At 60.8% G+C, this 115,343-nt stretch carries 103 protein-coding genes and 3 tRNA genes; 65 read left to right on the top strand and 41 right to left on the bottom strand.

The window, feature by feature from the left end; all coding sequences use genetic code 11:
• The first annotated feature begins 308 nt into the window (after positions 1-308).
• From KP701_RS05815 to KP701_RS05765, 11 genes are all read left to right on the top strand, one after another.
• Entirely contained in the window at positions 309-761 is a 453-nt protein-coding gene (locus KP701_RS05815) for a hypothetical protein (protein ID WP_215746294.1), read from the top strand.
• Positions 745-2,058: a phage terminase large subunit gene (locus KP701_RS05810; protein WP_215746293.1), complete on the top strand. Its 1,314-nt coding sequence runs from the start codon at positions 745-747 to the stop codon at positions 2,056-2,058. The genes KP701_RS05815 and KP701_RS05810 overlap by 17 nt, the downstream gene beginning before the upstream one ends.
• Positions 2,059-2,104: 46 nt before the next feature.
• On the top strand, positions 2,105-3,523 hold the full coding sequence (locus KP701_RS05805) for a phage portal protein (RefSeq protein ID WP_215746292.1): 1,419 nt from the start codon (positions 2,105-2,107) through the stop codon (positions 3,521-3,523).
• Positions 3,520-4,035: a phage scaffolding protein gene (locus tag KP701_RS05800; RefSeq protein WP_225198562.1), complete on the top strand. Its 516-nt coding sequence runs from the start codon at positions 3,520-3,522 to the stop codon at positions 4,033-4,035. The genes KP701_RS05805 and KP701_RS05800 overlap by 4 nt, the downstream gene beginning before the upstream one ends.
• A 70-nt stretch (positions 4,036-4,105) precedes the next feature.
• Positions 4,106-5,485: a DUF4043 domain-containing protein gene (locus KP701_RS05795; protein ID WP_215746291.1), complete on the top strand. Its 1,380-nt coding sequence runs from the start codon at positions 4,106-4,108 to the stop codon at positions 5,483-5,485.
• A gap of 54 nt (positions 5,486-5,539) precedes the next feature.
• A complete protein-coding gene (locus KP701_RS05790; RefSeq protein WP_215746290.1) occupies positions 5,540-5,941 on the top strand; it encodes a hypothetical protein in 402 nt (133 codons plus the stop codon).
• Between the two features lie 10 nt (positions 5,942-5,951).
• A complete protein-coding gene (locus tag KP701_RS05785; protein WP_215746289.1) occupies positions 5,952-6,551 on the top strand; it encodes a hypothetical protein in 600 nt (199 codons plus the stop codon).
• Positions 6,552-6,563: 12 nt separating this feature from the next.
• Entirely contained in the window at positions 6,564-7,547 is a 984-nt protein-coding gene (locus tag KP701_RS05780) for a hypothetical protein (RefSeq protein ID WP_215746288.1), read from the top strand.
• 95 nt (positions 7,548-7,642) lie between these two features.
• The gene (locus KP701_RS05775) at positions 7,643-9,130 is read left to right on the top strand and encodes a phage tail protein (RefSeq protein ID WP_215746287.1); all 1,488 of its coding nucleotides are present in this window, start codon (positions 7,643-7,645) and stop codon (positions 9,128-9,130) included.
• On the top strand, positions 9,131-9,556 hold the full coding sequence (locus KP701_RS05770; RefSeq protein WP_215746286.1) for a hypothetical protein: 426 nt from the start codon (positions 9,131-9,133) through the stop codon (positions 9,554-9,556).
• Entirely contained in the window at positions 9,553-9,870 is a 318-nt protein-coding gene (locus KP701_RS05765; protein WP_215746285.1) for a hypothetical protein, read from the top strand. The genes KP701_RS05770 and KP701_RS05765 overlap by 4 nt, the downstream gene beginning before the upstream one ends.
• A gap of 586 nt (positions 9,871-10,456) precedes the next feature.
• Here KP701_RS05765 and KP701_RS05760 read toward each other — a convergent pair.
• Complete coding sequence (locus KP701_RS05760; protein ID WP_215746284.1) at positions 10,457-10,666, bottom strand: hypothetical protein; 210 nt, start codon at positions 10,664-10,666, stop codon at positions 10,457-10,459.
• A 249-nt stretch (positions 10,667-10,915) separates the two neighbouring features.
• Here KP701_RS05760 and KP701_RS05755 point away from each other — a divergent pair, with 249 nt between their 5' ends.
• Genes KP701_RS05755 through KP701_RS05715 form a run of 9 tightly spaced genes read left to right on the top strand, consistent with a single transcriptional unit; the run spans position 10,916 to position 18,493 of the window.
• Positions 10,916-11,830 carry a hypothetical protein gene (locus tag KP701_RS05755; RefSeq protein WP_215746283.1) on the top strand — a complete coding sequence of 305 codons (915 nt, stop codon included), beginning with the start codon at positions 10,916-10,918 and terminating at the stop codon, positions 11,828-11,830.
• Between the two features lie 4 nt (positions 11,831-11,834).
• Positions 11,835-12,047, top strand: a complete 213-nt coding sequence (locus KP701_RS05750; RefSeq protein WP_252345426.1) for a hypothetical protein — start codon at positions 11,835-11,837, stop codon at positions 12,045-12,047.
• Positions 12,044-13,105 (top strand): hypothetical protein, encoded by a 1,062-nt coding sequence (locus KP701_RS05745; protein ID WP_215746282.1) that lies wholly within the window; start codon positions 12,044-12,046, stop codon positions 13,103-13,105. Before KP701_RS05750 ends, KP701_RS05745 begins: the two co-directional genes overlap by 4 nt.
• Complete coding sequence (locus KP701_RS05740) at positions 13,102-13,725, top strand: baseplate assembly protein (RefSeq protein ID WP_215746281.1); 624 nt, start codon at positions 13,102-13,104, stop codon at positions 13,723-13,725. Before KP701_RS05745 ends, KP701_RS05740 begins: the two co-directional genes overlap by 4 nt.
• On the top strand, positions 13,722-14,081 hold the full coding sequence (locus KP701_RS05735; RefSeq protein ID WP_215746280.1) for a phage tail protein: 360 nt from the start codon (positions 13,722-13,724) through the stop codon (positions 14,079-14,081). Before KP701_RS05740 ends, KP701_RS05735 begins: the two co-directional genes overlap by 4 nt.
• Before the next feature lie 44 nt (positions 14,082-14,125).
• Positions 14,126-15,265 carry a baseplate J/gp47 family protein gene (locus KP701_RS05730; protein WP_215746279.1) on the top strand — a complete coding sequence of 380 codons (1,140 nt, stop codon included), beginning with the start codon at positions 14,126-14,128 and terminating at the stop codon, positions 15,263-15,265.
• A gap of 42 nt (positions 15,266-15,307) precedes the next feature.
• Positions 15,308-16,546: a hypothetical protein gene (locus tag KP701_RS05725; RefSeq protein ID WP_215746278.1), complete on the top strand. Its 1,239-nt coding sequence runs from the start codon at positions 15,308-15,310 to the stop codon at positions 16,544-16,546.
• 4 nt (positions 16,547-16,550) lie between these two features.
• Positions 16,551-17,237, top strand: a complete 687-nt coding sequence (locus KP701_RS05720; RefSeq protein WP_215746277.1) for a hypothetical protein — start codon at positions 16,551-16,553, stop codon at positions 17,235-17,237.
• The gene (locus KP701_RS05715; protein WP_215746276.1) at positions 17,237-18,493 is read left to right on the top strand and encodes a hypothetical protein; all 1,257 of its coding nucleotides are present in this window, start codon (positions 17,237-17,239) and stop codon (positions 18,491-18,493) included. Before KP701_RS05720 ends, KP701_RS05715 begins: the two co-directional genes overlap by 1 nt.
• 8 nt (positions 18,494-18,501) lie before the next feature.
• Here KP701_RS05715 and KP701_RS05710 read toward each other — a convergent pair whose 3' ends face one another.
• The 9 genes from KP701_RS05710 to KP701_RS05670 form a co-directional block, all read right to left on the bottom strand.
• Positions 18,502-19,815, bottom strand: a complete 1,314-nt coding sequence (locus KP701_RS05710) for a cytochrome c (RefSeq protein WP_215746275.1) — start codon at positions 19,813-19,815, stop codon at positions 18,502-18,504.
• Positions 19,812-21,590, bottom strand: a complete 1,779-nt coding sequence (locus KP701_RS05705) for a GMC family oxidoreductase (RefSeq protein WP_215746274.1) — start codon at positions 21,588-21,590, stop codon at positions 19,812-19,814. The genes KP701_RS05710 and KP701_RS05705 overlap by 4 nt, the downstream gene beginning before the upstream one ends.
• Before the next feature lies 1 nt (position 21,591).
• Positions 21,592-22,302, bottom strand: a complete 711-nt coding sequence (locus tag KP701_RS05700) for a gluconate 2-dehydrogenase subunit 3 family protein (RefSeq protein WP_215746273.1) — start codon at positions 22,300-22,302, stop codon at positions 21,592-21,594.
• A 138-nt stretch (positions 22,303-22,440) separates the two neighbouring features.
• Positions 22,441-23,259 (bottom strand): hypothetical protein, encoded by an 819-nt coding sequence (locus KP701_RS05695; RefSeq protein ID WP_215746272.1) that lies wholly within the window; start codon positions 23,257-23,259, stop codon positions 22,441-22,443.
• A 19-nt stretch (positions 23,260-23,278) separates the two neighbouring features.
• A complete protein-coding gene (locus KP701_RS05690; RefSeq protein WP_215746271.1) occupies positions 23,279-24,238 on the bottom strand; it encodes a hypothetical protein in 960 nt (319 codons plus the stop codon).
• Positions 24,235-25,164, bottom strand: coding sequence for an Hsp33 family molecular chaperone HslO (locus KP701_RS05685; protein WP_215746270.1), 930 nt, complete (start codon positions 25,162-25,164; stop codon positions 24,235-24,237). The genes KP701_RS05690 and KP701_RS05685 overlap by 4 nt, the downstream gene beginning before the upstream one ends.
• Complete coding sequence (gene argF, locus KP701_RS05680) at positions 25,164-26,192, bottom strand: ornithine carbamoyltransferase (protein WP_252345424.1); 1,029 nt, start codon at positions 26,190-26,192, stop codon at positions 25,164-25,166. The genes KP701_RS05685 and argF overlap by 1 nt, the downstream gene beginning before the upstream one ends.
• Positions 26,114-27,310 (bottom strand): aspartate aminotransferase family protein, encoded by a 1,197-nt coding sequence (locus KP701_RS05675; protein WP_215746268.1) that lies wholly within the window; start codon positions 27,308-27,310, stop codon positions 26,114-26,116. The genes argF and KP701_RS05675 overlap by 79 nt, the downstream gene beginning before the upstream one ends.
• A 168-nt stretch (positions 27,311-27,478) precedes the next feature.
• Complete coding sequence (locus KP701_RS05670; RefSeq protein WP_215746267.1) at positions 27,479-29,056, bottom strand: D-aminopeptidase; 1,578 nt, start codon at positions 29,054-29,056, stop codon at positions 27,479-27,481.
• A gap of 66 nt (positions 29,057-29,122) precedes the next feature.
• Here KP701_RS05670 and KP701_RS05665 point away from each other — a divergent pair, with 66 nt between their 5' ends.
• The 8 genes from KP701_RS05665 (at position 29,123) to KP701_RS05630 (ending at position 35,971) form a co-directional block, all read left to right on the top strand.
• Positions 29,123-29,737 carry a regulatory protein RecX gene (locus KP701_RS05665; protein ID WP_215746266.1) on the top strand — a complete coding sequence of 205 codons (615 nt, stop codon included), beginning with the start codon at positions 29,123-29,125 and terminating at the stop codon, positions 29,735-29,737.
• A 2-nt stretch (positions 29,738-29,739) separates the two neighbouring features.
• The gene (locus KP701_RS05660; RefSeq protein WP_215746265.1) at positions 29,740-30,228 is read left to right on the top strand and encodes a CHAP domain-containing protein; all 489 of its coding nucleotides are present in this window, start codon (positions 29,740-29,742) and stop codon (positions 30,226-30,228) included.
• A 70-nt stretch (positions 30,229-30,298) separates the two neighbouring features.
• Positions 30,299-30,553: a twin-arginine translocase TatA/TatE family subunit gene (locus tag KP701_RS05655; protein ID WP_011252794.1), complete on the top strand. Its 255-nt coding sequence runs from the start codon at positions 30,299-30,301 to the stop codon at positions 30,551-30,553.
• A complete protein-coding gene (locus tag KP701_RS05650) occupies positions 30,553-31,179 on the top strand; it encodes a methylthioribulose 1-phosphate dehydratase (protein ID WP_215746264.1) in 627 nt (208 codons plus the stop codon). The genes KP701_RS05655 and KP701_RS05650 overlap by 1 nt, the downstream gene beginning before the upstream one ends.
• 2 nt (positions 31,180-31,181) lie before the next feature.
• Positions 31,182-31,748 carry an acireductone dioxygenase gene (locus KP701_RS05645; RefSeq protein WP_215746263.1) on the top strand — a complete coding sequence of 189 codons (567 nt, stop codon included), beginning with the start codon at positions 31,182-31,184 and terminating at the stop codon, positions 31,746-31,748.
• Between the two features lie 9 nt (positions 31,749-31,757).
• Positions 31,758-32,441 (top strand): acireductone synthase, encoded by a 684-nt coding sequence (mtnC, locus tag KP701_RS05640; protein WP_215746262.1) that lies wholly within the window; start codon positions 31,758-31,760, stop codon positions 32,439-32,441.
• The gene (locus KP701_RS05635; protein ID WP_215746261.1) at positions 32,438-33,361 is read left to right on the top strand and encodes a bifunctional riboflavin kinase/FAD synthetase; all 924 of its coding nucleotides are present in this window, start codon (positions 32,438-32,440) and stop codon (positions 33,359-33,361) included. The genes mtnC and KP701_RS05635 overlap by 4 nt, the downstream gene beginning before the upstream one ends.
• 210 nt (positions 33,362-33,571) lie before the next feature.
• A complete protein-coding gene (locus KP701_RS05630) occupies positions 33,572-35,971 on the top strand; it encodes a TonB-dependent siderophore receptor (RefSeq protein ID WP_215746260.1) in 2,400 nt (799 codons plus the stop codon).
• Here KP701_RS05630 and KP701_RS05625 read toward each other — a convergent pair.
• Positions 35,949-36,743: a tetratricopeptide repeat protein gene (locus tag KP701_RS05625; protein ID WP_215746259.1), complete on the bottom strand. Its 795-nt coding sequence runs from the start codon at positions 36,741-36,743 to the stop codon at positions 35,949-35,951. The genes KP701_RS05630 and KP701_RS05625 overlap by 23 nt on opposite strands.
• A complete protein-coding gene (locus KP701_RS05620; RefSeq protein ID WP_371818899.1) occupies positions 36,743-37,714 on the bottom strand; it encodes a TraB/GumN family protein in 972 nt (323 codons plus the stop codon). The genes KP701_RS05625 and KP701_RS05620 overlap by 1 nt, the downstream gene beginning before the upstream one ends.
• Positions 37,715-37,893: 179 nt before the next feature.
• Between KP701_RS05620 and ileS the strand changes: the two genes are divergently transcribed.
• The 5 genes from ileS (at position 37,894) to dld (ending at position 45,663) form a co-directional block, all read left to right on the top strand.
• Positions 37,894-40,752: an isoleucine--tRNA ligase gene (ileS, locus tag KP701_RS05615; RefSeq protein WP_215746258.1), complete on the top strand. Its 2,859-nt coding sequence runs from the start codon at positions 37,894-37,896 to the stop codon at positions 40,750-40,752.
• Positions 40,752-41,264 (top strand): signal peptidase II, encoded by a 513-nt coding sequence (gene lspA / locus KP701_RS05610; RefSeq protein ID WP_215746257.1) that lies wholly within the window; start codon positions 40,752-40,754, stop codon positions 41,262-41,264. The genes ileS and lspA overlap by 1 nt, the downstream gene beginning before the upstream one ends.
• A 65-nt stretch (positions 41,265-41,329) precedes the next feature.
• Positions 41,330-41,902 (top strand): DUF3035 domain-containing protein, encoded by a 573-nt coding sequence (locus tag KP701_RS05605; protein ID WP_215746256.1) that lies wholly within the window; start codon positions 41,330-41,332, stop codon positions 41,900-41,902.
• A gap of 89 nt (positions 41,903-41,991) precedes the next feature.
• Positions 41,992-43,851 (top strand): DNA mismatch repair endonuclease MutL, encoded by a 1,860-nt coding sequence (gene mutL / locus KP701_RS05600; RefSeq protein WP_215746255.1) that lies wholly within the window; start codon positions 41,992-41,994, stop codon positions 43,849-43,851.
• 81 nt (positions 43,852-43,932) lie between these two features.
• Positions 43,933-45,663, top strand: coding sequence for a D-lactate dehydrogenase (dld, locus tag KP701_RS05595; RefSeq protein ID WP_215746254.1), 1,731 nt, complete (start codon positions 43,933-43,935; stop codon positions 45,661-45,663).
• A gap of 23 nt (positions 45,664-45,686) precedes the next feature.
• On the opposite strand, the gene KP701_RS05590 is transcribed toward dld, so the two are convergent.
• The 5 genes from KP701_RS05590 to KP701_RS05570 form a co-directional block, all read right to left on the bottom strand.
• On the bottom strand, positions 45,687-47,828 hold the full coding sequence (locus KP701_RS05590) for a TonB-dependent receptor (protein WP_215746253.1): 2,142 nt from the start codon (positions 47,826-47,828) through the stop codon (positions 45,687-45,689).
• A 114-nt stretch (positions 47,829-47,942) separates the two neighbouring features.
• Positions 47,943-48,365, bottom strand: coding sequence for a DUF2946 family protein (locus tag KP701_RS05585; RefSeq protein ID WP_215746252.1), 423 nt, complete (start codon positions 48,363-48,365; stop codon positions 47,943-47,945).
• Between the two features lie 103 nt (positions 48,366-48,468).
• A complete protein-coding gene (locus KP701_RS05580) occupies positions 48,469-49,359 on the bottom strand; it encodes a DMT family transporter (RefSeq protein ID WP_215746251.1) in 891 nt (296 codons plus the stop codon).
• 2 nt (positions 49,360-49,361) lie between these two features.
• On the bottom strand, positions 49,362-51,377 hold the full coding sequence (gene parE, locus KP701_RS05575) for a DNA topoisomerase IV subunit B (RefSeq protein WP_215746250.1): 2,016 nt from the start codon (positions 51,375-51,377) through the stop codon (positions 49,362-49,364).
• 67 nt (positions 51,378-51,444) lie between these two features.
• The gene (locus KP701_RS05570) at positions 51,445-52,005 is read right to left on the bottom strand and encodes a hypothetical protein (protein ID WP_155720920.1); all 561 of its coding nucleotides are present in this window, start codon (positions 52,003-52,005) and stop codon (positions 51,445-51,447) included.
• 312 nt (positions 52,006-52,317) lie between these two features.
• On the opposite strand from KP701_RS05570, the gene KP701_RS05565 reads away from it, so the two are divergent.
• A complete protein-coding gene (locus KP701_RS05565; protein WP_024717037.1) occupies positions 52,318-52,863 on the top strand; it encodes a hypothetical protein in 546 nt (181 codons plus the stop codon).
• Between the two features lie 149 nt (positions 52,864-53,012).
• Here KP701_RS05565 and KP701_RS05560 read toward each other — a convergent pair whose 3' ends face one another.
• The 9 genes from KP701_RS05560 to gltX form a co-directional block, all read right to left on the bottom strand.
• Complete coding sequence (locus tag KP701_RS05560; RefSeq protein WP_215746249.1) at positions 53,013-54,161, bottom strand: OmpA family protein; 1,149 nt, start codon at positions 54,159-54,161, stop codon at positions 53,013-53,015.
• Between the two features lie 155 nt (positions 54,162-54,316).
• A complete protein-coding gene (locus tag KP701_RS05555) occupies positions 54,317-54,658 on the bottom strand; it encodes a DUF1491 family protein (RefSeq protein ID WP_011252814.1) in 342 nt (113 codons plus the stop codon).
• Between the two features lie 25 nt (positions 54,659-54,683).
• The gene (locus tag KP701_RS05550) at positions 54,684-56,435 is read right to left on the bottom strand and encodes a S41 family peptidase (RefSeq protein ID WP_252345423.1); all 1,752 of its coding nucleotides are present in this window, start codon (positions 56,433-56,435) and stop codon (positions 54,684-54,686) included.
• A 177-nt stretch (positions 56,436-56,612) separates the two neighbouring features.
• A complete protein-coding gene (gene topA, locus KP701_RS05545) occupies positions 56,613-59,309 on the bottom strand; it encodes a type I DNA topoisomerase (protein WP_215746247.1) in 2,697 nt (898 codons plus the stop codon).
• A gap of 25 nt (positions 59,310-59,334) precedes the next feature.
• Positions 59,335-60,519: a DNA-processing protein DprA gene (gene dprA / locus KP701_RS05540; RefSeq protein ID WP_215746246.1), complete on the bottom strand. Its 1,185-nt coding sequence runs from the start codon at positions 60,517-60,519 to the stop codon at positions 59,335-59,337.
• A 44-nt stretch (positions 60,520-60,563) separates the two neighbouring features.
• Positions 60,564-61,196, bottom strand: a complete 633-nt coding sequence (plsY, locus tag KP701_RS05535; RefSeq protein ID WP_215746245.1) for a glycerol-3-phosphate 1-O-acyltransferase PlsY — start codon at positions 61,194-61,196, stop codon at positions 60,564-60,566.
• Complete coding sequence (locus KP701_RS05530) at positions 61,193-62,479, bottom strand: dihydroorotase family protein (protein ID WP_215746244.1); 1,287 nt, start codon at positions 62,477-62,479, stop codon at positions 61,193-61,195. Before KP701_RS05530 ends, plsY begins: the two co-directional genes overlap by 4 nt.
• Positions 62,476-63,417 carry an aspartate carbamoyltransferase catalytic subunit gene (locus tag KP701_RS05525; protein WP_215746243.1) on the bottom strand — a complete coding sequence of 314 codons (942 nt, stop codon included), beginning with the start codon at positions 63,415-63,417 and terminating at the stop codon, positions 62,476-62,478. Before KP701_RS05525 ends, KP701_RS05530 begins: the two co-directional genes overlap by 4 nt.
• Positions 63,410-64,828, bottom strand: a complete 1,419-nt coding sequence (gene gltX / locus KP701_RS05520) for a glutamate--tRNA ligase (protein WP_215746242.1) — start codon at positions 64,826-64,828, stop codon at positions 63,410-63,412. The genes KP701_RS05525 and gltX overlap by 8 nt, the downstream gene beginning before the upstream one ends.
• Positions 64,829-65,026: 198 nt before the next feature.
• Here gltX and KP701_RS05515 point away from each other — a divergent pair, with 198 nt between their 5' ends.
• The 4 genes from KP701_RS05515 to KP701_RS05500 all read left to right on the top strand — a co-directional run bounded on the left by KP701_RS05515 (position 65,027) and on the right by KP701_RS05500 (position 69,187).
• Positions 65,027-65,614 (top strand): cupin, encoded by a 588-nt coding sequence (locus KP701_RS05515; RefSeq protein WP_215746241.1) that lies wholly within the window; start codon positions 65,027-65,029, stop codon positions 65,612-65,614.
• Positions 65,611-66,336, top strand: coding sequence for an NADPH-dependent F420 reductase (locus KP701_RS05510; protein ID WP_215746240.1), 726 nt, complete (start codon positions 65,611-65,613; stop codon positions 66,334-66,336). Before KP701_RS05515 ends, KP701_RS05510 begins: the two co-directional genes overlap by 4 nt.
• A 75-nt stretch (positions 66,337-66,411) precedes the next feature.
• The gene (locus KP701_RS05505; protein ID WP_371818897.1) at positions 66,412-68,613 is read left to right on the top strand and encodes a ComEC/Rec2 family competence protein; all 2,202 of its coding nucleotides are present in this window, start codon (positions 66,412-66,414) and stop codon (positions 68,611-68,613) included.
• 64 nt (positions 68,614-68,677) lie between these two features.
• Entirely contained in the window at positions 68,678-69,187 is a 510-nt protein-coding gene (locus tag KP701_RS05500) for a hypothetical protein (RefSeq protein ID WP_215746239.1), read from the top strand.
• On the opposite strand, the gene nth is transcribed toward KP701_RS05500, so the two are convergent.
• Positions 69,184-69,882: an endonuclease III gene (gene nth / locus KP701_RS05495; RefSeq protein ID WP_215746238.1), complete on the bottom strand. Its 699-nt coding sequence runs from the start codon at positions 69,880-69,882 to the stop codon at positions 69,184-69,186. The genes KP701_RS05500 and nth overlap by 4 nt on opposite strands.
• 167 nt (positions 69,883-70,049) lie before the next feature.
• Between nth and KP701_RS05490 the strand changes: the two genes are divergently transcribed.
• Positions 70,050-71,867: an ABC transporter ATP-binding protein gene (locus tag KP701_RS05490; RefSeq protein ID WP_252345433.1), complete on the top strand. Its 1,818-nt coding sequence runs from the start codon at positions 70,050-70,052 to the stop codon at positions 71,865-71,867.
• A gap of 120 nt (positions 71,868-71,987) precedes the next feature.
• Positions 71,988-73,367, top strand: coding sequence for an amidohydrolase family protein (locus tag KP701_RS05485; RefSeq protein ID WP_215746236.1), 1,380 nt, complete (start codon positions 71,988-71,990; stop codon positions 73,365-73,367).
• A gap of 7 nt (positions 73,368-73,374) precedes the next feature.
• Here KP701_RS05485 and KP701_RS05480 read toward each other — a convergent pair whose 3' ends face one another.
• Complete coding sequence (locus tag KP701_RS05480; protein ID WP_215746235.1) at positions 73,375-74,598, bottom strand: cation:proton antiporter; 1,224 nt, start codon at positions 74,596-74,598, stop codon at positions 73,375-73,377.
• Between the two features lie 181 nt (positions 74,599-74,779).
• Positions 74,780-76,123, bottom strand: coding sequence for a glycosyltransferase (locus KP701_RS05475; protein WP_215746234.1), 1,344 nt, complete (start codon positions 76,121-76,123; stop codon positions 74,780-74,782).
• A gap of 439 nt (positions 76,124-76,562) precedes the next feature.
• Here KP701_RS05475 and KP701_RS05470 point away from each other — a divergent pair, with 439 nt between their 5' ends.
• The gene (locus KP701_RS05470; protein WP_252345422.1) at positions 76,563-78,938 is read left to right on the top strand and encodes a hypothetical protein; all 2,376 of its coding nucleotides are present in this window, start codon (positions 76,563-76,565) and stop codon (positions 78,936-78,938) included.
• A gap of 61 nt (positions 78,939-78,999) precedes the next feature.
• On the opposite strand, the gene KP701_RS05465 is transcribed toward KP701_RS05470, so the two are convergent.
• The 3 genes from KP701_RS05465 to rph form a co-directional block, all read right to left on the bottom strand.
• The gene (locus KP701_RS05465; RefSeq protein WP_215746233.1) at positions 79,000-80,904 is read right to left on the bottom strand and encodes a glycosyltransferase family 2 protein; all 1,905 of its coding nucleotides are present in this window, start codon (positions 80,902-80,904) and stop codon (positions 79,000-79,002) included.
• 319 nt (positions 80,905-81,223) lie between these two features.
• Positions 81,224-81,829 (bottom strand): RdgB/HAM1 family non-canonical purine NTP pyrophosphatase, encoded by a 606-nt coding sequence (rdgB, locus tag KP701_RS05460; protein ID WP_215746334.1) that lies wholly within the window; start codon positions 81,827-81,829, stop codon positions 81,224-81,226.
• A complete protein-coding gene (gene rph, locus KP701_RS05455; protein WP_215746232.1) occupies positions 81,829-82,551 on the bottom strand; it encodes a ribonuclease PH in 723 nt (240 codons plus the stop codon). The genes rdgB and rph overlap by 1 nt, the downstream gene beginning before the upstream one ends.
• Positions 82,552-82,633: 82 nt before the next feature.
• On the opposite strand from rph, the gene hrcA reads away from it, so the two are divergent.
• From hrcA to KP701_RS05415, 8 genes are all read left to right on the top strand, one after another.
• Positions 82,634-83,704, top strand: a complete 1,071-nt coding sequence (gene hrcA / locus KP701_RS05450) for a heat-inducible transcriptional repressor HrcA (protein ID WP_215746231.1) — start codon at positions 82,634-82,636, stop codon at positions 83,702-83,704.
• A 103-nt stretch (positions 83,705-83,807) separates the two neighbouring features.
• A complete protein-coding gene (locus KP701_RS05445) occupies positions 83,808-86,471 on the top strand; it encodes a penicillin-binding protein 1A (RefSeq protein WP_215746230.1) in 2,664 nt (887 codons plus the stop codon).
• 59 nt (positions 86,472-86,530) lie between these two features.
• Positions 86,531-87,662 (top strand): peptide chain release factor 2 gene (prfB, locus tag KP701_RS05440; protein WP_215746229.1). Its coding sequence is split into 2 segments (ribosomal slippage): positions 86,531-86,599 and positions 86,601-87,662, totalling 1,131 coding nucleotides; the frame shifts between segments, so codons are not numbered across the junction.
• 388 nt (positions 87,663-88,050) lie between these two features.
• On the top strand, positions 88,051-88,719 hold the full coding sequence (locus KP701_RS16530) for an energy transducer TonB (protein WP_011252839.1): 669 nt from the start codon (positions 88,051-88,053) through the stop codon (positions 88,717-88,719).
• Between the two features lie 137 nt (positions 88,720-88,856).
• Positions 88,857-89,957 (top strand): MotA/TolQ/ExbB proton channel family protein, encoded by a 1,101-nt coding sequence (locus KP701_RS05430; RefSeq protein WP_215746228.1) that lies wholly within the window; start codon positions 88,857-88,859, stop codon positions 89,955-89,957.
• Between the two features lie 4 nt (positions 89,958-89,961).
• Positions 89,962-90,387: a biopolymer transporter ExbD gene (locus KP701_RS05425; protein WP_011252841.1), complete on the top strand. Its 426-nt coding sequence runs from the start codon at positions 89,962-89,964 to the stop codon at positions 90,385-90,387.
• 72 nt (positions 90,388-90,459) lie between these two features.
• Positions 90,460-90,894 carry a biopolymer transporter ExbD gene (locus KP701_RS05420; protein ID WP_011252842.1) on the top strand — a complete coding sequence of 145 codons (435 nt, stop codon included), beginning with the start codon at positions 90,460-90,462 and terminating at the stop codon, positions 90,892-90,894.
• Between the two features lie 3 nt (positions 90,895-90,897).
• The gene (locus tag KP701_RS05415) at positions 90,898-92,139 is read left to right on the top strand and encodes a tetratricopeptide repeat protein (RefSeq protein WP_215746227.1); all 1,242 of its coding nucleotides are present in this window, start codon (positions 90,898-90,900) and stop codon (positions 92,137-92,139) included.
• Between the two features lie 55 nt (positions 92,140-92,194).
• On the opposite strand, the gene flgH is transcribed toward KP701_RS05415, so the two are convergent.
• Positions 92,195-92,941, bottom strand: a complete 747-nt coding sequence (gene flgH / locus KP701_RS05410) for a flagellar basal body L-ring protein FlgH (RefSeq protein ID WP_215746226.1) — start codon at positions 92,939-92,941, stop codon at positions 92,195-92,197.
• Between the two features lie 310 nt (positions 92,942-93,251).
• Between flgH and KP701_RS05405 the strand changes: the two genes are divergently transcribed.
• The 3 genes from KP701_RS05405 to KP701_RS05395 all read left to right on the top strand — a co-directional run bounded on the left by KP701_RS05405 (position 93,252) and on the right by KP701_RS05395 (position 95,758).
• On the top strand, positions 93,252-94,160 hold the full coding sequence (locus KP701_RS05405) for an NAD-dependent epimerase/dehydratase family protein (protein ID WP_215746333.1): 909 nt from the start codon (positions 93,252-93,254) through the stop codon (positions 94,158-94,160).
• Positions 94,161-94,247: 87 nt separating this feature from the next.
• Positions 94,248-94,427 carry a DUF4089 domain-containing protein gene (locus tag KP701_RS05400; RefSeq protein ID WP_215746225.1) on the top strand — a complete coding sequence of 60 codons (180 nt, stop codon included), beginning with the start codon at positions 94,248-94,250 and terminating at the stop codon, positions 94,425-94,427.
• Positions 94,424-95,758 carry an AtzE family amidohydrolase gene (locus tag KP701_RS05395; RefSeq protein WP_215746224.1) on the top strand — a complete coding sequence of 445 codons (1,335 nt, stop codon included), beginning with the start codon at positions 94,424-94,426 and terminating at the stop codon, positions 95,756-95,758. Before KP701_RS05400 ends, KP701_RS05395 begins: the two co-directional genes overlap by 4 nt.
• Here KP701_RS05395 and KP701_RS05390 read toward each other — a convergent pair whose 3' ends face one another.
• Genes KP701_RS05390 through KP701_RS05380 form a run of 3 tightly spaced genes read right to left on the bottom strand, consistent with a single transcriptional unit; the run spans position 95,759 to position 99,502 of the window.
• Positions 95,759-97,018 carry a cation:dicarboxylate symporter family transporter gene (locus KP701_RS05390; protein ID WP_215746223.1) on the bottom strand — a complete coding sequence of 420 codons (1,260 nt, stop codon included), beginning with the start codon at positions 97,016-97,018 and terminating at the stop codon, positions 95,759-95,761.
• Positions 97,012-98,604 carry a gamma-glutamyltransferase family protein gene (locus KP701_RS05385; RefSeq protein WP_215746222.1) on the bottom strand — a complete coding sequence of 531 codons (1,593 nt, stop codon included), beginning with the start codon at positions 98,602-98,604 and terminating at the stop codon, positions 97,012-97,014. The genes KP701_RS05390 and KP701_RS05385 overlap by 7 nt, the downstream gene beginning before the upstream one ends.
• A gap of 13 nt (positions 98,605-98,617) precedes the next feature.
• Positions 98,618-99,502, bottom strand: a complete 885-nt coding sequence (locus KP701_RS05380; RefSeq protein ID WP_215746221.1) for a LysR family transcriptional regulator — start codon at positions 99,500-99,502, stop codon at positions 98,618-98,620.
• A 100-nt stretch (positions 99,503-99,602) separates the two neighbouring features.
• Here KP701_RS05380 and KP701_RS05375 point away from each other — a divergent pair, with 100 nt between their 5' ends.
• Both KP701_RS05375 and KP701_RS05370 read left to right on the top strand, forming a co-directional pair.
• A complete protein-coding gene (locus KP701_RS05375) occupies positions 99,603-100,838 on the top strand; it encodes an allantoate amidohydrolase (protein ID WP_215746220.1) in 1,236 nt (411 codons plus the stop codon).
• Positions 100,835-102,067 carry an alanine--glyoxylate aminotransferase family protein gene (locus KP701_RS05370; RefSeq protein ID WP_215746219.1) on the top strand — a complete coding sequence of 411 codons (1,233 nt, stop codon included), beginning with the start codon at positions 100,835-100,837 and terminating at the stop codon, positions 102,065-102,067. The genes KP701_RS05375 and KP701_RS05370 overlap by 4 nt, the downstream gene beginning before the upstream one ends.
• 20 nt (positions 102,068-102,087) lie before the next feature.
• Here KP701_RS05370 and KP701_RS05365 read toward each other — a convergent pair whose 3' ends face one another.
• On the bottom strand, positions 102,088-102,276 hold the full coding sequence (locus tag KP701_RS05365; RefSeq protein WP_215746218.1) for a hypothetical protein: 189 nt from the start codon (positions 102,274-102,276) through the stop codon (positions 102,088-102,090).
• A gap of 156 nt (positions 102,277-102,432) precedes the next feature.
• On the opposite strand from KP701_RS05365, the gene KP701_RS05360 reads away from it, so the two are divergent.
• The 5 genes from KP701_RS05360 (at position 102,433) to KP701_RS05340 (ending at position 107,540) form a co-directional block, all read left to right on the top strand.
• Positions 102,433-103,359, top strand: coding sequence for a glyoxylate/hydroxypyruvate reductase A (locus KP701_RS05360; RefSeq protein WP_215746217.1), 927 nt, complete (start codon positions 102,433-102,435; stop codon positions 103,357-103,359).
• 79 nt (positions 103,360-103,438) lie between these two features.
• Positions 103,439-103,514: transfer RNA gene (locus KP701_RS05355), tRNA-Thr, on the top strand.
• Between the two features lie 241 nt (positions 103,515-103,755).
• A complete protein-coding gene (locus KP701_RS05350) occupies positions 103,756-105,240 on the top strand; it encodes a paraquat-inducible protein A (RefSeq protein WP_215746216.1) in 1,485 nt (494 codons plus the stop codon).
• Positions 105,237-106,919, top strand: a complete 1,683-nt coding sequence (locus tag KP701_RS05345) for an intermembrane transport protein PqiB (RefSeq protein ID WP_215746215.1) — start codon at positions 105,237-105,239, stop codon at positions 106,917-106,919. The genes KP701_RS05350 and KP701_RS05345 overlap by 4 nt, the downstream gene beginning before the upstream one ends.
• A 3-nt stretch (positions 106,920-106,922) precedes the next feature.
• Entirely contained in the window at positions 106,923-107,540 is a 618-nt protein-coding gene (locus KP701_RS05340) for a membrane integrity-associated transporter subunit PqiC (RefSeq protein ID WP_215746214.1), read from the top strand.
• Between the two features lie 78 nt (positions 107,541-107,618).
• On the opposite strand, the gene nusG is transcribed toward KP701_RS05340, so the two are convergent.
• From nusG to KP701_RS05325, 3 genes are all read right to left on the bottom strand, one after another.
• A complete protein-coding gene (nusG, locus tag KP701_RS05335; protein ID WP_011252857.1) occupies positions 107,619-108,149 on the bottom strand; it encodes a transcription termination/antitermination protein NusG in 531 nt (176 codons plus the stop codon).
• A gap of 9 nt (positions 108,150-108,158) precedes the next feature.
• On the bottom strand, positions 108,159-108,413 hold the full coding sequence (gene secE, locus KP701_RS05330) for a preprotein translocase subunit SecE (protein WP_024717048.1): 255 nt from the start codon (positions 108,411-108,413) through the stop codon (positions 108,159-108,161).
• Positions 108,414-108,475: 62 nt separating this feature from the next.
• Positions 108,476-108,552 (bottom strand) — tRNA-Trp (locus KP701_RS05325).
• 169 nt (positions 108,553-108,721) lie between these two features.
• Here KP701_RS05325 and KP701_RS05320 point away from each other — a divergent pair.
• A tRNA-Gly gene (locus KP701_RS05320) sits at positions 108,722-108,795 on the top strand.
• A 28-nt stretch (positions 108,796-108,823) separates the two neighbouring features.
• On the opposite strand, the gene KP701_RS05315 is transcribed toward KP701_RS05320, so the two are convergent.
• On the bottom strand, positions 108,824-109,375 hold the full coding sequence (locus tag KP701_RS05315; protein WP_215746213.1) for a hypothetical protein: 552 nt from the start codon (positions 109,373-109,375) through the stop codon (positions 108,824-108,826).
• 328 nt (positions 109,376-109,703) lie between these two features.
• Between KP701_RS05315 and atpH the strand changes: the two genes are divergently transcribed.
• Genes atpH through atpC form a run of 5 tightly spaced genes read left to right on the top strand, consistent with a single transcriptional unit; the run spans position 109,704 to position 114,618 of the window.
• Positions 109,704-110,276, top strand: coding sequence for an ATP synthase F1 subunit delta (gene atpH, locus KP701_RS05310; protein ID WP_215746212.1), 573 nt, complete (start codon positions 109,704-109,706; stop codon positions 110,274-110,276).
• A complete protein-coding gene (gene atpA, locus KP701_RS05305; RefSeq protein WP_215746211.1) occupies positions 110,276-111,811 on the top strand; it encodes a F0F1 ATP synthase subunit alpha in 1,536 nt (511 codons plus the stop codon). The genes atpH and atpA overlap by 1 nt, the downstream gene beginning before the upstream one ends.
• A gap of 9 nt (positions 111,812-111,820) precedes the next feature.
• Positions 111,821-112,711 carry a F0F1 ATP synthase subunit gamma gene (locus KP701_RS05300; RefSeq protein WP_215746210.1) on the top strand — a complete coding sequence of 297 codons (891 nt, stop codon included), beginning with the start codon at positions 111,821-111,823 and terminating at the stop codon, positions 112,709-112,711.
• A gap of 22 nt (positions 112,712-112,733) precedes the next feature.
• Positions 112,734-114,197, top strand: coding sequence for a F0F1 ATP synthase subunit beta (gene atpD / locus KP701_RS05295; RefSeq protein WP_011252863.1), 1,464 nt, complete (start codon positions 112,734-112,736; stop codon positions 114,195-114,197).
• A gap of 4 nt (positions 114,198-114,201) precedes the next feature.
• On the top strand, positions 114,202-114,618 hold the full coding sequence (gene atpC, locus KP701_RS05290; RefSeq protein ID WP_041111694.1) for an ATP synthase F1 subunit epsilon: 417 nt from the start codon (positions 114,202-114,204) through the stop codon (positions 114,616-114,618).
• The last annotated feature ends 725 nt before the right edge of the window (positions 114,619-115,343 follow it).

Raw genomic sequence — 115,343 nt, 5'->3', positions numbered from 1 at the left:
AGGTCTTTCCCGCCTTGATGTCCGGTGCAGGTCCATTCCCTGTCAGCGGTCGCTTCTTTCCGCCCGGATGATTGGACGGATCGAGCCGGAAATCCTTTCCCGTGTGGCGGTACGGGCCGGGCGGGAACAGACGCAGCGCAATGTGGAAACCCTGGCACGAAAAGGGGCGGGTCCGAGGGATCGGCCCAGGCACAGGCCGGTTCGGGCGGTCTGGCTCGAGGGTGGCATGATGATGAGCCGCAGGGAGGCTTCGCTGAGAGCCGTCTGACGGTTGGGTCTCAGGGCGATCTGGGGAAAGGTTGAAGCAGATGGATGAAGACGTATCTGGTAAATGTTCTTTGCGACGGGAACAGTCTTGGGAACGGAAGAAGAGATTTCTCGAACATCTGTCTGTGAGTGGAAATATTTCTGAAGCCGGGCGTGTCGCTGAGGTCCGGCGAAGTACGTTATACCTCTGGAAAGATGCGGATAAGGAATTTTCCTCCCGTTGGGAGGAGGCCCTTGAAGAGGCGGCGGATGCTCTTGAAGCGGAAGCGCGGCGCAGGGCTATTGAGGGATATGATGAGCCCGTTACCTATGCCGGGCGTGTGGTCTGCGATCCGGATACGGGAAATCCTATCGTTCGCAAACGGTACAGCGATGGGTTGATGGCGTTTCTGCTGCGGGCGCATCGTCCGTCCCGTTTCAGAGCGGGTATGGAGTCCGAGGGGCGGTCGGGGACGATCTCGATCAGCATCAGTAGTGATGACAACGCCCTTTAGACTGAATGCTTCGCAGCGTGAGGCGGTGCGGCTGCTTGGTGGGCCGGCGCGGCATATTCTTCTGAGAGGCGGGTCGCGGTCGGGGAAGACCTTTGTTCTGGTTCGGGCAGTTGTGATCCGGGCGCTGAAGGCACCGGACAGTCGGCATGGCATTTTTCGCCATCGGCTGACGGCGCTGAAGGCGTCGGTTCTGCGGGACACGTTTCCGAAGGTCATGCGGATGTGTTTTCCGCAGGTTGGCTGGAAGCTGGACCGGCAGGACTGTGTTGTGACGTTCCCGAACGGATCGACGATCTTTTTCGGAGGGCTGGATGATGAGCAGCGGACCGAGAAGATCCTCGGTCTGGAGTTTGCGACGGTTTATCTGAACGAGGCCAGTCAGATCAGCTATGGCGCGCGGAACATGCTTCTGACGCGTCTGGCGCAGAAGACTGGTTTGGCGGTGAAGGAATATATTGATGCCAATCCGCCGAGTATGGGGCACTGGCTTTATGCGCTTTTCGAAAGCGGGATCGAGCCGAAGTCGGGGGAACCGTTAGCGGACAGGTCGCGGTATACGACGATGATCCTCAATCCGCAGGTAAACCGGGATAATCTGAGCGAGGATTATCTCGCTAGCCTTGAAGCGCTCCCTGAGCGGGAAAAGCGGCGGTTTCTTTATGGTGAATATCAATCGGTTGTTGAAGGCGCGCTGTGGCGGCTGGAGATGTTCCGGCGTGAGGCGGCGATTACGTCGCCGAGCCGGGCGGATGTGGCGGCTCGGATGCGGCGTATTCTGGTGTCTGTTGATCCTTCGGGGGCTGCGGGACCGGAAGATTACAGGTCCGATGAAATCGGAATTGTGGTCTGCGGCATTGATGCGGCTGGTGTGGGGCATGTTCTGGAAGATCTGTCTGCCAGGGATAGCCCGGCGGGCTGGGCTGCCAGGGCCTTGCGGGCATTTGATGAATGGGGTGCTGAACGCATTGTTGCGGAGCGGAACTTCGGCGGGGCTCTGGTAGAGGGCACGATCCGGAGTGTGCGGGCGCATGCCTCGGTCAAGCTGGTGACGGCGGCGCGAGGCAAGGCGGCGCGCGCAGAGCCGGTTGCGGCACTCTATGAGGTTGGCAGGGTTGTTCATCATGGCCGGTTTACGGCTCTGGAGGATCAGCTCTGTCATTTCTCGGTCAGCGGGTATCGCGGGCCACGGTCTCCGGACCGGGCGGATGCGATGGTCTGGGGATTGAGTGAACTGATGCTTGCCGGAAGCGGCGGCATGACGGGCTGGAGTCCGTCTGGATTTTCGCTGGCGCGCTGAACCGACCGTCCGGGTCGGGATCGCGGCCTGAAACAATGGAGAACACATGGACTGGTTGTCCCTGCAACAGCGTTATGCTGTTCCCGCGGGTGCGTCCGCGCGGACAGCGCGGCTGCTGGCGCTCAAGCGTGTTCTGGACGGGACGCAGTATGATGCGTTGCCGCATCCGTTCTCGATGGAGAAGTCGGGAGCGGGGGAATATATTCCGCTGTCCAGCCGGCGTCCTTCTGTTCGCACGAATTTGTGCCGGACGGTTGTGGATGAATCGGTTTCGCTGCTGTTTGGGGATACGCACTGGCCGGGTCTGGTGACGGATGATGCGCGGGTGACGCACGCCCTGAGCACGTTTGCGTCGCAGACCAGGCTGGCGTCTCTGCTGATGGAAGCGGCTCGGCTGGGGTCGGTAGGGTCGGTTGCGATCCTGTTCGAAGTCTCGGCCGGGGTTCCGAAACTGTCGGTTCTGGAGACGGCGTATCTGACGCCGTTCTGGGATGATGCGACGGGAGAACTGCTCCGGGTCGAAGAACGGTTTCTGGTCCGGGGGCGGGATCTGGCGGCGCAGGGTTATCCGATTGCGGATGAGCTTCTGGGGGCGCAGTTCTGGTGGCAGCGGATCTGGACGCCGCTGGACTGTGCAGTGTCTGTGCCCTGGCTTGTGGGGATGGATGGTGGGGTCCGGGATGAGAGCCGGTCCGTGCGGCATGGGCTGGGGTTTGTGCCGATCGTCTGGACGCGCAATCTGGGTGGGCCTTGTGGGCGTGATCCGGAAGGCGAGTGCACGTTTGAGCGGGCCATCGATACGGTGATCGAGGCGGATTATCTGCTGTCCCAGGCCGGGCGGGGACTGAAATATGGTTCCGATCCGACGCTGGTCCTGAAGACGGGTGGGTTTTCCGACGGGGTGGCGCATCAGGGTGGTGCGGCTTCGGCGCTGACGCTGCCGCCTGAGGGTGATGCCAAGCTTCTGGAAATCAACGGGAATGCGGCAGGGGCGGTGCTCGATCATTATCGGGAGCTGCGCCTAGTGGTGCTCGAACAGTTGCATGGCAACCGAGCGCATGGCGACCGGGTTGGTGGTGCGCAGTCGGGCAAGGCCATGGAGATGATGTGTCAGCCGCTGATCTGGCTGGTGGACCGTCTGCGCCATTCCTACGGCGAGGGTGCGCTGCTCTCGATTTACCGGATGGCGTGCCGGTTTTCCTGTGTTCTGGAAAACGGGCTGCGGATCGGGGGAACGCTGGTCAAGGACCTGCCGTACTGTCGCATGAGCCTGCGGTGGCCGGCATGGTTTCCGTCTACCGATCCGGAGTTACTGTCATTGACGCAGGGGCTGGTGACGGCGGTTTCCAATGGAATTCTGAGCCGTGAGACGGCGGTTCGGATGTTTGCGATGGCATCGGGAAATTCTGATCCGAATACGGAATGGAAAATGCTGGAGCAGGGGTGTGCTTCTGAACAAGCATGAGTGTTGACGGGGGAATGATGTCCGGAACTGATGACACCATTGAGGATGTGGAGGCTCTGCGTCGGGCGCTGAATGAAGCGCGGAGCGAGGTTGAGGCGGTCCGTCAGGAAATGACGGATGTTGTGACGCGACAGGAGACGCTTCAGCGCAGTCATGAGGAAGCGCTGGCCCGGGTGCGGCAGGACAGTGACCGGGAGGTTATTGTGGCGGCGCTTCGGGCGGAGGCGATCCGCAATGGTGCGCATAATCCTGATGATGTCGTGCGACTGATTGATCTGGAAGGGATCAACCGGGGCGAGGATGGTTCCGTGGTCGGTGTGGCCGAGGCTTTGCAGCAGGCCCGTCAGGAACGGGCCTATCTGTTCGGCGAGGTGCTGCGACCCGGATATTCGAGCGGAACCACCGTCGGACAGGCAGCGCCCCGCCCCGGTGGGATCGAGCCGTTCAATGCGCGCGCCGTCAGCGAGGCGGATTATGAAGCGCGCAAATGGCAGTTTCTGGCCCAGGGCTGAAGCCCGCGACGATATTTGACCGGGTCTGATGGCAGGCCGGGTTCAGAAAACACATTTACGGAAAAAACACATGAGCATTGATAATTTTCCTGTTCAGCTTCAGGCCGCCATTCAGCAGGGTTTTCTGGCCCGCGAGTTCGAGAATGGTCTGAAATCCCGGCTGGGTTTTCGCCAGGTTGCCGATCGTGAAGTGTTCCCGAACGCTATCGGTGAGACGCTGACGAAAACCCGCAAGAGCCTCAAGGCTCCGGTGACGACGCCGCTGAACCCGACGGGCAATACGAATTTCGACAATGGTCTGAGCCCGTCCGGCTGGTCGATCGAGCAGTATACGCTGTCCATCAATCAGTATGGCGATACGATCGACCTGAACATGGTCACGAGTGGCGTGGGAATTGCCTCGCAGTTCCTGGCCAATGCCAACACCAATGGGGTGCAGGCGATGCAGTCGCTGGACCGTCTGGCACGTAATACGTTGTTTGGCGGTGCGCAGAATGGTGTGGGTGGCTATCTGGGCGGCAATACCCGTGTGACGGCGACGCTGGGGAGTGCCGACAATACCATTGCTGTCGATGACATTCGCGGTTTTCAGTCCGTGATCGTGAATGGTCAGGTGACGCCGATCAGCGCGACCAATGGCATGACCGTGACGGTGGGCGGGGATGTTTACACACTTGTCAGCGTGACGGCGGATGCGACGAATGTGTCCACGGCTCCGGGTGGTGTTTCAGGTCAGATGACGTTTTCCGCGGCCGTGTCGGTTGCGGATGGGACTGAAGGTCAGGCGGTTGTGGCGTCCACGGCGCCGCTGGTGATCCGTCCGAACGGTCGTCTGACCACCGCGGCACTGCAGACGGCAAGCTCGAGCGGTCTGGCGGATACGCTGGGTATCCAGCAGGTTCTCGCCGGTGTGGCAACGCTGCGGCGCAATAACGTGCCGATGATTAATGGTGCGTATCACTGTTATCTGGATGATCTGCAGCTTCTGTCCCTGTTCCGCGATCCGGATTTCAAGCATCTGTATCGTGGCGCTTATGGTTCGGAAGAGTATCGTTCCGGTCAGGTGATAGAGCTTCTGGGTGTGCGGTTCATCCCGACGACGGAAGCGCCGCAGCAGGCCTCTCTGGGTTCCGGTTCCATTCATCGTGCGCTGCTGCTGGGTCAGGGGGCGCTGATCGAAGGCGACTGCGCTCTGACGGGTCATTCCGATATTCCGGATTCTGAGCGTGCGCTGATCGAGATGGTGGACAGCGTGGCGATGGTAACGCGTGAGCCACTGGATCGTCTGCGCCAGATCATTGCGCAGTCCTGGTACTGGATTGGCGGTTTTGCGCTGCCGACGGACGTGACAGCGGACATGACGGTCATTCCGACGGCCACCAACAGCTATCTCAAGCGTGGTGTCGTGATCGAGAGCCTTGGCACGGATGCGCTGGGTCTGACGTTCTGAGGTTTTTCCGGCCCCTGTCTGTAAGGCGGGGGCCTCTCTTGCGGGGAGAATGACATGTCCGGAACGGTTGGTTTATCGACGGATATTCTCTCGGAAGGAGAGAAAATGGATATCCGTCGGTTCTGCGGTTATCCCGCGATCGGATCGCGGGAGGGTAATCAGGAATCCTGGCGTTTCTTTCAGGTGGAAGGAGCGCTGGAGTGGCGGATGAACTGTCTGTCCGGGGCGGAGCTTCAGCAGATCCGGCTTTATCTGTCCCAGCTTTATCCGTTGGAAAATGCGATTACGGCATCTTCGGACAATCTGGACACGGCGCGGGCGGCGGGCTGGTATCATAATGGTCGGGAAGTACAGGACCGGATGATGCTGTTCACGCTGTGGCGGCGGCGTCTGTGTGCGTTTCTGGGGGTGGCTGGCGGCTTGGAGTTGCAGGACGGCCGGGCGATCGTGGTTTGAGGAGGGCTGTGTGCAGCAGGCAATGATCGCGGCCAGGCTCTCCAGAGGGTATGCGAAGGCGGCGGCCGTGCTGGGCTCTTTGGGAGAACAGTATCGTCCTTCGGGCGGTCTGTCGCCGATGGAAACCCTTTATGCGCAGCCCATGCTGGCTTTTGATGTGGATGCCGGATTTTCGTTTTCGCGGCCGATCGGGTGGGGGATTCCGACAGAATATGTCCTGACGGATCGGCGGGATGATACGCAGGTTTCCGATATTCTTGTTGCGAGCGGGCGGACCTATTTTGTCGCGTCCGTGGAGCCTCTGCGGCCGCCTTTATGTGTGGTGTGCAGCCGGACGGTGACGGTCACCGGGGTTACGGGAACGGTGGAGACGCTGATCTCGGACTGTCCGGCCGCCATTATCATGCGGGCGAAAGGGGAATCTTCGGGCAGTGGGATTCCTGGAGCAACGCGTCCGGGACAGTCCGTGATGTATCTTCCGCTTCTGCCCGGGGTGGTGCTGACGCCTTACATGGCGGTCACGACCGATCTGGGCACGACTTATACGGTTAATGCGGTGGAAACTTCCGGCTTCGGGATCCGGTGTACCATGTCGCTTCAGCAGGTCTGAGGGAAGATAAGAATGACGGATGCTTCCAGGGTCGGGCTGGCGCTTGCGTATAACTGTGTACAGATCCTTTATCCGGAGGGTCTGGCGGGATCTTCGGTGACGGGGCGGCGGGTGGTGCTTCGGCGGGGGTGGCTGTTGCCGAGCGATCTGTTCGCGGCACAGAACATTCGCAACAACATCGATTTCGTCACGGTCACGATGGCGCCCCGGAAGATGCCTGAATGGGCGGAACCTCTGGGGCGTCCCTGGCGGGTGCAGCAGAAGGTTGAGCCTACGGTTGGGGTTGTGGTGACGGACGGGACGGTTGAGATCGTCTTCTCCGGGACATCCACGCCGGCGGGTGTGGTGGCGGTCTGGCTGGATGACATGCCGTCTGGAGGTGCGCCTTCTGCGGCTTATGCGGTGACGGCGCAGGATACGCCGGCGACGGTTGCGGCGGCTCTGGCGGCGGCGTTGACGGATGGTGTGGCGAGTGAGGCGACGGTCAGTGTGCCGGGGCGGGTTCTGAACGCTCATGCTGGTGGATACGGGCAGTCGGTGCGGGTGACGCGGCGGCAGGCGCAGCTTTATCGGGTTTCGATCTGGACTGCGGATGCGACGGCGCGGGAGACACTCGCTTCCGTGCTGGATGCGGCACTGGCGGAACAGAGCTGGATCAGCACTCTGGACGGGCGGGAGGCTCAGCTCCGGTTCCAGAGCGTGGAAGATGTCGACACGATGCAGAACGAGGCGCTGTATCGGCGGGATTATTTCTATGAGCTGGTTTTTGATACCCTTCAGGTGCAGTGGGCGTCCGAAATGCTGTGCGGCATCGGGAACCTCTCCGGAGATGACGGGACAGCGATGTCTTTCGGGGAGCTGGCTTCCGGGGGAACGAACCAGACAGTAACGGCGGCTCTGGACGCCATGCAGGCGGTGGCGGCGGCGCAGGCTGCTGCCTCGGCCTATCCGGGGCTGGGGGTTGATCAGTTCGGGACAGTGGTCGCTGCTGCCTGACGCAGAAGCTGAGTCAAAGCGCTGAAATTTCATCAGGAAAGCGGGTTGCTTCTGTGGGAGCGCCCGCTTTCTGCATTTTGGAGAGCGATCCGGGGATGTCTCTGGTCTATCAGGCGGGAACGCTGAATACCACGGCACTGACCGTGCCAAATCTTTATGTGCAGATTGCCCAGCCGCAGACGCTGGCCCTGGCGGGCGCGTCGTCTTCGCAGCTGGGTATCGTAGGTACTGCCGGCTGGGGGCCGGTGGGAATGCCGCTGCCGATCGGGGGCATGAGCGACTATGTCGCGGCGTTCGGCGCCAAGCAGAACAGGACGACGGATGCGGGGCTGGCGGTTAATATCGCTGTGATGCAGGAAGCATCGTCCTTTGTTGTCGTCCGTGTGACGGATGGGACGGATGTGGCGGCATCTGGCACGATCGATGGGGTGACGATCCAGGCGGCTTACACAGGGAGTGCGGGCAACGGGATCGTGGCAGCGGTAACCGCGACGGGTTCCGGTTACGCGCTTGCTGTTACGCATGCAGAGCTGGGTTCTGCGACTTATGCGGGAGCGGACTGGTCTGCCATTGCGGCGGCCGTAGCGCAGGATATGAATGCGCTAGTGAAGGTCGTGCTTCCGGAGACGGTTCCGACTGTGACTGCAGCGAGTGTGACACTTGCGGGTGGCACGGATGGCGGTGTGCCGACGACGGCTCAGTTCATCGGGCAGGACAGCACGGTGCGAACCGGTATGTATGCCCTGCGCGGACAGGGCTGTGCAGTGGCACTCCTGCATGGTGTGACGGACAGCACGTCCTATACGGCTCAGGCGGCTTTCGGGACGTCCGAAGGGGTCTATATGATCGCGGTGGGGCCGGCGTCTGATACGGTGACGAATGCGATTGCGGTCAAGGCTGCGAGTGGGCTGGACGCGGCGTCGGTCAAGCTGATGTTCGGTGACTGGTTGTGGTGGAGTGACGACACCAACGGCATGATGCTGGTTAGCCCGCAGGCGTTTGCCGGTGGCAGGCTGGCCGCTCTTTCGCCGGAGCAGTCCAGTCTGAACAAGGCGCTGTCGGGGATCGTGGGGAGCCAGAAGGCGGGTCTGACGGGGAGCAGTGCAACCTATTCCACGGCTGAACTGTCGGTGCTGTTCACGGCCGGAATTGATGTGATCTGCAATCCGGCGCCGGGTGGCACTTACTGGGCGGTGCGCTGTGGGCATAATTCGTCCAGCAAGAGTACCATGAATGGTGACAACTACACGCGTCTGACGAACTACATTGCGGCTTCACTTGCTGGTGGCATGGGCGGTTATGTGGGTGAAGTGATCAACGATACGCTGTTCAGCGATATTCGTTCGACGCTTCTGGGTTTTCTGTCGTCGCTGCTGTCACAGGGTGTTCTGGGCGTTCAGAACGGTGAGCTGCCTTACAGCGTGGTCTGTGATTCGAGCAACAATCCGCAGTCCCGTACGGCACTGGGCTATGTGCAGGCGGATGTGGCGGTTCGCTATCAGGGCATCAACGAGAAATTCATCGTCAATCTGCAGGGTGGCGCGTCGGTCACCGTGTCGTCTGCATCGGGGAGTGTCGGCTAAATGGCAAATCCATACAGCATTGGCCGGGATTGCCGGATTACGGTTCTGTGGAACGGGCAGCGGGTTGATCTGCGGGATGTCACGTCTTTCAGTGCGGCCCAGGAAACGCAGGCTCTGCGTGCCAACCCGTTGAACGGCGTACCGCTGGAGTTCAATGTTCCGAATGGCTGGCGGGGCGCGTTCCAGATTGCCCGGGCCAATGCGGCGCTGGACAATCTGGTAGCCGCTGTCGAGGCTGCATACTGGAATGCCGGGACGGTCGGCAGCGGGACAATCTATCAGTACGTGACCGAACCGGACGGGTCGACCAGCACATGGGAATTCAGCAATGTTTCCATGCAGCTGAAGAGTGATCCCTGGCAGGCGGATCACATGATCCATCAGACGGTTCAGTTCTTTGCTTCTACGAGGACGAAAATTTCGTGAGTGATTTTCCGCATGAAGTTGTTCTGTCCGACAACCGGCGTCTGACGCTGCGCGAGATTGATCCGGCAGATATGCTGGATCTGATCGAGGCAGCGGGCAGTGCGATCAATGGCGCCTCGGCATCCGCATGGCTCGGTTATGCGGAGATGATCTGTTCGGTGACGGCCATTGATGGTGTGCCGGTTCAGATGCCGCAGACCAAGGATGAAATCCGCGATCTGGCCCGTCGGGTCGGCAAGGCCGGGATTGCTGCGCTGACGCCACTTTTCGAGCGTGATGCGGATGAGAATCTGCGGGACGTCGCAAAAAACTGAGCAGGCACTCCGGGTTCCAGGAGATGCTTTATCTGCTGGATCACGGGGTGCCGTGGGACGTTTTGCGAGGATGGTCGAGAGCGCGGCGTCTGGCCGCGTGTGTCATTACCGGAGAGCGGGAAGGGCACTGTTTTGACTGGGATATGATGGGTTATCGGGGAGAGATATGATGCGGGAGCACATCTGGCGGTCTCTTCTCTCGGTCAGGACGTTTTTTACGACTTCTTCCAGAGGGTTGGCATGGGCGCATCGGTCGCTTTCGGTTGCGGCTGTGCCACGGTTGAAAAAACAGGTCGGGATCGTGCCATCGGGCATCGGGAGGCCTCTGGTTTCCGGGAGTACGGGGCGGGGTGGCGGCTTTCAAAGAAGAAAGAGCATCCAGAAGATTGCGCCTGTTCGCAAATCGGGTGGAGTACTTCATTCGGTGTTGTTTCCCGTGCGGAAAAAACAGCGGGTAGTGCGGATCCTGCGACCAGGTCTTCCGCTGTTGAAGCCTTTTCCTGCTGTTGCGGAAAAAGCGGGAATACATGCGGTTGTGCATGAGATGACGGCTTCACCGAAACGGGGAGGGCGATTGGATGCAAAGTCAGGGCGGACTATGGGGGGGCGGAAGCAGATTGCTGCTGATGTCGGACGAGCGGTGGTATCTCTCGACCGGAGAGGGATGATCGAGCGTGCATTGCCTGTCCGGCGTATCAGGCATGGTGCGTCGGGCGTGTATCCTGTCGTTCGCCGGGCAGTACTGGCGGATGAAAGTTCGGTCTGTATTCCGCCAGTTCAGAAACAGACTGTTCACGTGCCATCATCTGCAGGAGTCGGGCGGGGACATGACGCGCTTCCAGCCTTTCCGGCGCTCCGGAATTATCACGACAGGAACACTGTGAGTGGTGATGCGGATCACGAGATGAGGCGTGATGATTTCTCGTTCGGCAATCGCGGGTCCCGTCTGGCGGCGCGACGTTCTGGCGGGGGCGTGGATGAAATCATGCAGCCTCAGTATCCGGGCCGAAGTATCGGATTTTTCTGACAGAGGAGATGTTCCCCGATGGGTATTGGTCTTTCCGACATCGAAAATGCCATTGGTGCCGTGGGGCGGCTGGGATCATCATCTCCTGTCATACTGGGAAATCTGGTTCTGACGGGAATTGAAGTTCCCGATACGCTTCAGGTTGGCGGTCGGCAGATGCTGGTTGTGCATCGTCTTCCGGGGGGCGGGCGTGTTGTTGATGCGCTGGGTAACGATCCGGGGCGTCTGGAGCTGAAAGGGCGCTTTCTTGGTCCGGATGCGCAGATGCGGGCGCAGGCCGTTGAACGCATGCGGATGGCAGGTCAGCAGGTCGCCTTTTCAGCGGCAGGTCTTTCTGTCCAGGTCTGGATCGCCCAGTTCCATTATGTCTATCAGGCAAAAGGTGCTGTCTGTTCCTATACGCTGGTTCTTGAGCGACCACAGGAAACAACGGCCGTACAGACTTCCGGTACCTTGTCCGGAGTGCTGGGAGACGATGTCGGGAGTGCTCTCGACAGTTTTTCCAGCATGGTTTCGGATGTTTCCGAAGGGGTTTTTACGGCTGTGGGACAGGTGTCTTCGGTTGTCGGACAGGTCATGCCGCTGGCGACGCTGGTGGGTGCCGGAGGCTTTGCTTCGAAAGTGACGGATGCTCTGGGGACGGTCAACGGCGTGGCGCAGAGTGGTATGAATCTCGCCACCGTGCCTTCCGCGCTGACCTCTGTTGCCGGAGGGCTGGAAAATGCGGGAAGTGGGTTGCAGTCCATTCTGACCGGAGCCGGGCAGAATGTTGAAGCCATTCAGCCGGTCAACAGTGTCTCACTAAACGCTTTGGGGCAGAACGCGGCGCTGCTGAGCGCTGCGGCCGATGCGGGTAGTCTGGTGAATCGCTCTGCGGCAAATGTTGCTGTGGCGCAGGGGCAATCGACGTCTCTGCCGTCCGTTTTCGCATGAGGACATGATGCAGGATATTATTGTCAGTGCTGCGGATATTTCCCTGTTTCATGTGGCCGCGCGTGAGTTGGGAAATGCTTCTCAATGGTGGAGGATTGCGCAGGTCAACGGGATGGCGGATCCGGATCTGGGATGGATTTCCGAAACTGTCGTGCTGAAGGTACCGGCGGTCGAGAATGATCTGGTATCGGGTTTGCCTGACGGGGAGGGGGAATGAGCGTCAGAAACCTGGAAGTCCAGGTTCTTTTTGATGGGCAGGTTGATCCGGTTCTGGCGCTTCTGCAGTTCGAAATTGATGCGAACCGCTACGAAGCCTGTGATGTCGCATCACTGCGTTTTGCCGTCAGGGATCAGGCGCAGCAGGCTTTGTGGTTTGAAACGGAGCAACCCGCCCGGAAATGGGTGACCCTTCAGATGCGGGATACGCAGAGTGTTTCGTCTTTGTGGACTACGCTATTTGAGGGCCGGATCGACCATATTGAATATGCGGCCGAGCATGCCGTTCTGGAAGTGGAATGCCGGGATGCGCTGGCGGCTTTGATGGATCTTCGGATTCAGGATGCGTGGCTCAACCATACCCAGCAGGAATTGCTGGAAATCATGGCGCAGGCTGCCGGGCTGGATGCGGCGATTGCGCTACCCTCAGATCAGGCTACGCTTATGGCAGGGCAGTTCTGGCAGATCGAGCATAAGCGCGGTGCTCTCATGGGGCAGCATCGCTTTCAGACGGCGGCGGATCTTGCGTTCACGATTGCCCGGGATTCTTTTTGCGACCTTTACGCTTGTGGAGCATGTCTTGTCTGCCAGCCTTTGGGCTCGTCTTCCGATACGGGTGTGCAGGTTACAGACATGCGGAACGCGGTTCTTGAAACCAGTGTTGCGCGGGATCTGCAGCTTCTGTCTGGTGTGGTTGTACATATGGCGTCGTGGGATTCTCGTCAGAGAAATACGACGCATATTTATTATGATGGCGTTTCATTTTCTCAGGACGCTCCGTCCGGAAACGCCAGTATCCATACCTTTCGTGTTCCCGGGCGTCGGCTGGACGAGTTGCAAAGGCTGGCGCGTGGCAAGCATGCACGTATTGCTGCGCATGCGTTGTCTGTGCGGATCAGGATTCCGGGTGTGCTGGGTATTGCGCCAAGAAACTACATGACTGTCGTAACGGGAAACGGGGAAAAGACCCTGGGGATTGATCAGGTGATCTCCCGGTTTTCCGTGGAGCAGGGATTTGTGCAGCAGGTTGTGCTGAGGGATCGTGGAGGTGGGACATGAGTGATGCCCGTTTTGATGCCGCTGCCCTTCAAGGCAGGACGGCGCATACGATGTTTGGAATCGTCTCAGCCGTCGATCCTGTCAATCATGCCGTAAAAGTTCGGATCCAGCCTGAAAACGTGGAAACGGGCTGGATTCCGGATGCTGGCGGGGTGCATGCGGGAGATCTGCGGATTGCGTGTCCGTCTTCTCCGGGCACGCATGTTGTTCTTCAGCCTGTTGAGGGGGACGGAGAGCATCTTGTTGTAACGGGATGTGTGTTCGACACGGTGGTAATGGCGCCTGTGTCTCCTCTGACCGGAGCCGTTGCTCAACCTGGCGAACTGCTTGTCAAAGGGGGATGTGGTCGTCCGCCGCTTTCCTCGTCTGCAACTTCCGGAATGACTTCACCCGATGCGGGCTGGCTGCATGTCGGGTCTGCTGGTGTGGCGGCGGGTGCGGGAAATACACGGATTGTTCTGAAGGATGGGGAAATCAGTTTTTCTGTCGGGGGAACAAGCATGATCCTGACATCCGCCGGGCTGACGGTTTCGGGGGGGGATGTGCGTACGGATCAGCATTCGCTGAATGAGCATGTCCATCTGCTGGGAAGCCAGAAGACTGAAGGACCCCTTGGATGATCGCTCTTTCACATGTTTTCGGGAACGATCTGGTTCTGAACTCCGGCACGCTTCAGACGGTCTCTGGCACGGAGCTGACGAGACAGAGTCTGCTGAGGCGTTTGCTGACTGTTCCCGGGGATTATATCTGGCAGCTGGATTATGGGGTGGGGTTGCCACTCATGGTCGGCCAGGTCATTGCACCGGAAGCGATGGAATCTGTCATTCGGGCACAGGTTCAGGCGGACGTCGGGGTGGATTCATCGCAGGCCGTGACCGTGACTGTGACGGATGAGGGGGGCGGTGTCTGCAGATGCGACGTGTCCTATGTCGATGCAGCATCCGGTCAGCAGCAGAGCCTGTCTTTTTCCTACTGAAATGATGAGAGCGGCACAGTATTGAACCGCTCCAAGAGGATGCGATGTCTCTCTCCTTACGTTCCTTTTCCACCACTGTTTCGGCTGCAGTGACAACGGCACAAGCCTCATGTTCCCAGTTGCTGGATGTGTCCATCGGATCGCCTGTGCGGGCGCTTATGGAAGGTGTCGGCGGTGTGGGATTGTGGTTGCAGTATCTGGTACTGCAATCGCTGTTGCGGACCCGTCTGGCGACGTCGACGGGGGCGGACTGTGACAGTTTCGTCAATGATTTCGGCATGACCCGTCTGCCGGGAACGCCGGCGACGGGGCTAGTGACGTTTACGTCCTTTATGGCCAGCGAGCAGTCGGCGGTTGTTCCGCCCGGAGTGATTGTGCGCACTGTGGGGGGAATATCCTTTGTCGTGACGCAGGATCAGTCCTTGCCAACATGGTCCGCATCTGCTGGCGGATATGTGCGGGCGGCAGGTGTGACGACGCTATCTGTGCCTGTTTCATGCCAGGTGGCGGGGGCGGTCGGAAATGTTTCGGTCGGTGCGATCTGCCTGATGGGAACGGCGGTATCGGGGCTGGATACCGTGACGAATACGGCTCCTTTCCTGAATGGCTCCGACCAGGAGACGGATAGTCAGTTGAGGGCACGTTTTCCACTCTGGCTGGCGGCAAAAGCGTCTGCCAGTCGGGCCGCAGTGGGTAATGCCATTGCCAATGTCCAGACGGATCTGAGTTATTCGCTCCGGGATGGTCTGGATGCGGCAGGCGTTGCGCGGAGTGGATACTTTACGGCTGTGGTCAATGACGGAAGTGGGGTGCCTTCGGATCAGCTGCTGTCGAATGTCTATGAGGTCATTGATTCTGTTCGGGCCCTTGGGGTCGGTTTTGGTGTGCAGGCCCCACAGGTTCTGACGGTGGATGTTTCCATGGATATTGTGGTGCCGTCTTCCGTTTCGGTTCAGCAGGCGGCAAGCGCCATTCAGTCTGTCGTGTCGAAAGATATTGCCGCGATGACCGTGGGGGCCGGATATCCGTATAGCCGTCTTTCCTACCTAGCCTATGCCGGTGCGGGGATCTCCGTGACGTCGGTTCTGAATGTCCGTCTCAATGGAGGGCAGGCTGATATTCCTGCCAACGGCAATCAGGCGCTCATGGTTGGAAGCATTCAGATCAATGTCACCCAGGGCTGAGGATCCGGAAGCTGGATCCATCGGCAGGGATGAGGAATTTTCATGGCGGTATTTAATACATATCCGAAACTTGAATCCCTGACGGGAGAAGAGGTCCTTGTTCTGGCGGATGCCAGCGGGACACGGACAGTGACGGCGACTGTGGCGCAGGTAACCGAGGCTCCTGTCAGCGTTTCGGCCAGTGGTCAGTTCTATGCCGACAAGGGGGCGCAGGTAAAACGTTTTGCGGACCGGCTTCTGGTTGGTGTTGCAGCAGAAAATCCCGCTCTGAGTGACCGGGCCAGTTCTTCGGAAAATGACTGGCTGTCGGAGACCATGGCGGCGACGTCCATTGGTCCCTGGGCATTGCAGGATGCCCAGTGCGCGTCCGTTGCGCAGTTCGGCAACAGTGCGTTCGTCGCGGGGTCGCGGACGTCGGATGCAGTGAATGGTTCTTCGGTTCTGGGGTTTCAGCCAAGCTCCATCGGGGTGGCGTCCTGGGGAATTTCGGATGATACGTCCAATCCAACCACCACGACCGCCTATGCTTATTATGGTGAAGCGTGGCGGATGGCAGGGGTGGATTACCAGCCGACATTCGGGATGGAATTGGAGGCCGTCAATTTCGGTGGCCTTGCGGTGGGGCAGTCCACGCCCTATGCGCCAAATGTTGGTGGTGGCGTGTATGGAATTCAGCTTGGCGCGGGTGGCGGCCAGACGTCGGGGACGTCCGATGCCGCTGCAGGAATGGTATTCGTTTCCAACCCGAATTCATGGCAGACGGGTATCGTTTTTGGTGCCCAGTCCCTGACGGGAACGGATGGGAAGGATTCCGGATATGCATCGGCGGTTTCGCTGGCGCGGAATCATGCTGTCGAGTGGCATACGCCTGAGACCGTTTCCGGTGTTGCTGGTGCCAATGTAGGAGCATTTGTCCGTTCCACGGTGACGGAACGCACCAGCGGCACACGGCAGGAATTTACCAATGACGGAATCCTGTTTGGCAATATCGAGGGTGAAACACTGTTCTCGATTGCCGGCATGGCCAGCCCGACCAATGCTCTTCAGGTTCAGGCGGGATCCGGGACGCAGGCAGCGGGTCTGTATGTTCAGGAAGGGACCGGGGGATCCGGAAATCTGGGACTTTTTCCCGCAAGCGGGGGTGAGCTTCAGATTACGTCACCGGTCACTGCGGAAGGAGGCGCGATGCCGACTGTGGCAGATGGCGGTTTTCTTCATATCAACGTCAATGGTGCCGATTATCGTATCCCGCTGATGAGCCCCAGCCAGGCGGGGGGATGATCGGATGGGTATTCTCTATGACGAAGGCCGGGATATTCTCCGGGCGTCGGATGGATGCATCCTTTTCGATACGGGAGCGGCTCCGGGTTCGGTAGATGATTTTGCAGGCCGGCTCCGGCGGCTTTTGCCCAAGGGCTGGTTTCCTGCGGAGCCTCAGGGACTGGATGAGGAGGTTGCACCGGTCCTGGCGGCTCTGCTGCGCGGGTTTGCTGCTGTCCTGGCTGGCATCTGGCAACTGATGCTGGAGTGTTCTCCGCAGATGCGTCTTTCGACAATGAGCGGCGCGTTTCTGGACATGGCTGCGGACGATTATTTCGGTGAAAGCGGTTTGGTTCGTCAGGCTTCCGAAACAGATGCCGTCTATCGCAAACGTATCAATGCTTCGTTGTTTGCTGAACGCAACACCCGTCAGGCCGTGACGAATGCGATTGTTGCGGCGACCGGTGTACAGCCGCTCATCATTGAAACTCTGAATGCTTCTGACTGCCATGCCCTTGGCTGCGCCACGGCGCCTGCCATGGGTGGGGGGTACGGTTATGGTGCGGCGGCCCTGCGTTACGGCAGCCTTCAGGGTGGTCAGTTCTTTGTAGAAACACAGCTGGGAAAGGCCGCAGGTCTGGCGGCAGTCTGCCGCGCCGTCGATCAGACGGCGGCCATGGGTGTTACCGGCTGGATCAAGGTGAAAAATTAATGGATCGGGCAATCGTTTATGCGGGATCCATCCCGCTCGACACGGATCTTCTGCGGACTGGGCGTTATACCAAGGCTGCTTTCGGAAACCTGGCGTCCATGCTGTATGGTCCGAATGTGATGGCCGCGTCCGGACTGGGATATTCTGCATCTTCCAGCGATCTGAGTCTGACGGTCGAGGCGGGTTCGATCCTGGCGCCGGGCGTCATGGACGCCACCAGTCTGGGCGGCAATGGCGGTGGTCTTGCGGCAGATACAACGGCTCTCACATGCCAGTATGTCAGCACGACCTCGCAGACCGTGACCCTTCCCGGGAGCGGAAATACCTATACCGTTTATGCACTCTGTTCCGAGCAGGATGCCGATCCGACCGTGCTGCCGTTTTTCAATGCCAGCAATCCGTCGCAGACGCAGGCAGGAATCCAGAATGACGGTGGCGCGCTGCCGGTGCGCCGGGCAGGTGTGATTTCTCTGGTGGCTGCTGCCAGTCCGCCTTCTGCGCCTTCTGGCGGATGCATTGTGGCGCTTTATACGATTGCGGTCCCACAGGGGGCGAGCAGCCTGTCAGGTGTGACGGTTCAGCCAGGACAGGTTTTCTGGCCGACCATCCCGGAACTGGCGACGCAGGCTCTCCTCAAGGCCTGTACGGAACCCATGACGCTGGTGGCCGTGAATGGCTCGGTTCCCGTTCCGGCATGGGCATCCCGGGTGGAACTGCGGGTTATTGGGGGTGGAGGCGGTGGGGCTGCTTCTCAGTCGATGACCACTGCCGGTGCGTTTTCCGGTGCCGGTGGAGGCGGTGGGGGAGATGCCTGGGGTATATATGCCGTCAGTCCCACGCAGGGAAATGGTCTGGCGATCACCGTCGGAAGTGGCGGGGGGTCCGAGCAGACAGGCGGGACTTCACTGGTGAGTTACAATGGGCAGACGCTTCTGCAAGCCGAAGGTGGACAGGGCGGAACCTTTTATTCCTCGACTGGATCTGCTGGCGGTGTGGGCGGCAATGCTTCTGGCGGCACGATCTGGAACCAGAGCGGAACCTCTGGTGGGGACGGGCAGTGCAACGCCTATACGTTCTCCGGATATGGTGGGGATGGCCCCTGGGGAGGTGCCGGACGCTGTGGCAACCAGGGGGGGCGCCTTGCCACGCGATATGGCGCAGGTGGCGGCGGCTCTTACTCGGCGACGGCTGAGGGAGTGTCTTCCAGTGGTGGGACTGGGTATCAGGGCTGTGTGCTGTACCGATTCCTGCCCTGAGACGGCGTTCAGTTCAGGGAGACTGCATCATCTGCCATATCTGGTGGGGGCATGGTCCGGCTGAACTGTCTGACGTCTTCTGCTGAAACGGAAGAAGCATTGTTGCCCCAGGCATGGCGGATGAAAGTCACGACATCGGCAATCTGCTGATCGGTCAGCTTGTGACTGAAAGCGGGCATCGTGATGGAGGAGGGCGCGGCTGTCATGGCAGGAAGGCTTGCGCCCTTCTGAACGATGTGAACGAGAGACATGGCATCGCTCTGCATCATGACAGGATTGCCAGCCAGGGCTGGAAAAACGGCCGGATAGCCTTTTCCATCAGTCCGATGACAGGCTGCACACCGATCGACATAGATGCGGGCGCCGCGTGAAGACAGGTCCGCTTTGTGAAGCTGGTCGGTGATCGTGGTATCATACGTCCATGGCGTCTGTGTCCGGTCGGCGGACGGCAGGCTTTTGAGATAATGTGCGATGGCGTGCAGGTCGTTGTCGGTCAGTTTCTGTGTGCCGTGCAGAATGGCGGAGGTCATGGAGCCGAAAACGCTGCCGGTGTTAGAACGGCCGGTCTTGAGGAATGAAACAATGTCTTCCTCACTCCAGCGGCCCAGTCCGGTCCGGTTTTCCTGACGGAGCGATGGTGGCGTCCAGCCATCTACTGGTGCGCCACCAGCCAGATAAAGGCTGCCGTCATGCGCAGTCAGGGCTTTTTCCTGCATGGTGATGGCGCGCGGGGAATGGCAGGCGCCGCAATGAGCCGGCCCTTCCACGAGATAGGCGCCCCGCTCAAGCAGTGGGTCGGTGAACTCGCCTGCCGTGCTGGTGATCGCCTTATGGGGCGTGGGAGCAAAGGCCCAGCGCCAGAATGTCAGGGGCCAGCGCATGGACAGCGGCCAAGGGATCTCATTCTTGGGCGCTGAAACCGGCACAGCTTCAACGCCGTCCCTGAAATAGACGAAAAGGGCGTGGATATCGTTGTCGGTCAGTCGGGCATAGGACGGAAAGGGCATGGCAGGATAAAGTGTTGAACCATCGCGGCGGATGCCTTGTCGCAATGCCTGTTCGAACTGGGCTTCCGTATAGCGGCCGATCCCGTGATCTGGATCCGGAGTGATATTGGTGGAATAGATTTTTCCCATTGGCAGGAAAAATGATACACCTCCGGAATACTCCGGTTTGCCATGAACGGAATGACAGGCAGCGCAGTCGGACGCTGCGGCCAGATAGCGTCCCTTTTCTACAACGGCTTTGTCAGAGTCCTGCGCTGTGGCTTCTGCTGTGAGAGCCATTCCCAGAAAGCAGGCGATGAACAGCGGCCATTTCATGCCTTCACCAGGGGGCCAGGGGATTTCAGGTAGGTCGTCCGGATGTGATGTGCGGCCCAGTAGGCCAGAGCGGCCACCACTCCCGTTGGATTATAGCCCATTCCCTGTGGGAAAGCGTTCGATCCGATGACAAAGACATTGGATACATCCCAGCTCTGGAGATAGCGGTTGAGTGCACTTGTCTGGGGATTGTCTCCCATGATGGCGCCGCCTCCCAGATGGGTGGTCTGATAATTACGGGTGTCAAAGGGCTGCCCGGCATTGAGGTGAACCAGATTCATCTTTGTCGCCCCCATCGCGCGGGCGATGGGCTCGATCCTGCTGACGACGTACTGGTTCATGCGGATATCATTGTCCTTCCATGTGAAGGTCATGCGAAGCAGTGGCTGCCCATAAACATCCTTCCATGTCGGATCGAGATCCAGATAGACATCCCGATACGCCATATTGCTTCCATGGGCATCAATACCCAGAGAATGCTTGTAGGTATTGATCAGGGCATTCTTGTAGGCCGAGCCCCATCGTGGTGTTCCACCTCCGCCAGCGCCTATGGCGGCGGCAATCGGTTTCACACCCGCCTGATTGACCCAGACAGGCGATCCCCCCACAAAACCAAGCGGCCCATGGTCAAAATTCATGCTATTGAAATCGTCAATGGCGACACCGCTCCCGCCGGCACCGACGAACTGGTTGGTGTAGGTCGAAGAGGGGAGCCAGACGCGCGAGGATGTAATGGTCTGGTAAACGAAATTGCGCCCGACCGTCCCGGTATTGCTGACCGGATCGTAAGGTTTTCCAATGCCGGACACCAGCATCAGATGAACATTGTTGAACTGGAACGCCCCCAGGATCACCAGATCGGCAGAAAGGGACATTTCCTTCCGGCTCTTTGTGTCCAGATAGGTCACCCCGGTTGCTTTTGTTTTCGCGCTGTCGAGATCGATCCGAAGGACATGGGCGTTCGGGACAAGGGTAAATCCCGGGTTCTGCCGTAAGGCGGGCAGGATATTCACGTTGGGCGAGGCTTTGGAGTACAGGTAGCAGTCATAGCCGCTGCAATAGCCGCAGAAATTGCATGGCCCCATCTGACAGCCATAGGGGTTGGTGTATTGTCGTGATGCGTTGGCAGCAGGCAGGGCGTAGGGATGATATCCCGCATTTTTCGCAGCATCGCGGAAGATCGATGCTGAAAAGGTATCCTTCATGGCTGGAAGTGGAAAATTATCGGAACGATCCGGAGAAAAAATATTTCCGTTTCCAACGATTTTCCCCTGAACCTTGTACGCTTCTCCAGACGTGCCAAAGACCTTTTCCGCCTTGTCGAAAAATGGTTCGAGTTCTTCATAGGTGACGCCATAATCCTGAAGGTTCATGCCGTCGGGAATGAATTTCTCACCGTAGCGTTCGATCACGGAGCTCCGCAGTCTCAGATCTTCGGGGGCAACGCGAAAATGCACTCCCGACCAGTGTAGCCCGGCTCCGCCCACGCCTTCTCCAGGCAGAAAAGCTGCGAGCTGACGGTAAGGCAGTGCCGTCTGATCCATCGTATTGCGGATCGTCACTGTGGACTGGGACAGGTTCTGGAAAAGGCGCTTGCGCACGGCGCCGCGCAGTTCATCGATTGATTCCGGATAGGCACCTTCGACGGGCGTCGTCCGCTCGGGGCCACGTTCCAGCATGATGACGGATAACCCGGCTTCGGTCAGTTCCTTGGCCATGATCGAACCGGCCCAGCCAGCGCCAACGATGACTGCATCAACATGCGTCCTGCCCATGTTACGCGCTCTCTCCTGAAATGGAGACCGGCGCAAGGGGATAGGGAGCGCCTTCCTGATTGACCCAGTCCATGAAATCCGCCCTGGCGCCAGGGAAACCCAGCATGATCCAGCCGCCAAGCCCCCGGTTGCCACCGTAAAGCGGATCGGCGAAGGCGCCTTCAAGTGTATTGGTCCGGAGCTGCTCGAAAAAGACGCGTCCCGGGACTTCGCCAAGCTGGACCGATCCCCCTTCAAGTGCAGTCAGGATTTCATCCTGCTGCACCGGCGAAAGGTCTGCAAAGCCTTTGCCGTAATGTTGTCGGGTGTAGTGCTCAACGCCTGCGATGCCGTTGCGATACAGGTCGCGCGGGACAAAGGGGAGCTGATACCCCAGATTGGCCGGGCCCTGCTGGAAGGGGCCAGACATGTACCAGTTCTCCCCCCGGGCATAAGGGGTCTGCATCTGACGGTCGATGAATTCCGCTACCCCCAGCGCTTTTGCGCCCGGCCCGTTATCGTCAGCAGGAAAGAGGCGCTCGCTGGCGGCCTCTACAAACCGGTATTCCATCGCATCGAAAAAGGTGGGCTGATAGGGATGGGCTGCCTCAGCCGCCAGCGCTGCTGTCCATGAGGCATTTCCCGAAGCCATCCAGAATGATGTGGTTCCAAGAAGCCCTTTCACGAAACTGCGGCGGAGCGGACGGTTCAGTGTCGGTTCCATGGGGGGCACAGGTTTCTCCGGACAGTAGAACCAGAAATAACAGAAAATCTGGAAACGGTCATTTTACAAAAGGAATGCCTTCTCCCTAACGAAGGCAGGCGCAGTTCACCAGCCATGTGCTCATCACAACAGGACGAGAGGCGTGAATCAGTGCGTTTCGGTGCTGTCTGTTGAGGGAAGTTTCAGTATTCCGGGCTGGGGCGAGTGCTGGGTGGCTGGTGCCGGTGCCGTCTCGGTGTCGGATCCTGTGGGGAAAATGGCGTCCGGTGCGCTCGGCGCGACAGCGGGGGCTGCTGCTTTTTCGGACGTGGCTGATCCCGGGGTAGTCTCTGTAGAAAGTGCCGGCGTTGTCGGGGCGGCCACCGGTTCTGTTCCAGGTGCTCCAAGCGTCTGCTGCTGGATGCCGCCATTGACGAGCGGAGTTCCGGCGGCATCCGTCATCCAGGAGAGGAGCTTCTTGCGGATCTGGAATTCCAGTTCCACGTTCATGTCCTGCATCATCTGGCTGGTAAGGGTATAGAGTTCCTTGCGCGAGGTCGGATCCCGGTCTCCCGCATCCAGCTTGTGGGTGATGCGCGCATGGACGAAACCGGTATGCTGGTTACCGGCATCCGCGACGTTAAGCTGTACATCCATGGCGCCGGTTACCGCGTTATCGCCTGCCCGGTTCAGATAGGCCTGCTTGATGATGAAGTCGGCCTTGCCCGAGGTTCCGCTGGCTACCAGACGCTGGTTTGCCATGGCCTTCAGAGCCTGGTCCGGTGCGACGGGAGCCTTTGCGGACAGAGAGCCCGGCGCAGCGGGAGCTTCATCCTGCACGTCAATCGACGCTACGTTCAGATGGATCTGGGACAGATAGCTGTAATCAAGCGGAGGAAAGGTCTGGTCCGCGTCTCCATCGGAGCATGCTGCCACGCCAAGGGACAGCACCAGAGCACTCAGACCAGTCCAGTAACGTACGGGCATATCCTGTCTCCTGAAGGCGCTACAGACGACCGAAAAGGGACTTGAGTCGACTTTTCAGCCCCTGTCTAGACGCTTGAGGGGGGGAAGCGGAAGCTGGTTGTTTCAGCGGCAGCGGCGAGGAAGCTGGCGCGACCGGCGGGGGGGACGAATTCTCCTCCACTGGTTTCGGGCGTAGGCCGGACGCCTGTCCGACACCGAAATCCTCGGCCCTGAAGGGGCGCGCCTCGCGGATCAGCACCACATGTTCGGGATGGCGCGCGTACCAGCTCAGGATCAGCCCCGGGATCATCGCGCCGCCCGGATCATCACTGATAACCAGCGGGGCATCGGGATAGTAGAAAGAGGGGCGAAGGGCTGGAAGAGCGTCATTCCAGATCAGGTAGAAAACCGTATCGGCTTCCTGAAAGCGGCTGACACTCAAGGGGCCCGTCTGGAACGTGATCTGCGCCAGCAGTGGGAGTGCTGTGAAGGGCGAAGAAACGATCAGCGGGCCGTTTCCGCGCTGGGCAGCCAGCAGAGCTGTTATCCGGTTTGCACCGATTTTGCGGCCGTTCGGACATGGCAACGCCTCGCCGCTATCCGCATGGCCTGATGGCAGAAGGAGCGTATGGGGTGCGTATCCTTCAAGCCAGGAACCGGCAAGCTCGTTCACGGCGATTTCGGGCAGGCTGTCGCAGGATGGTCCGGTCTGGTCGGGCAGGGGAGAGCCCAGCACTCCTGATGCCAGCGGCCAAAACACCGGATCCATGGCGGCCAGAAGGCGTTTCCGCAAGGATGGATCCAGTGCCAGAACATGGCTGCCACGATAATTTTCGCCTTCAAGCCACCAGCAGGCCTGTCGGCTGGTGCTTGCTTCGGTAAACACCACAACGCTGAAATCATCCGCTACCGGCGCCCGGCTGAGGGGCGCCCAGCCGGGATAAAGCTGCTCGACCGGAAAGCCATCGAGCTTTACGTCATCAAGCAGGGGCAGAGTCATGCAGAGCGTGCTCCAAGTTCATCGCGCGTGAATCGGAAACCCACGTTGCAGAATTCACAGTTCATCGTGATGGCGCCATTCTCGACCATGTGGTCGAGGTCGTCATCAGGGAATGTTTCCAGAACGGAGGCGAGCCTCGCCCGGTTGCATCGGCAGCCATAGGCCAGCGCCCGCGGAGTGCCCAGACGGACATCCAGCGTACCAAAAAGCCGATGAATCAGCCGCTCGTTCGACAGGTCCGGATCAAGGACTTCCTGCTCCGTTACCGTCTCGGCCAGAGTGCAGGCGGTTTCCCACGCATCTTCGTCCTGTTCGGTGGTCTCGATGCCGCCTTCGGCTGCAATACGCTCCAGAACCAGTGCACCGGCCTTCCAGCCGTCAGGCGATTTCGCACAGAACAGCCGGATCCAGCAGTCATGCTGCTCACTGGTCCGGAAATAGTTCATCGCCATATCGGCGAGCGTCGTGCCCGTCAGGTCGACGATGCCCTGATGCCGGTCCATGTCCGGTCCCTGGTCGATGGTGAAGGCCATATAGCCGTCGCCCAGAAGTTCCTTGGCGGTTCCGGGCAGCGCATCGCGATCGGCGTCTTCACGCAGACGTCCGAAAAACCGCAGATCCCCGCTATCCGTCGCATCTGCAACCAACATGGAAACCGGCCCATCACCCTTGACCTGAAGGGAAAATGCACCTTTGAACTTCAGGGCCGAAACCATGGCGGCTACGAGTGCCAGAGCCTCGCCGCCAAGCCGGGAGACGGCATCGGGATTGTCGTGACGTGACAGGATGGCATCCGCCAGTGGCCCGAGCCGTACCAGCCGGCCCCGAACCGGCGACCGTTCCAGATAGAACGGCATGACACCGCCCGAAACGACCATGTTCGGAACCTCAGGCCGGTTCGTATCAAGAAAGTGGGGTGTATCCATCAGCCGTTTTCTTTTCCCAGGGCCCAGAGTAGCAGGCCCTTCTGCGTGTGGAGGCGGTTTTCCGCCTCATCAAAGACGACGGACGCCGGGCCTTCAAAGACCTCGGACGTCACTTCCTCTCCGATATGGGCAGGCAGGCAGTGAAGGAACAGGGCATCGGGCGCAGCTTTTGCCATCAGGGCCTCATCAACCTGATAAGGCTGGAACACCTTGAGCCGCTTTTCGCGGTCCTTGTCTCCCATGCTGACCCAGGTATCCGTCAGTACGGCATCAGCCCCGGCCACAGCTTCTGCCGGGTCCCGGAAAATCTTGATCGTCGCGCCATGCGCCCGCGCCCACTCCACGGCATCGGGGTTGGGGGCAAAGCCTTCCGGCGTTGCCAGACGGACATTGAAACCGAGAAGGGCCGCGCCTTCCATCAGGGAGGTGGCGACATTGTTGCCATCCCCGATCCACGCCAGCGTTTTGCCGCGGATCGGCCCACGATGTTCCTCGAAGGTCAGGACATCTGCGAGGATCTGGATCGGATGGGAGACAGGCGTCAGGCCGTTGATGACCGGCACCGAACTCCATTTCGCCAGTTCGCGCAGATTGGCGTCATTGCCGGTTCGAAGCACGATCACGTCCAGAAAACGCGACAGAACACGGGCCGTGTCCGCCACCGTCTCGCCCCGGCCAAGCTGCATGTCGCCCGGCGAGAGGACCGAAACGGACCCGCCGAGCTGCCCCATTCCCACCTCGAACGACACGCGGGTGCGTGTCGAAGGCTGGGCAAGGATCAGACCAAGGCTGCGGCCTTCCAGCGGACGATCGGGATGCAGGGGCTGGCGGCGGTCGTTCTGCAGAGCCTTGACCTTCGCCGAGAGGTCGATGATCTGCCGGATGACCTCGGGGCTGAAATCCCGCAGATCCAGAAAATGTCTTGGAGTCAGGGTCGCTGCTGTGGTGCTCACGAGGCGTTCTCCTGTGTCGCAGGGACTTTCAGGGAATGAGCCGCCTTCACGAGTCTTTCGCAGGCTTCGCGGCATTCGGTTTCCGTCACGATCAGCGGCGGGACGAGGCGCAGCACGTTGTCCCCGGCACTGACCGTCAGAAGCTCCTGATTCAGCACGGCCTGCATGACGTCCGCGACAGGCGGCACGCAGTGCAGCCCCCGCATCAGCCCAATCCCGCGGACATTGTCGAAAACACCTTCCGAACGGCTGACAACATCTTCCAGCATCCTGCCGAACGCGTCTCCGACGCTCCGGACATGCTCCAGAAAACCGGGGCTCAGGATTTCTTCCAGAACGGTCACACCCGCCGCACAGGCCAGCGGATTGCCGCCAAAGGTCGTCCCATGTGAACCGGGTGTCAGATGCCGTGCCAGCTCTTCCGTCGCAAGAACGGCGCCGAGCGGGAAGCCGCCCCCGATCCCCTTGGCCACGGAAATCACGTCCGGACGGACGCCATACCATTCATGCGCAAACAGTTTGCCCGTCCGGCCGACACCGGTTTGGACCTCATCGAAACCCAGATACAGTCCGTATTCATCACAGACGGCGCGGAGCCCTTCCATGAATTCGCGGGTCGCGGGCTTGATGCCGCTCTCACCCTGAACAGGTTCGACGACGATCCCCGCCGTGTGCGGCGTGATGGCGTCACGTAGCGTATTGGTGTTGTTGAACGGCGCATGGTCGAACCCTTCCACCACAGGGCCAAAGCCCTTGAGGTAGGCGGGATTTCCCGTGGCCGAGATCATGGCCAGCGTCCGGCCGTGAAATGCGCCGTTGAAGCACAGAATGTTGGTCCGCTCGGGATGCCCGTTCTCGAACTGGGCGCGGCGGATCATCTTCACCATGCCCTCATTGGCCTCGGCACCCGAATTGCAGAACAGCACCGAGTCCGCAAACGTGTTCTGCACCAGCAGTTCCGCCAGCTTCTCGGCCTGGGGGATCCGGTACAGGTTCGAGACATGCATGACCTTCGCGGCCTGTTCCGCAATGGTCTTCACCAGCTTCGGATGGGCATGTCCCAGCGAAGTCACGGCAATGCCGGCCCCGAAATCCAGATATCGTCGCCCGTTCGTCGCCGTCAGCCAGACGCCTTCGCCCTGCTCGAAAGCAAGGTCGGCACGTTTGTAATTCGGCATCAGCGCGGGGATCATGATGGATCTCTGAATATCTGGTTGAAAACGAAACGGTTGCTGCGGAATCGCAAAACCCTGCTCTGGTTGCCCGGAGCAGGGCTTCAAGTTCCACACCCCCATAGTGAAGGGCAGAAAGGGGTTCCGTCAAACCCCGACGCAACAGAATGTCCCGGTTAACCCGGCAGATCAGACCCGCTGATACATCAGATCACGTGCCAGCCAGCACCCGACCCGCACCGCTGTCACGCTGCCGCCCTGACGCTCGAATGCCAGTGTCCAGTCTCCGGGTGCCGTATGATCCAGCGCCCGGGGGCAGGGCAGAACCCAGACATCCCTGGCCAGACGCTGGAGCATTTCCATCCGGCCGTCGCCCAGGATTCCCGAGAAACCGCCATAAACTACGCCGCCAGCCAGTTCGATGGTCACTTCGGCTTCGTCCAGCTCCTCACAGCGATAGACACCAGCCAGTTCAGCAATATCCTCGCCGGGCGTCTCATCACAGCGGGCGAGAATGCCGGTGCGGTTCTCGCCCGGACGTTCCATCACGGCTTCCGCGCCATCCGCAGTCTCCTGCGCTTTCACGATGACCGATCCTGCCTCGGCCCGCGTGGCTGAAATGCCTTCCAGAAGCTCCGGCACCATCAGATAGCGCAGCTTCGCCCCACCGGGCGCGGGTTCGACTCGGGCCGACAGCCCCGTCTCCCGTTCCAGATAGGTGCCATACAACGCGGTCGGCTGCTGGGTGCTGCGGTCCGGTTCGTAAGGAACGCCGAGTGCTGCGGCCAGAATCTGCGCCGCTGCGACCTGCGCTGCGCTCATATGGTTGAACATCACCACGACCGACAGACGCTCGGAGGCCACATGCAGCCGATGGGAGCGCCAGCCCCGCAGGGCGCCTCCATGCATCGTCACGTCCCGGCCGAACATCGTCGTCCGTTGCAGCCCGAACCCGTAGGGCGCGGGCTGCCCGTCGCTGAATGTCACCGGAACGGTCAGGCGGCGGTAAAGGCTGTCCGGAGCATCGCGGGTTTCATCAATGAACCGCTCCCACGCGATCATGTCGTCCAGCGACGCTCCAAGCCCGGCATCCCCCGTCCAGATGACATTGTTGACCGCCGGGCGGAATCCGCTCTCCACGGTCCCCTCATATCCGACCGTTCCATCCGGCATGGCGCGCGTGTCGGCAGCAAGGATCGCCCGCTCCATGCCGACCGGATTGAAAATCGACGTCTGGAGCAGTTCGGCGAAGCTGCGCCCCGTCCGGTCCTGAAGAATGTCGGAAATCAGCCGAAAATTCTGGTTCACATAGGAATAGGATGTGCCCGGCTGGAACTGGAGCGTCCGCGTCCCGTCAATGACGCGACGGGCTTCGCGGTCCCCGAAATACCCTTCGATCGGCGCGCCATGCAGCATCGCTACTGCCCAGTAATCCCGCAGACCCGACTGGTTATGCGCCAGATGCAGCAGCCCCGGTGAGGGCTCATCAAGCTGGGGCAGGCGTGCATCCACATCTGCGTCCAGTTCGGACGGATCGTCATACAGGTCCAGCAGCGTCGCGCAGGTAAACTGCTTGGTGATGGAGCACATGCGAAACAGCGTGGACGGCGTGAACGGAATGCGACGCTCCACATTCGCATAGCCCCAGCCGTGCCGGACCAGAACCTCTCCGTCCTTCAGAACGGCCACGGCCCCGCCGGGACCGGGAAAACGGGCAGGGAGGGCGGAGACGGCCGCTTCAAGAGGGGCAGAAAATGAATCGCTCATGGATGGAATGATGGCTCCAAGGCGTCTTGCCGTAAATGCCTTTCACGCCGCATACTCCGAAGCATTATGGAGGATCGTCCCGCCCCGCCGCCCGTTCCGGATGCCGCGTCCCTGCGTGAAGCGGCGCTGGCGCATCTCGCCCGCTTCGCTACGACCGAACAGGGCCTGCGTCAGGTGCTGGATCGCCGCCTGCGTCGCTGGGGCGTGCGCGCCTCCCGTGCGGGGCTGCCGAACGAAGACATCGAATCCACTATCGCAGCCGTCAGCCCCGCCATTGATGGAATCGTCGCATCCATGACCGATCTCGGTGCGGTGGACGATGCTGGCTATGCCCGCAACCGCGCCGTCAGCCTGACCCGGACCGGCCGTTCCCGTCGTGCCGTTGAAGCCCATCTTGCCAATAAGGGCGTCGATCAGAACACGACCCGCGAAGCCCTCAACGACTCGCTGGGCGAGCGCTCTGACAGCAGCGCACAGGAGGCAGAACTCGCCGCTGCTCTCGTGCTGGCCCGCAAGCGCCGCCTTGGCCCCTTCCAGAGACCGGACCGCGAAGAGGAAGACCCGCTCAAGGCCCTGGGCGTCTTTGCCCGCAACGGCTTCTCCCGTGATGTCGCGCAGAGCGTGCTCGACATGGACTCCGATGAGGCGGAAGACCGCATCATCGCCTTCCGCAGTCTCTGAAGATGATGATGCCCCGCTTTTTCCGTTGCCTGCCGCTGGCTCTTCTGGTCGTCCTCACGGCCTGCGGCAATCGCTACGAATACAGCCGCGCCAGCTTCAACGGTCCGCTGCAATGCGCGCCCTATGCGCGCGAGCGCACTGGCCTGAGACTGAGCGGAAGCGCCGCCTCATGGTGGGGACAGTCCGTCGGGCGCTATGCCCACACCCATACGCCCCGCCCCGGAGAAGTCCTGGTCTTCCGCGCCACGTCCCGCGTGCCCAGCGGTCATGTCTCCATCGTGCGCCGGCAGGTTTCGGACCGTACGATCCTCGTTGACCATGCCAACTGGGAACCCGGACGCATCGACCGCGCTGTCCCCGTGACGGATGTTTCCGCCCGCAACGACTGGACGCTGGTGCGCGTCTGGTGGGCTCCTGTTCACAGCCTCGGAAAGCGCGCTTATCCGACTTATGGCTTCATTTCATCGCACGACAGTGACGACTCTTCCTGAGAGGAACGCTTGCACAATCGTCCAAGCCTTGCCACATGATGGAGGCCTTGGCTTTTCGGAGTAATACATTATGGGCAGCATGAGCCCCGTTCACTGGCTGATCCTGGCGGTCGTCCTGCTCGTCGTGTTTGGCGGCGGGGGCAAGATCAGCGGCCTGATGGGAGACTTCGCGAAGGGCATCAAGTCTTTCAAGAAGAACATGGCCGACGATGAATCCATGACCGCGACGGACGCCACGCAGGCTCCGGGTCACATCTCTCCGCCGAACCAGAATCCCGGCTACAGTCAGACGACCAGCAGCGAAACGCACCGCAACCAGGTCTGATGCAGAACCTCAAGGTTGATGAAAGCTGGGGGAATGCCTGCCGTCAGATCGTGCAGGCTGGCCAGCGGATGGACCAGCGCGGCTGGGTTCCGGCCACGGCGGGTAACCTGTCCTGCCGCCTGCCGGACGGTCGCATCGCGATTACGCGCTCGGGTGGCCACAAGGGGTTCCTGACGGACAGCGACGTCATCGAGATTACCCCCGACGGCGTTCCGGTTGATCCCGCAAACCGTGCCAGCGCGGAAACGCTCCTGCACACGCAGCTTTATGCCCATGATCCCGCGATCGGGGCCGTGCTGCATGGTCACTCCGTCGCCGCGACCATCCTGTCCATGGATGAACCGTTCGACGCGATCACACTGGCGGGCTACGAGGTCCTCAAGGTGTTCGAAGGCCAGACGACCCACGATACCAGCCTCGAACTGCCTCTGTTTCATAACGATCAGGACATCGCGCGTCTGGCTACAGTGGTTGCACCGAAGCTCTCGGATATGCGCCTTGGATACCTGATCCGCGGCCATGGCGTGTATGTCTGGGGCAAGGACATGTTCACGGCCCTGGCCCGTCTCGAAGGGCTCGAGTTCCTGCTGGCCTGCGAACTCGCCAGTCTGCAGAAGAAGGCCTGACCATGAGCCGTCTGACCGTCTATCGTGACGATGCTCCCGATACGATTCTGCTGGACGTCACCACGCCCGGCGAGATCGCGGAAACCCTGCGTCCGCACAACATCCGCTTCGACCGCTGGTCGGCTCCCGTCACACCGGCGCCCGACGCTCCGGCGGAAGAGGTTCTGGAAGCCTATCGTCCCTATCTCGACACGCTGATGGGCGAGACGGGTGCTGGCAGCGCAGACGTGGTGCGTATCAACGCGTCCACGCCGAACCTTCCGGAGCTTCGGAAAAAATTCCTTTCCGAACACACCCACAGTGAGGACGAAGTCCGCTTCTTCGTGCACGGGCAGGGGGCGTTCGTCCTGCATATCCGCGGTCGCGTCTATTCCGTCCTGTGCACACAAGGCGACCTGATCTCCGTTCCCGCCGGAATCCCGCACTGGTTCGACGCCGGACCGTCGCCGGACGTCGTGGCCCTGCGCGTCTTCACCGACACGACCGGCTGGATCGCGCAGTATACCGGTGATGACATTGCCAACCGTTTCCCGGCCGAAGTGCCTGCCGAAGCTTCCGGCAACTCCTGAAAGTCCCCCATGATCCGTCTCGTCCTGCTTGATATCGAGGGCACAACCCTGCCGATCTCTTTCGTGCGGGATGTCATGTTCCCCTATGCCGCGAAAGCTCTCCCGGCCCTGATGCAGGACCACACGAATCCGATGGTCGTGGCAGCCCGCGCCGATATCGTTATGGAACATCCGGGGCAGGATCCGCTGAAGGTCTGTCAGGACTGGATGAAGGCGGACGTGAAGGCCGCACCCCTCAAGACACTTCAGGGGCTGACCTGGCGTCAGGGGTTCGAGGACGGCACCCTCAAGGCGGATCTCTATCCCGATGTCCCGCCCGCTCTGGAAGCATGGTCGCAAGGCGGTCTGCGTCTGGCTGTCTATTCCTCCGGCTCCATCCCGTCCCAGAAGCTGCTCTACGGTCATAGCGAACAGGGTGATCTGACGCCGCTGTTCGAGGACTTCTTTGATCTCTCAACGGGAGGAAAAAAAGACGTCGCCTCCTATGAAAAGATTGCGGCCGCTGTCGGCCTGCCGTCAGCCGAAATCCTGTTCCTGTCCGACATCGGAGCCGAGCTGGACGCGGCCCAGAGGGCAGGACTGACCGTCTGCCAGCTTGTTCGCGAGCAGGACGGCACTGTCCCCCATCCGGGCGTGCCGCAGGCGCCGGATCTGAAGGCCGTCTCCACCCAGTTCGGCCTGCCCGTCGCATGATCCTGCATACGGACTGGCGCAATATTCCCACTTCCGCCCGCAATACGGTTGCGGCCTTGGGCAATTTCGATGGTGTGCATCGCGGGCATGTCCATCTGCTCGACACGCTGCGGATGGCGCGTCCCGATCACCCGCTTTCGGTTGTCACGTTCGATCCCCATCCTCGCACGCTGTTCCGCCCGCAGGATCCGCCGTTCCGCCTGATGCTGCCGGATGTCCGCGCCGCCGCTCTCGGCGAGCAGGGTGTGGATCATGTTTTCCAGATCCCGTTCGATGCGGAGTTTTCCCGTCTGAACGCCGAGCAGTTCGTGAACGATGTTCTGGTCAACGGCCTTGGCGTGGCGCATGTTGCCTGTGGGGCGGATTTCGCGTTCGGCCATCGTCGCACCGGCAATATCGAGCATCTTGAAACCCTTCTGGCACCCCATGGAATCGGGCTGACCATCGTGCCCCAGCTTTCCGATGAAGGCGGTCCGATCTCCTCAAGCCGCATCCGTCGTCTGCTGCAGGAAGGTTATCCCGAGCGTGCGGCGCAGGAACTTGGCCGTCTCTGGAGTATCGCCGGTCCCGTCATGCACGGAGACCAGCGTGGACGCCTCCTCGGTTTCCCCACCGCCAACATCCCCCTGACCCAGCATGTCGAGCCTGCACGCGGCGTCTATGCCGCGCGCGTCACGCTGCCCGATGGCCGCGTCATTCCCGGCGTCGCCAATATCGGCCGCCGTCCGACCATCAATGACGGTCAGGAAAGCCGGCTTGAAGTCCATCTCTTTGACTTCAACGAGGACCTGTACGGCCAGATTCTCAGCGTTGCCCTGATCGCCCTGCTGCGTGAGGAAAAGAGGTTCTCCGGCCTGGACGAACTCAAGACCCAGATCGCAGCAGATGCCGCGCAGGCCCGGTCCATCCTGGGCACCTGACGGCCTCGGTTTTCCCCTTTTTCAGCGTCGTCAAATCCCCTTTTCAGTCCAGAAAAGGGGATTTTTGTTACGTATCGTTCTGTGTCATTTATGCCACGCTTTGACATGGAGAATGAGAATCTTTCGCAATGTTGCTGAATCTGTATTGAGAATTATTCGCATTAACCCTTTAAGGACAGCATCCGTTTTCGTTTGCAGGATCATGATCCGATGTCGTCCAGAACACCTCGCCACCCTTTGGGTCCCCTGTCCCTTGCTGCCGGCCTGACGCTCGTCTGCTCCGCCGCCCACGCACAGGACGATACCCGGCATCATCACAAGGCCCGTCGTCAACCGGTTCCCAAAAACGACGCAGCCAGTTCGCAGGCGCCTAAGGCTCTTCCGCCGAAAGCTCTCACATCGGGGACTGCTTCAAAAACGGCGGACAACAGCATCGTCGCAACGCCTGAGGAAACCGAACATCTGCAGGTCGTCGGCTCTCCGATGAACACGTTGCAGACCCCCATCGGCATTGGTCGGATGCCGGAAGACGTCATGCACACGCCGCAGACGATTAACGTCGTGCCCAAGCTCCTGATGGAACAGCAGAACGTCAAATCGCTCGACGAGGCTCTGCGCAACGTGCCAGGCATCACCGCGTCGGTCGGTGAAGGCGAAGGTGGCATGGCAGGCGATCAGTTCCTGATCCGCGGCTTCCAGGCGCAGAACGACATCTACGAAAACGGCCTGCGCGATTTCGGCGTCTATACCCGTGACAGCTTTGATTATGACCATGTCTCGGTCATCAAGGGCCCGTCTTCGGAAGTCTTCGGTAACGGCACAACGGGCGGCGCCATCAATATCACCACCAAGGTCGCCCATCTTGGCGACAGCTATAGCGGCGGCTTTTCTGGGGGATCTGGCGCCTATTATCGCGGCACGCTCGACTTCAACAAACAGATCGGTGACTCTACGGCCATCCGCATCACCGGCATGGGCAACGAGAACAACACGGTTGGCCGGGACAACGTCTTTTCCCACCGTTGGGGGATTGCGCCGTCCATTGCCTTCGGTCTGGGCAAGCGCACGACCTTCACGCTGGAATATTTCCACCAGACGGATAACCGTGTGCCGGATTATGGTGTGCCGGTCGTCACCAAGCCGGGGACAAGCATTGCGAAGCCACTGACGGAATATGGTCTGAACCGCAATAACTGGTACGGCACGACGTATGATCAGGACGCGTCGAATGTGGACATGCTGACGGCGCGCCTGAAATTCGACCTGAACAAGAACATCACGTTCTACAACGATGCGCGCGGTGGCATGTACAGCCGGTACTTCTCCGCGTCACAGCCGGGCTGCGATACGACCTGTGCCGCCGATTATTTCACTGATCCTGAAGCGGCGACCATCAATCGTCGTGGCCATCTGGGCGGTCCGGAACCCTATCAGCAGAACGACTGGTCCGTGCAGGACGTGTTCTCGGGTATCGCGAAGTTCTCGACCGGCAGCATCCGTCACCAGATGATCGCCGGCGTCGATATCTCGCACGTTTATGACCGTCGCACGAACTACGCCTATAATTTCAACGGGCAGAACGGCACGCGGACTGACACGACAAGCCTGCTGCACCCTTCTGCCACCCAGCCGGGTCTCCTGCTCGGGTCGCTTGGCCAGTATAGCGGCAATCTCGTGAACATCTCCGGTGTCGGTCATGCCATGTACAAGACGGGCGACGCCACGGATGTTGGCGCGTTCTTCTCCGAACAGATGTGGCTGGCACCCTGGTTCTCGATCCGTGGCGGCTTCCGCTGGGATCACTGGGACAGCCACTATTCCGCCAATGGGGGAACGGCCGGTGCCGGCGTGTCTTACGGACAGACGCAGGACACGTTCAATCCGACCGTCAGCCTGATGTATACGCCGACCAGCAACATCATGGTCTATTTCAACTGGGCGCAGTCCACCACGCCGCTGGGTCTGTACGTGACGAACAGCTCCGAACCCCTGAAATCCACGACGCAGGGTTTCAGTCCCGAACGCAGTAGTCTCTACGAGCTGGGTGCGAAGTATAACGCCTTCCATGGCCGCATGGGTTTTGCGGCCTCCGTGTTCCGCCTGGAAAAGGGCAACGCCCTCATGACCGACCCTTCGACGGGGGATGTGTCTTCGTCCAGCGACCGTCAGCGCAACCAGGGCGTTGAACTCAGCGTTTCGGGCGAAATCCTGAAGAACTGGACCATGATCGGCACCTACGCCTATTACGACGCCACAACCGTCTCGTCCCTGACGGCGGCTGATGTCGGTAAGCGCATCCAGTACGCGCCGAAGAACTCCGCCACCATCTGGTCCACCTACACGATCGCGCCGAACCGTCCCTGGAATGTCACGTTCGGTGGTGGTCTGACCTGGCGTGATGGTGTCTACCTGAACGCCACCAATACAGCGGCCGTGCCTGCCACCGTGGAATGGGATGCCGTGATTTCCCACAATTTCGGCAAGCACTGGCGCGTCGCCATGAACGGCTACAACCTCGACAACCGCCTGAATTACAGCAACCTGTTCAGCGACCGCGCGACCCCGGCTGTCGGACGGTCCTTCCTCTTTAACCTTTCAGCGAACTACTGACCGAAACAGCGTCGCCTGACGGAGAAATCCCCATCTTCGTCAGGTGCCCGCGTACCTGCTCCAGCAACTCCGCATCGCCCTTCGGCCCGAGTGCCGTCAGTTTCTGATCCATCGCCAGCAGGATATCGGACGTCGCATCCACGACGGCCTGCCGCCACCAGCCCAGCGCTTCATCGATCTTCCCGGCATCCACAAGCGCCGTGGCATGATTGTGCTGCCCGCGATAATCGCCGCCTTCTGCCGATCTGCGGTACCAGTCCAGCGCCGCCGCCCGGTCCCTGGGCACAACCCATCCTTCTTCCAGAAACCGCGCATACAGGTTCATGGATTTCGCATGGCCGTGATTTGCCGCTGTCCGGAACAGGTCCAGCGCCTGCGCCAGATCCGGCTCCATGCCGATCCCGCGCATGGTCATGATGCCCAGATTGTACCGGCCCCATTCGTCTCCAGCCGCAGCGGCAGCCTCATAACAGCGCGCGGCCTGCTGAAGGTCCTTTTCGCAGCCCCAGCCGAACTGGAAACACCGTCCGCGCATGTTGTGCCCCGGCCCGAACCCGGCATTGGCTGCGATCGTGAACCATTCCAAAGCTGTCACCGGATCACGCGGAACATAGACGCTGTCCAGCAGCACCTGTCCCCATTGCACGATCTGAAGGTACTGTCCCTTGAGCGCGCCCTGCCTGATTTCCTCAATCTGTGGTGGCAGGGCACGGGATTCGGGACGGCGGGTGGGCGCTTTGCGGCCCAGGAATTTCTGAACGATCCGTTTCATCAGAGTGCGGGTACGATCTGCTGGACTTCGAACCCGTCCTTGCGGAGCAGGGCGGGCAGCCCTTTCGGCCCTGCCATGTGCAGGGACCCCACGGCCGCGAACAGCGATGGCCCGCTCTCATGGATCTGCTCGATTTTCTGCGCCATTCCGACATTCCGATCATCCAGAAGCCGCGTCATGAAGCGCCGTTCCTGAGCGGTATTCAGGCAGTCGCACCAGTCCTGATAATGATCCAGCCGTTTCACGTCGCTCGATGCCCACATCTCCGCCAGACGCTTGTTCTCGGCCTGCGTCTTGCCGGAAGACACGCCCTTGACGATGTCATCAACAAACGCATCTTCATCCGCCTGATCCGGTCCAATCAGCAGGTCCCGCTGCATCTGCACTGTCTCCAGCCCGATCAGGGGCTTTTTCAGACTGCCCGCCATGCCCTGCAGAACGCCATCCACGGCGTAGTCCGGATAATATCCGTCCTGGCGTGACGCCAGGGATTCGACGCCTGCCGCTTCCACGCCAACCGCTACATGTGCGAATGCCGCGCTGGGCACACATTGCTGGTCCATAAGCGCATCCACTTTCGTCTTGCGTCCCGACTGGACGAGATGCGCCCATCGGGCGGGATCTTCCGGCTGGCGTAGCGTGGTGGCCGTGTCCGGGGCGTTCAGATCAAGCTCAAGGGCGACCTCGCTGCTCTGCATAATCGCGGCGCGTGTCAGCGGGCCGGGTAGCAGCCAGTCCTGCTTTGCGACATGCAGCGTCCCATACAGCCAGGAAGAGTGACCGTCCTTCGTCACTTTCCACAGGAAGCCCCGGTCTGGTGCCGTCTGGAACATCTGCGCCATCCGGGCCCTGTCCGGCACGCCTGCCGGGGCCGGGCAACGGGGGGCCTGTGCGTGCGCGGCGATGCCAAACCCCGCACAGGCACCCAGAACGGCTCCTGCAACAGACTGGAAGAGACGAAGTACGTTCACGGTTCTGTCTTCTGAAAAAAGCGCCATATCGTCCATCATCCGCGAGTCCCGCTGTTCCGGCAACCCGCTTTGGGGCAGCCCTGCATTGCTGCCGCCCTTAACGCGGACTTGACCGGATTGGCTCGCGATCTCCATATAACCCACCCTTTGTGTGAATGACCGAAACTGGCTCGTCCCCCATGTCCGATAAGACTCCCGATCCTTCCGTCGCCGCCTTCAAGGAACAGCAGGACCGCTACCGCGATACCGTGTTCCTCCCCCGTACCGGTTTTCCGATGCGCGGCGGCCTGCCCAAGCGCGAGCCTGAAACGCTCGCCCGCTGGGCCGCGACAGGACTGGACGAAAAGATCCGCGAGGCCGGGAAGGGACGTCCCGTCTTCACGCTTCATGACGGACCACCCTACGCCAACGGCCACATTCACATCGGACACGCCCTGAACAAGGTGATGAAGGACGTCATCAACCGCGCCCATCGCATGTCGGGGTATGAGGTCCGCTATCTTCCGGGCTGGGACTGTCACGGCCTGCCGATCGAATGGCGGATCGAGGAGCAGTATCGCAAGGCCGGCAAGGACAAGGATCAGGTACCCCTGCTGCAGTTCCGCGCCGAGTGCCGCCAGTACGCCGCCGAATGGGTGCAGAAGCAGGCCGAGGACTTCAAGCGCATTGGCGTTCAGGCCGAATGGGCCAACCGCTATGTGACGATGGACTTCAGTTCCGAAGCCAAGATCGTCGACGAGATCGGCAAGTTCCTGCTTAATGGCAGCCTCTATCGCGGCCTGCGCCCCGTCATGTGGAGCCCGGTCGAGAAGACGGCCCTGGCCGAAGCCGAGATCGAATATCACGACATCGATTCCACCACGATTTTCGTGGCCTTTCCGATCCTCAAGGACCCGACGCCCGCCCACGCCCTCACAGGGGTTTCGGCCGTCATCTGGACGACCACGCCCTGGACCATCCCGGCCAACCGTGCACTCGCCTATGGTCCGGACATCACCTATGTCGTTCTGCGTGTCGATGAGACGAACGAGAACAGTGTCGTCCCGCAGGGTGCCAAGCTGCTGGTGGCCGAGGATCGTGTGGAGGCGTTCTGCACGGAGACGGGCATCACCGCCCATCACATTCTCTACACCCTGCCGGGCAACGGGCTTGAAGGCGCGGTCTGCGCCCATCCGCTGCGTGGCCGTGGCTATGAGTATGACGTGCCGATGCTGCCGGGCGACTTCGTTACGACCGATGCCGGTACGGGCCTCGTCCACATGGCGCCGTCCCACGGTCAGGACGACTTCATGCTCTGCCGTCAGTACGGCATCGAGGTCCCCGAACTCGTGCAGGACGACGGCCGTTATGCCCCGTGGGTTCCGCATCTGGCCGGCATTCACGTCTTCAAGGCGGCCGACCCGGTCTGCGACCTGTTGACCGAAGCGCGCCAGTCCGCCGAACACGATGACGCCCCGGCCACCGGCCTGATGGCCCGCGGAGTGGTCCGTCATTCCTATCCGCATTCCTGGCGTTCCAAGGCGCCGATCATCTTCCGCGCCACGCCGCAGTGGTTCATCGCGATGGATGGCGAGACGAAGCTGCGCGAAAAATCCCTGAGCGCGCTGGACAACGTCACCTTCGTCCCCGAAGCCGCCCGTCGTCGCCTGACCTCCATGATCGAGCAGCGTCCCGACTGGTGCATCTCCCGCCAGCGCGCCTGGGGCGTGCCAATCGCGGTTTTCGTTGAAAAGCGTACAGGCGAGGTCCTGCGCGATCCGGCTGTCATGCAGCGTATTGTCGAGGCCTTCCGCGAAAAGGGTGCGGATGTCTGGTATGAAGCGGATCCGTCGCTGTTCCTTGGTGAAGGGCGCGATCCCGCCGATTACGAACAGGTCTTTGACATCGTGGACGTCTGGTTCGAAAGCGGCTCCACGCATCGCTTCGATCTGGGACAGGAAGGCCTGAATTTCCCGGCCGATCTCTATCTTGAAGGCTCCGACCAGCATCGCGGCTGGTTCCAGTCCTCCCTGCTGGAAAGCGTTGGGACGATGGGTGTCGCGCCCTACAAGGCGCTTGTGACCAATGGCTTCGTCATGGACGAACAGGGCCGCAAGATGTCCAAGTCGCTGGGAAATGTCGTGGCCCCTTCGGATGTGACCGAAAGCCTGGGCGCCGACATCCTGCGCCTGTGGGTCCTGAACTCCGACACGAACGAAGATCTCCGCATCGGGCAGGACATCCTCAAGCAGCAGGGCGAACTCTATCGTCGCCTGCGCAATACCCTGCGCTGGCTGCTCGGCGCCCTGGATGGCTTCACGCCTGAAGAAGCCGTGCCCTACGCCGATCTGCCGCCGCTGGAGCAGTATATCCTGCACCGCCTGACTGAGCTGCGAGGCCTGATCGCCAGTGCGGTGGAGACGCATCAGTGGGTCGGTGTCTATCCGGCACTGCACGGCTTCTGCACTACTGATCTGTCGGCTTTCTATTTTGACATCCGCAAGGATGCGATCTACTGCGACGCGCCCTCCGATCAGACCCGCCGCGCCGCCCGCACGGTGCTGGACGTCCTGCACCGTGCGCTCTGCACATGGCTTGCGCCCGTCCTGGTCTTCACGGCCGAGGAAGCCTGGCAGGCCCGCTTCGGCGAAGGAGAGAGCGTGCATCTCGCGCAGTTCTTCGAGCCGGACGCCGAGTGGAACGACCCGGAACTCGGCAATCGCTGGGAAGACATCCGCGCCTATCGTCGCCTGATCACGACCGAGCTGGAAACGGCCCGCCGCGACGGCACGATCGGTTCGTCGCTCGAAGCCAGCGTCACGCTGCCGCTGTCGCAGGAAGAGGCCGGGATTTTCGGTGGACTGGACTGGGCCGAACTACTCATCACGTCCCATGCCGAGACCGAGCTTCTGCCGGGTGACGCGGCTCATGGCGGCCCTCAGGTCGAGCGCGCTCCGGGCCATAAATGTGCCCGCTGCTGGAAGGTTCTGCCCGAAGTCGGTGACGATGCAGAACATCCGGCCCTGTGCCGTCGCTGCATCAGCGTGGTGAGTGCCTGATGTCCCTGTGGCATGAAGGCATGAGCCGGACGGGCCGCATGGTCCTGGGGTTTGCCCTGCTGGTTCTGGTCCTCGTTCTGGATCAGGCCAGCAAGGACTGGATCCTCTATGTCTATCACCTGCCGGACCGCGGATCCGTCGAGATCCTGCCGTTCCTGAACTTCACGATGGTCTGGAACCATGCCGTGACGTTCGGCATGTTCGGCGGCCTCGGCAGCAGGGGACCGTGGATTTTCTGTGCGGTTTCCCTGATCGCTGTGGGGCTTCTGGTCTGGACCCTGACCCGCACGAAGCGCACGCTCGTGGCGGCGTCCTGTGGCGCGATTGCCGGTGGCGCCATTGGCAATGTCATTGACCGGCTGCGCTATGGCGCGGTGGTGGATTTCCTGCATGCCCATGCGTTCGGCTGGTCATGGTATGTCTTCAATGTCGCGGATTCAGGGATCGTCTGCGGTGTTATCGTCTGGCTGATCGACTCCCTGCTTGCGGAACGTAAGGCTGCTGCCGAGTGATGCTATTGCGGAACTTGTTCCAATGGCTTGCCCCCGCGTCGCGTGGACTGTAGGAGTGTTGCATCATGATCGCGTCCCAGGGGCCCTCCATGCGCCGTAACCGTCTTTCCGTTGCCCGTCTCAGTGTCCAGATGGGTGCCATGGCTTCCGTCGGCCTGCTGCTTTCGGGCTGCTCGGGCGCCGATGTCTCACGCGCGATCGGTCTCGAACGGGCCATGCCCGACGAGTACACCGTCACGACCCGCGCCCCGCTCTCCATGCCGCCTTCCGAGCAGATGCAGCTCCCGGGTGCCGCAGATGCTCATCGTCCGGACGAAAGTCCGCGGATGCAGGCTCTTGAAACCCTGTCGCCGGACACGGCCCTGCACCCCGATGCCGGACAGGGCAGTTCAGGCCAGACTGCGCTCGTAGGACAGGTGGACAAGTCCGCCAGCGCTCCGAACAACGCCGAGCTTGGCGCGGCCGATGCCGGTTTTGTGGACAATCTGATGTTCTGGAAGGGCGGCAATGCCGGTTCCGTCGTCGATGGTGACGCCGAAAACCGCCGCATCCGCGAGAACTCGGCTCTGGGCCGCAACCCCGCAACGGGTGCGACCCCGACCGTCAGAAAGAAGAAGGCCTTCCTGGGCGTTCTCTGAAGTACCCTCCGTCCCGACTGCCCCCTGACGGGGTGGATGGGGCGGCCCTGTCTGCCGTCCGGCCCCTGTCCGGACGATGAGGAGGCATCGTGTCCGAGGCCCCGTCCTTTCCCCGCCCCACAATCCGTCGTCTTTCCGGCCACGTCATTGATCTGATCGCGGCTGGTGAAGTCATCGAACGTCCCGCTGCCGCTCTGAAGGAGCTGGTCGAAAACGCCATTGATGCCGGGGCGACCCGCATTGTGGTCGCCCTGCGTGCGGGCGGGACAGACCGGATCGACGTCATCGACAATGGCTGCGGCATGACCCCGGTCGAGCTGGAACTGGCCGTCGAGCGGCACTGCACCTCCAAACTTCAGGACGAACGCCTCGTCCAGATCCGCACGCTGGGCTTCCGGGGCGAGGCTCTGCCGTCTATCGGTGCCAGTGCGCGTCTGTCCATTACGTCCCGTACGTCGGATTCCGATACCGCCTGGTGTATCCGCGTTGATGGCGGTGTCATCACACCGCCGCAGCCTGCATCCGGCCCGGTCGGCACGCGCATCGTTGTGACAGACCTGTTTTTTGCCACTCCGGCGCGTCGCAAGTTCCTCAAGAGTGCGCGTGTCGAAAGCAGCCATGCCGAATCCGTCATGCGCCGTCTGGCCCTGTCCGCGCCCCATTGTGCCATGCGTGTTCTGCTGGATGACAAGGTGCTGTTCGATCTGCCCGAGCAGAGCCCCATTGCGCGTGCGGCTTCCGTTCTGGACATCACGCCCGACACGCTTATCCCGCTCGACGAACAGCGCGGGGCCGTGCGTCTGTCGGGGTTCGCCTGCGGTCCGGCCCGCACCCGCGCCACCGGATCGGGGCAGTTCATTCTGGTCAACAACCGCCCGGTAACGGACCCCATGCTCCGGACTGCCATCCGCGTGGCCTACCGCCCCGTGATCGAGCGTGGCCGCTTCCCGGTCATGGCGCTGCATCTGACAGTGCCGCTGGAACGGCTGGACGTGAACGTCCATCCTGCCAAGACGGAACTGCGTTTCGCCGACGAAGCCGAAATCCGATCCCTTGTCATTGGCGGTCTGGGCCGGGCGCTGGGTCATGGCTCGAATGGTGGCGGGGGCATCCATGCCAGCTTTGGCGCACGTCCCTCGATTGTCTATCCCCCCCGTCCTGCGGAACGTCAGGATACAACTCCCCTGCTGAGCCCCACTCAGGGACGTCTTTCGGCAGGATATGACCCGGCCCCATCGCCTATTGCCGCCACAGGCGCTGTTCTGCGGAGCGGATTTGCGGAAACGGATCCGGCTTTCGCCCCTGCTGCCCGCGCCCCGCAACATCCCGAAGCGCTTGATCCCGCGTTCCCGCTGGGTGCCGCCATCGCGCAGGTCTTCGATACCTATATCCTGGCCCTCGCACCTGATGGCGACCTCGTCCTCGTGGACCAGCATGCCGCCCATGAGCGCCTGACCCATGAACGCCTGCGCGAACAGTATGCCAATGGCGGCACATTGCGGTCGCAGGCCCTGCTTCTGCCGGAAGTGGTGGACCTGCCGCGTCGCGAGGCCGAGGCTCTCATGATGCGGGCGGAGGATCTTTCAAAGCTCGGGATCGATCTTGAATCTTTTGGTCCCGGCAGCGTGCTGCTGCGCTCGGTGCCGGCCCTTCTGGGCGCTCAGGACATTCAGGGGCTCCTGAAGGATATTGCCGACGAACTGGCCAGCGATCCGGATCTGGACGCCGCCAGTACAGGAAGTTTCTCGCATCATCTGGATGCCATTCTCGCGCGGATGGCATGTCATGGCAGTATCCGCGCAGGTCGTCGCCTCAAGCCCGAGGAAATGGATGCCCTGTTGCGCGAGATGGAACGGACACCGCGTACAAATACTTGCTCGCATGGACGGCCGACATGGCTCAAACTGACACGGCGTGAACTTGAACGTCTTTTTGGGCGCGTTAAATAACACGCAGGGTTGAAGAGCGGTTTCTTGCAGCACCATGTTAGGACCAGCGGCGATCACTTTGGCGGCAGGAAAGACAACAGAATGTCAGCGTCACTAAAAGGCAGTTCCGAGGTCAGCAATGCCTCGCTCATCCACTCCCTGCGGGCCATCGTGGGCGGCCGGCACGTCCTGACGAAGCCATCTGCGACCTACCGCTTTCGCAAGGGCTTCCGCTTCGGCATGGGCGACGTGGTTGCGGTGCTTCAGCCGGGTAGCTTGGTGGAACTGTGGCGCGCTGCAAAACTCTGTGCCGAAACGGGCCGGATCATCATCATGCAGGCCGCCAATACCGGCCTGACCGGCGGTTCTACCCCTGATGGCAACGACTATGACCGTGACGTGGTCATCATCAGCACGAACCGCCTGGACGGCATCCACCTGATCGGTGAGGGCAAGCAGGTCGTCTGCCTGCCGGGCTCCACGCTGCATGATCTTGAAGAAAAACTCGCTGCCATCGGCCGTGAGCCTCACTCGGTCATTGGCTCGTCCTGTATCGGCGCCTCGGTTCTGGGGGGTGTCAGCAACAATTCCGGCGGCGCGCTGGTCCAGCGTGGACCGGCTTTCACCGAGATGGCCCTGTTCGGCCAGATGGGCGAGGACGGCAAACTCCACCTCGTCAATCATCTGGGTATCCGTCTTGAAGGCAATCCAGAGCAGATCCTTGCGGCCGTACAGGCCGGTCAGCTTCCGGAAAATGCCATCGACTGGAAGGCCGGGCGCGGTCACGACGAGAACTACGCCACCCATGTCCGAGACGTGGATGCCGACACTCCCGCCCGTTTCAATGCCGATCCCAACCGCTGGTATGAAGCCGCGGGCTGTGCGGGCAAACTGGTCGTGTTTGCTGTCCGTCTCGACACGTTCGAAGCCAACAGAAATCCGGGCGTGTTCTATATTGGGACGAACAACACATCCGACCTCGAAGACCTCCGCCGCCATGTTCTGACCCATTTCGACGAACTGCCGATCGCCGGTGAATACCTGCACCGCGATGCGTTCAATATTGCCGAAAAATACGGCAAGGATACGTTTGCAGTCATCCGCTATTTCGGCACGAAATACCTGCCGATGTTCTTCTCCATGAAGTCTAGGTTCGACGTTTTTGCGCAGCGCCTGCCGTTCCTGTCCGATCATTTTAGCGATCTGGCGATGCAGTTCCTCAGCCGCTTCCTGCCGAAACAGCTTCCCCAGCGCATGTGTGACTACCGCGACCGTTTCGAGCATCACCTGATGCTCAAGGTCTCCGCCCACATGACCGGACCTGTCCGCGCCTATCTGGAGCAGTGGGCCTCAAGCACGGGCGGTGCTTTCTTCGAATGTACGCCGGATGAAGGTACGCGCGCCTTCCTGCACCGCTTCGCCGCAGCCGGTGCTGCCGTGCGTTATCGTGCGGTCCATACGAAAACCGCTGAAGATATCGTGGCGCTCGATGTTGCTCTGCGCCGTAACGATCGCGAATGGTTCGAGGTCCTCCCCAAGGAAATCGAGGACCGGATCATCGTCAAACTCTATTACGGCCACTTTTTCTGCCACGTGATGCACCAGGATTACGTGATCAAAAAGGGCTACAACGCCATGCAGGTGGAGCACGACATGCTCCCCGGACTGGATGCTCGTGGCGCCCGTTATCCGGCGGAACATAATGTCGGGCATCTCTACAAGGCGCCTGAGGAAATGGTTGCCCATTACCGCAGTCTCGATCCCTGCAACTGCTTCAATCCGGGCATCGGTCTGGCCACGAAGAAGCGGAACTGGGTTGCCGAGAGCGTATGACGTGCTCCCGGCTTGGCTCTTTGTCAGAATGCAGCGGTCAGGTTCATGTTGAAGGACCGCCCCATTCCGGGCAACGGCCCCAGAATACCCGTGGCATCGTAATCCCCCAGTGAGAGCCCGCCCAGCGGCAGGTAATATCGCTGGTTCAGCACATTCGCGAGTTCGGCATTGAGCGTGAAATACCGCCAGCGATAGCTCCCCCCAAGGCCCAGAAGCGCATAGCCTGGCGTGCGGGGCTCATTGCGCAGCCAGTCCACGGTGTCCTTGGATTTCACAAGCGTGACCTCGACGCGGCCCGTCCAGTTCTCATAGGTTTCGTGCAACCCGATCAGGCCATTCGCGGGCATCTGGTGATACAGGCCCGAATGGGTCACCAGATCCACGCCGCGCACCCAGTTGATATTCCCGACAAGCTCGCCCCGTCCGTAGGCATGCCTGTCCCACAGGCGCACGGAGCCTGAGGCGTTGATGCCGTAGCTCTGGGCATTATGGTTGACGAAACCCAGCATCGAAAGCCCGTTCGAGAAGCTGCCCAGCCGCCGGACGTTAATGTAGTTGTGCGTGTAGGTGTAAAACGGCTGGATCTTCAGGTCCCAGTGCTGCGTTGGGTTGGGGTCATGCCAGTCCACCGTCACGCTGGCCGTATTGGCCACTTCGGGCGACAGGTTCAGGTTCCCCACATAGCCGTTGCCGTCGCCAAACCAGCCGATCATGCGCGTTGCCATGCTGCCCATGCCCCAGGCATAGCGCTCATACAGGTTCGGCGAGCGCGTCTTGCGGGCATAGCCACCTTCGATGGACAGGCTGTCCAGCGGCTTCCACCGCCCCGTTGCCGTCACGTCGAAATTGACGTCCGTCCGTCCGCGGGACGCCTTGTTGAATGTCTCGGCTGCAGCAGCATCCGCCATCGACATCATGCTGCTCCAGGAGTACGGCGCGACCTTCCCCGTATTCATCATCACCACATCATTGCGGAATCCGAGCTGTGTGGAAAAGCGCGGCAGCCACTGCGCATCCCATTCCACGAAATGGCCCAGCCGGTCCCGATGGCCGTTATTGATGTTGTGATAAGTCCCAGGCCCCATCATCGTGCTGCCCTGCAAAGGCGGCCACCAGTCGTTCAGTCCGTTATGGTCGAAGGAACTGCCCAGCTTCAACGTATGCTTCAGCCCGAGCGGAATGGTCGCCTTGATCGCATAGGCCGCTGTCCGCGCATCCGTATTCATCGGCATGCCCGTGGTGGCACTATGCCCACCCTTGTCCGACAGCATGTTCATGACATGCGTCACCCGCTGCCAGGACCCGCGCACATCCAGCGTGCCCCAGTTGAAGTCGCCTTTATACTTGCCGTTCACGAAGGTCGAACGGTTGTTCGTCATGTCCATGTACTGGTTGGGAAAGCCTTCATAGGGGATGTCCTGCTGACCGAACGTCAGGGCCAGCAGATGATTGGCTTTCTTCACGCCCAGCGTCACGGCATGGTTGAAGCTCAGGTAATCCGTTGACCGCACACGCTGCCCGTTCCCGCCGGTCTGATAGTCGCTGGCATGGGAATAGGACGCTGTATAGCGCAGGCTGAACATGTCATTGGCGACCGTCAGGGACCCGGAAGCACCGGAGCCGCCGCCATTGCTGCGATAGTCGCCGCGCACATGCCCGGTCACGAGGATATTGCCTTCCTTGGCGAACAGCGGGTCTTTCCGCTCGATCTCCACGGTGCCGCCGATACTGTCCCCGCCCAGACTGACGGGCGTGATGCCGGCGATTGCGACGGCGCGGGACACGCTGTCCGGATCGACATAGGACATGGCCGGGTTCATGTGGTTCGGGCAGGCCGCATCAATCCGCATCCCGTCCACGAGTGTCGCCACCCGGTCATCGGCCATGCCGTTCAGCACGGGCAGGGCGGAAACACCGCCTGCGGAATAGGTGCTGTAGCCCAGTGCATGGTCCAGAAGATGCGCCGTATCCGCGCTGGTCGTCCGGGGCTGGCGTACACCGTTGACGGTCAGATGTTCGGCTTTGCCGGATTCGACGGAGTCCGGCTGGGGCAGCGTTTCCTGAGCAGAGGCTCCTGAAAAGGCGCTCAGGGTCAAAATGATGGCCGCCAGGTACGGGCGCACGTGAGGTGCACCGTCTGCGCGGGGGCTGACAAAGGGGAGCATGATCCGCATCCTCGACTGGTCTGAAATCCAGTCACGGCGGATCACGTCCTGAAGGGGCGCCCGAAACGGGCAGACCGCAGGAAGTTCCGTCCTCCGCCATGACCACGATAGGGGTCAGACGAGGCGAGGTGGCCCCCGGGACGGCGGAAGCAAACGCCCGATCGCAGGGGGTGCGCGGGGTGTGCCCGGGTGTTGCCGGATCTGACGGCTTGTGGTCCCACGTGTCGGTACGACAGGCAGGCTGGCAAGAATGACCGCCAGAAGCTGCAACAGCGGACAGAGCGGGCAGGTGCCGTCATGGGAATGGTGGTGATGATGCTGCCCGGCCGTCATTCCAGGCATGGGGCCGGCCATCACCATGGAGGACGGTGCAATGTCGATCCCCGTCAGGCGTTCGATCGTCGCCCGCGGACTTTCTTCGGGGTAGGCGCATCCCTGAAGGACCAGCTGTCCCAGAAACCCCAGAAGAACCACGGCGATGACTGCAAGGGCAGACAGACCGGATCGTTGGTTCGAAGAGGGAAAGAGGCGGGACATGACGCCCGCATCTGGCGCGCGTGTCGCAGGTCGGTCAAGGGAGCGAAATACGACCCAGCCCTATATTTCTGTCAGTTTTCAGCCGATTATTGCCCAGGCGGGATCAGTGGAGCGGCTTCTGGCGCCCTGTCAGGACATTCCCGGCCGATGCTGCCGCGATGCACAGAACGCCCATCCAGCGCATGATGGACAGCGCCTCATGCAGGAAAATGAATCCTGAAAGCGCACCCAGCATCGGCTCCATGCTCAGCAGGATTCCCAGCTCGCGCGGGTTCAGGGTCCGCATCGCCATCATGTCCAGAATATACGGCACAGCTGAGGACAGGACCGCGACGCTCAGCGCGGCTCCCCCCTGCCAGGGATGGGTCAGTACCGTCGGAATTGTCGGGATCAGGCAGGGGAGCAGCAGGATACCCGCCGTGCTCATGCCTAGAGTGGTGGCGACGGGGGCGGGGAACATCTTGCCCATGCGTGTGCCGGTCAGGATATAGACTACCCACCCACATCCGCTCAGCAGGGCCGCGGCCACGCCAAACAGATTGAGCGATGACAGGCCAATCGTCGTTCCCTCGGGCCGCAGCAGCAGGAAGAGCCCCAGAACCACAAGCCCTGCCCAGCACAGGTCCAGCCATCGGCGGGATCCGACCAGTGCCAGCGTCAGAGGGCCTGTGAACTCAAGGGCGACAACAACGCCCAGCGGCAGCCGGACCAGCGCGACATAGAAGCAGAAGTTCATGACCGCGACAGCGGCGCCATAAGGCAGCAGCAGTTTCAGCCGTTCGACTGTCAGCGAACCGCGTGTTGGCCGCCAGATGCACAGCAGAATTACGGCCGCCAGACACACGCGCAGTCCCACCATGCCGGTCGGACCGAACAGGGGAAACAGCCCCTTTGCCAGCGTTGCGCCGATCTGAAAGGAGGAAATCCCTCCGATCAGACATCCGACGGCCTTGAGCTGGCTATGAGACTCCGTGGAGCTGGCCGGTGACGACACGCTCAGACGTCGAGCTCATCAACGGACCGGGCGTGTTCCTGAATGAAGCGGAAGCGCAGCTCCGGCTTACGGCCCATGAGGCTCTCGACACGCTCGCTGGTCGCCAGACGGTCCTCGGCAGGGGTGATGACCCGCAGAAGCGTGCGCCGGGCCGGATCCATGGTCGTTTCCTTGAGATCCTTTACCGGCATCTCACCCAGGCCCTTGAACCGGGAGACCTCGACCTTCGCATTCGGCTTGAAATCAGCCTTGATGCGCCGGACGCGGTCCTGATCGTCCATCGCATAGACCGTCTTGGGCCCATGCGTGATCCGATAGAGCGGCGGCTGTGCCAGATGCAGATGCCCGTGACGGATCAGTTCCGGCATCTCGCGATAGAAAAACGTCATCAGAAGCGAGGCGATATGCGCCCCGTCCACGTCAGCATCCGTCATGATGATGACGCGCCCATAGCGCAAACGACTGATATCGAACGACGCCCCGATGCCGCAGCCCAGAGCCTCGGTCAGGTCCCGGAGTTCCTGGTTGGCCCGCAGCTTGTCCGTCGTCGCAGAAGCCACGTTGAGGATCTTTCCACGCAGCGGCAGCACGGCCTGCGTCTCACGGTCACGGGCCTGCCGTGCTGAGCCACCGGCCGATTCGCCCTCTACGAGAAACAGTTCTGTCTCCGCCGCATTTTCGCGCGTGCAGTCCGTCAGCTTGCCCGGGAGACGCAGCTTGCGTGTCGCGCTTTTGCGGGCTGTGTCCTTGACCTCACGGCGACGCAGACGCTCTTCCGCCCGCTCCACCATGAAGGCCAGCAGGGTGTCCGCCTGCTGCGGGTTGCCGCCCAGCCAGTGATCCACACGGTCACGCAGCGCCCCTTCGACCAGCCGCGAGGCTTCCTGCGAGGTCAGCTTGTCCTTGGTCTGGCCCTGGAACTGCGGGTCGCGGATAAAGACCGAGAGTTTGGCGGCAACGGAGCCAAGCACATCCTCGGCCGAAATTGCCGCAGCCCGCTTGACCTTGCGCTGATCCCCCCAGGCGCGCAGCCCTTTGACCAGCGCAGCCCGGAACCCGGCCTCATGCGTTCCACCCTGAGGCGTGGGGATCGTGTTGCAGAACGAGGACAGCGAGGCCGTGCCGCTCTCAAGGAACGCCACCGCCCATTCTACGCGCCCACCCGTGCGGCCATCTGCGGCAATCGGCAGCTCGACGTCACCGGCCCAGATCGGCGTCAGCAGATCCGGATCAGGCCCGAGTTCCGCCGAAAGAGCGTCTTCCAGACCGTTGGGGAACTGGATGGTGGCCTCGACCGGGGTCTCGTCTCCGGCCTTGATAAGGGATGGCTCGCATTTCCACTGGATCGTGACGCCCCGGAACAGAGCCGCCTTGGAGCAGCACATCCGGTAGAGGCGCGCAGGGGAGAAATGATGATTGCCGAAGATTTCCGGGTCGGGTGTGAAACGCACCGTCGTGCCCCGGCGATTGGGCGCATTGCCGACTTCCGCCAATGGCGCCAGCGAGACACCGCGCACGAAGTCCTGCCGGTACAGCGTCCGGTCCCGCGCGACCTCGACTTCCAGCTTCTCGGACAGCGCATTGACGACTGAACTGCCGACGCCATGGAGGCCACCGGACGTGTCATAGGCCTTGCCGGAGAACTTTCCACCTGCGTGCAGTGTGGTGAAAATCACCTCAAGTGCGGATTTCTCGGGAAATTTCGGGTGGGGATCGGTCGGGATGCCACGGCCATTGTCGCGCACCATGAGCGTGCGCGGGCCTTCCAGCCGTACGTCGATGGTCGTGGCGTGTCCCGCCACAGCTTCATCCATCGCGTTATCGAGGATCTCGGAGGCCAGATGATGATATGCGGTATCATCCGTGCCGCCGATATACATGCCCGGACGGCGCCGGACGGGCTCAAGCCCTTCCAGCACCTCGATGTCGTGGGCGCCATATTCCGTGTCGACCGTGCCCTTGCGGGCGCCGCCGGTCCGGGTTTTGCCTGTCTTTCCTGACTCGAACAGATCGCTCATGTCTGCGTTGTCGCCGTCCCGTCACGGAACGTCAAGCGAACGCTTCGCGACAGGGTCAGAGATTGGCTCAGGCGCGGTTCGTGTGGCGGGTGGCTGCCCGCTTCGTCACGCCCTTGCGGGAGTGGCGGTCAATGGTTGCCGGAGCCTCGCAGCTCTCATAGGAAGCTGGCTGGGCCACGTCCTTGGCTTCGGCGTAATGCGCCAGATCGGACGCCGATTCAAGAGCGTCGATTTCATCAAACATGGCTTCGCGCTGCTGGCAGAAGACCGTACCGGACTTCAGGCCGCCCAGTGACTGGATATCGGCAAGCTGCGTGATGTAGTCGTCATGCTCGACCTGCGCACGACGGCCATAGGTCGTATGGAAATAGCTGTTCAGACGCTCGTCCGCATTCAGCAGGGCCGGGCGGAACTTGCTGACGAAAGCGTTGTAACGGTCCTGCGCCTTGCACGACAGAGCCGTCACCATCAGCTCGGACTTCAGGCCAGCCACATCGAAGGCTTCGTGAGCGGGTGAATTGCCGCAGTCCGCAGCGCGGGCGGACAGGGGATGAACGGCAGCAAGCGTAGCGCAGGAAAGCCCGACAGCAAGCAGGCTCTTGAAGGAACGACGGAAGATCGACGGCATTGACAGACTCCACAAGACCGGATCGACCGGCCACAACCACTGGAACAGACTACCCGCGGTCGACCCCCCGCGAAAGCTGATTCTGCGTCTGAGGAACGTGCGGCAAGCCCTTAATCCGAAACATGATTTCGTGGCAGAAAATTGGCGCGGGACGTCCGGGGGCGAATTTATCGCTTCCCAGGCACAAAATACCGTCAAAATGGCCACACTGTCCCCATGCAGCCTTTCGCCCCGTGCTGTCCTGTTCTACATGCGAACGTCTGTCTGCCGTGAAAAGGCGGCATGTCCTGTCACGATGCGTTGGAGTTGAGCGTGCGTCTGCGAGGTTCTGCCATTACCCTGGGTTCGGCACTGGCCGTTTCCCTGCTTCTCTCCGGTTGTGCCCAACAGCCGATCGTCCAGCGTTCCGTGGCCCCGAATCCCTTCGGCTACCAGCGGACCTCCGCTGTCTGCCACGTCTCCGCCGTCAAGAAGGCCGCTGACGGCACGATGAGCGTGGACATGACGGTCCGCAGCGATGACGGACTGTGCTCCATCGCCATCCAGAAGCCGATGGGTGGCAATTATGCCTCCTTCGGCGTCAACCCGCCGCCGGCACACGGCAAGGCCTTCCTCTACAATTATGATGGCAAGACCTATGTGGATTACACGCCGGCCACGGCTTACGCCGGAACGGATTCGTTCACGGCCGAGCTGATCCCGGGTGGTGGCCAGAAGCGCGAGCATTTGACGATCCATGCCACGGTAGATGCAACAGGCGTCGTTGTCGCCAAGCCGCCCGCAGTCGTCGCTCCGACGCCCGCGAAGACGACGGCCAAGAAAGCCACCGTCCGTCACACGGTGCGCCGCAAGAAGTAAGGCTTTTCCATCACGTCGATGGGTCTGAAAGGGCGGGGAGGTTTCTCTCCGCCCTTTTTTATGCCGGAAGGGCGGAGAGCAGGCGTAAAAAAACCGGCGACCTCGTGAGAAGCCGCCGGCTGACCGGGATCCGGGTCTGTTCGCGGACCTTACTTGAAATCGATTTCCACGCGGCGGTTCTGGGGTTCGCGGGTATTGGCAGCGGTAACCACCAGCGGATGGCTCTCGCCGAAGCCCTGAGTCGTGATCAGTCCTGCGGCTACGCCGTCACGGACCAACTCTTCCTTGACCGTATTTGCACGACGCTGAGAGAGCGCCAGGTTGTAGGCCTCGCCACGATGTCCGGGATGGGCGGCCGACGTGTCGGTATAGCCGCTGACCTCGATATGTGTGACCTGCACCGAGGTAGAGTTGCGGGCTGCCGCTGCCACCACGGCTTTCGCGCGTGTGCTCAGCTCAGCCGAATCCCAGTCAAAAAATACCAGATAGGTGCGGGTGGGCGCAGGCCCGGGGATCGGCATGGGAGCCGCAACCGGCTTGGGCGGCGGGGGAGCGGGATTGAACTCATAGCGCAGCCCCAGCATCAGCGAATGGTTGAAGTCCGTGCGGGTATCGCGGTTGCCACTGGAGACCCCGAATTCCTTGGTCTTGTCCCAGCCGCCATAGATTCCGGTCGCCGTGGCATGATGCCCGTTCGGACCCATCAGTGTATAGAACCGGTATTCTGCCGTAGCCGACAGGCCTACGACCCAGGGGACGGGGAAGGACAGGCCGAAGATGCCCTGATAGGCGAAGTTCCCTGTCGTGCCGCCGACATGCTGGTCAAAGGCGCCGTTCGGAGCATGAACATAGGTGTTCATGGCCTGCCAGCCATAGCCGATGCCTGCGCCGAAATACGGGAAGACCCAGGACTTGCCGATGTCCATGTCGAACAGGGCATTGGCCATGACGCCATAGCCCTGCTGACGTCCACCGACGGAAGACGGGAAGGTGCTGGAGCGGAACTGCTGCAGACGGTTGTTGCGGTAGTTCCCCTCGACCTCGACGCGGAATCCATTTCCGAGTCCATAGCCCAGGCTGCCAATACCGGTCACACCGGCCTGGTAATGGTCGCGTCCGCTCGGAAAGACCGGCGACAGGCGCGCGGTCTGGTCCTGATTGAAGCTGGCGCCGCCTTCCCCGGCAATATACAGGCCTTTGACGGGCTGTGCGGTTGCGGCACCCATGACGAGCATCGAAACGCCTGCAGTGAACCCGGCACGGGTAAGCCAGGTCCTGACAACGGATCGTTGCGTCATGTCATTTCTCTCCAACCAGACAAATCTGCCAACCTTATCTGCGTGTGTTCTTGCCGAAAGCTCGGACGATGGCAACGCATCACACGACACAATGCCGCATCATGCGGTTTTCTTTATGGCAGGTTCGCCATGCGCTGTGTCTTCACTCCCACAGTTTACGCCTCTTCGTCCAGATCGAGCCGTCGCGACCCGAGGGTGCGTTCTATGGGCTGGGACACGTCCCGCATCTCCAGTTCGATGATCCACAGGTCAGGATCATATTTTTTCTGTCGCTCCAGATAGGCGTCCACGCCTGCCGGATCGGTAGCATCCACGCGGGCCCACCCGTTTCCGTCTTCGCGCAGGACGCCGGTTCCACCCGAGCGATCGGTCAGGACGATCAGGACCGCACCGGCGTCCTCGTCGCCTTTCTTCAGGACCATGGCCGAGGTTCCGTCCGAGGAAATACGGCGCAGGACAGCCCGTACCCAGAGTCCCGTTTTCAATCGTGCGCCCATGACTGTTTCCGTTCGTCCTGCAAAGTTAGTGGATGGGCGCGCTGTTCTCGTCAGGAACAGACTCCAGCGCCGCCCTGTAGGCGGCAGGGGAAGACAGCAGCACCCTGGCGGCGTCCATGTCGGCATCGGAGCCGATGGCGGCCGGGCAATGTTTCCGGATATCGAGGATTTTCGTCACCGGAACCGGGTAGCGGGCCGCGCGTGCCATCTGCACGGCCTCGCCCTGCAGGGTGTTTCCCTGCTTCAGGGCGGAGAGCTGGGCCTGAAGGGACTCGGCGCCAAGCGATGTGCAGACCTGCGGCATGACGCCCAGACCCTGAATGGGCCAGCCGAGCGGCGCCTGATTGCGACTCCACGTCACGAACAGCTCCCCTCCGTTCGGCATCTGTCCGATCACCTGCACGAGTCCCTTGCCGAGCGTCTCGCTCCCGATCACGACGGCGCGCCGGTGATCGGACAGTGCGGAAGCCAGGATTTCAGCCGCGCTGGCTGTCCGTCCGTCCACGAGAATCACCACCGGCGTGCCATTGGTCATGTCGCCACCCTGAACGGCCCAGATATGGTTGGCCAAAGGGTTCCGGCCATGTGTGGTGACGGCCACTCCATGATCCAGCAGCAGGGCCGCCGTGGTGACGGCCTGCTGAAGGACGCCGCCGCGATCACCACGCAGGTCAAGAATGATCCCTGCTGTCTTGTTCCTGCTGGCAGAAGGGGCAGGCGTATCCGGTGTCGGTTCGTCCACGACCTGATCGATATACTGGCTGATCTCTTCCGCGGTCTGGGTCGAAAAGGACGTGACGCGCAGAACGGTGAAAGGGCCGTCCGTCGAGGCGAAGACGGTTTCAGGCGGAACCTGTGTCCGTTCCAGCCGCAGCGTCGTTGTCCGATGACCTTTTGCGGCGATCCCCAGCGTGACGGAGGTATGCTCATCGCCCTCCAGCCAGCCCTGGACCGTGGTGACATCCTGACCATGCGTCGACCGGCCGTTGACGGAGATCAGACGCTCGCCCGTATCCACGCCGGCTTCCCAGGCGGGGCCGTTGGCGTTGACGGCCGTAATCACGATCATGCGGCCGCTCTGGCCCAGACTCAGCCCCACCGTTCCCGTATTGCCGGTCCGCCGCGTGCGGTCCGAAGTGGCCGGAGAAGGACCGAGATACCGGGAATAGGGATCGAGATGATTGAAAAGTTCGTCGAAAAATCCCTGCAGAAGCGCGTCTGACCCGGCCTCCCGCAGCGTGGCGGAGCGCTGCCAGGCTGCCTGCATGGCAGCCGTAACCAGATCGGCCCATGCCCCGTTACTGTCCGCGACCGGCATGATCCGGCTGAACACGACCGTCTGTCCCTGGAGGACATTCAGCATTGTGGGCGCCTGCGCAGACGCATCGGCAGAGGTTTTTTCTGCCGCCATCGCCTCACCGGAAGAGGGTGCCGGTCCCGACACCTCAGGGCGTGTTTCCGTGACGGAAAGGGTGGGGTCGATGGCCGTCAGCCCGTCCAGTCCCCACAGGCAGAAATCCCGCGCGGAATGCGCCTCGAGCGTGCGGGGCTCCAGAAAGCCAAGGGCTGCGACCAGCACTTCGCGTGTCAGGGAAACTGAAAGTGTTGGCTGCGGTGTGGGCGTAGCAGCGGAGATGGCAGGAGCCGCCTGTCCTGCGGTTCCGGAGGTATCTGCGGGTGTCTGTGCCTTTGCGGGTCCTGTCGGAGCGATCAGGATGAACATGCAGAACGCCAGACAGAGAGCCGGGCGACATGCCGCCTCGCGGCTGCGCGGCATGAAATGGATCATAGGGCGGACGGCATGACGCAAGACGGGGTCCTTGGAGACGGGACGGCAAAGAAGGCTGCTCCCCGTAAGGCGACCACGCCACAAACTTCAGCCACGGTAAAGACTTGCCAGACCGAATGTGGGGTCGGCAGTGCCGTCAGGCAACACTGTCGACCCGATCTGTTTTCAGCCTTCCGACGACGTGTCGGAAACAGTCTTACGTTTCCGCGGCATTGTGGTTTTCGTCTTTGTGGCGGATTTGGCCGGGCTACGCTTTGTTACCTTCTTCGGGGCCGCCTCATCCCCTTCCGCAGCCGCAACGGCTTTTTTCGCCTTTGCTGCTTTCGGAGCGGCTTTTTTCGCAGAAGTTTTTTTTGCGCCACCTTTCAGTGGCTTGCCCTTCTCCGCCAGAAGCGCCACGGCCTCATCCAGCGTGACCTCGTCCATATCCTGCCCCTTCGGCAGGTTGGCGATCAGCTGGCCGTGCTGGGCATAAGGACCGAACCGTCCCTTGCGGATCATGACCGGCTCGCCGTCCTTCGGGTGGGGGCCCAGATTGCGGATGGAGGCCAGTTTCTTGGCCAGCGCATCCACGGCCCGGTTCAGCCCGACAGTCAGAACGTCATCATCCTTGTCGAGCGTGCCATAGATGGCGCCCATCTTCACATACGGCCCGAAGCGTCCCAGACCAGCCTCGATTTTTTCGCCTGTCTCGGGATGAAGCCCAACCAGACGTGGCAGGGACAGCAGCCCCAGCGCCTGTTCCATGGTCATGGTGTTGCCATCAATGCCCTTGGGAATGGTCGTCCGCTTGGGCTTGGCCTTCTTGTCTTCGGGGTTCGGTTCCCCGCGCTGGATATAAAGTCCGTAAGGACCGCGGCGGATCGAGATGTCCTCGCCAGTCTCCGGATCCTGGCCCAGAACCTTCGGACCGTCGTTCAGTCCTTCAGAATCGCCTTCCTCGGCGACCAGACGGCGGGTGAACTGGCAGGTCGGATAGTTCGAACAGCCGATGAAGGCGCCGAACTTACCCAGTCGCAGGCCCAGCCGCCCGGTTCCGCAGGATGTGCAGACGCGCGGATCAGCGCCATCGGGGCGAGGCGGGAAGAAATGCGGCCCAAGATCCTCGTCCAGGGCGTCGATGACGTCCGAGATCTTCAGATCCTTGGTCTGCGCCACGGCTGCCGAGAAATCGTGCCAGAAGGCCGCCATGACGTCATGCCAGTCGGCCCGACCGCCCGAAATGTCATCAAGCTGCTCTTCGAGCGAGGCCGTGAAGCCGGTATCGACATAGCGCTCAAAGAACGAGGTCAGGAACGCCGTGACCAGACGGCCGCGATCTTCAGGAACGAAGCGCCGTGCGTCCAGACGCACATAGTTGCGGTCCCTCAGCACACCGAGAATGGAGGCGTAGGTCGAAGGACGGCCAATGCCGATCTCTTCCATTTTCTTGACGAGCGAGGCTTCCGAATAGCGCGGCGGCGGCTGGGTGAAGTGCTGTTCGGCATCCACGGTCCCCGTCGTCAGGCGATCGCCTTCCTTCATGGGCGGCAGAAGTTTGCCGTCTTCGTCCTCGGCCTTCGTGTCGTCACGGCCTTCGATATAGAGCTTGAGGAAGCCGTCAAATGCGATGGTCGAACCCGTCGCACGCAGAAGCGTCTGGCCGCTCGCATCCGCCAGCGTTACCGCCACCTGATCCAGCTCGGCCGACTGCATCTGCGAGGCGACGGAGCGCTTCCAGATCAGCTCGTAAAGCTTCTTCTGTTCCGGCGTCAGGGCATGGGCGACCTGGTGCGGTGTGAGAAACACATCCGTCGGGCGGATGGCCTCATGGGCTTCCTGCGCATTCTTGGCCTTGGTCGAGTAGCTGCGCGGATAATCCGGCACATACTCATCGCCGAATGCCTTGCCGATATGTCCGCGAATGGCGCCCACGGCTTCCTTGGCCATCGTCACGCCATCGGTCCGCATATAGGTGATCAGACCGGTGGTCTCGCCGCGCAGATCCACACCTTCATAAAGCTGCTGGGCCGTGCGCATCGTGGTCTGTGCGCTCATGCCGAGCTTGCGCGACGCTTCCTGCTGCAGGGTGGAGGTCGTGAACGGCGGCGGCGGATTGCGCTTGGTGCGCTTGCGCTCGACGGAGCGGACCGTGAACTGTCCGCCCAGAACGGTGTCGCGCGCGCCGAAAGCCAGTTGCTCGTTGTTCAGGTCGAACTGGTCGAGCTTCTCGCCCTTCAGATGCGTCAGCCGTGCCTGAAACGCCGCCTTGCCCGGCGTCGTGAAGCCGCCGGTGACGGTCCAGTATTCCTTGGGACGAAAGACTTCGATCTCGGCTTCGCGCTCGCAGATCAGGCGCAGAGCGACGGACTGCACACGTCCGGCACTTCGGCTGCCGGGCAGCTTGCGCCACAGAACGGGAGACAGCGTGAAGCCCACCAGATAGTCCAGCGCGCGCCGGGCCAGATAAGCGTCGATCAGCGGGCGGTCCAGCTCACGCGGGGCTGCCATCGCCGCCGTAACGGCTGATTTCGTAATTTCGTTGAAGGTGACGCGATGGACGTCGACGTTCTTCAGAAGTTTCTTTTCTTCCAGAACGCTGCGGACGTGCCAGGAAATCGCTTCGCCTTCGCGATCCGGGTCAGTGGCGAGGTAAAGGTTCTTCGCCCCCTTCAGCGCCTTGGTGATGGCGGAAATCTGTTTGGCGCCGCGCTCGTCTGTCTGCCAGCTCATGGCAAAGTTCTCGTCCGGGCGCACGCTGCCGTCCTTGGGCGGCAGGTCCCGCACATGACCGAACGAAGCGAGCACGGTATATCCGCTTCCCAGATACTTGTTGATCGTCTTGGCCTTTGCCGGGCTCTCGACCACCACAACGTCCGTCATCGCCACTCCGGTATTCCGCGTCACTTCAGTTCGGCAGCAACGCCACGCGTCCGCCGGGCACAAACTCCACGACCCCGCCGAGCTCAAGCTCGGCCAGTGTCGCAAGCACTGCCGACACGGAGAACTGGCAGCGGCGCACCACATCGTCAACTGCTACCGGTGTTACGGACAGGAGGGAACACACCGTCTTCTGGGCCAGATCTGGCTCAACCCAGTCCTCGCTGACAGGGCTGCCCCAGGGCGTGGAAGGCTCGGAAAAGCCCGTCAAAGGCGGGCTGTGGGCGGATGAACGCTGCCAAGGCGCTGCCTCGCGCTGTGGAAGCGCCGAGGGCAGGACCTGAAGAATATCATCAATATTTTCTGTCAGGGTGGCCTGGCTTGTTTTCAGCAACTGGTTTCCGCCCCGTGACCGGGGATCGAGCGGTGAGCCAGGTACGACGAAGAGTTCACGGTTATAGGACTGGGCCAGATCGGCCGTGATCAGCGTGCCGGATCCAACCGTTGCTTCAATGATCAGGCACCCCAGCGAAATTCCGGCGATCAGGCGGTTACGTCGTGGAAAATGGCGGGCCAGCGGGGCTGTCCCGAGCAAGGCTTCTGTCACCAGACAGCCCCTTTCGGCGATCTGCTGCTGAAGGGAGGCATTCTCGGGCGGATAGACATGATCCAGACCACCCGCGATGGCCGCGACCGTCAGTCCGGGGTGAAGAGCTGCGGCATGGGCTGCCGAGTCGATTCCCCGTGCCAGCCCGGAAATTACGCAAAGTCCCGAATGTGCAATTTCGGCCGAAAGGCTCTCTGCAATCCGGATTCCAGCCGCAGAGGCATTGCGCGCGCCAACAATTCCCACGGAGCGCATCGAGAGCTTGCGGACATCTCCCAACGTGAACAGGACGGGAGGGGCATCCGGAATGCAGGAGAGGAGTAGCGGATAGTCCGCATCTCCCCGCAGCAGCATCTTTCCCCCCAGTTTTTCAAGGCGATCCAGCTCGTCTGTCATACGTGAGACGGTCGGAATGACAGGGTCTTCCCGGCGTCCAGCCCTGCGCATGCGACCGGGAAGAGCGGCAAGGGCGGCCCCTGCGCTGCCATACTGTGTCATCAGTCGCGCAAAGTTGATCGGACCGACGCCAGTCGTCTGCGCAAGACGCAACGCATCGATTCGGTCTGTTGCAAATGTGGCGAAAGGGACGTTCAGAGAAACTGTCATAAGATCTTTTCCTTAGGACAGATTCCTTAATGGATGCTTAAAATCTAGCGTCTGGATGCCGGATCAACGTTCACACGCGGTTCCCGGCCTGTCAGGAGCCGGGCAATATTGCTGGAATGTCTGACCCAGATCAGCAGGGAGACGAGCAGCGTCGCCACCGGGATCGGAGAGTGTAGCGTTCGGCCTGACAGCAGAACCATCAGTACGGGGGCTATTAAGAACGCTGCCAGCGCCCCGGCCGAGGAAATCCGGCTCAGACGCGCGACCAGCAGCCACACCACGCAGCAGGCCAGCCCAACCGGCCATGACAGGACCCAGATTGTTCCCAATCCCGTTGCCACGCCCTTGCCACCCCGGAAACCGAGCCAGACCGGAAAGCAGTGCCCGATGACGACGGCAACGGCGGCGACGGCCATGGTGGTTTCGCTGGCGCCAGGGAAGAAAAACCGGGCGATCAGGACGGCCATAGCTCCCTTGAGCGCATCCAGCAGCAGCGTTGCCGCCGCCAGTCCCCGACGCCCCGTACGCAGGACGTTGGTTGCGCCGATATTGCCCGAGCCGATCTTGCGGATGTCGCCGCCGCCACCCAGTGCCGTCAGAAGCAGGCCGAAAGGAATGCTTCCGATGACATAGGATATAAGAGACAGCAGGATCAGCTGTGCCTGAAAGCCGCTCATGAAGGCGCCCCCGCCATCTCGGCAGCCGTAAAGACCTCTACGCCCCGTTTGAACGTGCGCAGGACGCGGCCCTTCAGCTCCTGCCCATCGAAAGGCGTGTTTTGTGCACGGCCCGGAAGATCTCCGGCCACGACGGTCCACGCCCCTTCCGGATCGAACAGACACAGATCGGCATCGCTCCCGACTGCGAGCGTTCCGGCTTTAAGGCCAAGTAGCGCAGCCGGGGCGGACGTTACCAGACGTAACGCATCAACCAGCGGCAGCCCGGTTCCGAGCGTGACGCCCAGAAGTGTTACCAGACCCGTTCCCCCGGCCCGCGCCTGCGCAAAGGGCAGACGCTTGTCATCGGCATCCGCCGGGGCATGATCCGAAGCCACGGCGTCGATCGTGCCGTCCACCAACCCCGCGCAGACGGCTTTGCGGTCCGCTTCATTGCGCAAAGGAGGCGAGAGTTTCGCATAGGTGCGGAAATCACCGATATCGTCTTCGGTCATTGCGAAATAGGGAGGCGCCGTATCGCAGGTCACCCGGACGCCGCGGCTTTTGGCCTGACGGATCAGATCCAACCCTTCGGCTGTCGAGACATGCGCGAAATGCAGCCGGGCCTTGGTCATTTCCGCAAGACGCAGATCCCGCGCAATCATGATGGCTTCGGCTTCGGCCGGAACCTGAGGCAGCCCCATCCGCACGGCCCGCGCGCCAGCCGTGGCGCAGGCTCCCGTGGCCAGCGAGGGCTCTTCGGGATGCTGGACCACGATGGCATCGAGAAAGCGCGAATAGGACAGCAGATTGCGCATCTGCTTGGCGTCTGCAATGGCGTGCGTCCCGTCCGTGAACGCGACCGCTCCGGCTTCCTGAAGCAGGCCCAGTTCGGCCATCTCCCTGCCCTCACAGCCGCGCGTCAGTGCTCCATAAGGATGGATCGAGACCATTCCCGTCTCTTCGCCCCGGACCCGCAGGAGATGGACGAGGGCCGGATTGTCGATCGGTGGCGACGTATTGGGCAGGACCGCCATCGTGGTGATGCCGCCCGCTACGGCTGCCCGCGCGCCGGAGGAGACGCTCTCGCGATATTCCGAGCCTGGCTCGCCAAGTGCCACGCGCATGTCCACCAGGCCAGGACACAGGACTGCTCCCGCGCCATCAATGACCCGCGCACCTTCGGGAACCGATCCGTCCTCGCAGGCGATGATCTTTCCCTGACGGACCACAAGCCGTCCGGTCTCGTCCCGGCCGGAAGCGGGATCGATCAGACGGACATTTTCAAAAACAATATCAGTCATATTGGCATCCGTGCCCGGGACAGCCGGTCCAGAACCGCCATCCGCACGGCCACGCCCATTTCAACCTGTTCGGAAATCACGCTCTGGTCCGAATCCGCCACGTCCGAGGCAATTTCCACCCCGCGGTTCATCGGCCCCGGATGCATGACGAGCGCACCGGGCTTCGCCAGCGCCAGACGGCGGCGGTCCAGTCCGAAGAAACGGAAGTATTCCCGCGCACTCGGCACCAGACCCGCCCCCATGCGCTCCTTCTGAAGCCGCAGGGACATGACGACATCCGCGCCTTCAAGCGCACGGTCCATGTCGGAATACAGCTCGACATCGCCAAGCTCCGCCATCGCGCCGGGCAGGAGCGTCGGCGGTCCAGCCAGACGCACCCGGTTTCCGAATGCCGTCAGCAGATGGATGTTGGAACGTGCCACCCGGCTGTGTCCGACATCGCCGCAGATCGCGACCGTCAGCCCTTCAAGCCGGCCGAAATGACGGCGGATCGTCAGCGCATCCAGCAGCGCCTGCGTCGGGTGTTCATGCGTTCCATCGCCCGCATTGACGACGCTGGCCTCGACCTTTTGCGACAGCAGGGCAGGGGCACCGGACTGCGCATGCCGCACGACCAGCAGATCACAGCGCATGGCATTCAGCGTCGCCGCCGTGTCCAGAAGCGTTTCGCCCTTGTTCACAGAACTCGTGGCGACGGACATGTTGATCACATCGGCGCCAAGCCGCTTGCCCGCGAGTTCGAAACTCGTGCGGGTGCGGGTGCTGTCTTCATAGAACAGGTTGATGACCGTCCGGCCCCGCAGCGCGTCACGCGGCGCGGAACGCGAACGGCTCAGAAGCGCGTAGCTTTCCGCCAGATCGAGGAACGGTACGAGCTGTTCGGCCGACAGCCCCTCGATTCCCAGCAGATGCCGGGGGACGGAAGGCCGCTCAGGCATCGACGGACCCGGAAGCCAGAACGGCAGCAATGCGGGCCAGAACCTCGTCCTGCCCCAGAGCCGAAAGCGTCAGGTCAATGCCCGGAGACGTCGTGGAGCCTGTCATGGCGGCCCGCAACGGCTGGGCCACGGAGCCGAGCTTGATCTCATGCTTTTCGGCATAGGCGCGCAGGGTTCCGTCGATCGCTGCGGGCGTGAAATCCTTGAGAGCCGCCAGATCCTTGCCGACGCCTTCAAGAACCCTGCGCCCGTCCTCTCCGAGCAGCTTCTCGGCCTTGGGCGTAAAGGTCAGGGGCAGGGTGAAGCCTGCAAAGGCCGCATTGTCCGCCAGTTCTACCAGCGTCTTGGCGCGCTCCTTGAGGCCCGGCATCATCGCAAGAATGCGTGCGCGGGTCTTGTCGTCCGTCACCATACCTTCGCGACCCTGGAGACGCTCCATGACGTCATTCGTCAGACGCTCGTCATCGGCCACACGCATCCAGATCCCGTTCAGATGCGCCAGCTTGACGTAATCCATGCGCGATGGGGACCGGCCCACACCGTCCAGATCGAACAGCTTGATCTGCTCCTCGCGGGACAGGACTTCGGCATCGCCATGACCCCAGCCCAGACGCAGCAGGTAGTTGCACAGGGCTTCGGGCAGGTAACCTTCCTCGCGGAAATCCACCACTGACTGCGCGCCATGACGTTTGGACAGCTTGGCGCCGTCGGGACCGTGGATCAGCGGCAGATGCGCGAAATGCGGCAGATCCCAGCCCATGGCGCGATAGATCATGGCCTGACGAAACGTGTTCGTCAGATGGTCGTCACCGCGCATGACATGCGTGATCTCCATGTCATGATCGTCGACAACCACGGCATGCAGATAGGTCGGCGTGCCATCCGAGCGCAGCAGGATCAGATCGTCCATTTCCGCATTTGCCACGCGGACTTCGCCCTGCACCAGATCCCTGATGACGGTCTCGCCCTCACGCGGTGCCTTCAGACGTACGACATAAGGCGCGCCCTCGGGTGCTTCGGACGGATCGCGGTCCCGCCAGGTGCCGTCGTAACGGGGCGGACGCTTCTCGGCCATGGCTTTCTCGCGCATGGCGGTCAGCTCTTCCGGCGTGCAGAAGCACTTGTAGGCCTGTCCTTTTTCCAGAAGCTCCAGCGCGACTTCCGTATGGCGGTCCTGACGGGCGGACTGGAAAACCGGTTCCGCATCTGCCTCGATCCCCATCCAGGCCAGACCGTCGAAGATCACGTCCACGGCCTTCTGGGTGGAGCGTTCCTTGTCGGTGTCCTCGATCCTCAGAAGGAATTCACCGCCGTGATGGCGGGCAAAGAGGAAATTGAACAGGGCGGCGCGGGCGTTGCCGACATGCAGCAGACCCGTCGGGGAGGGGGCAAATCGCGTACGGATGGTCATGGGGTCGTCATATCACGCTCTGTCCCGCGCTTCCATCCGCCAGCGCAGGGTCCGGCACAGGGCAGGGTCATATCCCGAACCCTTCCGTCAAAACGCCGTGTCTTACAAAAAGCTAAGCCTGTTCAAGCGTGTGTGATTTCCAGCCTTCTGCCGAACCTGCCTATCCTGACCTTCAATAGTGCAGGTGGTACCTTTCCAATGAACCGACGCGATTTCAACGCCCTGCTGGCAGGGCTGGGACTGACCTTCGGAGAGGGCAGGATCCATCACGCCAGAGCCACGACCTCCCGCGTGGACGTTTTCACGCTGCGGGCCAATGACTGGGTTCCGAACAATCCGGATCTCCCCGTCATCGTGTATCGCAACGCGCTCGAAGCCGGGCCGGATCGTGAGGCTGTGTACGAAGACCTGTTCGCCCATAATGGCTGGCCACCACAATGGCGGAATGGGGTTTATCCGTTTCACCACTATCACAGTCTGGGGCACGAAGTTCTGGGTTTTTCCAACGGTTCCGCACGCCTGATGCTCGGAGGCCCCAAGGCCCGGACAGTCGAGGTGCGTGGCGGTGACATTGCCGTGCTTCCGGCCGGCACGGGGCACTGCAATCTCGGCTCGGACGAGGATTTCACCGTCATAGGCGCCTATCCGCCCAACCAGTCCTTTGACATTCTCCGCGCCGCGCCGACAGTGGAACAGCGCGCGCGTATCCACGGCCTGCCATTCCCGAAGACGGATCCGGTCCAGGGCGCAGCAGGTGTTCTCGCGCGGGAATGGCACCCTTCATGACGGCCTTTCCTCTCAGACGACGCCCTTTCCTCGCAGCGCTCGCCGGTCTGGCTACCGTCCGTAATGCCGGCGCAGTGGATTCCAACACGCAGAAGACGCGGATCGGCATCATCGGCACCGGCCATGTCGGCACGACGCTGGCCGAACTCTGGGTTCATGCGGGCTACCACGTCATGGTCTCGTCGCGCTCTCTGAGTGAGGCACAATCGCTCGCCACCTCTCTGGGGCCGCTCGCAACAGCGGGAACCCCGGCGCAGGCGGCGGCTTACGGAGACATAGTGGTCCTGGCTGTGCCCTATGGCGCCATCCCCCAGCTTGGCCCGCAGCTCAGCCGGACGTTGCTGGACAAGATCGTGCTCGATCCGTCCAATCCCTATCCGTGGCGGGACGGGCCTATTGCGGAGACCGCGCAGAAGGACGGGGCGGGGGTGACGACGCAGCGTTATTTTCCTTCTGCGCATGTGGTCCGGGCGTTCAATTCCATCGACATGACGACGCTTCGTGCTGAAGCCCATCGTGCGGCGCCTCTTCTGGCTGTGCCGGTTGCGGGAGATGACGCGGGGGCGGTGTCACAGGTGGAGACGCTGGTGAGGGCAGCCGGATTCGAACCTGTCGTGACCGGGAATCTCGCGACCGCAAAACTGTTCCAGCCGGGCAGCACAGGCTTTGAGCTGGAACAGGATGCCGCTGGTCTGAAGCAGGCGCTTCACCTGTCGCAGTAAAGGAAGTCTGTTCGGGATACGTCGGCCTCGAGTGAGGAGGCGCGTCCTGCGGAAAAATCCGTTACGGTCCTGTTCGTGAAGACAGTGTCCCTTTCCGTTCCGGACCTCAATCCAGAGGAACTTCTGGCCCGTGTGGAGTCTCCTGACCCTGCACTGACGCCACCGCCCGCCATCATCCGGTCCTTTCTGGATCAGGGGCGGCAGATGATCTGCTGGCTCCCGGTTGCGGTGGGGCTAGGGGCCATGCTGTATCTGGTTCTGCCGTTCGAGCCTTCCATCCTGTGTGTTGTGCTTGCCACGACTTTGCCGATCCTGACGGGGGGCACCTGTTTCTGGTGGGGCTGGCAGCGGCTGTTTCCGCGTCTGCTGGGATTCGCACTGCTCTGTGCGGCGATCGGGTTTGGCGATCTGGCATTTCAGGCCCGGATGCAGCCGCCAATGCCGGCCCTGCCAACCCATGCGACGGTTCTGACCGGGCGCGTCCAGTCGCTGGAAATCCTGCCGCCCCGCAATGACGACGAGGATGACGGCCATCGCGTGACACTCGCGGATGCCGTGTTTGAGACGCCCGTCGATGCCGGGATGGCGCCGTTACGCCGGACGCTGCATATCCGTCTGCGCGATGATGACGACCTGTTTCCCGAGCCAGGAAGCACGATCCGCCTGCGCACCATGTTGCGGGCACCGCCGCCGCCCTCCTGGCCCGGCGGCCGGGATCTTCAGCGGGAAGCCTGGTTCTCGGGGCTGGCCGGAAGCGGCTATGCGCTCGGTCCCGCCAGCCTTTCAGGCGCCCCCTCCCGCCAGTCGTGGATTGAATCCCTGCGTGAAACCGTGGCTCTGCGTGCCAATGCTGCACTGTTCGGCCAGACTGCCGCGATTGCCGCCACGCTTCTGGCGGGAGAGGCGGGGAGCATCGACCAGCATACGCGCGAGACGTTTTCCGCTTCGGGGCTGGCGCATCTCCTTGCCGTCGCCGGGCTGCATCTGGGTCTCGTGATGGCGGCTGTCATCGTGACGCTGCGCTGTGGACTGGCCGCTATTGAATATGTCGCGCTGCGCTGGCCGTGTCGGCAGATTGCCGCTGTTTCCGGACTTCTGGCTGGGGCGGGTTATGTGATGCTGACAGGCGCGCATCTTCCCAGCCTTCGGGCGCTGGGCATGGCCAGTATCGTGACGCTGGCCATCGTGACCGGACGGCGCGTGCTGTCCATGCGGTCGCTGTCCATCGTGGCGCTTCTGATCCTGCTGGTTTCGCCGGTCTCGGTGGTCGATGTGTCGTTCCAGATGTCCTTTGCCGCCGTGATGGGACTGATCGCGGGTTATGGTGCCTTACGCGAGCCGCTCATGCGCCTGCGGGGTGAGGGGGAATGGTATCGTGTTGTCGCGTCCCATTGTGCCGCGCTTGTCCTGACGAGCCTTCTGGCCGGGCTGGCGACCCTGCCGGTCAGCATGGCGCATTTCGGCGCGCTTCAGCCCTGGTTTGTGCTGGCCAATCTCGTGGCCGTGCCGCTCGCCGCCGTCTGGATCATGCCGGTCGGGCTTCTGGCGCTCGTGGCCATGCCGTTCCATGCCGAAGCACCTTTTTTAAAGCTCATGGGGATGGGAATCCGCATCGTGCAGATGCTGGCGGAGCGCGTGGCGGCTTTTCCGATGGCGCATCAGCCCGTGCCCGCCATGCCGGGCTGGGGCCTGCTCCTGGTGATGCTCGGACTGTGTTTCCTGTGCCTGTGGAAGGGCAGGGTATGCCTTGCAGGGTTGCTGCCCATTGCGATCGGGCTGGCCTCGATCTGGCTTGCGACGAAGCCGGATATTCTTGTTTCTCCGGATGCGGGGCTGATGGCCGTGCGTCAGCAGGGTGTCCTTCTGGTCGGCCCTCATCCCAGCCTGCAGCGCCGTACATTGGAAGACTGGCAGCAGGCCCTTGCCCTTCCCATCGCGCCCCTGCCGTCAGACTGTCTTTCCGGTCCGTGCCGGATGCCGCTTGGTACGCAGACTGTCCTGCTGCGTGTGCGTGACGCTTCGGATGGCAATACGCTGCCGACCATGGAGCAGTGCGAGGGCGTGAGTTTGTTCATCAGCGCTTCACCGGCGCGGAAAGGCTGTCCAGACGTGCCGTCCATCGACCGGTTTTCGGTCTGGCGGGATGGGGCTTACAGCGTTTTCGCCGGAGAATCGCTCAAGGTCGTGTCGGACCGGAGCTGGCGGGGAAACCGTCTCTGGGTACCACCTGTGGGCTGGCATGGCATGCCCAACCTGCCTCTGGCCCAATCGGAATGAGCGCCTCTCAACCTTTTGGAAAGCAATCGCCCTGTAGGATCGCCGCACAGGGAGGTCCGCTATCGTGGCTTACAAATCCGCAACGGGCGTTCTGCTCGCGCTTTTACTGACGGCTACCGTCCCGGCACAGGCTGCTCCCGCCGTGATCTGGGAAGGGCTGAGCCTGGGCATGAGCGTGCCGGAAGCAAGGCTTAGCCATCCGGAAATGATGGTGCTGCCCACACCGGTGCCGCGTGCTGGCTTCGCGCGCTATGTGATGCAGGGGCCTTCGATCGGGTCGTGCCTGTCGAATGTGGATGTGAATTTTCTGGGCGGACGTCTGGCTTCGGTTGAGGTCCATGCCCTGACGGATACGGATTCCGGCGATGTCCGGGTCTGTGCCGAGGAATGGGGGCGCGCGGTCCGGCAGAAATACGGCCAGCCGCTGTTCGATATCCGGACGCCCTTGACGGAAAACATCACCTGGAATGCCAGCGGCTTTTCGGTCACGACGCATATGCGCGTGGTCAATACGGTCGTGGTCTATTCCGTGTCCTATCAGGCGTCTCGCCGGACGGCGGCCCAGATCCTTTAGGTCGCAGCGGCTTTTCGTGCCGGCGGGGCCTGCATCCGCTTGTCGGGATAGAGACACCATTTCGTTGCCGGGCAACGCCAGCATTCCGGTGCGCGTGCCTTGCACACATAGCGTCCATGCAGGATCAGCCAGTGATGCGCCGGGCGCAGCATGTCTTTCGGGATCCGCGCGACCAGCCCGTCTTCGACCTGCCGCACGGTTTTGCCGGGTGCCAGGCCGGTCCGGTTGCCGATGCGGAAGATATGCGTATCCACCGCCATCGTATCCGCCCCGAAGGCGACATTCATCACGACATTCGCTGTCTTGCGTCCCACACCGGCCAGCGCTTCGAGCGAGGCCCGGTCGGACGGGACCTGTCCGCCGTGACGTTCCAGCAACTGCTCGCATAACAGTTCCACGTTATGCGCCTTCGCCCGCCACAGGCCGATGGTGCGGATATGCCGGGCGATGCCTTCTTCCCCGAGGGCGGCCATCGATGCAGGGTCAGGCGCCTCCTCGAACAGGCCTTTCGTCGCCTTGTTGACGGATTTGTCTGTGGCCTGGGCCGAGAGCACGACGCTCACCAGAAGTTCGAACGGATTGCGGAACACCAGTTCGCTCTCCGCGTTGGGGTTGGCCTCGGCCAGTGCGGTGATGAAGGCTTTTGCGGCTGCCTTGCTCATGGCCCGGCTTGCGGTTGCGGGGGCATCGGTCATGACAGGGGCTCCACCGGGATGTCTTGCAGGCTGTTGCGTCCGGTCCGGACAGACAGCAAGATAGGGCAAAGTTCTGAAAATTTCATGCCATCACACCGTGGCCTGCCCTGCATGACATCGCAGGCGGACAGACGGCGGAGCATTCTGTGTCCGATACTACCCCCCTCATGACCCGCCAGCAGAAGGAAGGCCGCAAGCAGGACGTGTCCTTCACGGAAGTCCTCTCCTTCGTTGCAAGTCGCTGGCGTCACCATCCCCTGCTGCTATCGAAAACCCTTGGCGGCGTTGGCCTTGCCACGCTGGCGGATGTCTGCACGCCCATTCTGGCTGGGCGTCTGGTGGATGACATTTCCCGCCATGCTGCAGGTCCTGCCGTTGAGCAGACGGCCGAGCTTCTGCATCTGCGGGACGATGCGTTTCTGATGGTTACGGGACTGATCGTTCTGGGGCTGGTCGGACTGTTCGGGCGGCGCTCGTCCTTCATCGGGATTTCGCACCTGACACTCGCCATCATGCATCGTATTGCCAATCAGGCTTTTGATCGCGTGCAGCGCTTCTCGACGGACTGGCATGCTAACAATTTCGCCGGTTCCACCGTCCGCAAACTGACCCGCGGTATCTGGGCGATCGATACGCTCGATGACACGCTCCTGCTCCTGATTGCACCTGAGGTGCTGGTTCTGGGGGGCACGACGGCTGTCCTGATGTTCCGCTCGCCGCTCATGGGGGCGGTGCTGGCCCTGTCGGTCGTGCTGTTTGCCTGTCTCTCCATCATGCTGACCCTGCGCTATGTCGCGCCCACCGCCCGTGCTTCCAATGAATGGGACACGAAAATGGGTGCAGCGATGGCCGATGCCGTGACCTGCAACCCTGTCGTCAAAGCGTTCGGTGCGGAAGATCGTGAAGACGAGCGGCTCGACAGGATCATTCTCGGCTGGCGTGAACGGACGCTGAGAACGTGGATCCGCGGGACGAACAGCGCCAATCTTCAGGCTCTGGCGTCACTCGCCATGCGGATGCTGCTGATCGGACTGGCCGTCTGGCTGTGGTGGGATGGCAAGGCTGGCCCGGGTGACGTGGCCTATGTGTTGACGATGATGTTTCTCGTGCAGGGCTATCTGCGCGATCTGGGGCAGCAGGTCAGTCAGGTGCAGCGTTCGGTCAACGAAATGGAAGAGCTGGTGGCAATTTTCCGCCGCGATCCCGCCATTCAGGACGCTCCCGATGCGCAGAAGGCCCGCTTTACGAAAGGGGCCATCCGGTTCGAGCATGTGGAATTCCAGTATCCCGGACAGGCCAGGCCGCTTTATCATGACCTGAGCATCAATATCGCGCCGGGCTCCCGCGTGGCGCTTGTCGGACCGAGCGGATCGGGCAAGACGACGCTGACCAAGCTGCTTCAGCGTCTTTATGACGTAAATGGCGGCCGGATCGCGGTGGATGGGCAGGATATTGCGCATGTCACACAGGATTCCCTGCGCTCGCATATTGCCATCGTCCCGCAGGAGCCGATCCTGTTTCACCGGACGCTGGCGGAAAACATTGCCTATGCGCGCCCGGGTGCCAGCCGTGCGGAAATCGAGGAAGCTGCCCGGTTTGCAAACGCTGCGCCGTTCATCGAGCGTCTGCCCGAGGGCTACGAAACCATGGTTGGCGAGCGTGGGGTGAAGCTCTCGGGAGGCGAGCGCCAGCGTGTTGCCATTGCCCGGGCCTTTCTGGCTGACGCCCCCATCCTGATCTTTGACGAAGCGACATCCAGCCTCGATTCCGAGTCCGAATCCCTCGTGCAGGACGCCATGCGTCGCCTCATGCAGAACCGGACGGTCATCGTCGTGGCGCATCGTCTTTCCACGGTCATGGAGCTGGATCGCATTCTGGTCTTCAGTCAGGGCGAACTGAAGGAAGACGGGACCCATGCCGCGCTGATCGAGCGGGAAGGCGGGATTTACCGGCGTCTGTTCGAGCTTCAGTCCCTTGAAGCCTGATACGGGAGCGGAAAGGGAAGGGGTTTTTGCATCCTTTCAGGTCCGGCAGCGTTTCCCCCGTACTGGGTTTTCCCGGCCGGACGATGCATGCCCGACGGGAGCCGTACAGGAGACCGCCGCATGACCATCCGTTCCTCTTTCGCCGCCCTGCTGCTCGCAACGCCTGCCGCCCTGAGTGCGGGGAGCGCAATGGCCGAGCCGGTGGCGTTTGAGCATGCGCGACTGATTGATGGAACGGGGGCCTTGGCACAGCCGGATGCGACGGTGGTTATTGATAATGGCACCATCATTTCCGTCGGTATTCCTGCGCCAGCCCAGGTGCGGCATGTGGATCTGACGGGTAAGACGCTTATGCCGGCCCTCATCAGCGATCACGTCCATGTCGGGCTTGTGAAAGGTACGGGGGCCAGTCGCGATAACTATACCCGTGCCAATATTCTCGCGGCCCTGAAGCAGTATTCCGATTACGGCGTTCTGACCGTCACGGCGCTGGGGCTGAACCGCTCTCCGCTTTTCGATACGCTGCGGCAGGAACAGCATGACGGTCGCAATCCTGGTGCGGATCTGTATGGCGTGGATCAAGGCATTGGTGCACCTGATGGTGTACCTCCGGCAGCCATGGTGAAGGGCGTTGGTCCCGATCAGGTTTTCCGGCCCACCACGCCGGAAGAGGCCCGCAAGGATGTGGACCAGATGATCGCGGAGCATACGGATCTGGTGAAGCTCTGGGTGGACGATTTCCGCAATGACGTCCCTGACGGCAAGACCTATCCGATGCTGCCCCCGGCCATCTATCAGGCCGTCATTGACGAGGCGCATCAGCATGGCACGCGGGTTGCGGTCCATATCCATGATCTTGCCGTTGCCAAGGCCATCGTTGCCTCAAAGGCTGATATTCTCGCTCATGGCGTGCGGGACCAGCCGGTCGATCACGACCTGATTGCGGCGATGCTCCGTCAGGGAACGTGGTACATCGCGACGCTGGATCTGGATGAGGCGAACTATCTTTATGCAGAACAGCCTGACCTGCTTTCCAATCCCTTCGTGCTGGCAGGCGTGAACCCGGCCCTGCGTCGCCAGTTCACGGACCCGAAATGGCGCGCGGAGACGCTGGCCAAGCCGTTGACCAAGGCTTCGCATTACGCGTTGTCCGTCAATCAGAAGAACCTGGCCGTCCTGTATCGTGCCGGTGTGAAGGTCGGTTTCGGGACGGATTCCGGCGCCGCTCCGACCCGCATTCCCGGCTTTGCCGAGCATCGTGAGCTTTATCTGACGGTGCAGGCGGGACTGTCGCCTGTGCAGGCCATCAGTCTGGCGACGGGTAATGCCGCGGCCCTGCTGCACCTGTCCGATCGTGGTGTGATCGCGCCGGGTCGCCGGGCTGATCTGCTGATCGTGAACGGCAATGCTGATGAAAACATTGGTGCCGTGGACCAGATCGATCAGGTCTGGCAGCGGGGCATGCTTGTCAGCCACGGCCCTGTGCGTTCGAAGAACTGAAGAACGATTATCCGGCGATCCGGGCGCATGAGCGCCCTGAAACCAGCCGGAACATCGGTCCTGTCAGGGTCGTGGAAATTACGGCCAGAACCATCAGGGATGCGAAAGCGAACTCTGAAATCATGCCATGCGCATGCAGGATGGTTGCCGCAACGATTTCCATCAGTCCCTTGCACTGCAACAGCGAGCCGATCCCCAGCGCCTGCCGATGCGTCAGCCCCGGTGCCGGCGGGAAGATCCAGACGGCCAGAATCTTCGTGACGATGGCGATCACCACCAGCAGGAGCGAGGCTATGACGGAAGGCCAGGTCAGTGCATCGCCGTCGATCCGCAGTCCGCTATGGCCGAAGAACATGGGTGCCAGCCAGATCAGGGAGAAGGTGCCAACCGCCTCGACCGGCAGGCGGCGAACCCAGCGTGGTGGCATGAGCGCGCCTGCGAAATAGGCGCCGATCAGTTCATGCAGCCCCAGTTCATGGCTCGCCCAGGACCCTGCGGCGAGATAGGCGGGAACCGCCGCCCAGATCACCCAGATCGGCGGGTTTTTCAGGTTTCGCGTAGCCCAGCTGCTGAGAAAGGCCATACCGATCAGCAGCAGGACGGCCAACCCCTCGAAGCCGGTCCAGCCATGCAAAGCGTCAGGTCCGCGCGCTGCAAATTGCAGTATGGCCAGCCCGATCCAGAGCGCGGCATCGTCCACAACCGCAAGCTTGAGGGCAAGCTGTCCCACGGGACGGTACACGGGTTCCAGTTCACGCACGATTCCGATCAGAACCGGCAACGCGCTGACGGAAATGCACAGCCCGATCGACATGGCGCCGATCCAGCCATTCCCATGGGGGGCCTGCCAGCCATGCAGCGGCAGGAAAAACAGTTTGACCAGAACGGTGCCGATGACGAACGGAATTCCCAGCGCTACCAGTGCGCCGCACAGAAGGCGGCCCAGTGTCGGGGAGGGCAGGTTGGCGACCTCGGGCGCGTGGGTGGGGTTCTGCCACATCTCCAGCCCCGCGGTGAACGCAAGGACCAGAACGGCCAGCCAGCCGATGTAATCGCCGTAAAGCGAAGGAATACCAATGGTCGAGGCTGGAAAATGCAGGACCGCCAGAAGCATGCCGACCAGAATGGGCAGGATGGCAATCGGAATGGAGCGTCTGAGCAGCTGCCACAGTCCCCACGGAATAAGGACAAATATAAATGCATCCGCAAACAGTGCTGTCACATTCCCCATGACGATCCCTTTTTTGTTTCAGGTGCGTGCAGGATAACATGAAACATAGGGTTAACGAAAACTAATAACAAAACCTCAATAAGATATAAAAATACTTCAGAATTAAAACATACTGTTAAAATAATAATCGAGTTCGGAAAATCCGGGCTTCCGGGATGTTTTTCGGAAGCCCGTGTTTTCCTTATGCCTGGCTAAGCTTCTCGGCTTCGTCGATGTAAGCTCGCATGGCCAGATGTTTCTCTGCGGTATTCCAGAAATGGATGAAGCCACGGGGATCGGCAGGGTCCGTGGGGTGGTCGTAACCGCCTATCTGCGTGTGTGCACTGACAGGCTCGCCATCGAAATCGTTGAGTTTGTACAGTGTGTAGTTCAGCACGCTCTGATCATAGAACGGGATGGATTTGCGGCCATGCTGAGATGTGTAGCGGACCAGTGTCTGATAGGCGGCTCTGATGTAGCGGGCATGATCTGCCATGTTCGGTACCAGAAGAAGACCGCCATTGAAGCCACGCAGTCCTTCACATGAGAACGGATCGGCCTGCACGAGGGTGGATCCTGTGTGTTCCGATGTGGCGATCTGGTGAAAAGGCTCGATCTGTGCGCTGCATCGTCGGGCTTTGACTGCTTCGACAAGGAAGGGCTCAATCGGGCGGTCAAAAACGATATCAACATCCGAATACAGGATGGGCTGGTATTCATCGAGTAATGACGTGTTGAAGATCGTCAGACGGGCGCCGACATAGTCGAGCTGATCCGAGCCCTGCATCGGAATGACCTGAATCTGGCTGCGAAGGGCTTCAGGGGCCAGACCTTTCAGATGGTCCGCTTCGATGTTGCTGACGATCAGGATCGTGCCGTCATAGTTTGCCAGCGACCCAATGCTGCGGATGCATTCACAATACTGCTGAAGAGCCACTCCATGCCCGAAAACGACGAGGACGACGGCGGGATTGAGCAGAAACGCTTCATGAACTTTCCAGTCGTCGAAAAATATGAAGCGGGGCAGGTGTTTGGTGGCTGCGGCGCTGGTGAAGAACGCTTCCATTGGAAGCTTCTTTTCTCCGAATGTGACCTGGTCGAAATCTGACTCCCGGAGATTCAGCTTTACGATGGTGTCGCTGCCTCCCAGGACCCAGCGATGGCTGGCAACCCGTCGGGCGGCATGAAAAGTCTCGATATCGAGAAGCTTGAATGTTTCCCAGAGGTTGCGGTGCTCGGCAACGAAGTCAAGACCACCGAGATGGTTGGCCCGGCCGAATCTGCCACCATACTGAAAGCTGTAATGCCCATTGCCATGATACTCGGAGGTTATCGCGACAGTGGGGACGGCACGCGTGATGGTCAGTGTTTCAAGATCCAGCCAGCGATCTGAATTTCCCAGCGTGCAGAAGCCCTGGAGGCCGTTTCTGTCATAAAAACAAAGAACATCTTCAGGACGCGTAATGTTTGAAAGATCGCGCTGAACGATGCGCTCTCCTTCCACATGGAAGACTTTCAAATTGTGGCTGACCAGAATTTTCAGCATTGGTTCGCGCGCGCTTTCTTTGTGAATGGCGGGTCACAGCATCGCATAAATCATATTCGGAAACAAATAGTCGAAAACAGGAAACAAGGACTTCTGTCAGGGCCTCTTGGGGGGAAGACGGGAGGCAGATTGGAAGCTGGCATTATGATTTTCTGGTATTTTTTTGCAGAATTTGAAGGTATTAAGTGGTGTTTATTATATTTATTATCACTTCACGGCATGGATATTTTTAGTATTGCATCAGGTTATATTTTAATTTTTTAGTATATTTCCCTAAACTTTCTTTTGTTTTGAATTCTTGGTTTTCAAAAACTTCTGCTTGACTTTGAGTGCATATTTGTTTATTGGTGTAGTACATTCTGCTTTGTCTATAAAAGATCCAACCTGAGTAGGGCGCGGTTGTTGATCGATAAGCAGTTTCCATAAATAAAAATACCAAATGGCACTTCCGGGCGTGGGGTGTTTGGGCTTCCTTTTAAGTAGGGACATAAAAATGCTGACTTCTCTACGCAAATTTTATTTTATTGCGGCGATAGTGCTGCCGAATGTTTCCTGGGCCTCTCCTGCAATACAGTCATATCGCACGGAGACCGGGCAGTACGCGAAGACATTTCTTACAACCCCCCTGGATAGTGCCAACAAGCCTCTTGTCTCGACTTACAAAGGGACGGACGGGCAGTGGCATGCCCTGACTGTAAGCCAGCAGATATGTTCTCTTGGTAAGGACGGGACTCCCCAGATTTGTGATGATCTGACGAGTAACCTGATTGGGCAGCCCCTGGGTGTGGCCGGGCTTGATAGTAATGGAAATCTGACCGGGAATTTCACAGGAACGCTGAATGGGTTGAGTGTCAGTGACCTGATTGGTTCCGGATCTGTGCTTGCGCCCATTTCGTCTGCACTTCTTACAGTTTCTCCGCAGACTGTTTCTGGTGAAGAGCCATTACTCAGTGCGGGTCGTTTTCCGGTCGTCAGCAATGTGTCCAAATCAGCCGATCCGTTCCAGTCGCCGGATGCATTTTATATTGGTGGTCTCCCCACGCAGGGCTGGGATGCTACCGGGCTTCAAAAAAATGAGACTTCACGTCCTGGTTCTCTCGTAGTGGCTGGACAGCCCTGGGGGCCATTCAACGCAGCGACGATTGAAAGCCTGCTGATGGGATCGGGTGTGGATGCCCAGAATGGTGTGTGTGCGGCTGACTGGCGTGCTGGTGCGGGGCATTTTTGCGGTGGAGATGGTGTTGCTCAATATATTGGGGTGACAAATATTTCCGCGATGATCGTCGGGAATGTCAGCAGCTTTACGGCGACGTCTGTCATTTTGAAAACGCCCCTGACGGCGGCCCAGATGGCGCAGCTGCGTGTCGGCATGTACATCACCACCAACATGGTTAATGCAACCACGGTTCCTACGGCTGCTACGGATAGCTGGGGAAACCAGAAGCTACCCAACCCGAATTATTATCTCTCCGTTATTTCGGGATGGAGTGCCGATGGTACGACGATCAATGTTTCGGGATGGGATATCCCTTGGGCCAGCTCTCATGCTTCGGGGCAGATTCCGGGAAATCAGTCTGGAGACGCGCTGGATACCTGGACGTCGAATTACGGCTATCCCGTCGTTTTCATCGGGAATCCCAATAATGGTTCGGGACGTAACGAATACCTGGATTACAAGGGTTATAATGCAGGCGATGACGTAACGGGTGCAACACAGACCGTCGGCCAGGCTACTGCCACCGCGCATATGCTGAGCGGCGATGAAATGGATCTGCGGTACTGGGCGACGCGCCCCAATGAGGTTCACCTCGACGGTATTACGGTTTCCATAAATTCGGATAGCGGCGGTATTGGCCGCGAAGGCCTGTCCAAGGACAGTTATGCGATGGCTCTTTCGGGGGACATCCACAACATGTTGATCCTTGATGGCCCTGATGATGGCAACATCATTGAAGGCCATTCCTTCTATCTTCACGGGCAGCAGGGGGTTTCAACGGTCAACGGGAACGATCGCCCGATCCAGACCCTGTTCGGCTTCACCGGTGAAGTGGACGGAGACAGCGCCTATAATCTGATGGGCTGGGAGAAAAAGGATCTGCCGGACACCAACGGCATCAGCGGGGCGTCTTTCCATCTCGGCATCGTTGATAACGGGTATGCCAACACGCTCGATCCGTCCCAGAATGGCGCGGGTGAAATCGTGTGGAACCACAACGGCGCCAATGTCGGGGGGCTTTCGCTGTGCGGCGCTTCGGGTTGCGGTCTCGACGTTCGGGCTGACGGGCTGCTGACGACGACCCAGCAGCTTAACGCCAAGAGCGCGATTGCGATGACTATGGGGAGTCAGCTTCAGTTCATCCCGTCCGACAACAACGGATATTCGTACTGGTATGCGCCGCCGTCTGTAGGCGGTCTGATTCTGTCGGCGAAAACGTATCAGGGCGGCGATGCGTCGATCACGGGCTACAACGGGACGTTCACCGGTGCCGCACAGGTTACGGGCGATGTTACGGCTGGGGGTACTGTTCTCGGTAAAGGTGGCGTTAGTGTGGGGAACGGGCAGAGTCTGATTCTTTTCCCATCCACGGCCGGCGATTACTCCTATCTGACAGGAACGTCAGCGACCCAGATTTCTGCAAAAACGTCTGTTGGCGGAGATGCATATATTAGCGGGTATATGTTCAAAGAAAATCTGGTGACACCGGCCAGCAGTAGCTCTGCCTGTGAAGCGGGTCAGTTTACCGATGATACAAACTATCACTACGTCTGTGTTGCAAATAATACGTGGAAAAGAGTGGCGTTGAGTTCTTTTTGATTTAATTTTCAAGGCTTCATTTGAGAAAATGAAGCCTTGAATTGACATCATGAGATAGGATTTATGAATTTTGCTGCTCTGGTACGTTTATGAGGTCAAAGAATATTCTGTTATTTTCCGAGTGTCTTTCCCGGATATTTTCTGCCTGCAAACGGTTACGGATCAAGGCAGAGCGTTCCCGATATGACGTGTAGATGTTCTGGAGCACCTGCATCATTCCGGGCAGGTTCTTGAGTTTCTCCAGTTCCGAGAGGAAGGGTGCGCGACGGGCAGCCATCCATTGGTCTTCACCTGAACGCATGTCGTCAGAGATCTGGGACATGAAGTTACCAGTCCAGCCATCAACGAAGTTACGAAGATCCAGTCCCTGCTTTGAAGGGTTGTCGCCGCGATTACGGGATGATTTCCACATCCATTCTTCCGGAGACTTGTAAAAATAATGATAAATCCCGATTTTTTCGAAAATGATGTGGTCCGCAAAGGCCGCGCTTGCGGGGACTCCCGCTGGCGGTGACTGCCATGTGTGGGGCGTTCCGTCCGAGAGGCATATTGTTGTGGAATATCGGTATGACGCAACGGGATAGTGTGCCTGCGACTGGATGACCTGTGCCGGTCGGAACATTGATTTAACGAGGCGGCTGCCTGGATCTCCAATGATATCATGTCGCACGAAACGTGAGTTCCGCATCGTGAGGGGATCACGGAACAAGGTTTCCTCTCCTTCTGGGAGCGGTTCGGAGGCGACAAACCGCCAGTTCAGAGAAATGGCGTCGACCGGATGTGTTTCAGTCCAGAGGAGGTAGTCCTGAAGGTTTGAAAAGCGCTGTGGATCAAGGGCAATGAATTCATCCCCATCCAGAACCTGGACCCAGCTGAAGTCGAGAATGTCGGGGACAATGCTCAGGGCGTGGCCATACGCTTTATGCTGGGCAGCTTTTCCTGGTTTTATGGGGTTGTTGACCCAGGTAATGATGCCCTGTTCGGAAAGGGTTCGAAGAATGTCATCAGACTGGTCGTCATTATCGTTGCTGTACAGGAAGAACCATTCGATTCCGATTGCACGGTGGTAGGCGATCCATTCGAGCAGATAGATCCCTTCATTGCGGACGCATGCCAGAATTGCGGGGCCTCGCGTCGGAGTGACTTTGCGGCGCATCGCGTGAACACAGGCATGGGCGAAGCTGGCGATGTCCTTATGAAGTCCCGTAACTCCCAGCACGGTCTGGCTCTGGGGGCATTCATAACGTGAGACCGGCGCGATTTTTCCGTGTCTGTCGCGTTGTGAAATCCAGTGCATCAGAAGGGGAATGCCTTCTGATGCCCATGGGTCCTCCGGCATCTGCCGTGCCAGGGTTTCGCAGAGGACTTTGTCCTGCTGGAGCAGTGTCGCAATTTTCTCCAGGTTGAGAGTCGAGAGAAATGGGAGTGCCGCGTCCAGAAGTTCCGGGGTTCCGAAAATGGCTTCAGCGCGAATTGTTTCCAGAAGCGTGTTTACGGTAATGCCGCGTGCAAACAGATGCTCGAGGCGTTCCGCAAGCAGTTCCATGCGCTGTGTGATTTCGTTCGCCGCCAGGGACTCCAGTCGGAATAACTCCCATCCTGCAACGCTGCGACGGTTTCCTTCTATGCGAGCATATCCACTCTGCTCTTCTGGAATGATTGCAGACAGATATTGATCGAGTACCGGATGTAAAAAAGCCAGCTGGCTCTGTTCGGAATGATGTTCGAAACGGAGTGGAATGATATGTCCGGAAAGATCCGAAAGGGGGACTCTCAAGGGGACGGGATGTGTCGCCCCCACCAGGAAAACATGTGAGGGCATGGAGGGGATAGTGATGGCCACGACCGGGGAGCACAGTACGGGTCGTTCGTGTTCCCCAGGGATCAGGTTGCCCAGTTCCCCATGGTTTTCTTCACTGACGATGGGTGCGTTATGGAAGGTGATTATTTTATAAAATGCCGCCATCGTCGGTCAGGTCCTGTATTTTGAATCTACTTGATCGTTAATTTGGTCTCTTTTTTAGATCAAGAGATAAGGTTTTGGTAGGATCTAAATAGAAATCAGGTTGAGCGTGAAGTTTATAGTTTTTAAAATATATTAAAATATAAAAATATAGATACATAAAAATATAAGTATTTTTTTATAAAAACTTTGGCTTCAATGCGTTTTTATTTATCGAATTAATTAAATTTACTCTCCCGTATATTTCCTGTTTGAGGCGACTTTAATGTGGATCAGGCATGATTTTTCGCAAATATCGCCTCATTCATTTGTTTTCCGTTCTTTACGTGGACGTGTCCAGACAAGTGTTCAGAAACGCCGTCAGGGCCTGTCCGCGATGGCTCATGGCGTTTTTTTCGGCTTCCGTCATTTCCGCGAACGTCCGACTTTCGCCTTCGGGTACGAACATGGGGTCGTACCCGTGTCCATGATCGCCTCGTGGTGGCCAGACGACGGTGCCGCGACATTCGCCCTGCACGGTTCGTGTCTCGCCATCAGGCCAGGCCAGGCATAGTGCGGCGACGAAGAACGCCCGGTGATCCGGATTGTCTCCCATCTCCCGGTGCACGCGCTCCATCGCAACCTGCATGTCTTTCGTTGGCCCACCCCAGCGTGCGGAATAGACACCCGGGCGGTTGTCCAGCGCCGAAACGCAGAACCCGGAATCATCCGCCAGCGCGGGCAGTCCGGAAGTCTGGGCTGCGGCCAGAGCCTTGATGGCGGCATTGCCGGTGAAGGTCTCTTCTGTCTCTTCCGGCTCGGGCAGATCCAGTTCTGCTGCCGAGATTACGGTGATTCCGCTTTCGGCCAGCAGGGTGGAGAACTCGCGGAGCTTGCCAGCATTGTGGCTGGCGAGCACGATCTTTGCACCGCGGGAAAGTGTACGCATCATGCAGTCTCCAGCGCCTTTTTCTGGGCTTCGAACAGTCGGGCCGTGCCGAGCTTCGCCAGTCTCAGGAGTTCGAAGAATTCGCTTTCCTGAAACGGCTTGTCCTCGGCCGTTCCCTGAATCTCGATGATGCCACCATCTGCCGTCAGGACGAAATTCGTATCGGCCTGTGCGCTGCTGTCCTCGACATAATCCAGATCCAGTACGGCTCCGGCTTCTGTCAGTCCGCAGGAGACAGCTGCAACCTGCGCCGTCAGGGCCTGCGAGCGCTTTGCTTTTTTCAGGGCCAGAGAAAGCGCGACCCAGGCGCCTGTGATGGACGCACAGCGCGTGCCGCCATCCGCATTCAGCACGTCGCAGTCGAGCGTAATGGTCCGCTCGCCGATTTTTTTCAGATCCACGCAGGCGCGCAGCGAACGTGCGATCAGGCGCTGGATTTCCTGCGTGCGGCCGGACTGTTTGCCCTTGGCGGCCTCGCGTTGGCCCCGGCTGTGCGTGGCGCGTGGGAGCATTCCGTATTCCGCCGTGATCCAGCCCTGTCCCTTGTTGCGCAGGAAGGGCGGCACGCGATCTTCGATCGTGGCCGTGCACAGGACTTCCGTCCCGCCGACGCGGATGAGGGCTGAGCCTTCGGCATGGCGGGCAAAGCCGGTTTCGATGGAAACAGTGCGGTTTTCGTCCGGCGCACGTCCTGAAGGACGCTTGCCTGCGGTGTCGGTCATGTAAAAAGATCCTGCGGCAGAATATGTGCCGCCTCTACCGCGTTTGACGTGAAGGCATCCAGCCCCGACAGTTGGTTTTACCATGATGCGACCCCAGTCTCCCCTCTTCCGCCCCTCCATCCCGATGCCCCACGGACTGGGAGATCGGGAAGCCGCGATCCTGCGGGAAATCGTCGAGGAATATGTCGAAACCGGCGAACCCATCGGCAGCCAGACCCTCGCCCAGCGCCTGCAGCCCAGCCTGTCCCCGGCCACAATCCGCAATGTCATGGCAGAGCTGGCCCGCGCCGGGCTGCTGTTCAGCCCACATGTTTCGGCCGGGCGACTGCCGACCGAAAAAGGCGTGCGCCTGTTCGTGGACGGGCTGCTCCAGTTCAGTTCTTTGACGGAAGAAGACCGAGCGAGCATCGACAGCCGCCTCGATATCCATGGCCGCTCCTATCAGGACATTCTTTCCGAAGCGTCGTCTTTGCTGTCGGGCCTCTCTTCTGCCGCCGGACTGGTGCTCGCGCCCAAATCGGATGCCACGCTCAAACATATCGAGTTCGTGGCGTTGGGTCCGGGACGGGTGCTGGTCATTCTGGTCGGTTCTGACGGGCAGGTGGAAAACCGCATTATCGAGACCCCGCCCGGTGTTCCGCCCTCGGCTCTCGTGGAGGCGGGAAACTACCTGAACTCCCGACTTGGTGATCTGACGCTTGGCAATCTGCGCGAACGGGTCCGGATCGAAATGGATGCCAGCCGTCACGAACTGGATGCGCTGACCGCCAGCGTGATCGAGAGCGGGCTGGCGACATGGGACGCCGATGGCGGGACGCTGTTTGTGAAAGGGCAGGGGAAGCTGCTGGCTGACATTACCGAGATCGAACGCCTGACCACGATCCGCATGCTGTTCGACCATCTCGAGACGCAGGAGACCATGCTCCAGCTCCTGCAACTTGCCGATGCTTCCGAAGGTGTGCGCATCTATATCGGGCGCGAGAGCGGCATGTTCGGCATGTCGGGCGTGTCCATGATTGTGGCTCCGGCCCGCAACGAAGCCCAGAAGATCGTAGGCGCCATCGGTGTGATCGGGCCGACCCGCCTGAACTATGGGCGGATCGTGCCAGTCGTGGACTATACCGCGCGGATGGTCGGGCGTCTGCTCGGCTGAGGAAACGCGGAAATTCCGCCTGTCCCAAGCCTGCATCTTTGTCACGAAATGACCCTTTTAGACGGGGGCGACGGCGGATGCGGAACAATGCTATGCAGAAGCCATGACGCGACGTTCCTTCCGCTCCCGTAATCCCCAGGGCTCTGGCAATCCACAGGGTCCTGGCGCCACGCCGCCCCGTCCTCCCCGTTTCCGCCGCTACCGGCAGTCCCTGGCGATCATCGCCGGTGTGGGACTGGTAGGGATCGCCGGGGCCGGGGTTCTAGGCTGGACGACCTATGCCAAACTGGTGGCGGATCTGCCCAGCGTGGACAGTCTGCGCGCCTATCAGCCGCCGACTGTCAGCCGCATCTATGCTTCCGATGACCGTCTGATGGCGGAACTGGCCAATGAGCGCCGGATTTTCGTGCCGATCAACGCCATCCCCGAGCGCGTGAAGAATGCCTTCATCGCGACCGAAGACCATAATTTCTATACCCATGGCGGTGTGGATTTCATGGCGATCGGCCGTGCGGGCCTGACGGATATCTTCGCCCGCCACGGGCGCCGTCCGCTGGGCGCCTCGACCATTACCCAGCAGGTCGCGAAGGTCATGCTGCTCAACAGCAATGTCCTGAGCTTCGACCGCAAGATCAAGGAAGCCCTGCTCGCCATGAAAATGGAGCAGGTGCTGTCCAAGGACAAGATTCTCGAGATTTACCTGAACGGGATTTATCTCGGGAATGGTGCCTATGGTGTCGCGGCGGCTGCACAGAGCTATTTCAACAAGCCGCTTGATCAGCTCGATGATGCCGAGGCTGCTTCACTGGCCGCTCTTCCCAAATCGCCGACGAATTACAATCCGTTCCTGCACCCGCAGGCCGCGATGGCGCGGCGTAATCTCGTGCTGGACCTGATGGTTGAGGCTGGTGTGCTGACCCGCCAGCAGGCCGATCAGGAAAAGCAGGAGCCCTTGGTCCCCCAGCAGAAGCAGCGTTTTGGGCCTCTGCCGGATTCCGAATGGTTTGGCGAGGAGGTCCGCCGCCAGCTCATCGCCCAGTACGGGCAGGAGCGGGCGGCTCAGGGCGGTCTGGAAGTCCATACCAGCCTCGACCAGAGCCTTCAGGTCACCGAAACGCGTCTTCTGCATGAAGGCCTGATGAACTACGACCGCGTCCATAGCGGCTGGCGGGGGCCTCTGCGCAACCTGCCGGATATCCAGGATGACGGCTGGGAAAGCGCTCTCGATCACATTACCCCTCCCGGTGGCATGCTGCGCGAGTGGCGTCTGGCGGTCGTGCTGCCTGGCGCCACGCATGTGGGCTGGATCGAGGAAGGTACGGCCCGCAAAGGGGCACTTCTTGCGACGGATATGGCCTGGGCGCGCCGGATGCGTCCGCTTCGCGCCGGTGATGTCATCATGATCGAACCGCAGGAAGGTGGCTCAGCGGCTCTGCGCCAGATCCCGCAGGTTGAAGGCGCTGCTGTCACGCTGGACGTCCACACGGGCCGCGTTCTGGCGATGGTCGGCGGCTGGTCGTTCCATGAAAGCCAGTTCAACCGTGTGACGCAGGCCCTGCGTCAGCCCGGATCATCCTTCAAGCCGTTCGTCTACCTGGCGGCCATGGAAAAAGGGATTTCCCCCTCCGAACGCTTCGACGATTCGCCTGTTTCCTACGGTGACTGGCACCCCCAGAATTACGAGCATGATAACTGGGGCCCCACGACGCTGCACGATGCGCTCCGTGAAAGCCGCAACCTCGTCACGATCCGCGTGGCCGCCCATCTCGGCATGAAGGCCGTCGCCGATACGGCCATCCGGGCCGGGCTGGTGGCGCAGATGCCTCATGTGTTGCCTGCTGCACTTGGCGCCGTCGAGACGACCGTCATGCGCGAGGCTGCGGCCTACGCCACGATCGCCAATGGCGGCCATATCGTCACCCCCACTCTTGTGGACGACATCCAGGACCGTGCCGGAACTGTCCTGTGGCAGGCGGGTGGCCTGACGCTCGGCACTGCCATGCAGGCTCCCCCTGCCGAACAGCCTGTCCCTGCAGATGGCACGACGACGTCAGCCGCCCCGGCGACAGCTCCTGTAGCCCCTTCCGCAACGCCCACAACTCCCCCGCCGGGCAGTGTGGCCGTTCCGGCTCTGACGGACGGCCGGCCGGTTCTCGCCAGCGAGCAGAGCACGTTCCAGATCGTAAAGATGATGCAGGACGTGATCGCCCGCGGGACTGGCCGTATGGCCGGGGTGGGGATTGATCGTCCCATCGCGGGCAAGACGGGCACCAGTCAGGATTTTCATGATGCCTGGTTTGCCGGTTTCTCGCCCGATATCGTCACGGTTGTCTGGGTCGGTTTCGACACGCCCCAGACGCTTGGTCGTAATTCTGATGGCGGCCGCGTGGCCGGCCCGATCTGGAACCGGATCATGAAAGTTGCCCTTGCCAACCGTCCGAAGCTGGATTTCCGGGTGCCTGACGGTATCACGCTGGCCAGCTACGACACGGGACGTATCTCCGCGGTGGATGGCTTCAAGACCGATCAGGTTCCGGGTGCTTCCGTTGAACTGCATGGCTTCGGCGCAGGTACGGAAGCCCTGACCGCTGCCGATACGGGTGCGGACAGCGTGATTTCCGATTCCGAAAGCGATATGGCCCAGACGCCCGGTCAGGGCGGGGGAATGGCTGGAGCTGCGCCCGGAAGCGGCACGGCCGCAGCTCCGGGACAGGCCCAGAAACCTGCTCCGTCTGATGGTGACATCGGCGTGGGCGGCCTATACTAAGACGCACCAGAACAGACCGAATGGGGCGGTGACAGGCTGCCCTTTCAGTGGAGGACATTATGTCGGCCGAAACCGAGGCCCTTTCAGAGCAGATCAAGCAGTCGGTGGCACTGCTGAGGAGGCATCTTTGACTGGGATGTCGCAACAACACGTCTCGCGGAACTGAATCACCGCGTTGAAGACCCCGACCTGTGGAACGACGCGGACGCGGCCCAGAAACTGATGCGTGAGCGGACAACGCTGGCGAACCAGATCGAAGGGGTCCAGCGGATCGAATCCGAGGTCGAAGGCACGCTCGAACTTGTCGAACTGGCGGAAATGGAAGGGGACGACAGTCTCGTCCAGGACGCCGTGCAGACTCTGCGCGCCATTGCCGAGGACGTTCGCAAGCGCGAAATCGAAAGCCTGCTCTCGGGCGAAGCGGACAGCAATGACTGCTACGTCGAGGTGAATGCTGGCGCCGGTGGCACGGAAGCCCAGGACTGGGCCGAGATGCTCCTGCGCATGTACACGCGCTGGGCCGAGCAGCATGGCTACAAGGTCACCTTCATCGAAGGCAGCGAAGGCGAACAGGCCGGCATCAAGTCCGCTACCATTCAGGTGAGCGGCCCCAATGCCTATGGCTGGCTTAAGACCGAGGCTGGCGTGCACCGTCTGGTCCGGATTTCACCATTCGATGCGGCAGCCCGTCGCCAGACATCGTTTGCGTCCGTCTGGGTCTATCCGGTCGTCGATGACTCGATTGAGATCGACATCAACGATTCGGATCTGCGCGTCGATACGTTCCGGGCGTCCGGTGCGGGCGGACAGCACGTCAACAAGACGGATTCGGCGATCCGGATCACCCATATTCCCACAGGAATCGTGGTGGCCTGTCAGACGGACCGGTCGCAGCACCGCAACCGTGCCAAGGCCATGGAAATGCTGCGGGCCCGCATGTACGAGGCGGAACTCCAGAAGCGTGAAGCTGCGGCTGCCCAGACAGAAGCCTCAAAGACCGATATCGGCTGGGGACACCAGATCCGTTCCTACGTTCTGGCGCCTTACCAGCTGGTCAAGGATCTGAGGACGGGAGTGGAGAAGGGGAACCCGGGGGCCGTACTCGATGGCGCCCTGGACGACTTCATGTCGGCCTCTCTGGCCCAGAGTGTGGGAGCGACCCGCTCGGAAGCCAGCGCCTCAGCCCAGTAGGGCAGAAAGAGGGACTGCAATCAGGGCCCTGCAGGGTGTCAGAACGGAAAAACCGTTCTGACACCCTGTTTTTTTATGAAATCTGTCACAATGGGCAGAGAGAAATTGCGTTACGGTGATTCTCTGCGATATTTTTGGTCACATGACGACAGCCAGAACTGAAGAATATGTCGTCATTATGAAAAAATCGTTTCGATAAAGGCAATAACCCGCTTGACAGCATGCGGGTTAGACTGCCCAATCAGCATATCGGGTATGTCCTCAAAGCATGTGACGCATTTTATGGGTCTGCGGTGAGGGAACCCGAGGGAAACACAGAAATCGGGGGCACCGCACCCGGCAGATGTGGATCAACGCCGGTGTCAGTGAGGGGTAAGAAGGTTTCGACATGAAGAGCTACGCCGCACAGCAGCGCAAGCCGACAGACTACATTGTCGCGATCGTCGTGGCCGTGCTGGCTATGGGCGCCGTGATCTATGCGCTCATGAGCGGTGCCGTGAGCAAGCTGGTCCAGGAAAAGCCGCCTATCAAGACGGAAGTCATCAAGGAACAGCCCAAGCCGCCGCCGCCGCCGCCACCACCGCCGCCGCCGCAGATGGAACAGCCGCCACCGCCGTACATTCCGCCGCCGAAGATCAGCGTTCCGCCGCCGCCGAAAGCGGTCCAGCGGGTCACGCATGTCAAGCCGCCGCATCCGGTGCCGCCCAGCCCGACTCCGTCGCCAGAGCCCGTTCCGGCTCCGCCACAGGGTCCGCCGGCTGATGCAGTTCCCGATCATTCGGCTGGTGCACGACCGATCAACGGCGCACAGGCAGTCTATCCGGACGAAGCCATGGAAGAAAATCGCGAAGGTCACGTGACCGCATCGTGTGACATTCTTCCGACAGGCAAGACGGCGAACTGCACCATTGTGAGCTCAAGCGGTGGCCACGAGTTCGTGGAAAGTGCGCTCGACTTCCTTCGTCGGGCCCGTTACCAGCCCGCCGTCGTGAACGGCGCCCCGGTAACAGAGCATCATCACGTGCTGCACATCGACTTTACGATGGGCGACGACTGATCTTTCGATTGCCGTCAAACAGAATTGCCCTGTCAGGTTCTCCAAGCCTGGCAGGGCTCAGAAAAGGGCCGGTCTCCATATGGCCGACAACCCAGAAAGCTCCGAAAACGGGCATCTCTAACGAGGATATGGAGTTCATGACCAGACTGTTCCGCCTTCCTGCCCTTGCCGTTCCGACGAAGGCGCGTGCCGTCCGGGCCAGCGCACTGGCTCTGACGCTGGCCCTGGCTTCCGGTGCCGTTGCACCGGCCGTCGCTTTCGCCCAGCCGGCTCCGGCCGACCAGAGTGCTCCCGCAGCGGCTCCGGTGGATCCCTCTTCCAACCCGACAGCCCCGGCGACCGCCGCTGATCCGGCTGGCGCCCCGCCTACTGCAGCACCCAACGATGCTGGCGCTCCGGCAGGAGCCGCTCCTTCCGATAGCGCAGCTCCGGCAACGGCTCCGGCCGACGAATCTCCTGCCGCGGCCGCAACGCCGGGCGAGAGTGCAACCGCAACGCCGGAAGCTCCTGCTCCGCAGGGCAACCCGTATGGCCTTGGCGCCCTGTGGGCCAATGGTGACGCGATTGCCCGTGGCGTCCTGATCATCATGGTCATCATGTCCGCTGGTACCTGGATCATCATGGTCATGAAGTTCTTGGAGCAGGGCCGTCTGTTCGCGGCATCCAAGGAAGCTGCCCGTGAGTTCTGGACCAAGCCGTCCGTTCACGACGGTGCTGCTGCCCTGAAGCCGTCTTCCCCGTTCCGTTACATTGCCGAGACGGGCATCGTGGCTGCAGAGCACCACGAAGGCTCCATGCGTGACTCGATTGATCTGCCGTCCTGGACCGAAATGTCCATCTCGCGCTCGGTCGACACCATCAACACCCGTATGCAGGGTGGTCTAGCCTTCCTTGGTACGGTGGGTTCCACGTCTCCGTTCGTCGGTCTGTTCGGTACGGTCTGGGGTATCTATCACGCTCTGACGGCCATCGGCATCTCCGGCCAGGCATCCATCGACAAGGTTGCCGGTCCGGTTGGTGAGTCCCTCATCATGACGGCCATCGGTCTTGCTACCGCTGTTCCGGCCGTGCTGGGTTACAACCTGCTCGTCCGCCGCAACAAGGGTGCCATGGATCGCGTCCGCAACTTCGCTGCCGACATCCAGTCCGTCCTGATCGGTGGCTTCCGTCACGGCGTCAGCCCGGAGCAGGGCAGCATGTCCGTTCCGACCACCATCACCACCAGCGAGCGGGTCTGATACCATGGGAATGAACGTCGGAGGAGGCGGCGGTGACGACGAGGTGGTGTCGGCAATCAACACCACCCCCCTCGTCGACGTCATGCTGGTGCTGCTGATCATCTTTCTGATCACCATCCCCGTCGCCACGCATACGGTGAAGGTCAAGCTGCCGGTTGATGCCAATCAGCCGACGCAGACCAAGCCGGGCAATGTTGTCCTGGCCGTGAATGCGAACGGTCAGGTGTTCTGGGACACGACACTTGTCCCGAACCACACCGAACTTCTGAACCGCCTCGTCGAGGCGGCAAAGAAAAAGCCGCAGCCGCAGATCCAGATCCGCGGTGACCAGGCTGCCAAGTATCTGGCAGTCGGCCAGGTGGTTGCAACCTGCCAGGAAGCAGGGATCGCCCACGTGGACTTCATTACCGAGCAGCCTCACTCGAACTGAGGTCGTGTCGGGCCGTTTTGAACGAAGCGGCCCGTTCCTGCTTTCACGTCACCCTTTTGGAGAACCGCCGTCATGGGCATGAGCGTCGGATCTGACAGCACGCACGAAGACGAAGGCATTGTCGATATCAACACCACGCCGTTGATCGACGTGATGCTGGTGCTGCTGATCATGCTGATCATCACCATCCCGCTTCAGACACACTCGGTGGCGATCGATCTGCCTCAGGGCAATCCTCCCCCATCGACCGAACAACCCAAGCTCGTGACCGTCAGCATCGGCTACGACAACAGCATTTCCTGGAACAACGAGCCGATCACGTCCGAGGCCGCTCTTCAGGCCCATTTCGAAGCTGCCGCAGCAATGCCGGACCAGCCTGAAATGCATATCCATCCCGATCGTCTTGCCGACTACAAGACGGTGGCCCATGTTATGGCGGATGCACAGCGTCTCGGCATGACCAAGCTTGGAATTGTCGGTCTGGATCAGTTCATGGAAGGACAGTAATTCGTGTCTTTGTCCCTTTACCGCCGTCTGAGCGCCCGTAATTTCCTGCTGGCCGGTGTCTTTGGTATCGCCGCGCTTGCCGGCTCCGCCCATGCCGACGATGTCCTCGGTCAGGCCGTTGGCAAGGATCTGCAGCAGGCCCAGAGTGCTCTGGCCTCCAAGAATTATGCCAAGGCGATGGACGCCGTTGACGCCGCAGACGCGGTCAAGGGCAAGACCGATTACGAAGCCTACACTACGGCCCAGATGCGTGCGGCCATCGCCGCGCAGTCCGGCAACACCGATGCTGCCATCAAGGCCTATGATGTCCTGATCAACAGCTCGCGTACGCCGAAGGCTACCAAGGGTCAGATGCTGATGGCGCAGGCCACCATGGCCTACAGCGCCAAGCAGTACGCCCGCGCGATCCCGGCGACCGAGCGTTATCTGAAGGAATACGGCGCTGATCCGCGCATGCAGACGATGCTGATCCAGTGCTACTACCTGCAGCAGGACTGGAAAGGCACGGCCAAGGCTGCACAGGAACAGGTCGATGCTACGATCAAGGCTGGCAAGGTTCCGGCCGAGAACCAGCTTCAGATGCTGGCAACGGCTTATACAAACCTGAAGGACGCGGATGCCAAGACGCATGCCTATGTCCTGCTGGCCAAGTACTATTCCAAGCCTGACTACTGGTCGATGCTGATCCATGATCTGGTGGCAAACCCCAACCTTTCGCCCCCGCTCGTTTTCTACGTCGAGCGTTTGCGTCTGGCGACCGGTGTGCTCAAGGATCCGTCCGACTATCAGGATATGGGTGAACGCGCAGTCCAGATGGGGCTGCCCCAGCTGGCGCTCAACCTGCTGAACCAGGGTTATGCCAATCATTCGCTTGGTAATGGTCCGACCGCAGCGGCTGACGCGAAGTTTCATGCCTTTGTGGCCCAGCAGGCTGCAACGAACCGGAGCCAGCTCGCATCTGCCGTTACGCAGGCCGCTTCTGCTCCGAACGCAGGCCCGGCTCTGACCGCTGGTTACAATCAGGTGCTGAACGGGCAGGTTGATGCCGGTCTGGCTCTGATGAAGACGGGTCTGGGCAAAAACCCGCGTTATCCCGATCTGGCTCAGGTCGAATACGGCATGGCGCAGATGGATGGTGGACAGAAGGCCGAAGCCATCAAGACCTTTGCTTCCGTGCAGGGTAATGGCCCGGCCAAAGACGTTGCTGAACTCTGGTCGTTGCTGCTGTCGCGTCCCACAAAGTAAGATACTCGTCTTGGAAGTACAAAAAAGCCGGGGTTCTGCCCCGGCTTTTTTGTGTTCAGAACGGCAGGATCGCGTCCATGACCTGCTGGCCATAGCGGGGCGTCTGAAGCTGCGTGAGAGTTCCGCGGCCACCATAGGAAATTCGGGCTTCCGCCATCCGGTCATGCGTCACGGTATTGTCCGCAGTGATATCCTGCGGCCGGACGATGCCGCTGACCCCCAGTTCACGCAACTCGCTGTTCACCCGGACTTCCTGCTTTCCCATCACAACGAAGTTGCCGTTGGGCAGGACCTGAGTGATCGTTCCTGCCAGACGCAGGGTTACGGTCTCGTTGCGGGTGATTTTGCCGGTGGCGCCGGAATCGCTGCTGCTGGCGGTGCTCAGGCTGTCCGCTCCGGTGATGGCGCTGATGACCTTGCCCTTGATTCCGAACAGATTGGGAATGCCGAATTTCTCGTCAGCGGTGCGGTCGGCAGTTGTTCCGTTGTTGAAGGCGGCGTTGTCGGTGATATCCACAATGATCGTGACCAGATCACCAACCTGCGACGCCCGCTGATCCTTGAAGAACGCCTTGCTCCCCGAACGCCAGAGGCTCGCTGCCTCGTCGGGGGGCGCCTGAAGCGGCGGCATTGGCATGGTGACGGGCCGGTAGGCATTGGCCAGCGTGGGATCGGTAATGGATGTCATGCGGGGAGGCCGCCCGATCTCCGACATCTGCGCGAGGGAATTGCAGGCTGACAGGACCGGCAGAAGCCCGAGCAGCCCCAGAGTGCGAACAGAATATCGAAGAGCGTGCCGCATGGGAAAGTTGAGATCCGTCAGTTCCGTATGATCCCAAGCAAACACGACAACGGTAAAAAACCTGTTAAGACGTCGTCATTCCGGCGCATTGAAAAGACTCGGACTTCGCCTGCATCTGGCTGGAAGGCTGTTTGAGCGTGACGGCGCCCGCTTGACCCTTGCCCTGTCGGAGGATGTGGCCGAAAACAGCGTGGCGTGGGCCGACATTCCTGATGGCCCGGGCCCATCCTGTCTGGAGAATGCCCCATGCCAATCGTTTCAGCTTCTTTCCCTGCGGATACGTTCTCCGCATTTCGGTCCTGAAATGGGACTGCGGATTCTGCTGACCGGCGGGCAGGGATTCGTCGGGCAGCACCTCAAGGCGCGTCTGAAAGACCGCATTCCCGGGCATGTCTTGCTTGAAGACCCGATGGACATCCGGGACCGCGCCGCCGTCGAACGGTTCGTGAAAGACGAAAAGCCCGACGCCTGCCTGCATCTGGCCGCCGTATCCTCGGTTGCCCGCGCGAAAGCGGAGAATGCTGAGGCCTGGACCGTTAATCTCGATGGAACGCTCATCCTGGCCGAAACCTTCGAGACCCACGCTCCCCACGCCAGTTTCGTGTTTGTCTCGACAGCCGAGATTTACGGCGCCAGCTTTTCCTCGGGGCAGCCGCTCGACGAGTCCGCTGTCATTGCGCCGGTTAATGCTTATGCGTCCAGCAAAGCCGCGGCGGATCTGGCGATCGGAAACCTGAGTCAGGAAGGGCTGCATGGTCTGCGTCTGCGTTCCTTTACCCAGACTGGAACCGCGCAGGACGAAGAAGCCATTCTGCCGTTTCTCGCGGCACAGGTCGCCCGGATCGAGGCGGGACAGCAGGCCCCGGCTATTACCGTGGGTTACCCGGATGCCGGTTTTGACATAACCGACGTTCGCGATGCCTGTGACGCCTATATTGATGCGCTCGCTCTTCCCCAGCCTCTGCCGAACGGAACGGCTCTGAACATCTGTTCCGGCATAACCCGAAGCGTGCGGTCCATGGCGCGTGATCTGCTGGAAGTTGCCGGGATTTCCGCATCCCTGGAGGTCGATGCCACGATCCCGTGTCCTTCCGGCCTGCCGTCCATGCAGGGCAATCCCGTCGCCGCCCGTCACGCACTGGGCTGGGCGCCGCGTATTCCGTGGCATGAAACCCTGGTCACGGTTCTCAATGACTGGCGTTACCGGATCAGGCCATAAGGTCCTGCTCTCGAGATCGTCAGATGCTGGACAGCGCCTGAGCGCGTTGTCATTCTTTCCGCAGAACCGGCAACCGGAGTGCGTATAGTGACAGACCCCAATGATACCGAAATCGCGGTGCTCGCCCGTGCGAATGGCCTGACCATTCCTGCCGAATTTCACGCCGGCGTACGGAGCAACCTTGAGCTTTTGCGCAGCTACGGCGCGCTGATCGAAGGGCTGGATCTGCCAGATCGCCTCGAACCTGCCTTCCGGTATGAACCATGAGCGGCCTTCAGCAGCGCACTCTCGCGCTCGCGGCCAGTGTGCGCAAAGGCGAGATTTCCGCCCGCGACCTGACCGTAAAGACCCTGGCCGATATCGAGGCACGGGACAAAGACTATAATTGCGTCACGCGCCTGCTGATGCATCGTGCGCTGGAAGCTGCCGAGCGGGTTGATCGCCTAGTGCTGCAGGGGCAGGATCCGGGGCCGCTCGCCGGAGTGCCCTTTGGCATCAAGGATCTGTTCGATGTCCGTGGGGAAATTACGACGGCCGGGTCGAAGGTTCTCGCCAATGACCCGCCAGCCACGCAGGATGCAACGCTTGTTGCTCACATGATCGCGGCCGGGGCCATCCCCATTGCGCTGACGAACATGGACGAGTTTGCCTACGGGTTCGCCACGATCAACGCCCATTACGGTAATACCCGCAATCCGCATGCTCCCGAGCGTCTGGCCGGCGGGTCGTCAGGTGGTTCGGCAGCGGGTGTGGCGGCGCGCATGTTCTCTATCGGTCTTGGGTCCGATACGAACGGCTCCATCCGCGTTCCGGCATCGCTCTGTGGGATCTGGGGTCTGCGGGCGACACAGGGGCGTCTGTCCGTTGAAGGCAGTTATCCGTTCGTGCCGAGCCTCGATACGGTTGGTCCGTTTGCCGATAGTGCAGGCGGCCTGAAAGCCTGTTTTGAAGCCCTCTGCGCCAGATCTCTGGCGGACGTGGATGTGGGCAGTCTGCGCATTGCCCGTCTGGGCGGATGGTTCGGAGAGAACATGTCTGCGCCGATGCAGACCGCGATCGATACGCTCTCCATGGCGCTGGGAGCCACGGATGTCGTCGAACTCCCGGAAGTGGCGCGGGCGCGGGCTGCGGCTTTCGTCATCAGCGCCTCCGAAGGGGCGGGGCAGCATCTCGGACGTCTGCGCACCCAGGCTGCAGACTATGATCCCGCTGTCCGGGATCGGCTTCTGGCCGGGGCTCTTCTGCCGTCCACGCTGATCTTTCAGGCCCATCGTCTGCGTCACTGGTTCCGTGATCGCATGCACGAGGCTTTTGCGAAGACGGAGATCCTGCTCGCTCCAGCTCTTGTCGGCGAGGCGCCACGTTTCGATCAGCCGGAAATCGAAATCGGCGGCAAGATGGTCTCTGCCCGTGCCAATCTGGGGCTTTACACGCAACCCCTGACGCTTGCGGGTTTCCCGGTTCTGACGGTCCCGATGAAGGTTGCGGGTCTGCCGCTCGGTGCCCAGCTGATCGCGCGTCCGGGGCGTGAGGACCAGCTTTTTGCCTTGGCGGAAAAGCTGGAAACGGACGGGCTGGTAGAAGCCCGTCTGATCTGATTAGCGATCCAGCGCCTCGGCCATTTTCGTGTGGTCGAGGCGCCTTTCCCATGCGGCGATCAGAACCGGGGCGACGCAGTTTCCTGCGAAATTGCCCACGGCCCGTGCGATTCCCGCAAACCAATCCACGGCCAGAAGCATCACCAGACTTGCGGGTGGAATGGAGGGCACGCTCGCCAGCGTTGCCGCCAGAATGACGATAGCAAAACCTGGAATGCCGTGTGCGCCCTTGGACGTGATCAGCGCTGTCACCAGTAGTGTTGCGATCTGCCAGAGTGTCAGATGCGTGTCGGTGGCATTGGCCAGAAAGATGACCGCCAGCCCCAGATAGATCGACAGCGCATCCAGATTGAGCGAATACCCGGCCGGGACCACAATCCCCACGACCTGACGTTCCACACCGAGTTTTTCGAGCTTGGTCATCAGACTGGGCAGAACCGCGTCCGATGCCGTGGTCGTGGCGACAATCAGGAGTTCTTCACGGAAATAACGCGCAAACCGCAGCGGACTGACGCCCGCCAGCCGAAGCCCCCCGCCCAGCGCGCCAACGATAAAGAGACCCACCAGCAGGAAATACAGCGCTGTGAAGCCGGCCAGATGCCCGATGGTCTCCAGCCCATAGCGCGCCGTTGTCGTCACCATCGCGCCGAACACGCCCAGAGGGGCCACGCGGATGATGACGCCCATCATGCGCGAAAACAGTTCGGAGACACTTTCGATCAGCCGGACCAGAGGTGCGCCGCGCTCCCCCATGCCGCTCAGGCAGCACCCCGCAAAAATCGCGAAAACCAGGATTTGAAGCACATTCCCCTGTGTGAAGGCCTCTGCCGGTGTCCGGGGGATGAGGGAGAGGAGGAATCCGCTGATGCCCCCGGCCCGCAGGTTCTGTGCATGGTCGCCATAGGAGGCGATCATCCGGGCGTCCTCTGCCGTCGGTACAAATCCGACGCCTTGACCGATCCCGAGCCCCATCGCCACCAGAACCGCCACGCCAAGCGCGAGCGTCGTCATGATCTCGAAATAGAGCAGGGCCTGTCCCCCCAGTCGCCCGACCGTTTTCAGCGATCCGGCGCCGAGGATCCCGAGCGTTACGATACAGAACAGCAGCGGCCCGACCGCCATGATGATGAGGCGCATGAACAGCGCCGTCATCCATCCCACATCATCCGCGAGAGCCGGGAAGAACAGCCCGGCTCCAAGGCCGAGCACCGTCGCCAGTACAACCTGCGCGAACAGGTTTCCGGCCAGAGCTCTCACCACGCGGCAACGGCTCCGTCACTGCGAGGATCGGTGGCACCCTCAAGCCGTCCGTTTTCGTGGCGGATCAGCGCGCCTGCATGACCCATGATGATGGACTGCTCAGACAGTGCCTCGACGGTATGCCCGGCTGACTCAAGCTGCGACATGACGCCCGGACTGAATCCCGGTTCCACCTTGAACGACAGGCTTTCGTCTCCCCAGGTCCGCCCGAGCAGCCAGCGTGGACGACAGATGGCTTCCTGAAGCGGCACGCCATAGCGGACATGCCGGCTGAAGATCGCGGCTTGTGTCTGGGGCTGGCCTTCGCCGCCCATGGTGCCATAGACCATCGTGCGCCCGTCCCGCAGCCGGGCCGCAGCGGGGTTGAGCGTATGGAACGGTTTGGCGCCGGGGCGCAGGATGTTCCAGCCCGAATGAGCCAGCCGGAAGGATGATCCGCGGTTCTGCCAGAACAGCCCGCTCTGCGGCAGCATTACGCCGGAGCCGAATTCGAAATACAGGCTCTGGATCATGCTGACTGCAACGCCTTCACGGTCGATCGCACCCATCCACGTCGTGTCGCCCCATTGCGTTTTCTCGGTCCAGGGCAGGGCGTGGGTCATGGAAATGCGGGACGCCATCGCTTCCAGTCGTGCCGGATCGGCCAGCAGTTCCCGGGCCAGTGCCTCGGAGTGTTCGCTGCCATCCGTATGGCGGTTGCGGTAGAGGAATGCCTGCTTGGTCGCTTCAACCAGACCATGCACATGCGCAAAGCTTTCCGGCCCGTCCGCACGACTGAGATGATCCGACAGAGCCAGAATCAGAAGCGAGGCCACACCCTGTGTGGGAGGGGCGGTGTTGTAAAGAAAGCCATCGCTCGTCTGGACGTGCAGCGGTTCCTTGACCTCAGCCCGATGCGCCAGAAGATCCAGAGACCGGACCGGACTGCCTGCCGCGGCAAGATCGGCGGCCAGACTGCGCGCCAGCGGCCCGTTATAAAAACTCCGCAACCCGTCCCGGTTCAGCATCCTCAGCGTCTGGGCCAGTTCGGGCGATTTGCGGATACTGCCCGCTGTCCAAGGCTTGCCGTCGGGAAAACAGATCCGCGCCAGCGTCGGATCCGACATCAGCTCCGGCTGTTTTTGCGCCAGAAGTGCTCCTTCGCTTTCGGAGACTACACGCCCGTTTTCCGCATAATGGATGGCGTCGCGCAGCAGCCGGTCTAGTGGCAGGGGATCACGGATCCCGCTGCTCAGTTCCAGTGCCGTTTCCCAGCCCGAAACCGTTCCTGCCACCGTGTTGGCCGCCAGACCGCCGCGCCAGGGGATGGTGGTGTGTCCGGCCTCGGCATAGAACGCGTGTTCCGCTCCCATGGCCAGTGCTCCGCAGGCGTCGATGGCCACGGTCCGGCCATCGGGGTAGCAGATCAGCCAGAACGCATCGCCGCCCAGCCCCGTCATGTGCGGATAAACCACTGCCAGCGTAGAGGCTGTAGCCACGACCGCCTCAATCGCCGTTCCCCCCTCACGCAGAACATCCAGCCCTGCCTGACTGGCGAGATGATGCGGAGACGTAACCATTCCGCCTAAGGCATTGGGAGTCAGCATGACGGGGGCATCCTTACAGGGGCAGGAGATCGGGTTGCAGGCGGGGGATATGGGCGCAGAGCGTACGGATCAGCAGTTCTTCCGGGCCCTGCGCGGTCTGATGACGGGTTGAGGCGATGAACTCCACCTGCGGCATTTCCGGCAGCAATCCCGGGGCACAATGAGGCAGATGTTCCGCATTGCGCAGGAACGCCGGTTGCGGGGTCACACCATATCCGGCGCGCACAGCCGCCAGAAGCGCACCGAGACTGCCGCTGGTAAAGGCCAGATGCCACGCCCGCCCGGCTTTGTTGAGCGTCTCGATCGCCAGGCGTCGGGTGACGCTGCCATCGGGGAATGTCACGAGCGGAATGGACTGCTCCGCCGGAAATTTTGTTCCCGCGGGCGCGTACCAGCGCATGTCCTCGGTCCAGAGTTTCTGTCCGCGAGTCTCCGTCGTGCGCCGCATCCCGCACCAGACGTCCAGCTCCCCCTGATCCAGCAGCCGGGCCAGATATGCTGACAGACCGACCGTCATGGTGATCTGAAGCGACGGATGGGAGGCGCGGAATGTTCCGAGAATTTCAGGGAACCGCGTCAGAAGCAGGTCTTCCGTCACACCCAGCCGGATCGTTCCGCGGGGTGTTTCCTGACGGAAACGGGAGAGAATACTGTCCTCGCACTGAAGAAGCTGCCGGGCCAGACCGATCAGCGCCATGCCATCTTCCGTCAGCCGGACGCTCTTGGTGCTGCGGGCCAGAAGGCGCGTGCCAAGCTGCTCCTCCAGCCGGCTGACATGCTGGCTGATGGTGGACTGGCTCACCCCCTGGCTCTGCGCGGCGGATGTGAAATGCAGCGTCTCCGCGACGGCGAGAAAGGATTGCAGATGGAACGGATCGAGATGCATCTGATCTTTCATGCCAATATGTGGTACCATATTTATTGGCAGGTCAACTTGATCTGCTTCCGTTATGAGCGCAAAGTTTCCCTTCCTTGACACCTCCCGGACAGGAGCCCCCATGACAGCCCACGGAGCCCGCGCCGTCGAGCGGTGCCGTATTCTCGCGGATGTCCCGTTCAGCGAGACACCGGGCAGTCTGTTCCGTTTCTGGCTCGGCCCCGCCTATCAGCGGACCCTCGCACAGGTCGCGCAGTGGATGGAAGAAGCCGGTCTGACCACCCGTCTGGACGCGGCCGGGAGCCTGATTGGACGCTATGAGGGCCTGATGCCCGGCGCTCCGGCGCTGATGATCGGCTCCCATCTCGATACTGTCCGCAATGGGGGTGCCTTCGACGGGAATCTGGGCGTCATGCTGGGAATCGAGCTTGTTTCGGCCCTGCATGAAGAAGGCACGCGCCTGCCATTCGCCATCGAAGTCATGGGCTTCGGGGATGAGGAAGGCTCGCGTTTTGCGGCACCCATGATCTGCTCCCGTGCCATGGCCGGGCTGATCGAGTCCATTCCTGAAAATATGACGGATGCGTCGGGTGTGACCATGGCCGACGCCATGATCCGTTACGGTCTCGATCCTGCCTGTCTGACAGATGCCGCCCGCCGCCCGGATGAGCTGATCGCCTATATTGAACCCCATATCGAGCAGGGGCCCGCCATCGAAAGCATGGATGGCGAGATCGGCGTCGTCACCGCCATCGCTGCCCAGACCCGTCAGCGCGTCACCATCAGCGGCCAGTCCGACCATGCTGGCACGACTCCCATGAGCATGCGTCAGGACGCCTTGGCGGCAGCGGCCGAAATGATCCTGGCTGTCGAACGGAATGGTGCCTCAGGCGGCGCCACGCAGGTCGCTACCGTTGGTCAGATCGACGTTGCGCCAAACACGTCAAACGTCATCCCTGGCGAAGTCCGTTTCTCACTGGATATGCGGGCCGAAACCAACGAAGCCCGCGATACCATGGCCGAAGCGATCCGCACCGATTTGCAGGCCATTGCGGCCCGGCGCGGTCTGGGGATCTCGTTCGACCCGCCCCAGCATCTGCCTGCCGCCGCCTGCGCACCTGAACTGGTGGAAGGTCTGGCGCGGGCCGTCACGAGCGTCACCGGTCGCCCGGCCCAGCGCCTTCTAAGCGGCGCCGGTCACGACGCCATGGCCATGGTCGATCTGTGCCCGATGGGGATGCTGTTCATTCGCAGTCCCGGCGGCCTGAGCCATCATCCCGATGAAACCGTCCGCGTGGGAGATGTCGATCTCGCCCACCGCGCGCTGCTTGCCTTCGTCAAGGAGTTCCAGTCATGACCCATCCCGCAACTTTTGCCCAGCTCGATCCGCCGTCCCGTCTGCTGATGGGGGCGGGGCCGACCAACGTCCACCCGCGCATCCTCCGCGCCATGTCCTATGACGTGATCGGACAGATGGACCCGGAAATGACCGCCTATATGGATGAGGTCATGGCCCTGTATCGCGAGGTCTTCCGCACGAAGAACCACTGGACGCTGCTGGTGAACGGTTCTGCCCGTTCGGCCATTGAAGCCGCGCTGGTGTCACTGGTCTCGCCGGGCATGAAGGTCGTCATTCCGCGCTTTGGCCGCTTTGGCCTGCTGCTGACGGAAATCGTCCATCGCTGCGGCGGTATCCCCTGCACGGTGGATGTGGACTGGGGGCAGGTCGTCGATCCGGCGCTTATCGAAGCTGCCATTATCGAGCACCAGCCCGGTCTGGTCGCCTGTGTTCATGGCGATACCTCCACCACCACGGCCCAGCCTCTGGAAGAGATCGGTCGCATCTGCCGCAAACATGACGTGCTGTTCTATGTAGATGCCACAGCCACGCTCGGCGGCATGACGTTCGAGACCGATGCCTGGAACATAGACGTCGCCACGGCCGGTCTTCAGAAATGTCTGAATGGTCCTCCGGGCTCCGCGCCCATTACGCTGTCAGACCGTGCCGTTGCCGCGATTCTCAAGCGCCGCCATGACGAAGCCGGGATCGCCACCGGCCAGCAGCAGGGCGATGGCCCGGTCATTCAGTCGAACTATTTCGATCTGGCGATGCTGATGAATTACTGGTCTCCGGCGCGGATGAACCATCATACCGAAGCCACGTCCATGCTCTACGCTGCTCGTGAAACGGCGCGTCTGGTCGTGGAAGAGGGTGTGGAAGCCCGTGTTGCCCGTCATGTGAGGGCAGGGCGCGCCATGGTCGCCGGCCTGCGCGCCATGGGCCTGAAGGTTTATGGCGACGACACAACCCGCATGAACAATGTCACGGGCGTCTGGGTTCCGGAAGGTGTGGACAATGCCCGCATCCGACAGCTCATGCGAGACGATTTCGGGATCGAGATCGTCTCATCCTTCGGTCCGCTGACCGGCAAGATCTGGCGCATCGGCGCAATGGGCGTCAATGCCCGCAAGGACAAGGTCCTGCTGACGCTCGCCGCTCTCGACTCCGTGCTGGCCAGCGAAGGCGTAACACTCAACCGCGGCGCAGGCGTGGATGCCGCCCGCGCTGCCTGGGACGCAGCCTGATTGGTCTTCGGGCCGGAAACCTATTCTTTCGGATGATTCTTCCGGCCCGAACCGCTTTTCTTCCCGCCGCCGTCTTCCTTGTTGACAGTAGCCCAGGCCCGGCGTTCGGCTTCCTTCTCCGGGACGCCACGTTTTTCGTAGCCTGCCTCGATATGCTCGGCCTGACGCTTCTGCTTGTCCGTATAGGCTGACTTGTCTCCACGAGGCATGATCCTGCCCTCCTGTATGAGATCCAGCTCCCTCTACGCCCGAACCCGATCTGCGTTTCCGACAATTCGCCATACACAAACGGGTGTGCGGGGTTGATCCGAATTCCCCATGGCGCGAGCATTCCGGCATAGATTTCCGGCTGGAGAGCACGCAGAATGTCGATCGTCTTCCATCACACGCCCGAACGCGCGAAGGTCTGGAGCGAGAAGTTCGCGAAGGCTCGTCCCGATATCCCGCTCCATATCTGGCCGGAAACCGGTCCGAAAGAGAATGTGCGCTATCTCGCGGCCTGGAAGACGCCGGACGATCTCGCCACGCTTTTTCCCAATCTTGAGGTCCTGTTTTCGCTGGGCGCGGGGATCGACCAGCTCAATCTCGCCAATGTGCCGCCGGGCGTGCAGATCATCCGTATGGTGGAGAGCAGTCTGGTGGAGGGTATGGTCGAATATGTCCTGTGGGCGGTGCTGTCTTTTCACCGTGACATGTTCCGCTATGCCCGCCAGCAGCGCGAGCATGTCTGGGATGGCTCGCATAACCGTCCGGCGAAACTCTATCGCGTCGGCCTCATGGGGATGGGAGAGCTAGGGAGTCCGGTTCTGGAGAAGCTCGTCTCCTTTGGCTATGAATGCCGGGGCTGGAGCCGCAGTCGCCGCGAGGTTCCGGGCGTAAAGTCCTTTGCCGGGGCAGGGGAGCTGGACGATTTCCTCGCGGAAACCGACATTCTCGTCTGTCTCGTCCCCCTGACGGACGCCACGCGCGGCATTCTCAATCGCAGCCTGTTTGAAAAACTGCCCAGAGGTGCCTGCCTCATCAACTGTGGTCGCGGTGGCCATCTCGTGCAGGATGATCTGATTCCCGCCCTCGACAGCGGCCAGCTTTCACAGGCTGTCCTCGACGTCGCCACACCCGAACCGCTGCCGCCGGAACATCCGTTCTGGGATCATCCGCGCATTTTCCTGACCCCGCATATCGCCAGCGCTGCCCAGTCTGACACTGCAGCCGAGGCCGTTCTTGCCAATCTGCGGCGCTATGAAGCCGGTGAACCCATGAGCGGCGTGATTGATACCGGACGCGGCTATTGAGATACCGACACGGTTTGTGCATTTTCCGGCTTGCCAAGCCTCAAGGGCTCGGTTAGAACGCGCCCACCTTGATGGGTGCGCCGGTGTAGCTCAGCTGGTAGAGCACGTCATTCGTAATGATGGGGTCGGGAGTTCGAATCTCTTCACCGGCACCATCAAGGTCTTCCGAAAATCCGGATCAGAGACGCCTTTCTCCTGTCATGCAGGCAGAGAGATTGTCTGATACGCGGATTTCCGGATCTTCACAATTTTTCAAAATATTGCCGATAAAACCGGCTTCCTCTGGGCAATCCGGCTGAGATGGGACTACGATGAGTCCCGATATCCCGATGCGGAGGGCTGCCCGAAGAGGGCGGACTGTCAAAAGACGGCTCCCTGCGTTAGGTTAGGAGCCCGATGTCTGACCGTTTTCATAAACGACTGTGGCGCAACGCCGTCAGCTTTTCCCGCAGTCAGGAGCCCCACGCATCCATCCACGCGGTGGAAGGTCTGCGTGAATGCCCGACCTGCGGTCTCTTCCAGCACGTTCCGCGCCTGAAACCCGGACATCTCGCCGAATGTCTGCGCTGCGGCTGTCAGCTTGCCCGACGACGCCGGACATCCCTGATCGGTGCCCCGGCCGCTTTCTGCATTACGTCCGCCGCGCTCTACGTCACGCTCCTCATCAGTTCGCTCATGACGCTGAACGTGTACGGACGTGAAAACACGGTCTCACTGATGAGCGGCCCGATCGAACTCGGCCATCAGGGCTATGGCGCGATCGGCGTTCTCGTCGCCCTGGTGACGATCATCATGCCCGGCGTCATCATCGGTTTGATGGCGGCCATTCTCTACGGCGCCTCACGCCCTCAGATGCCTGACTGGACTCCGCGTCTTCTCACCTGGTACGACCGCCTGCGTGGCTGGTCGATGGTGGAGGTGTATGTCCTCGGCGTTCTGGTGGCCTACACCAAGCTCGTGGACCTCGCCCTCGTCATCCTTCAGCCCGGCGTCTATCTGCTGGGTGGCCTGATGCTGAGCATGGCCGCCGTGGATTCGACCTTCGACGCCGAACGGATCTGGCGCAGCCGCGACATCCGCCCCCAGCTCGACGACCATCAGGGCCATCTGCTGGATGTTGCCCATCTGGACGCCCGTAATGGCGTCATTCCCCCAGTGGAGAACATGCTGTCCTGCCACGCCTGCAATCTGGTCATGGCCTTCGACCATACCGTGCCGCAGGAACAGGATATGGGGGACTGCCCGCGCTGCGGGCAGATCCTGCGCCGCCGCAAGCCGCAGAGCCTTGCCTCGGCCACATCTCTTCTCGTAGCCAGCGTCGTCTTCTACCTGCCGGCCAACCTGCTGCCGGTCATGACCTACACCAAGGTCGGTCATGGTGCGCCCAGCACCATCATCAGCGGCGTGATCGAGCTGTGGCAGGCGGGAATGATCCCGCTGTCCCTGCTGGTGCTGTTTGCCAGTATCACGGTGCCCGTCCTCAAGATCGTCGCCCTGACGATCATGATCATCAGCACCCGCCTCGGAGGCCGCTGGCAGCTCAGGCATCTGGCGAAACTCTACCGTCTCGTCGTCATCATCGGCCGCTGGTCCATGATCGACGTCTTCATGATTTCCATCCTCGTTGCTGTTGTGCATTTCGGTTTTCTGGCCAATGTCACGGCCGATCCGGGGATGGTCTGCTTTGCCCTGGTCGTGATCCTGACCATTTTCGCCGCAGAGCTTTTCGATCCCCGCGGCATGTGGGATGCAGCCGGCCTCAATGGCGCGGTCGCAGGCCCCGCAGCGGACACCAGGGAGCCCGAGACGTCTTCTCCGGCCGATCCTGTGCCGCACCTGCCTTCTTCTGACCCTACTGATATGGAGCCTGGACGCGCGTGAGCGATTCCCGAAACAACCGGGGGGAGCCAACGGTCTCGCCGAAGGAAGCCCCGGTGCGCCGCACCCGCTTCTCCCTCATTCTGCTGATTCCGGTGGTGGCCATTCTCATCGCCGGATGGCTGGCGTGGGAGCATTTTGCCACGCGTGGTCCCGTCATCACCATCACGTTCGAAACGGCGGATGGTCTGACTCCAGGCCAGACGCAGGTGAAGAACAAGGCTGTGACGCTGGGTACGGTGCAGGACATCACGCTGAGTGATGACATGAAACATGTCGACGTCACGGTGCAGATGAACGCCAACAGCGCGCATATCCTGACCGACCATACCCGGTTCTGGGTTGTGCGTCCGCGGATCAACGGCGCCAGCATCACCGGCCTCGATACATTGTTCTCCGGCGCCTATATCGCCCTGGATCCGGGAAGCGACGACGGCCACTACCAGAAGTTCTTCAAGGGACTCGAATCGCCGCCAGGTGTCCGTTCGGACCAGCCGGGTGAGACGTTCTGGTTGGTCTCTCCGTCGCTGGGCTCGCTCGGTCCGGGGTCGCCGGTCTTTTTCCGCGACCTTCAGGTGGGTGAGGTGCTGGGCTACACGATGCCGCCAGGCGGGAAGGGGCCCATCGTCATCCAGGCTTTCGTCAAGGAACCTTATGACCACTATCTGCGCACGGACAGCCGTTTCTGGAACGTCTCCGGTGTTCAGGTCGGCCTCGGTGCCGGTGGTCTGAAAGTCCAGCTCAAATCGCTTCAGGCCCTGTTTTCGGGCGGCATTGCCTTTGGTCTGCCGGAGCGCCGCCGCAACATCGATCTGCCCGATGCGCCAGCCAATTCCGTCTTCAAGCTTTATGCCAGCGAAGCCGATGCCGACAATGCGCGCTACCATAAGCGTCTGCGCGTCGTGACCTACATCAACTCCTCCGTCAAAGGCCTTACGAACGGCAGTCAGGTCACCATGTTCGGCCTGCAGATCGGTACTGTCACCGATGTCCGTCTCCTTCTCGAAGGCCCCACGAAGCTTCCCCGTGTCCGCGTGGACATGGAGCTTGAGCCGGAGCGTATGCTGTCCAACTGGGATGACCGGATCGAGAACAGCAAGGAGCCGCCCGTCGAGAAGTATCTCCAGGCCTTTGTGGCTGATGGAATGCGCGCCTCGGTTCAGAGCGCCAGCTTCCTGACCGGCGAATCCATGATTGCCCTGCAATTCGTCAAGAACGCCCCTGTCACGACCCTGACTTATGAAGGCGACGTTGCTGTTCTCCCCAGTCAGGCTGGCGGAATGGACGGAATCATGGAGTCCGTCTCCACCATTACCGACAAGATTGCGGCAATGCCGCTGACCGAAATCGGTGGTCATGTGAACGATCTTCTGGCGCATGCGGATGGCCGTCTGAACAGTCCGGAAGTCACGCAGTCTCTCGCAGCGCTGCGCGATTCGCTACAGAATCTGAGCAGGCTGACGAAAACCGCCAACCAGAACCTGCCGGCGCTGATGAAGGGTCTGCAGGGCACGCTGGCGAACGCCCAGTCGGTTCTGGGGGCTTATGGCGGCGATACGGATTTCCACCGCAGCCTTCAGAACATGATCACCCAGCTGACCCAGATGTCCCGCTCCCTGCGGTTCCTCACGGATTATCTGGATCACCATCCTTCCGCTCTCATCACCGGCCGCAGGAACTGAGCCATGACACAGTCTTCGACGTCCCGCCTTCGTTTCCTGTCCCTGGTGGGGGCTCTGGGGCTGACGGGCCTCCTCTCGGCCTGCAGCAGCGATCCTACGCTCTATACGCTGGCCCCTCTGCCCGGTGTGTCCCAGGCGGGAGGTCCTGCCGTGGTCGAGGTCCGGACGCCTGTTGTGAGTGCGCGGCTTGATCGCGACACGATCGTGAAGGCCAGTGAGGATTACCAGACCAAGCTGGCTTCGGGCAGCAGTTGGAGTGAGGCGCTTCCCGATATGCTGGGCCATACGCTGATGACTGATCTGGCTCAGCGCCTGCCGGGTACGACCGTCTTCGCGCAGGATGATGCGGTCACGACGACACCTGCGGCCTATGTGGAATTGACCATCCGCAATTTCGAAGCCGATTCGGCCGGACACGCACTCGTGACGGGCATGCTGTCCGTTCATCCGGCCGGAAAGATGATTGGCCCTGTGATGACCACGCCTGTGGTGTGGCAGTCTCCAGAGTCCGTCGCGTCCAGCACCGCAAAGCTGACAGCGGCGCTCAGTCAGGGTGTTGCCAGCATTGCGGATCAGGCGGCCGCCAAACTGCGCGTTCTGCCGCCGCCTCTGAAGGACTGAGAAATATCAGGGTCACCAACAAAAAAGGCTCCCGAAAGGGAGCCTTTTTTGTTGGTAGAAGCAGGGTCTGAAAAAGACTTAGAGCTTCTCGACCTGTGTGAAGTCCAGATCCACCGGCGTGGAGCGGCCGAAGATGGAGACGCTGACCTTGAGGCGCTGACGCTCGTCGTCGACATCCTCGATCATGCCGGTGAAGGACGTGAACGGGCCATCGGCCACACGGACCTGCTCGCCGATCTCGAAGGACAGGCTGGAACGGGGACGCTCAACGCCTTCCTGTGCCTGCTTCATGATGCGGTCGGCTTCGGCTGCCGTAATGGGGGTCGGACGGTTGCGGGTTCCGAGGAAGCCCGTGACCTTGGGGGTATCCTTGACGAGATGCCAGGCCTCGTCCGTCAGTTCCATCTTGACGAGAACGTAGCCCGGGAAAAATTTGCGCTCTGCGTTGACCTTACGGCCGCGGCGCATTTCCGTCACGTCTTCGGAGGGAACAAGGATCTGTTCGAAATGGTCGGAAAGGCCCTTCTGTGCAGCCTGTTCCTGAATGTGACTCGCGATCTTCTTCTCGAAACCGGAATAGACGTGAACAACGTACCAACGCTTCGCCATGGTGCGAACCTAGCCTCCAACGCCAAAAAGTTCGCGGACGCCTAGGCCGATCACCTGGTCCACGATGAAGAAGAAGATGCAGGTCACGGTAACCATGACCAGCACGGCACCTGACGTGATCAGGGTATTGCGACGGGTCGGCCACGTGACACGCTTCGCTTCGGCGCGCACGTCACGGACGTAGGCCACCAGATTGAAGCCGGATCCGCTTTTTTGAGGCGCCGTTTTCCGCGACTCGTCTTTCGGGGTACTGACCGACACCATCGTCCTCGAATCAAGTGAAAAACCCGCTCCCGGTGTCGGGAAGGACATCCGGCGAGAAGGAGTGGCAGGGGCGGAGGGTCTCGAACTCTCAACCTCCGGTTTTGGAGACCGGCGCTCTAGCCAATTGAGCTACACCCCTATCATCGGGCAGGACGTCTTGAAACGTCATGCCAGCGACAGTGGCCGCAAAAGAGAATGTTCAGGACTAAAAGTCAAGGGGCCTGAACATCTTTGTTGTGGAATTTCCATTTTGGATTTTCCCCTCTTGCGGGTGTGGGAGCAGATGGAGTAAGGACACTCCCATCTGAGCGGGCGTAGCATAGTGGTAATGCAGTAGCCTTCCAAGCTTCTTAGGAGGGTTCGATTCCCTTCGCCCGCTCCAGATTTCCTTAAAATCGATATTGCCTGCCTTACTGTCCCTGACAGGGTACGTGTGATGGCGTCGCTTCTCCGAACTGGAGAATCTGCAGGGCGACAGCGGCATCGCCGACATTTCCTGACTGATGACCTTTCGGATCGGTGCCGTGAGCCACCGGAGCCACATCCTCACTAAGCAGGACATCGCCCGGATTCAGCTCCACGCTGGTCCCGTCCATCGCTTTGACGAAATAGATTCCCGACAGTGGCACAATCCACTGAACCTGATGGCTTTCGTTCCATCCGCCTTTCCAGTGCGGGGGCTGAACCCGTATCGTCACCGTTGCCGGTCCGTCATGGGGAGTGCTGAGCATGACCTTGTCTCCGGCCGGCGTGATCAAATCCTCATGGAATGTCGACATCTTGCACTTGGTCAGATGCGTGACACCCTGCGGATCAGTCCAGTTGTCCCAGTAGGAAATGGTCGGGAAGGACGGTTTGTCCTCGACAGGGGTCGCTTGGGCCGCCGTGGTCAGGGCCGGGGCAGGAAGGGCGGGGACGGACAGGGCGCCCAGCAGGAAAAAGAGGCGCTTCTGGATGGTCATCGGGTTTCCGTGGCTGTTTGGAGAGAGTGTGTTGGACGGGAGTAAAGAACCCCCGAAAAATCACTGTGGAACCCCCGTCATGCCAGTCCGGCAGGGGAAAACGCAAACCTTCGTCCGACTGGCAGCCGGATGAAAGGGGATTTGCGTATCGTCTCGGTTGCGCAGGAACCGGACAGCGTGCTAGAGGCGGCGCCAAGTGGAGGACCGGGTTTCAGACGAATCCTGCGCAGGAACGTGTATGCCCGGTCCGGACAGTTTTGATGCAAGGAACCGGATAAGCCGGTTCCGGCCGCACTCTGCGGCGGATTTAGTGAGACGGAACACGCGTGTGACGGTGACACAGGTGCCGCAGGTTGGACATACAGGGGGCTTGGCCCAGCGCTATGCCCGTGCGCTTTATGATCTCGCTTCGGAGCAGGGAAATCTTTCTAACGTTCTGGGTGAAGTGAAGGCGCTGCGTGCCGCCATTGCTGAAAGCGACGATCTGCGGAAATTCCTGGCTGATGCCCGGATGGATATCCGTCAGGGCCGGACGGTTTCGAGCGTCCTGATGTCGAAGCTCGGTTTCGGTGACGTCCTGCGCCGTTTTGTCGGCGTCATTGCCGATAATCGCCGTCTGCCTGATCTTGCATCCATTCTGGACGGTGTTCTGGCGCTTGATTTTGCCCTGCGTGGTGAAGTCGTCGCCGAGGTCCGCTCCGCACAGCCTCTGACCGACATGCAGCGTAGCCAGCTTCAGGCCCGTCTGGCCGAAGCCGGTTACAGCCGCGTGTCCATGACCGAACGCACGGACGCCGCCCTTCTTGGCGGCATGACCGTACGGATCGGTTCCACACTGTTTGATACTTCGATCGCCGGGCGCCTGACCCGCCTGCAGAACGCCATGAAGGGAGCCGCGTGATGGATATCCGTCCCGCTGAGATTTCGGACATCCTCAAGCAGCAGATCGCGTCGTTCGACCAGGTCGAGACCGTTTCCGAGACGGGCACGGTCCTGTCCATCGGCGACGGCATCGCCCGCGTCTACGGCCTGACGAACGTCATGGCCGGTGAAATGGTCGAGTTCGAAGGCGCAGGCCTCAAGGGCATGGCGCTGAACCTCGAAGCCGACAATGTCGGTGTGGTTCTGTTCGGTGACGGCGACAGCATCCGCGAGGGCGACACCGTCCTGCGTACGAAGTCCGTGGTCGAAGTTCCGGTTGGCAAGGGCCTGCTGGGACGCGTGGTTGACGGTCTGGGTAACCCGATCGACGGCCGTGGCCCGCTGGCGGATGTCGAATACCGTCGCGCCGAAGTGAAGGCTCCGGGGATCATGCCGCGCCAGTCGGTCAGCGAGCCGATGCAGACGGGCATCAAGGCCATCGATGCGCTCGTTCCTATCGGACGTGGCCAGCGTGAGCTGATCATCGGTGACCGCCAGACGGGCAAGACCGCCATCCTGATCGACACCATCGTCGCCCAGAAGCCGGTCAATGCTGAAGGTGATCCGAAGAAGTCCCTGTATTGCATCTACGTTGCCATCGGCCAGAAGCGCTCCACGGTCGCAAACCTGGTCCGTACGCTGACCGAGCATGGCGCAATGGAATACTCCATTGTTGTCGCCGCTACGGCGTCCGATGCTGCTCCGATGCAGTATCTCGCACCGTATACGGCCTGCGCAATGGGTGAGTATTTCCGCGACAACGGCATGCACGCCCTCGTCTGCTATGACGATCTGTCCAAGCAGGCCGTGGCCTACCGCCAGATGTCCCTGCTGCTGCGTCGTCCGCCGGCACGTGAAGCATTCCCTGGTGACGTGTTCTACCTGCACTCCCGTCTGCTGGAGCGTGCGGCCAAGATGTCCGACGCCAATGGCGGCGGCTCTCTGACGGCCCTGCCGGTCATCGAGACGCAGGCTGGCGATACCGCAGCTTACATCCCGACCAACGTGATCTCCATCACCGACGGTCAGATCTTCCTTGAGACGGATCTGTTCTACAAGGGTATCCGCCCGGCCGTGAACGTGGGTGGTTCGGTGTCCCGTGTAGGCTCCGCAGCCCAGATCAAGGCGATGAAGCAGGTTGCCGGCAAGATCAAGCTGGAGCTGGCCCAGTACCGTGAAATGGCTGCGTTCTCGCAGTTCGCTTCCGACCTGGACGCAGCCACCCGCAAGCAGCTGGATCGTGGTGCCCGTCTGGTCGAGCTGCTGAAGCAGCCCGAAACGTCGCCGCTGCCCGTCGAAGAGCAGGTTGTTGTCCTGTATGCCGGTACGCGCGGTTACGTGGATCCGATCGCCGTGGATAAGGTTGTGGCCTATGAAGCCGCTCTCCTGTCCGAACTGCGCGGTGCGGGTTCTGATATCCTGACGGCCATCCGTAATGACCGCCAGATCAAGCCGGAGACGGAAGGCAAGCTCAAGGAGCTGCTCGAAGCATTCGGCAAGCGCTTTTCGGCCTGAGGATAGCCCATGGCTTCGCTGAAGGAACTGCGCGGACGGATCACGGGCGTCAAGTCGACGCGCAAGATTACGAACGCGATGAAAATGGTCGCAGCCTCCAAGCTGCGACGTGCCCAGATGCAGGCCGAAGCGGCCCGTCCCTATGCCGACGCCATGCGTCGCATGATGGCGGAGCTGGCGACGGCGACCCGTGGTGAGGATGCAGCCAGTCTGCCGCGCCTTCTCGCGGGAACGGGCAAGGACCAGACCCATCTCGTGGTGGTGCTGACTTCTGACCGTGGCCTTGCTGGCGGCTTCAACGCCAATATCGTCCGCAGTGCCCGTCAGCTGGTCGACACGCTTGTCTCTGAAGGCAAGACGGTCCGCATCCTGCCGGTTGGCCGCAAGGGTGCCGACATTCTCGTGCGTCACTATCCGGAGATGATCTCTGATCGTCTGACGGGCAGTGAGGGCAAGGATGTGGGTTTCGACAAGGCCACCGATATCGGAAGCCGGATCGCTGCCATGCTGGACGCGGGCGAAATCGACCGCTGCACGCTGGTCTATAACCGCTTCCTCAACGCCATGACGCAGGTTCCGGTCCAGGCGCCTCTGGTTCCGCTTTCGGTTCCCGAGAACGACAATGCCGCACCTGATGCCGATACGGCGCAGTACGAATTCGAGCCCGACGAGGCAACACTCCTGACGCAGCTTCTGCCGCGCAACCTGCAGGTCCAGATTTTCTCGGCCATGCTGGAAAGCGCTGCCGGAGAGCAGGGTGCGCGGATGACCGCGATGGACAATGCCAGCCGCAATGCAAGCAAGGCCATCGACCGTCTGTCGCAGAAGTACAACCGCACGCGTCAGGCCAACATCACCAACGATCTGATCGAAATCATCTCCGGCGCAGAAGCCGTTTGAGATCACGCAGGAGACGAATTTGATGTCTGAAACCCTTACCCCTTCTGCCGGAGCTGCCAACAACGTGGTCGGTCGTGTCACCCAGGTGCGCGGACCGGTCGTGGACGTGCAGTTCGAAGGCGATCTTCCCTTCATCCTGAACGCCCTGCACGTCCAGAACGGCGATCACACGCTTGTTCTGGAAGTGGCTCAGGAAATCGGCGAACGTCAGGTCCGCTGCATTGCCATGGACACGACCGATGGTCTGGTTCGCGGCACTGAAGTCCGTGATACGGGCAAGCAGATCATGGTGCCGGTTGGCCCCGCAACGCTCGGTCGTATCCTGAACGTCGTGGGCGAGCCCATCGACGAGCGTGGCCCGATCAGCAGCGAACTGCGCTTCCCGATTCATCGCCCGGCTCCGTCCTTCGAAGAGCAGGCGGCTGCATCCGAGATCCTCGTGACCGGCATCAAGGTCGTTGATCTGCTCTGCCCGTACCTCAAGGGCGGTAAGATCGGTCTGTTCGGTGGTGCCGGTGTCGGCAAGACGGTCATCATCCAGGAGCTTATCAACAACATCGCGAAGGCCCACGGTGGCGTGTCCGTTTTCGCAGGTGTCGGTGAGCGTACTCGTGAAGGTAACGACCTGTATTTCGAAATGCAGGACGCAGGCGTCATCAAGATCGCCGAAGACGGCTCGACCGAGGGTTCCAAGGTTGCGCTGGTTTACGGTCAGATGAACGAGCCGCCGGGAGCCCGTTCGCGCGTTGCCCTGACGGGTCTGTCGCTTGCCGAATACTTCCGTGACGAAGAAGGTCAGGACGTCCTGTTCTTCGTGGATAACATCTTCCGCTTCACACAGGCTGGTTCCGAAGTATCCGCGCTTCTGGGTCGTATCCCCTCTGCAGTGGGTTATCAGCCGACGCTGGCCACCGAGATGGGTGCCCTGCAGGAGCGTATTACCTCCACGAAGAAGGGTTCCATCACGTCCGTTCAGGCCGTGTACGTCCCGGCTGACGATCTGACCGATCCGGCTCCGGCTGCAACCTTCGCGCATCTTGATGCTACGACGGTTCTGAACCGTTCGATCGCTGAAATGGGCATCTATCCGGCTGTGGATCCGCTGGATTCCACGTCCCGTTCGCTCGATCCGAAGATCGTTGGTGAAGAGCACTACCAGGTCGCCCGTCAGGTCCAGCAGACGCTCCAGACCTACAAGGGCCTGCAGGACATTATCGCGATCCTCGGCATGGACGAACTGTCCGAAGACGACAAGAAGATCGTTGGCCGCGCCCGTCGCATCCAGCGCTTCCTGTCGCAGCCGTTCCATGTGGCCGAAGTCTTCACGGGCGCACCGGGCAAGCTGGTCTCGCTGGAAGACACCATCCGTTCCTTCAAGGCTGTCGTGGCCGGTGAGTACGATCACCTGCCGGAAGGTGCCTTCTACATGGTCGGTGACATCGACGAGGCCATTGCGAAGGCCGAGAAGATGAAGCAGGAGGCCTGATCCGATGCCGCTTCGCATCGAGATCGTCAGCCCGGAAAAGCGCCTTGTCGAACGTGAAGTCGACATGGCCGTGGTCCCGGGCATGGAGGGCGATATTGCAGCCATGCCGGACCGCGCACCGCTGATGCTTCAGCTGCGGGGCGGCGTTGTGGCCCTTTATCAGGGTGACAAGATCGTGGACCGTTACTTCGTGACGGGCGGCTTCGCCGATATGGGCGCGGATCACTGCACCATTCTTGCCGACTCTGCGCAGCTTATGAGTGAGCTGTCTGTGGATGAGGCGAAGAGCCGCCTGCGTGACCTGGAAAGTCGTTGGGCCGAGATCGGTCCGAATGACGTGGACATGCACGACCAGATTAGTCGCGAACTGCAGTCGGTTCGCGCGGAGCTGGAAGCCGTTCAGGAACACGGTCCGGCCTGATCCGATTTTTCAGACCAAATTTGAAAAACCCGCTTCATCGCAAGGTGAAGCGGGTTTTTCTTTGCCATTTTTCCAAAACTCTTCATTCGCAGGCATGCGCGGTTGCCTGAAATGACGTCATGTCTAACCATCAAGCGTATTATCTGGGTGTGATCAGGAGGTTTGGCGAGATGAGGGCGCCTGCTGCCTCATACTCAGAAGCCTTATGGCTTCGCTCCAGTGTCTACCCCGGAGCAGGAGAGGACTTTCCCAAAGAGCGCTATGTAAGGCGTTAGGCGCTATAACGCGTGCTTCTGGCTGCCCAACAGACGGTAAGTGAACGCCAGACTGGGAAATTCAAAGAAAACGTCAGGGAAAAGCGCCTTTTTGGTGCTTTTTTCTGGTTTTTATTATTTCGTATTTGGAATGGGTAATGGGGATAAGTGTGATTTGTGAGGGATTGCAGGGGGTTAGGAATGTGGACAAGTGTGAGTCTGATTCTGTTTGACACTCTGGTGAGCTCCCCGTATAAGCCCGTTCACCGACGCGGCGGGGCTCACTTCTGAGGGGCTCTGGGGCGGCGGGGATGATGGTCTTTGAAAATTGAATATGGAATTGGAAGGGATATGTTGGCGGCGTTTTGGTGCTGGTGATCTGGGATTAAGTTCCTGGGTCTGAGTATCGGGACGTTGGATGATGTATCTTTTAGATGCTTCGAAAAGCCTGACGTTTTTTGATATTTGGGT

Origin of the sequence: Gluconobacter sp. P1C6_b (assembly GCF_018811945.1) — a bacterium.
Taxonomy (GTDB): domain Bacteria; phylum Pseudomonadota; class Alphaproteobacteria; order Acetobacterales; family Acetobacteraceae; genus Gluconobacter.
This window is presented reverse-complemented; position numbering and strand designations above follow the sequence as displayed.

What these genes read in the sequence shown, in the direction of transcription:
- KP701_RS05815 (WP_215746294.1), top strand. Translation starts at nt 309, where the DNA reads ATGGATGAAGACGTATCTGGTAAATGTTCTTTGCGACGGGAACAGTCT.
- KP701_RS05810 (WP_215746293.1), top strand. Translation starts at nt 745, where the DNA reads ATGACAACGCCCTTTAGACTGAATGCTTCGCAGCGTGAGGCGGTGCGG.
- KP701_RS05805 (WP_215746292.1), top strand. Translation starts at nt 2,105, where the DNA reads ATGGACTGGTTGTCCCTGCAACAGCGTTATGCTGTTCCCGCGGGTGCG.
- KP701_RS05800 (WP_225198562.1), top strand. Translation starts at nt 3,520, where the DNA reads ATGAGTGTTGACGGGGGAATGATGTCCGGAACTGATGACACCATTGAG.
- KP701_RS05795 (WP_215746291.1), top strand. Translation starts at nt 4,106, where the DNA reads ATGAGCATTGATAATTTTCCTGTTCAGCTTCAGGCCGCCATTCAGCAG.
- KP701_RS05790 (WP_215746290.1), top strand. Translation starts at nt 5,540, where the DNA reads ATGTCCGGAACGGTTGGTTTATCGACGGATATTCTCTCGGAAGGAGAG.
- KP701_RS05780 (WP_215746288.1), top strand. Translation starts at nt 6,564, where the DNA reads ATGACGGATGCTTCCAGGGTCGGGCTGGCGCTTGCGTATAACTGTGTA.
- KP701_RS05775 (WP_215746287.1), top strand. Translation starts at nt 7,643, where the DNA reads ATGTCTCTGGTCTATCAGGCGGGAACGCTGAATACCACGGCACTGACC.
- KP701_RS05770 (WP_215746286.1), top strand. Translation starts at nt 9,131, where the DNA reads ATGGCAAATCCATACAGCATTGGCCGGGATTGCCGGATTACGGTTCTG.
- KP701_RS05755 (WP_215746283.1), top strand. Translation starts at nt 10,916, where the DNA reads ATGGGTATTGGTCTTTCCGACATCGAAAATGCCATTGGTGCCGTGGGG.
- KP701_RS05750 (WP_252345426.1), top strand. Translation starts at nt 11,835, where the DNA reads ATGATGCAGGATATTATTGTCAGTGCTGCGGATATTTCCCTGTTTCAT.
- KP701_RS05745 (WP_215746282.1), top strand. Translation starts at nt 12,044, where the DNA reads ATGAGCGTCAGAAACCTGGAAGTCCAGGTTCTTTTTGATGGGCAGGTT.
- KP701_RS05740 (WP_215746281.1), top strand. Translation starts at nt 13,102, where the DNA reads ATGAGTGATGCCCGTTTTGATGCCGCTGCCCTTCAAGGCAGGACGGCG.
- KP701_RS05735 (WP_215746280.1), top strand. Translation starts at nt 13,722, where the DNA reads ATGATCGCTCTTTCACATGTTTTCGGGAACGATCTGGTTCTGAACTCC.
- KP701_RS05730 (WP_215746279.1), top strand. Translation starts at nt 14,126, where the DNA reads ATGTCTCTCTCCTTACGTTCCTTTTCCACCACTGTTTCGGCTGCAGTG.
- KP701_RS05725 (WP_215746278.1), top strand. Translation starts at nt 15,308, where the DNA reads ATGGCGGTATTTAATACATATCCGAAACTTGAATCCCTGACGGGAGAA.
- KP701_RS05720 (WP_215746277.1), top strand. Translation starts at nt 16,551, where the DNA reads ATGGGTATTCTCTATGACGAAGGCCGGGATATTCTCCGGGCGTCGGAT.
- KP701_RS05715 (WP_215746276.1), top strand. Translation starts at nt 17,237, where the DNA reads ATGGATCGGGCAATCGTTTATGCGGGATCCATCCCGCTCGACACGGAT.
- KP701_RS05710 (WP_215746275.1), bottom strand. Translation starts at nt 19,815, where the DNA reads ATGAAATGGCCGCTGTTCATCGCCTGCTTTCTGGGAATGGCTCTCACA.
- KP701_RS05705 (WP_215746274.1), bottom strand. Translation starts at nt 21,590, where the DNA reads ATGGGCAGGACGCATGTTGATGCAGTCATCGTTGGCGCTGGCTGGGCC.
- KP701_RS05695 (WP_215746272.1), bottom strand. Translation starts at nt 23,259, where the DNA reads ATGCCCGTACGTTACTGGACTGGTCTGAGTGCTCTGGTGCTGTCCCTT.
- KP701_RS05690 (WP_215746271.1), bottom strand. Translation starts at nt 24,238, where the DNA reads ATGACTCTGCCCCTGCTTGATGACGTAAAGCTCGATGGCTTTCCGGTC.
- KP701_RS05685 (WP_215746270.1), bottom strand. Translation starts at nt 25,164, where the DNA reads ATGGATACACCCCACTTTCTTGATACGAACCGGCCTGAGGTTCCGAAC.
- argF (WP_252345424.1), bottom strand. Translation starts at nt 26,192, where the DNA reads ATGCCGCGAAGCCTGCGAAAGACTCGTGAAGGCGGCTCATTCCCTGAA.
- KP701_RS05675 (WP_215746268.1), bottom strand. Translation starts at nt 27,310, where the DNA reads ATGATCCCCGCGCTGATGCCGAATTACAAACGTGCCGACCTTGCTTTC.
- KP701_RS05670 (WP_215746267.1), bottom strand. Translation starts at nt 29,056, where the DNA reads ATGAGCGATTCATTTTCTGCCCCTCTTGAAGCGGCCGTCTCCGCCCTC.
- KP701_RS05665 (WP_215746266.1), top strand. Translation starts at nt 29,123, where the DNA reads ATGGAGGATCGTCCCGCCCCGCCGCCCGTTCCGGATGCCGCGTCCCTG.
- KP701_RS05660 (WP_215746265.1), top strand. Translation starts at nt 29,740, where the DNA reads ATGATGATGCCCCGCTTTTTCCGTTGCCTGCCGCTGGCTCTTCTGGTC.
- KP701_RS05655 (WP_011252794.1), top strand. Translation starts at nt 30,299, where the DNA reads ATGGGCAGCATGAGCCCCGTTCACTGGCTGATCCTGGCGGTCGTCCTG.
- KP701_RS05650 (WP_215746264.1), top strand. Translation starts at nt 30,553, where the DNA reads ATGCAGAACCTCAAGGTTGATGAAAGCTGGGGGAATGCCTGCCGTCAG.
- KP701_RS05645 (WP_215746263.1), top strand. Translation starts at nt 31,182, where the DNA reads ATGAGCCGTCTGACCGTCTATCGTGACGATGCTCCCGATACGATTCTG.
- mtnC (WP_215746262.1), top strand. Translation starts at nt 31,758, where the DNA reads ATGATCCGTCTCGTCCTGCTTGATATCGAGGGCACAACCCTGCCGATC.
- KP701_RS05635 (WP_215746261.1), top strand. Translation starts at nt 32,438, where the DNA reads ATGATCCTGCATACGGACTGGCGCAATATTCCCACTTCCGCCCGCAAT.
- KP701_RS05630 (WP_215746260.1), top strand. Translation starts at nt 33,572, where the DNA reads ATGTCGTCCAGAACACCTCGCCACCCTTTGGGTCCCCTGTCCCTTGCT.
- KP701_RS05625 (WP_215746259.1), bottom strand. Translation starts at nt 36,743, where the DNA reads ATGAAACGGATCGTTCAGAAATTCCTGGGCCGCAAAGCGCCCACCCGC.
- ileS (WP_215746258.1), top strand. Translation starts at nt 37,894, where the DNA reads ATGTCCGATAAGACTCCCGATCCTTCCGTCGCCGCCTTCAAGGAACAG.
- lspA (WP_215746257.1), top strand. Translation starts at nt 40,752, where the DNA reads ATGTCCCTGTGGCATGAAGGCATGAGCCGGACGGGCCGCATGGTCCTG.
- KP701_RS05605 (WP_215746256.1), top strand. Translation starts at nt 41,330, where the DNA reads ATGATCGCGTCCCAGGGGCCCTCCATGCGCCGTAACCGTCTTTCCGTT.
- dld (WP_215746254.1), top strand. Translation starts at nt 43,933, where the DNA reads ATGTCAGCGTCACTAAAAGGCAGTTCCGAGGTCAGCAATGCCTCGCTC.
- KP701_RS05590 (WP_215746253.1), bottom strand. Translation starts at nt 47,828, where the DNA reads ATGCTCCCCTTTGTCAGCCCCCGCGCAGACGGTGCACCTCACGTGCGC.
- KP701_RS05585 (WP_215746252.1), bottom strand. Translation starts at nt 48,365, where the DNA reads ATGTCCCGCCTCTTTCCCTCTTCGAACCAACGATCCGGTCTGTCTGCC.
- parE (WP_215746250.1), bottom strand. Translation starts at nt 51,377, where the DNA reads ATGAGCGATCTGTTCGAGTCAGGAAAGACAGGCAAAACCCGGACCGGC.
- KP701_RS05570 (WP_155720920.1), bottom strand. Translation starts at nt 52,005, where the DNA reads ATGCCGTCGATCTTCCGTCGTTCCTTCAAGAGCCTGCTTGCTGTCGGG.
- KP701_RS05560 (WP_215746249.1), bottom strand. Translation starts at nt 54,161, where the DNA reads ATGACGCAACGATCCGTTGTCAGGACCTGGCTTACCCGTGCCGGGTTC.
- KP701_RS05555 (WP_011252814.1), bottom strand. Translation starts at nt 54,658, where the DNA reads ATGGGCGCACGATTGAAAACGGGACTCTGGGTACGGGCTGTCCTGCGC.
- KP701_RS05550 (WP_252345423.1), bottom strand. Translation starts at nt 56,435, where the DNA reads ATGCCGCGCAGCCGCGAGGCGGCATGTCGCCCGGCTCTCTGTCTGGCG.
- topA (WP_215746247.1), bottom strand. Translation starts at nt 59,309, where the DNA reads ATGACGGACGTTGTGGTGGTCGAGAGCCCGGCAAAGGCCAAGACGATC.
- dprA (WP_215746246.1), bottom strand. Translation starts at nt 60,519, where the DNA reads ATGACAGTTTCTCTGAACGTCCCTTTCGCCACATTTGCAACAGACCGA.
- plsY (WP_215746245.1), bottom strand. Translation starts at nt 61,196, where the DNA reads ATGAGCGGCTTTCAGGCACAGCTGATCCTGCTGTCTCTTATATCCTAT.
- KP701_RS05530 (WP_215746244.1), bottom strand. Translation starts at nt 62,479, where the DNA reads ATGACTGATATTGTTTTTGAAAATGTCCGTCTGATCGATCCCGCTTCC.
- KP701_RS05525 (WP_215746243.1), bottom strand. Translation starts at nt 63,417, where the DNA reads ATGCCTGAGCGGCCTTCCGTCCCCCGGCATCTGCTGGGAATCGAGGGG.
- gltX (WP_215746242.1), bottom strand. Translation starts at nt 64,828, where the DNA reads ATGACCATCCGTACGCGATTTGCCCCCTCCCCGACGGGTCTGCTGCAT.
- KP701_RS05515 (WP_215746241.1), top strand. Translation starts at nt 65,027, where the DNA reads ATGAACCGACGCGATTTCAACGCCCTGCTGGCAGGGCTGGGACTGACC.
- KP701_RS05510 (WP_215746240.1), top strand. Translation starts at nt 65,611, where the DNA reads ATGACGGCCTTTCCTCTCAGACGACGCCCTTTCCTCGCAGCGCTCGCC.
- nth (WP_215746238.1), bottom strand. Translation starts at nt 69,882, where the DNA reads ATGACCGATGCCCCCGCAACCGCAAGCCGGGCCATGAGCAAGGCAGCC.
- KP701_RS05490 (WP_252345433.1), top strand. Translation starts at nt 70,050, where the DNA reads ATGACCCGCCAGCAGAAGGAAGGCCGCAAGCAGGACGTGTCCTTCACG.
- KP701_RS05485 (WP_215746236.1), top strand. Translation starts at nt 71,988, where the DNA reads ATGACCATCCGTTCCTCTTTCGCCGCCCTGCTGCTCGCAACGCCTGCC.
- KP701_RS05480 (WP_215746235.1), bottom strand. Translation starts at nt 74,598, where the DNA reads ATGGGGAATGTGACAGCACTGTTTGCGGATGCATTTATATTTGTCCTT.
- KP701_RS05475 (WP_215746234.1), bottom strand. Translation starts at nt 76,123, where the DNA reads ATGCTGAAAATTCTGGTCAGCCACAATTTGAAAGTCTTCCATGTGGAA.
- KP701_RS05470 (WP_252345422.1), top strand. Translation starts at nt 76,563, where the DNA reads ATGGCACTTCCGGGCGTGGGGTGTTTGGGCTTCCTTTTAAGTAGGGAC.
- KP701_RS05465 (WP_215746233.1), bottom strand. Translation starts at nt 80,904, where the DNA reads ATGGCGGCATTTTATAAAATAATCACCTTCCATAACGCACCCATCGTC.
- rdgB (WP_215746334.1), bottom strand. Translation starts at nt 81,829, where the DNA reads ATGCGTACACTTTCCCGCGGTGCAAAGATCGTGCTCGCCAGCCACAAT.
- rph (WP_215746232.1), bottom strand. Translation starts at nt 82,551, where the DNA reads ATGACCGACACCGCAGGCAAGCGTCCTTCAGGACGTGCGCCGGACGAA.
- hrcA (WP_215746231.1), top strand. Translation starts at nt 82,634, where the DNA reads ATGATGCGACCCCAGTCTCCCCTCTTCCGCCCCTCCATCCCGATGCCC.
- KP701_RS05445 (WP_215746230.1), top strand. Translation starts at nt 83,808, where the DNA reads ATGACGCGACGTTCCTTCCGCTCCCGTAATCCCCAGGGCTCTGGCAAT.
- KP701_RS16530 (WP_011252839.1), top strand. Translation starts at nt 88,051, where the DNA reads ATGAAGAGCTACGCCGCACAGCAGCGCAAGCCGACAGACTACATTGTC.
- KP701_RS05430 (WP_215746228.1), top strand. Translation starts at nt 88,857, where the DNA reads ATGACCAGACTGTTCCGCCTTCCTGCCCTTGCCGTTCCGACGAAGGCG.
- KP701_RS05425 (WP_011252841.1), top strand. Translation starts at nt 89,962, where the DNA reads ATGGGAATGAACGTCGGAGGAGGCGGCGGTGACGACGAGGTGGTGTCG.
- KP701_RS05420 (WP_011252842.1), top strand. Translation starts at nt 90,460, where the DNA reads ATGGGCATGAGCGTCGGATCTGACAGCACGCACGAAGACGAAGGCATT.
- flgH (WP_215746226.1), bottom strand. Translation starts at nt 92,941, where the DNA reads ATGCGGCACGCTCTTCGATATTCTGTTCGCACTCTGGGGCTGCTCGGG.
- KP701_RS05395 (WP_215746224.1), top strand. Translation starts at nt 94,424, where the DNA reads ATGAGCGGCCTTCAGCAGCGCACTCTCGCGCTCGCGGCCAGTGTGCGC.
- KP701_RS05385 (WP_215746222.1), bottom strand. Translation starts at nt 98,604, where the DNA reads ATGCTGACTCCCAATGCCTTAGGCGGAATGGTTACGTCTCCGCATCAT.
- KP701_RS05380 (WP_215746221.1), bottom strand. Translation starts at nt 99,502, where the DNA reads ATGAAAGATCAGATGCATCTCGATCCGTTCCATCTGCAATCCTTTCTC.
- KP701_RS05375 (WP_215746220.1), top strand. Translation starts at nt 99,603, where the DNA reads ATGACAGCCCACGGAGCCCGCGCCGTCGAGCGGTGCCGTATTCTCGCG.
- KP701_RS05370 (WP_215746219.1), top strand. Translation starts at nt 100,835, where the DNA reads ATGACCCATCCCGCAACTTTTGCCCAGCTCGATCCGCCGTCCCGTCTG.
- KP701_RS05365 (WP_215746218.1), bottom strand. Translation starts at nt 102,276, where the DNA reads ATGCCTCGTGGAGACAAGTCAGCCTATACGGACAAGCAGAAGCGTCAG.
- KP701_RS05360 (WP_215746217.1), top strand. Translation starts at nt 102,433, where the DNA reads ATGTCGATCGTCTTCCATCACACGCCCGAACGCGCGAAGGTCTGGAGC.
- KP701_RS05350 (WP_215746216.1), top strand. Translation starts at nt 103,756, where the DNA reads ATGTCTGACCGTTTTCATAAACGACTGTGGCGCAACGCCGTCAGCTTT.
- KP701_RS05340 (WP_215746214.1), top strand. Translation starts at nt 106,923, where the DNA reads ATGACACAGTCTTCGACGTCCCGCCTTCGTTTCCTGTCCCTGGTGGGG.
- nusG (WP_011252857.1), bottom strand. Translation starts at nt 108,149, where the DNA reads ATGGCGAAGCGTTGGTACGTTGTTCACGTCTATTCCGGTTTCGAGAAG.
- secE (WP_024717048.1), bottom strand. Translation starts at nt 108,413, where the DNA reads ATGGTGTCGGTCAGTACCCCGAAAGACGAGTCGCGGAAAACGGCGCCT.
- KP701_RS05315 (WP_215746213.1), bottom strand. Translation starts at nt 109,375, where the DNA reads ATGACCATCCAGAAGCGCCTCTTTTTCCTGCTGGGCGCCCTGTCCGTC.
- atpA (WP_215746211.1), top strand. Translation starts at nt 110,276, where the DNA reads ATGGATATCCGTCCCGCTGAGATTTCGGACATCCTCAAGCAGCAGATC.
- KP701_RS05300 (WP_215746210.1), top strand. Translation starts at nt 111,821, where the DNA reads ATGGCTTCGCTGAAGGAACTGCGCGGACGGATCACGGGCGTCAAGTCG.
- atpD (WP_011252863.1), top strand. Translation starts at nt 112,734, where the DNA reads ATGTCTGAAACCCTTACCCCTTCTGCCGGAGCTGCCAACAACGTGGTC.
- atpC (WP_041111694.1), top strand. Translation starts at nt 114,202, where the DNA reads ATGCCGCTTCGCATCGAGATCGTCAGCCCGGAAAAGCGCCTTGTCGAA.